We start from the raw sequence: 115,343 nt of genomic DNA on the forward strand, positions 1-115,343 counted from the left end.
TTGTAGAATGAACCGGCGAGTTACGATTACGTGCGAGGTTAAGTTGATAAGACGGAGCCGCAGCGAAAGCGAGTCTGAATAGGGCGAATTAGTACGTGGTCGTAGACCCGAAACCAGGTGATCTACCCATGTCCAGGGTGAAGGTGAGGTAACACTTACTGGAGGCCCGAACCCACGCACGTTGAAAAGTGCGGGGATGAGGTGTGGGTAGCGGAGAAATTCCAATCGAACCTGGAGATAGCTGGTTCTCTCCGAAATAGCTTTAGGGCTAGCCTCGTGATTGAGAATACTGGAGGTAGAGCACTGTTTGGACTAGGGGGGCATCTCGCTTTACCGAATTCAGACAAACTCCGAATGCCAGATATTTATACACGGGAGTCAGACTGCGAGTGATAAGATCCGTAGTCAAAAGGGAAACAGCCCAGACCACCAGCTAAGGTCCCAAAGTAATCGTTAAGTGGAAAAGGATGTGGCGTTGCTTAGACAACCAGGATGTTGGCTTAGAAGCAGCCATCATTTAAAGAGTGCGTAATAGCTCACTGGTCGAGTGACGCTGCGCCGAAAATGTATCGGGGCTAAACGATTCACCGAAGCTGTGGATGCATACTTTGAGTATGCGTGGTAGGAGAGCGTTCTAAGTGCGCTGAAGTCAGACCGGAAGGACTGGTGGAGCGCTTAGAAGTGAGAATGCCGGTATGAGTAGCGAAAGACGGGTGAGAATCCCGTCCACCGTATGACTAAGGTTTCCTGAGGAAGGCTCGTCCGCTCAGGGTTAGTCGGGACCTAAGCCGAGGCCGATAGGCGTAGGCGATGGACAACAGGTTGATATTCCTGTACCACCTCCTCACCGTTTGAGAAATGGGGGGACGCAGTAGGATAGGGTAAGCGCGCCGTTGGTTGTGCGCGTCCAAGCAGTAAGGTGTGTATGTAGGCAAATCCGCATACTTTAACATTGAGCTGTGATGGCGAGTCCGTATGGACGAAGTTCCTGATTTCACACTGCCAAGAAAAGCCTCTATCGAGGTGAGAGGTGCCCGTACCGCAAACCGACACAGGTAGTCGAGGAGAGAATCCTAAGGTGTGCGAGAGAACTCTCGTTAAGGAACTCGGCAAAATGACCCCGTAACTTCGGGAGAAGGGGTGCTCTTGAGCGTGTTAAAGCGCATGAGAGCCGCAGTGAATAGGCCCAGGCGACTGTTTAGCAAAAACACAGGTCTCTGCAAAACCGTAAGGTGACGTATAGGGGCTGACGCCTGCCCGGTGCTGGAAGGTTAAGAGGAGTGGTTAGCGCAAGCGAAGCTGCGAATTGAAGCCCCAGTAAACGGCGGCCGTAACTATAACGGTCCTAAGGTAGCGAAATTCCTTGTCGGGTAAGTTCCGACCCGCACGAAAGGCGTAACGATCTGGGCACTGTCTCAACGAGAGACTCGGTGAAATTATAGTACCTGTGAAGATGCAGGTTACCCGCGACAGGACGGAAAGACCCCGTGGAGCTTTACTGTAGCCTGATATTGAATTTTGGTACAACTTGTACAGGATAGGTAGGAGCCAGAGATCCCGGAGCGCCAGCTTCGGAGGAGGCGTCGGTGGGATACTACCCTGGTTGTATTGAACTTCTAACCCATGCCCCTTAGCGGGGTAGGAGACAGTGTCAGGCGGACAGTTTGACTGGGGCGGTCGCCTCCTAAAGAGTAACGGAGGCGCCCAAAGGTTCCCTCAGAATGGTTGGAAATCATTCGTAGAGTGTAAAGGCATAAGGGAGCTTGACTGCGAGACCTACAAGTCGAGCAGGGTCGAAAGACGGGCTTAGTGATCCGGTGGTTCCGCATGGAAGGGCCATCGCTCAACGGATAAAAGCTACCCCGGGGATAACAGGCTTATCTCCCCCAAGAGTCCACATCGACGGGGAGGTTTGGCACCTCGATGTCGGCTCATCGCATCCTGGGGCTGTAGTCGGTCCCAAGGGTTGGGCTGTTCGCCCATTAAAGCGGTACGCGAGCTGGGTTCAGAACGTCGTGAGACAGTTCGGTCCCTATCCGTCGTGGGCGTAGGAAATTTGAGAGGAGCTGTCCTTAGTACGAGAGGACCGGGATGGACATACCGCTGGTGTACCAGTTGTCTTGCCAAAGGCATCGCTGGGTAGCTATGTATGGACGGGATAAGTGCTGAAAGCATCTAAGCATGAAGCCCCCCTCAAGATGAGATTTCCCATTACGCAAGTAAGTAAGATCCCTCAAAGACGATGAGGTAGATAGGTTCGAGGTGGAAGTGTGGCGACACATGGAGCTGACGAATACTAATCGATCGAGGACTTAACCACATTATTACCGAATATTTCAACTTTCAATGAACCGTTTATCCAGTTTTGAAAGAACAATCTTTCAACAAAAGCACATCTATGTGCAAGTCTAGTGATGATGGCAAAGAGGTCACACCCGTTCCCATACCGAACACGGAAGTTAAGCTCTTTAGCGCCGATGGTAGTTGGGGGCTTCCCCCTGTGAGAGTAGGACGTCGCTAGGCAATATAAAAAGAAGACTGAGGATTATTTCTCAGTCTTTTTTTTGTTTGTAGTTGAAAAAGTATAACTTTCCCAACCACATCTGATGGAAGTTGTAGACATCATCAGTTAAGGTAGTATGCTGCAAGACACCAAAAAAGAAGGTCTAGGATTTATTCCTCTACCTTCTTTTTTTTCGTTCACTAATTACTTACTTCAGTGAGTGTCCCCCAACTAGGAACCCCAGCTAAAAGTGCTTCTATGTGCAAGTGACCTGCTAGATAATAAAAGAGATGTTACTCTAGTGTATTCCATCTGATTATAAAAATTGTTCAGGAGAAACTTCAATACTATAGAACTCAATGATCTTTACAAAATTAAAACTCCAATACACTTCGAACATCATTCATATAGGACTGGCTAACAGGTAGCTCGGTACCATCTTTTAAGAGAATAACAAAATTTGAAGTAACATCCCGCGAAATCTTTTTAATGAAATGAATATTGATAATGTAAGAACGGTGTATGCGCAAGAAGATATTTGGTAGTCGCGTCTGTAACTCCTTAAGTGTTACGGTTGTTTTATACTGTTCTCCATCCTTATAAAACCATGTTCGTTTCTGTAAGCTCTCAATATGCGAAATTTGTTCAATCGGAATAGGGCTCCAATCTTCATTTTGTCGACCTGTTAAAAAACGATAAGTTTCTATTTTTGGTTTTGAAAAAGTGGGAGGCAATACAATAACGAGTGCCCCTGGTTGATCCTTCACAAAAATCGGATAACCAATTGCGTAATAAGGTGTATCAAATAACGTATTTTCCATTACTGCATCGGTTTTAATGGGATTTCGCAAAACACGGTAAGCAATACTATCTTCTTTAACGGCTGTTCCCACTTCTAAATGAATGTTATGACTCCCAGAACCAAAGTAAACATATGTATCATTTACGGCAATGGCAATTGAAGCATTTTTCGGAATCCAATCTTCTACTATAATTTTAAACTGTTGTAACAGATCTTTTTCTATTACTAATTTTTGGTTTGGCATTGTGAATAACTCCCCTCTGTATTACACAATTTTTTACAATTCATCTTCCCTATATGTTATTTCGTCATTAAAAAGATATCTTTTATCGGAAAATAATGAAAATTTTTGAATTCTGTTATATAGTAATTTACAGCAAGAATAACTGTTATGGGACAGGTGAATATTAGTTTTCCTAACAGAATTTATTTTTACACAAATGGGAAGGTGGAAATGTAACATGTCAACTCGTCAAGAAAAGATTCAAGCTCTAAAAAATGATTGGGTAGAGAACCAACGCTGGAACGGTATCGAACGTGGATACACTGCTGAAGAAGTAGTAAAACTTCAAGGTTCAGTAGTAATCGAGCAAACGTTAGCAACTCGCGGAGCTAAACGTTTATGGGACTCTTTACACAAAGAGCCATTCATTAATGCTTTAGGTGCACTTACTGGTAACCAAGCAATTCAACAAGTAAAAGCAGGTTTAAAGGCAATCTACTTATCGGGGTGGCAAGTAGCAGCTGACGCAAACATTGCAGGTCAAATGTATCCAGACCAATCTTTATACCCAGCAAACTCTGTACCACAAGTGGTTAAACGTATTAACCAAGCGCTACAACGTGCTGACCAAATTGATCATGCTGAAGGCCGTGAAGATGAGTTCGACTGGTTTGCTCCAATCGTAGCTGACGCGGAAGCTGGTTTCGGTGGTCCACTTAATGTATTCGAACTTGTTAAAGGTATGATCGAAGCGGGTGCATCAGGTGTTCACTTAGAAGACCAATTAGCTTCTGAGAAAAAATGCGGTCACTTAGGTGGTAAAGTATTACTTCCAACGCAAAACGCAGTACGTAACTTAATCGCAGCTCGTTTAGCAGCGGACGTAATGGGTGTTGATACAGTATTAATCGCTCGTACAGATGCAGATGCAGCTGACATGGTAACTTCTGACATTGACCCACGTGATGCAGAGTTCTTAACTGGTGAACGTACGCCAGAAGGTTTCTTCCGTACAGTACCAGGTATCAAACAAGCCATTTCTCGTGGTTTAGCATATGCGCCGTACGCAGATTTAATCTGGTGCGAAACATCAAAACCATCTCTTGAGGAAGCACGTGAATTTGCAGCAGCAATCCACGCTGAGTTCCCAGGAAAAATGCTTGCTTACAACTGCTCACCTTCATTCAACTGGGAAGCAAACCTTTCTAAAGAAGAAATCGCTGAGTACCAACGCGAGCTTGGCAAGTTAGGGTATAAATTCCAATTCGTAACATTAGCTGGTTTCCACTCTTTAAACCACTCTATGTTCGAGCTTGCGCATGACTACAAGGATAACGGTATGGCTGCATACTCTAAATTACAACAAGCTGAATTCGCTTCAGAATCAAAAGGCTACACAGCTACTCGTCACCAACGTGAAGTAGGTACTGGTTACTTTGATGAAGTATCACAAGCAATTTCAGGTGGTACATCTTCAACGACTGCAATGGCTGGATCTACAGAAACTGAGCAATTCGTATAAAAAGAATCTATTTGCTCCCGTTCGATGTTGGACGGGTGCAAATGCCTAAAATTAAATCTTTTCATAAAGGTGGGGGAGTCTTGAGATGGAACAAGCAACAACAGGTAAGTTAAAAATTGTTGGGGAAATTAACGAACAAGTGGAATCGGTGTTAACGCCGGAAGCTTTAGAGTTTATCCTTTCTCTACACGAAAAGTTTGATACTCGTCGTAAAGAATTGCTAGAAAAACGTCAAGAACGTCAAAAACGCCTAGATGCTGGTGAGAAACTCGACTTCTTACCAGAAACAAAGCATGTACGTGAGGGAGACTGGACAATTGCTCCACTCCCTGCGGATTTGCAGGATCGACGCGTTGAAATTACGGGTCCAGTTGACCGTAAAATGGTTATTAATGCGTTAAACTCTGGTGCAAAAATGTTCATGGCATGTTTTGAAGATGCATCTTCTCCTACATGGGAAAACATGATTAGTGGACAAATCAATATGCGAGATGCAGTTCGTCGTACGATTTCCTTCACGAACGAAGCAAATGGTAAAGAGTATAAGTTAAACGAAGAGTCAGCTGTACTATTAGTTCGTCCTCGAGGATTGCACTTACTTGAGAAAAACGTATTAATAAACGGTGAGCCAATGTCAGGTAGTTTATTTGACTTCGGTTTATACCTATTCCACAACGCGAAGGAAGCAATCGCTCGCGGAACAGGTCCTTACTTCTATTTACCAAAGCTTGAGAGCCATTTAGAAGCACGTTGGTGGAATGAAGTATTTGTGTACGCCCAAGATTATATTGGCATTCCACAAGGGACAATTAAAGCTACTGTATTAATTGAAACTATTTTAGCCGCTTATGAGATGGATGAAATTCTTTATGAATTACGTGATCACTCAAAAGGCTTAAACTGTGGGCGCTGGGATTATATTTTCAGCTACATAAAACGCCTGCGTAATCAGCCAGACGTAATTTTACCGGATCGTGGTCAAGTGACGATGACTGTACCTTTCATGAAGGCATATACGTCACTTTGTATTCAAACGTGTCATAAACGTAACGCACCAGCAATGGGCGGGATGGCGGCACAAATTCCGGTTAAAGGTGATGATGAAGCAAATGCCGCAGCCTATGCGAAAGTTGCTGAAGACAAACGTCGTGAAGCAACAGATGGGCACGATGGTACGTGGGTAGCGCATCCAGGAATGGTTGCAACTGCGTTAGAGCAATTTAATGCAATTATGCCAACTCCAAACCAAATTGATAAAAAACGTGAAGACGTAAATGTAACTGCTGCGGACCTGGTTGCCGTTCCAGATGGCACAATTACGGATGCCGGTGTTCGTGTAAACGTCAATGTTGGTGTACAATACATCGCTTCTTGGCTTCGCGGTCAAGGTGCTGCACCAATTAATAACTTAATGGAAGATGCAGCAACAGCTGAAATCTCTCGTACTCAAGTATGGCAATGGATCCGCCATGACAAGGGGATTTTAGATGATGGACGTAAAATTACACTCGAGCTAGTGTTATCAGTATTGGACGAAGAACTTGTAAATATTAAAGAAGCTGTTGGGGAACAAGCTTATGACAGCGGTCGTTATGCCGAAGCGGCTGAACTGTTCAAGACTTTAATCGAGCAAGATGAGTTCGTTGAATTCTTAACACTACCTGGGTATGAAAGAATTAGCTAGTTCGACATATTTTCTATAGTTAATTGAAAAATTTACTACTACAATTTTCGAGTTGCTTGGAAAACAGCTCGGAACATTATGAATGGGTTGCCTCCCATAACATAATACTTATGCGTTTTAACAAAGGGGTCTATTATAAAAGAATTGTGTAAGGTTCGATTATAAAAGAGGAAAAATGTCTTTCTAGTCATAATGGGGCTAGAGGGGCATTTTTTTAGTCGATAAAAAAGTATAACTTTTCCATCCGCATAAGTAAGGACATCAACTCGCCTTATTTCGGGCGAGTTGTGTCTTTCTAATGTCTAGGAATTTGCGTGAAAGTACTTTTCTTATTTTTCAGCAGGATTATTTTGTGACATCTCGAATGAAGGATAAGATGGAATAAATGTAAAGTATATACAAAGGAGATAGAAAACATGAGAAATAAAGAATTATTATTAATACCAGGACCTACACCAGTACTTGATGAAATTTATGACGCGCTTGCTAGTGAAACACGCGGTCATACCGATCCACGTTTTGTGGCGACGTTTAAAAATGCGATTGAGCAAACAAAAGAAATGCTACAAACAGATGGTGAGGTTTATGTAGTTGCCGGTTCTGGCACACTTGCAATGGAAATGGCGATTGTTAACACAGTTGCAGAAGGGGAAAAGATACTTGTTATTAGCCACGGCTATTTTGGTGATCGTTTTACACCACTTGCAAAAGCGTACGGTATTGAAGTGGATGTACTTCAATCGGAATGGGGGAAACGAGTGGACGCGAAGCTTGTCGAAGAAGTGCTTGCGACAGGTAGTTACAAGGCAGTAACCGTTACACATGCGGATACCTCAACAGGTGTTGCTTCTGATTTAGAAACGCTTATCCCGCTTATTAAAGCAGCGGGTGCACTTGCGATTGTTGATGGTGTAGTAGCAACAGCGGCAATGGAAGAAAATATGAGTAAAAGATACGGAAATAATCCGGACCATAAAATTGATATCGTATTAACAGGCTCGCAAAAAGCGATTGGTGTACCACCTGGTTTAGCTATTATCGCATTCAGTAAAAAGGCCCTTCAAGCGCGCGCCGAATTAGGCCAAATTCGCGCATATTATGCAGATATTAATAACTGGCGCGGGGTTATGGACAATCCAAGTACGTATTTTGCTACACCACCTGTAAACTTAATTTATGCGTATGATACTGCGCTTAAAATTGTGCTAGATGAAGGTATGGACAATCGTATAGCGCGTCACGTTGCATATGGAAAAGCAGTGCGAGCGGCCCTTCGTGAATACGGTATGCATGCGATTGCAGACGAGTCTATTGCAGCACCAACATTAAGCTGTATTTTATATCCCGATGGCGTAGTAGATGCAGATTTCCGTGCAGGCCTAGCAAAACGCGGCATCATTATTGCAGGTTCACTTGCACATTTAGCAGGTAAGGCTTTCCGCATTGGACATATGGGGAATACAACACCAGAGATGCTTGAGCAAGCAATTCGCCAAATTGGGGATGTATTACAAGAGCTAGGTGTACAAGTAAATAGTGAGCAGGCCGTAACAGCACTTAAAGCTGAACTAGCAGTCACTGTGCAATAAATAAAAGCCTGGCATAGGAAGGAATGCTTCACTACGCCAGGCTTTCATACGTCTTGTTCGATAGATTGCTTTAACCAACGAGTCGCTTCTGTATAATTCTGCGCCACACCTAGTCCTTTTTTATAAAGCATGCCGAGGTAGAATTGTGCCTTTACATGTCCTTGATGCGCGGCAAGGCGATACCATTTTGCGGCTTCTGCATAATCTTGCGTTAGACCTTCACCTTGAGAATACATTTGGGCAAGTTGGAACTGCGCTTTGGCAAAACCAGCATTTGCGGCTTGCTGAATCCATTTTGAAGCTTCTGTGTAATCTTTTGCCACACCTAGCCCCTTATCAAAAAGGTTACCGAGCATATACTGTGCTTCTACATGACCGCGTTCAGCTGCTAGACGATAACAATGGCGTGCTTCCTCGTAGTTCGTTTTCGTGCCAAGGCCGCGTTCATATAATAAACCAAGCTGGAATTCTGCTTCCATATGACTTTGACTACTCGCAGCTTGAATCCATTTAAAAGCTTCTGGGTAGCCCAGCGACATATGATCTTTCTTTAGTTCCATCATTCCTAATGTAAACTGCGCATCCGCATGACCACGTACGGCCGCACGCTTCAGCCATTTTACAGCGGCTTCCGGCTCGTCTTTTTCTTGATAAAGGATTCCTAAATCGTAACAGGCACTTATATGTTCGTTAGATGCTGCTTTAGTTAGCCACTCGATGGCATGATTTTGTGTTTTTTTCGTGGTCGACTGTTTGTAAATGAGCCCGAGTGAATACTGGGCATTTGTATGGCCTTCATAAGCCGCAACTGTCAGCCACTTTATGGCCTCCTCTTCGTTTTGTTCCATGCCTTGGCCTGCCTTATATAAGAGTGCAAGTTGGAACTGTGCGTTCGTATGACATTGTAACGCTGCATATAAAAACCATTTAGCGGCTTCCTTGTAAGAAAGTGAAACACCGCGTCCCTTAGTATATAAAGAGGCTAAATTGTACTGTGCACTCGCATCGCCGGCTGAGGCTGCCTGTGTAAATAACTCAGCTGCTTTTTCATAGCTTTGTGGTACGCCTTTTCCGTCATGATATAAAAAGCCAAGATTGTTTTGGGCGCTCGTGTTGCCTTGTGCAATCGCAAGCTGGTACCACTTCGCTGCTTCGGAAAAGTTTTGCTCAACGCCAGAGCCTTGATTGTAAAGGGAACCGAGATTGAACTGGGCCTCTGCATTTCCGGCTTTCGCAGCTTGTTCGTATAATAGAGCCGCGGTTTGTTCATTTTGTTCGACACCTTGTCCGAGTTGATACAGGACAGCGAGTGCATACTGTGCTTTGGCATCGTTTTGTTGTGCAGCAAGGGAATACCATTTCGCTGCTTCCACATAATTTTGTTTTACGCCATGGCCATGATTATACAGTACACCTAAATTATATTGTGCACTGCTATTACCCTCATTTGCCGCAACTAAAAACCACTGTGCGGCTGACTCCAAATCATCAGCTGCAAAGTCAAAATCTGTTACTGTAGTATTTGGCTGTGCCCATATAAAGTCTGTCACATCGTAAAATGAGGATCTTGCTAATTTTTCGCCCTTTTCTAATCGATTTAAATACCAAGCACAAATATCTGTTAAATAATCGAGGACAATTTTTGCAACTTTTGTATCCACGACTTGATTAGATGTAGTGGTGGTCATTTTTCGGACTAAATTCATGAGTAAATATATGCGACGAGGATGGATTCTCGCAATGAAGTTTTTATTATTTAATAATGTGCGAATGGCAGTATTCGAAACATTATTATGCATTTCTTTTTCATATAAATCCCGCACAATAATATCGAGCGCAATATTGGATTTTTGCAAGGATAGCGTAGGATTTGCAATTGCATGACGTGCTGCATTTTGCAGTGCTTCTGCGAGCGGCCGGTGTGTATCTGGAATAGCATTGCAAAGCTGTGAAAGAACATCGCGGTTAATGATCATCATTGTCACTCCTTTTAAAAGAGATGTTTTATTAAATCAAATTCGCCCCCATGATTTTGGTGTGTAGATTTTGAATTGTGCCTCGGTCTGTACAATGTAGCCCAGTTAGCCGTAGTCACATGGATGCGACGAATGTAGGTTAGCATCATTAAATCCCTTCAAAATCTGTGCCATTTGCTAGAGGCTTTAACTGCAGTCAGCCGGCGTTTGGACGCTCGCTGATAAAGGGCAAAACTCGCATTCATCACACCATTTATAGAGTTGGGTGGTTTTTTGCTGAATGACGTTAAATGGATAATTATTCTTTTTATCGGGTGAGAGAACGTATTATGAACAGTTTATGAGCGGGCGTTGCGGTTGTTTTTAGGGAAATATTGTATGATGTTGTGAAAAATATATACTACTAGGGGGATGGTTGGATGAAACGTCGGATAGAAATTTCACAAAAACGAATAAAGGCAGATTTTATTTTAAAAAATGCGCAGGTGGCAGATGTTTTTAATTTACGCTGGCGTTTGGCGGATATTGTAGTGGCTGACGGGAGAATTATTGCCATTGATGAACGGGGTGAATTTGAAGCATACGAGGTAGAGGATGCGGGGGGCAGGTATGTAATTCCGGGTCTAATTGATGCTCATATTCATATTGAATCGTCAATGCTCACACCTTCTGAGTTTAATCGCATTATGTTACCGCATGGGATTACTTCCGTTGTGACGGACCCCCATGAAATCGCCAATGTTTCGGGTACTGCCGGTTTACAATTTATGCTAGATGACGCAGCAACGGCTGAGATGGATATTTACTTTATGCTACCGTCGAGTGTCCCAGGTACGTCCTTTGAACATGCTGGCGCGGTGCTAGAGGCAACGGATTTAGCTGCTTTTGAAGGACATGCGGCAGTACTTGGACTAGCAGAAGTCATGGATTTTCCCGCTGTACTGAACGGTGAGCATAATATGTTAGCAAAAATTGAATTCGCACAAAAAGCAGGAATGGTCATTGATGGGCACTGCGCAGGCTTAACGAGTAATCAAATTCGTGGCTACCGTGCAGCAGGTATTCAAACGGATCATGAATGCGTTACAGCAGATGAAGCACGTGACCGAATTGAGCAAGGAATGTATGTGTTCATTCGTGAAGGTTCAGCAGCGAAAAATTTAAAGTCGCTACTACCAGCCGTGACAGCTGCAAATGCGCGTCGTTTTGCATTTTGTACAGATGATAAGCATTTAGACGAACTAATGGAGCAAGGAAGCATTAATTATGCGGTGTCGCTTGCGATAAAAGAAGGTATGGAACCACTGCAGGCCATTCAGCTAGCCTCACTAAACGTGGCGGAGTGCTATCAGTTAAAAGATAAAGGCGCACTTGCATCTGGGTTTATTGCGGATTTTGTCATGGTAGAAGATCTACAAACGATGAAGGTGTCCACTGTGTGGAAGAACGGAATGAAAGTAACAGAGAACGGGCAAATGTTGTCTGCGCCAACACCGAAAATCGATATCATGCCAGCTATTACGGCGTCGGTGCATTTACCAAAGCTAACGAAGGATGATTTAGCCATTCTATTTACACATGGAGATCGAGCGAACGTCATTGAGATTATGCCGGACCAACTGACGACAAAACGTATCGAATGTACAGTGGATGTGGTGGAAGGGCAGTTTGTTCCTTCGATAGAAAAAGATTTACTGAAGCTTGCGGTAATCGAACGTCACCACCAACTTGGAACAAAGGGAGTCGCGATCGTACACGGATTTGGCTTGCAGCGTGGGGCTGTTGCGACAACAGTAGCTCATGACTCGCATAATGCGATTGTTGTAGGAACAAATGATGCCGATATGCTTGTTGCCCTCGAAGCATTGCAAAAAATGCAGGGCGGCCTCGTTGTCGTTGCGGACGGGCAAGTGTTGGAGGAGTTTGCATTGCCAATTGCTGGGCTAATGACAGATTTACAGGCTAATGTTGCAGCTAAATCATTACTCAATGTTCATGAGGCATTGCAGCAAATTCATCCAGATCTACATTTCCACTTTTTCTTAACGTTATCTTTTTTAAGCTTACCGGTTATTCCCGATATTAAGCTAACGGATACGGGTTTATTTGACGTGACACAGTTTCAGCATATTTCTGTAGAAATTATTGACTAACTACAAAAAAATGTTAGTACATATGCTGCACAACATTTTATTTTCTTATTCTTCCATTGAATTCCAGTTCAAACAGCTTTAAGATTTAAAGTATATTATGTTAATTAAAGGAGCATGTATGTTGGAACAAATCGTCATTATAATCCCAGCCCTAAATCCTTTGCATACGCTCGTACAATTTGTGGAAAAGCTACAAAAAATGAATGTGGAAATCGTCGTCATTAATGATGGAAGTGACGAAAAATATGCGGCTGTGTTTCAAAGCCTTCGCCAATTACCCCGATGTACTGTACTTACACATGAGCAAAACTTCGGAAAAGGGCGCGCATTAAAAACAGGATTTGATTATGTTTTAAAAGTGAGCCGAAAAGTGAAAGGTGTCGTCACAGTGGGAGCGCATGGACAACACTCCATATTAGATGTGCAACAAATGATTTCAAGTACTAAAATTTTTTCAGATGGCATTATTTTAGGGGTGCGGGATTTCAAATCCACCGATATGCCGACTTCAAGCTTTTTTAATAATCGAGCGGCGTCTATGTTATTCGAACTTTTTTTCCATAAACGTTTACTTGATACACAAACGGGACTGCGTTATATTCCGAAGCAAGAATTATTGTGGCTTCGACATGTGCCTGGGGAGACGTTTAACTTTGATTTAAATATGCTTGTTAAGGCAATAAAGCGAAACATCCCGCTGTATGAAGTCCCGATTGGTCATGCGAAGTTAAAAAAGAATTCGGTCATTTATTATGATGAAGTACTCAATCCGATGAAGATTATCCAGCAAATTTGGACAAACTTTTTGAGAAATCGATAATCGATGGAAAGTGAAACTTTTTTGTCTTGTTAACGTAAATGAAGTATCGTACAACTGGGCTACAATTCTTGCAGGGGATTTTTGTTGTAAGATGAACTTGTTTTAGGAGGGATTCGGATGAAAGAAGATATGAACATGGATAATATGATTCGTGGCAAGGATAAGCATTATTCCGACGGGAAATTTTTAAGTAAGCTACAAAAATATGGTGTCGGACTTGGGTTTAAAACAATGCATGCCGCAACAACTTTGTATTATGGCTTGAAAAGTCCCGATATGCCAAAGCAAAATAAATTAGTTGTGCTTGGAGCGCTAGGTTATTTCATTTTCCCGTTAGATATTGTCGCAGATTTATTGCCGGTTGTTGGGTTAACGGATGATGTATTTGTCATTACAGCGGCATTAGCAAAGGTGTATGGCTCTATTACAGATGATATGAAGGATGACGCACATCGTTTACTAAAAAAACATTTGGTGATAACTATTCACATGAAATAAATGAATAACTTTTGAGTGGATAAGAAAGTATTACTTTTCCATTCACATAAGTAAGGACATCAACTCGCTCTATTTTGGGCGAGTTATGTCTTTCTATAGATTTCGTTCTTTGTGGACGAAATCTTTTTTATAATTGATTTACGGAATCCAATAGAATACAGCTCTAAGCATCTAGATGAATTTGAAAATATACCGCAGCATCAGTAATCGTTTTGTGCGCAAGTGGCAATCGTAGCGAAAGGGCATGCCGTTTACTATTGAATTAGGGTTTTCTGTAGGGAATGAATGTTAAGGGCGGTATGCGAGCATGCAACTAATATAGGAGGTTCTTATGTTAAAAAAGCTAGCAATACTTGTTATTTTATTTGTTTTTGCCAAGCCAATCTATGATGTAGCAATGAAATTTATTAATGACAAAGCGTACATAGAGGATGTCTTACCAGTAACGGTGCCAGCGAATGAGAAGAACAGCTCGTTTGACGTGACAAACCCTATATCAACTACGCAGGAAGCTAAATTACCAAAGAACGTGACGTCTATGGAGGAACTAACGGACGCATTTTTCTACTACTTTAGTCATTTTGAAACCGATTTTACGATTCATTACAAGGGTAGTACAAGTGATATTGGAAATATATTAACGCGAGCGACACAAGAAGCAACAGCGCGCGACGGTTATATTGGCGGGCATTTAGGTGCGCGCGAAATGGAATATGAGTATGGTAAATTGGACGCGACGATCCAGGTGTCACAGGATTATTTAACAAATGCGGCACAGGAACAAGTAGTGGAGCAGGCGGTTGCTTCAATTGTAGCATCGGTCAAACCGGCAACGATGACGGATTTTGAAAAAGTGAAGTTTGTGAATGATTATATTGTTAAAAATACGGTTTATAGCGAGGCGACCGTAACGAGTGCGCATAGTGCATTTACAATTTTGCAAGAACAAAAAGGAGTTTGCCAGGGTTATGCATTATTAGCGTTAAAGCTACTTCAAGCACTTGGCATGGAGGCACTTTACATTACAGGAGAAGTATACACAGGTGGTCACGCATGGAACTTAGTGAAGGTGGACGGGGATTGGTACCATTTAGATACAACATGGAATGATCCTGTACCAGATCGGGGGCAGGGGGTACGCTACGAGTATTTTTTAGCAAATGATACGCAAATGAAGCAGGACCACGCTTGGGTAGCAACTGATTTTCCTAAGGCAACGAGCAACAACTATGGTTTTATGCATGTTGTCCAGGACAGCTACGAAAAAGGCGGTTATGTGTATTACAGTAATATACAGAAGGATAATGTATTGTATCGTTTAAATATGCAAACAGGTGAAAACGTACGGCTTACATCAAGTCGTGCGCTATTTATTACCGGCTACGGTGATTGGCTCTATTTCAGCAATTACTCAAACGGGGCGTACTTAGCGAAAATTCGACTTGATGGCACAGAGGAACAGACACTGTACCGTGAAGAAGTAGAGGGGCTCTTTATTGAAGATGGCGTGCTGTACTTTACTACTTCAGATGGGTTGAAGAAGATGGAGATTTAGCAGGCAATTAATGGAGGCACTAAATGAAAATTATTGTACAGGCAGTTATTTGCTCAATTATTGTACATGTAATTTATTTTGTAAGTATTTTTTTATGGAGCTATATGAAAACGAAAGCGTACACTTCAGATTTTCCAAGCACGTGAGAAAATGTAACGGTCCTTCAAAATGAGGTGCAATTCGGCATAATCGCTTCTCCGACGTTTTTGAGTATGCAGTTTTTAGGCGTGGCTGTCGTTTGTGGCGTAGGAATATTTTTTCACAGGAAATTCCACAGCAAAATGATTCATACCTAAATATCAATTACAAGCCGAAAAAAAAGCGTATGAAATCACGACGATTTCATACGCTTTTTTTAAGTGTGGTTGTGACAGAATGACTTTCTTAACTACATAATAAAGGACATTATTTCAACCTATTTGTGGCGGGATAGGCCTTTCAAATTTAAACTGCCCCAAGAGCCCGTCTCACAACATATTCAATCGGTTGCTCTTCACAAAGCACAAAATTTATATCTGGGTAACTAAATGAAATGCGATCTTTTAACTCATTTGTAATAAATTCATTATGTGCTAGCACCCCTCCGTTAATATAAAACGGGAACGGACCATTTTTATAGCCCGCTTTTTTTAATGCTACTTCTGCAATTAGCGATAGTTCGTACGCTGCTTCATTCGCGATAACATGCGCAATTTGGTCACCCATTGCAACCGACTCAGCAAGCACAGAAGCCAAGCTAGCCATACGTGCATTTGTATAATCAGCTACGTATAGCCAGTTAGCAAGCTCGGCGAGTGTGGAAATGCGGAGTTTTTTAAAAACCAGTTCAGTTAAAATAGTTCGTTCGGATAAGCGGCCATCTTCTGTGCGGAAGATAGCCTTTACGATTTGCTGACCAATCCAGTAGCCGCTTCCTTCATCGCCCGCACGGTGACCCCAGCCTCCAGCACGTACGGTGTTTTTACCATTGTAAGCAAAAGCAATTGCTCCAGTACCTGATATAAGAATAGCGCCAGGCTGTCTGTTAGAGGCGCCGAGCAACGTTGCTTCTACATCATTTTCAATGAAAATGTGCTCGATTTGAAGCTTGGCTTGCTGAATGCTTTTATGAATAATTTGCTCTACGATTTGTAAATCATCTGCTGTATCAATACCGGCGATGGCAAATGCTACAACCTGAATTTCCTTTGTATGCGCTGCGACTTGCTTTAGTAACGTTGTTAATACTTGCTCGACGCGTGCTGCACCAATTGCTTGGTAATTTGATCCAGTGGATGTTGCTTCAAAGATAATGTCATTTGAGAGCGTGCGCAGTGAAACTGTTGTTTTTGAGGCACCACCATCGATAGCGAGTACATAATTATTTGGCATCGCTATTCCAGCCTTTTAAAAAGTTTTCTAATTGCTGTTCTGCTTGTAAAATAGAGTCGATTTTTTCGCAAACCCAGCGTTCTAAATCCCCTGAATTTTCTTCAGCTACGCGTAGTGATTCACGCATCGTTTCTGGTGCAGGACCACCCTTTAACGTTCGAATATTAACGAAAAACGCTGGTTCAATTACACGATAAAAATCAGCTTCCGAAATGATTAATGGCTTGCCTGTCACTTGAAGTGATTTTTCGTTGGCTAGTTCCCACTTTAATCCAGCAAGAGATTCCTCTTTTTCTTCAAGCAGAGCACTGACGCACAAGCTCACAATTTTATGAGACTGGCGGAATGAAATGCCTTCAGAACGGACAAGTGAATCTGCCAGTTCTGTTACGTTCGCGAAGCTATTTTGCGCACGTTTTAATAAATTTTCTTTATTTACATTCATTGTCACAACGAGGCTACCGAATAATTTGTAAATGCCGATGAGGCGATCAATTGCGCGCCATAAATACGGTTGCATATCATCCTCTGTATCGACAATATCCCCAAACGGTGTATTATGAATCATTTGTAACACAGTCCCTGCATCGCCAACAACGGAAGACAGGAGCGAGCGCGTATGTTCAATGGAGACCGGATTGCGCTTTTGCGGCATGATTGAGCTAATTTGCACGTAAGGACTCGCCAGATGGAAGGCATTAAATTCCTGCGTGGCCCATAATAAAAAGTCCTGTGACGTGCGGCCAAGATTGAGCGCGGCTAGCTGTACTATACTCGCGGCCTCCGCAATATAATCTGCTCCGGCAACAGCATCCCATGCATTTTCTATTAAATCATCAAAAGCAAGTAGCTCTTGCATACGTTCGCGGCTAATTGGAAAGCCCGTTGTCGTCAGAGCAGCAGCGCCCATACTGCTGCGATTTATCGTTTCGTACGCAGCCTTCATACGAGTAAAGTCGCGTGAAAGCTGGTCAATGACAGCCTTTAAATAGTGTGCAAAAGTCGTTGGTTGTGCTTGCTGTGTATGTGTATAGCCAATCATAATCGTTTCTACATGTTCCTCGGCAAAGGCAATTAAAGAAGAGCGTAACGTTAATAGCTCTTGCATAAGTGATAGCATTTTTTTACGTAAGGTCATGCGATAAATGGCTATCCCCATATCATTACGGCTACGGCCAATATGCAAATTCCCCGCAATATCACCACCAAGCTCGATCAATTTATTTTCTATACGGAAAAATAAATCTTCAAACTGTGGGTTATAGTCGCGTGTTTTGTAATAGTCTAGGTCTAAATTTTTAATTGCCTGACCGATTTTCCGTGCTTCTTCTGGCGTAACAAGTCCTTGCTCCTCTAACATTTTTAAATGCGCAATATGAATTTGAACCATAGCTGTTAAAAAATGACGCTTTGCTTCGTCGTACGCAGGCTGTAATACCATTTGACGATAGCTATTCGAAGGGAACTGCACACCTTCTGTTTCATTGACCCGATTACGATACTCTTGAAAGAACATAATTACATCTGCCTCCATTAGTTGCTACGAATAAGTAGTGAATAGGAAATGCCCAATCTAAAAGCTTTTAAAATATACTTAATTTTACCTTTTGTGGTCGTTTATATCAATTTTATAAAAAATAGAAAGGCACATCTTGCCCAATATAGGGCGAGATGATGTCCTTTCTTATCTACTAAAAAAACCGACATAAACAACTATGTCGGTTCCATCGCTAATTTGCGTATTTTTTTTTGGTGAAGTAAGAGGGGAGAATCATCCCTATTAAAACAAGAAAAATGCCTGCAATTTGCATTACCGTTAACGCTTCGTGAAGCACGATAACAGAAACAATAATGGCGACTGGTAATTCCATCGCACTTAAAATGGATGTTAGTCCACCACCAACTTTTGGCGAGGCAATTGAGAATAATAAAATCGGTAAAATGATACCGAATGTGCCGAGCAAGATGCCGAATTTCCATAACCCTGCTGTTAGTTGTCCATTCCACAAAATTTCAGGTGTTAGGAAAGTCAAAATGACCACAAGCGAAATAGTAGCCAAAATAAAGGTTCTTCCTATAGTGGTAACACCTTCAACTGTGCGTGAATTAATTTGTAGGAAGGATGCGAAGCTGACGGCAGCCGCCATTCCTAGTGCCCAACCTTGCCATGCAATTTGTGATAGGTCCGCGTCTAAAACACCTGCAGCTAAAATGGTGCCGGCGAATAAGAATAATAACGAGATGACTTCTAGCCTGCTTGGCAAACGTCTTTTAATAACGCAGTCCATAAATAACCCAATCCATGTGAACTGAAACAGCATGACAACAGCTAAAGATGCCGGTAAATAATTGAGGGCTTGTCCGTACACAATGCCCGTTATTGCAGTAAATATCCCCGCGAAAAGTAGTGTCAATATGCCTGGTTTTGTTAGCTTTGGAAGTGAGCGCTGCGTCACAAGAAAGAGTAGGAGTGCTAGTCCAAAGCCAAATACGTATTGACTTGTAACGGCTTCAGCTGATGTGAAGCCGTGCTGCATAGCTACTTTGACAATCGTTGATAATATCCCATAGCTACTTGCTGCAATGATGATGAGCAGGGGGTAAAGCCAGGTAGACTTCATAAATTCACGTCCTATAACTCTAATTGTTTTACCATATGATAGAATGGTTCGTTAATAATGGTCCACGGCTCGGTTACAGCAAAGCCGATGCGTTCGTATAGACGGCGCGCCTTGTCCTTTTCAGGCTCCACATTAAGTGATAATTTTTTATAGCCTTTTGCACGTGCTGTTTCTTCAGCGAATGCTAGTAGTTGTGTGCCAATGCCTAGTCCGCGTGCAGTTTCGGTTACACAAACTGTATCAATATAATATTCATCGTCATACGCTTCAACATCAATCGTAATTGCAGCAACATTTTTTCGCATAAGCCAGTCTTGCAATTTTTTGTCGAATGCTTTTCCTTGGAGGCCGTCATACAGAACGACAATTCCTAATATCTCCTCATCACGGAATGCGACGTAGGTATTTAAATACGAGTGTCGATTATTTCGTTGTGTTACCAGATATTCAAGTGTAGCTAAAATATCCGCCTCATTATGTTCCCCTGTTAATCGGTTGGCAATGTCGGCAATTGCATTATAAATAAGTGGAGCAATATAAGTAGCATCTTCAGGAAATGCTTGTCGAATCAGAATTGTCATGGTTAATCTCTTCCTTTCGAACAAATTATATCAGAAAAATGAACGAATACATGGATTCGGTGCTTTTTAGAATAGTATGAAACTTTATCGTAATATTGATTTTGTGGTACTCTATAAAGAACATACTATCGGAGGTTAGACAACTCATGAGTCAGTCAGACAAAGATTTCATATTAGTTTACGGAGATGCTTTTGTTGATTATATAGCGAATGACCAAACAAATACGTCATTCACAAAATATTTAGGTGGCGCAACGATTAATGTTGCTGCAGGCATTAGTCGAATTGGTGCTCCTTCCGCCCTAATTACGATTACAGGTGATGACGCAACATCCGAATTTTGCCGTACGGAAATCGAAAAAGAAGGCGTAAATATGGATTATTCTATTTTTGATCCGGTGAAACGTGTGAGCGGAGTTTATGTGCATTTAACTGAAAACTGTGAGCGCATTTTTAAAGATTATGTCGATGAAACACCTGATTTACAAGTGAAGCCGGAGCAATTAAACGAAGCGGCATTCAAGCGTGCTTCTATTTTAAATTTTTGTTCAGGAACTATGTTTGAACCAACTGCGCTGTCCACAACACGTGCCGCTGTTGATATGGCAAAAGACAAGGGTGCCATAATTGCAATTGATGCCAATATCCGCCCACTACGCTGGAGCAGTGAGCACGATTGCCGTGAAACGATTACATCATTTATGGATGATGCGGATATTTTGAAACTAACGGACGAAGAGTTATTCTTCCTAACTGAAACAAACACGTTAGAAGAAGGGTTAGCAAAATTAGATGACTTACTAGTACCGATTATTTTAATCACTGTTGGTGCGGAAGGTGCGTATGCAGTCTTAAACGGTGAAGTCATTCATGTACCAGTAGAAAAAGTAGTACCGGTTGATACAACAGGTGCTGGCGATGCATTTATGGCAGGCGTACTTCGCTATGTTCACTTCAACGGCTTACCAACTGTCAAAGAGGATTTAGTGAAATGTGTAGCGTTCGGTAATAAACTGGGTGCGATGGCGGCGACAAAAGCAGGCGCATTAACAGCACTACCTAGTTATGAGGATATAAAAGACTTCTTAAATTACTAATATGAGGGTGGTTGCAATGGATCGTAAATATGGTGAACTTGTTGCAGGGCGTATTTATTTTGGCGGTGCTGCTGATACGAATGATGCGGTGCGTAAAGAAAACGTTGACGTTGTGTTCGATGTACGTGTAAACGGACGTGATGAAGCGGTGGAGTATAACTATATTCATTCGCCGATTACAGAAGATGCGACAGCTGAAACGATTAAAGCCGGTGCGGAGAAGATTGCTGAAGCGTACAAGTCTGGAGAGAAAATTTACATTCATTGTGGTGGCGGTAACGGTCGTGCTAGTGTGATGGCTACCGCAATACTACTTGAAATTGGTGCAACGGCGAATTTAGGTGATGCAGTTGAGCGTGTAAAAACTGTACGCTCAGCAGCAAACGTGCGACCGAACATGCAAGCTGCTCTTGATAAGCTATATAAATAAGATTTAACTAAAAACGAAATCGCTGAGGAGCGATTTCGTTCTTTTTTTTTAAAAACTATTTTACATGTGAAAACATTAAACGAGAGAAATTTGCTGTCATCGCATACTCTTTTCCTGTTAACCGAGTTGATCCATTGGGAGTAGGTGAACGTTCTTTCCCGTAAATTGAATCCTTGTCATACTTGTATTTTGCGGAATTATTTTCTTGTTGAAATAATAGTCTACAATTAGTGCAATAATATCTCCGTGTGTTACGACAAGCAGTTGTTGTTGCGGGAAGCGTATGCAAAGTTCCGAAATACCGTCAAGCACTCGTTGTTGCAAAACTTCTCCATTCTCCTCCCCAGGAATGCTACCATTTGGAAACTGTAACTGCCTTTTAATAGTAGTTAAACCTTCTGCTTCTCCATAGCTTTTTTCAGCAAATTCGTTTAGTAGTTGAATCCGTAAGCCGAGATGCTGTGATAGAATATCGGCTGTTTGCACGGCGCGTAAAAGAGGACTTGACATCAGTTGATCCCACTTGTAATTGCATAACTGTATAGCGCAATTTTGGGCCTGCTGTTTGCCGATTGCATTTAATGGAACATTTTGCTGCCCTTGCATACGACCTTCTACATTCCAATCGGTTTGTCCGTGACGAATAAAGCAAATCGTCGTCATAATGTCACGACCCATTTCAAATAAATGGATTGGAAGGCTTTCATTGCTTCGTCCTTTTTCAAGCCGATACGAAGCCATTGTCCATTAAGTCCCACATAGTTTTCCGTATGACGGAGTACAATGCCATTCGTTAAGCAATAAAAATAAAATTCTCGTGTTTTTTCAGGTTGTGCAAGTTGGAAACAGACAAAATTCGCTACGCTATCTAGTACGATACAGCCATGTTCACGCAAAAACTGGGTAATATTCATACGCTGCGTCTTACTAACATCAATACTGCGCTTGCGAAATGTATGTTCTTGTAAGCACTGTGCACCGATCGATAGGGCAAGTGCGTTGACATTCCAGTGCGGAAGTTTTTGTTTGATCCGTGTAATAGTTATTGGATGACTCACCATATAGCCGAGTCGAATGCCTGCAAGTGCATACATTTTCGTCATCGAACGCATTACCGTCACATGCTCAAACTGTGCTACGTAAGGAATCACACTATTGCGCTCGTCCGTCCAGTCCATAAATGCTTCATCAATCAGTACATGACATTGTTGCTGCCGAGCAGTTTGGATAAGCGAGAGCAGTACATCTAACTCAAGTAATTTCCCCGTAGGATTGTTTGGATTGCAAATATACAAGCAGCTTGCTATTTTCATTGCCGCATTAATTTTTTCTAGCGGTAATTCATGAGCATGAACATCTGTAATAATATCGATGCAAGTCGCACCAGCCGAGGTAAGCGTTTCTTTATATTCGGAAAAAGTAGGGTGAAGCAAAATGACCTTTTTACCGCTAAATAAATTTGCGTAAGTAGAAAGTAATTCGGCTGCGCCATTGCCAATGACTATTTGTTCATTTAGTAGCTGATGTGTCATGGCTAACTGACTGTGTAGTGGCTCTGCTTCAGGATGCGGATAGCGCGTAAGTTCGCTGAAAAGATGTGGCCACATTTGGTGGACTGAATCGGGTGTACCGAGGCAATTGACGTTTTCACTTAAATCAAATACGTTCGTCGGTAGAGGAAGGTCGAAATTTTTATAAAGTGCCTCATAATTAGCCCCATGTATAGGAAATGCCATATAAAAGTCCTCCAATAATTAGTGTAAATAGTAGTGAGACGACTATCATGTGTCGAATCGTGGTGTGAATATGTATGCCAGAAAGTGTCACATCGGGTGTCCCCATATAAGCTCTAAATGATTCCATTCCTTGATAGCGATTGTACCCACCGAGACGAATGCCAAGCTGATAAGCAGTCGCTGCTTCTAAATAGCCACTGTTTGGACTTGGGTGCTTTTTCGCATCAACTAGCCATAATGTAAAACGATTACCGAGTGCGCGTGTCGTTTCATTTTTGGTAAATAAAATAATCAATAAGCCTGTAATCCGGCTCGGAATAAAGTTCGCTACATCATCTAGGCGAGCCGAAAATTTGCCGAACTGGCCGTATTGCTCATTTTTATAGCCAATCATTGAGTCCAGCGTATTAATCGCTTTATAAACCCATAACCCAGTAGCGCCGAACAGTAGCGCATAAAAAATAGGTGCGGTCACACCATCACTTGTATTTTCTGATACCGTTTCGACAACGCCCCGTACAATTTCAGGTTCGTTTAAATGAGACGTATCACGACCAACAATCCAGCTGAGCTTATTACGCGCCTCATTGATATCGCCGTTAACTAGTGGTCGGTATACAAGTAGGGCAGCTTGTTGTAAGCTCTTTTGTGCAAGTCCCATTGCAATAAGTAGTATTTCCACAATGATCCCAAAGAGGGTATGAACTTCATAAGCACTGAAGACAATCCCAAAAACAATGGTAAATACAGCCCCTATGGTAAGAACGGCAGTCAGTACACCTTTTGCGAAGCGAGCCCGTCCGTGGTTCAGTCGATTTGTTAAATACTGAATCCACTGTCCAATGAAGCGTACTGGATGTGGCCATTTTGGTGGATCACCAACAAGCCAATCAATAAGTTGTGCCAGTAAAATGATTATAAAAGTAGGCATTGTTCATACTCCTTTTTAATTGTGCATAAAGCGAGATAATATGTATGATTTTCAGACTGTGTCTGAGTATGCATTGTTTAGCGCTCTTTCTGAATAAACTGTGTTAAGTGTATCACGTTTTTTAGTCAATTTTGGTGTCTTAACGAATTGAGCCTGGATGGGATTAAAGAGTTGAATCAAGTGCATTTTATTTTTCATTACTAATGAAAATGAAACAATTTGGAAGTTCAATCGTAAGTAAATTAAAATGAAATTAGAGGTGAGTGAAATGACAGTTGAAGAAATTCCATGGGCACTTGTGGCACCACTAATCGGACTTCAAGTTATTTTAGCTGTTGTGGCGATTATAGATATTGCACGCAGCTATGCGACAAACGGACCGAAATGGTTGTGGGTGCTCATTTCAATATTTACCGGCATTATCGGACCCATTTTATACTTTATTATTGGACGTAAAAATCAATGACGTGTATTACGGTGAGTAATTTAACGAAAATCTTTGGTCCGCAAACCGTTGTGCAGGATGTCTCGTTTACGCTTGAAAAAAATACAGCTACCGCACTAATTGGTCCAAATGGTGCGGGGAAGACGACGACGCTCTCTATGCTAACGGGACTACTCGAACCAACGAGCGGTATTATTCGGATGGACGGTGTAAGAGATATTCGCGCGGAAATTGGGTTTCTTCCGCAATATCCACAATATTTTTCATGGCTATCCGCGCTAGAATATACCGAAATGGTGGCACAACTCAGTACTATGCCGAAGCGAGATGCAAAGAGAGTAGCACAAAAAATGCTTGAGTTTGTTGGTTTAGGCGATGCGTTAAACAAAAAGACAGCAATCTTTTCTGGTGGAATGAAACAACGGCTTGGGATTGCACAGGCACTTGTCCATCAACCGAAGTTGTTACTACTAGATGAACCGGTTTCAGCGTTAGATCCAGTTGGTCGCCGCGAGATTATGAATCTATTAAAAGAAATTCAGCAAGACACGACGATTTTGTATTCGACGCATATTTTAAATGATGCAGAGGAAATGACCGACCAAGTGCTATTTTTGCGAAATGGTATTCTAGTGGAACAAGGGTCGCTCAGTGATGTACGTGAACGTTTTGATGAGCCGCGCTACAAGGTGCAATTTAGTTCCAGCGAAGAAGCGTTACAATTTGCAAGTCAGTCGGAACTGTCGGCAATTGCTGAGGGTGCTGCTGTCTATGTAGAAATTCGTGACGATAATCCAACGATGCAACAGCTACTCGCGCGTTTGGCAGCCTCTCCGTTTATGGTTATACAGGTGGAACGCGTAACAGCAAGCTTGGAAGAAATCTTTTTGAAGGTGGCGGGTCAGCATGAATCAGTTTAATGTGTTTTTACGAAAAGAATGGCGTGAAAGCTGGCGTAGCTTTAAATTCATTTGGATTCCGCTCGTGTTCATTATGCTTGGTGTGAGTGATCCAATCCTAAACTATTTTATGGATGATATTATGCAGTCGGTCGGCAATATGCCAGAAGGGTTTTCCATGACAATGCCGGAATTTCAACCTGTAGATCTATTACTTGCGTCTACAGGCCAGTTTCAGTCTATTGGGTTAATTATTTTAATTGCAGTGTTTGCTGGTTCTGTTAGCCGCGAACGCCAAAATGGCACGGCAACACTGTTGTATGTACGCCCTATTTCATTTCGTGCACTGTTTTTAAGTAAATGGACTGTCGCAAGTTTAGTTGCCATTAGTAGTGCGATGGCCGGATATACCGGAAGCATGTACTATACAGCAATATTATATGGCACCGTAAACTGGTCGAAGTTTGCAGCAATGCTTGGGACGTATTTTGTTTGGTTAGTATTCGTTATGGCCGTAACACTTGCTATGAGTGCGGTATTTAAAACAATTATTGCCGCCACACTCTCAATTGTTATCGTTCCAATAGGCCTCATCATGGATTCGTTAATTGGTAGCTTTTGGACGGTGACACCTTGGAAATTACCAGGTTACGGCGTGTTGCTACTGACGGATTCCGTTTCCATGACGGATTATTGGTGGTGCTTTGGTCTGACGCTAGCACTAACAATATTATTTATTGTACTAGGTATGTATTTCAGTAAACGCAATGCTAGTACGGTAAAAGTATAATCGATGCCTGGATTAAGTTAGTTTAATTGTCTTTAGAATTTATTACTGTTAAACAATAAATTAAAGCCCTCCGTTATAAGAAGGGGTTATCTTCCAATACAAAGTGGATAATTTATAAGATGTTCAATTTTTGAAATTGCGTAATCAATTCGTTTTTCGTTTTAGGGTATTCATGTTGCGACAATGAATATCCTTTTTTTAGTAGAAGATTCGCTATTTCAAATAGCAAAGGCTTGTCTAGATGTGCGCTGGCAAGTAGGTCGTCGTTGTTGAATAATCCTTGCGCATCACCAAAATAAGCAATTTGACCTTCATCAAACACGATAAATAAATCCGCCCATTCATATGCGAGCTGAATATCATGCGTCGAGAGCAGGAACGTGCGCTCATTATTTTCGAGCTGGCGTAAATAGCCAAGCATTTGGGTTGTAAAATAGTTATCCAACCCCCCAGTAGGCTCATCTAATAATAAAAGATTTGGCTCCATCGCGTACACTCCGGCAATAGATACCCGTTTTTTTTGCCCACCACTTAAAAAATGAATCGGACGATACTGCAATGGTTCAAGCTGTGTTAACGCAATCGCTTTTGCCGTTGTTTCTTCTACTTTTTCGTAAGACCAGCCTAAATTACTCGGTCCAATGGCGATGTCCTGCTTTACAGTGCCTGCAAAAAGTTGATTGTCGGCATTTTGGAAGACAATGCCAATTTGCTGCCTTAATGCTTTTAATGCTTTTTTTGAATATTGTACTTTTTCGTTTTGAAAAAGCAGTTGGCCAGAAGTTGGTTTGATCAGTCCCATCAACAGTTGAAAAAAGGTCGATTTGCCAGAGCCATTTTTACCAACGACCGCAATTTTCGCATTTTGTGGAATGGTAATCGTAATATTTTGAATGGCTTTTGTGCCGTCTGGATACGCATAGCTCACATTTTGCAAGCAGAAATAAGGTTGGTTCATGTCGTTTTCTCCTATAAAGTGGCGATGTACAAAAGAACGAATACATAACAAAGCATGTAGAGCCAATTGTATAGATTCAATATTTTTTGCTCATCGAAATAAATCGGGACTTCATATTGATTGCCGCAACGTGCCTCGATTGCTATCGATAAAGCATGGCTGCGGTAAAGGACATCTTGAAATAGAGACGTCACTAAAATCGCCAATGATTGAAACGATTTTTTCAACGAATGGTACCCGAGGCGCGCATTTTGAGCAATATAAATTTGGTGCGCACTGTTTAAAAAAATAAAAATAAACTGATAAGTAAGTTCAATGAGTTCAATCAGTAAAATGGGAACACGGCATTTTCTAAGGACGGTGCAAATCTCATTAATAGATGTTGTTAATATTAGGAAATACAAACAGCTAATAGAACCAATCGCCGTAATGATTAAGTGTACGGCAGTGTCTAAACTAGAGTGAGAAATAAAAATATTAAAATAAAAAATGTCGGTATACCAGATGATGGTTGTCAGTTGCCCAATATCCGTTGTGAAGGAAAATAAAACACTAACGGCGCTCGTTGTAATAAAAAAAATGGGCGTTACTAATAATTTGCAATAATACTGTACCGGAATTTTTGCTGCGAAAATGATCATACCACTCATGGAAAAAAATATAAACGTTGTCACGAGTGGCTGCTTAACTAGTAATAGAACGAGTAGTGAACTAAGTGCAAATATCATTTTTTCTAAAGGGTGTACATTTCTGAGTTGATTAATATAAGCATATTTGTCGATTAACAGCATACAAATTTACTCATTTCTTTGCTTTTGGTAACGCCCTCGCATGAGACCGATAAAGTAGCCGATAAATCCAGCCCCAATGGCAGCTTGCAATACAAATAATAAGCTTTCAATTTCACCACTTGGCGGTTCCCAAAATGATTCAAACCAAGGTTCATAGGAAGTATTAATTTCAGTAATTGCTACCTCTGCCTCCCCGTCAGCTCCCCCAAACTCTGCATCCTTTTGAATAAACAAAGGAATAATGGCTAACAACACAACAATCGCTAATAACAATAAATTTTTCTTTAGCATATTTAAGCCTCCTTTATTTTAAAAATTTTTAACATCGTTAATTCACGTACATTGTATTTTTGTAAGAAATTCATAATCATAACCGTTAATAAACCTTCGCTCACAGCTAAAGGAATTTGTGTTAATGCGAAAATACCACTAAATTTCGTAAATGATTGCCAAAAACCGCCTACTTCTGATGGGAATGCTAGTGCTAGCTGGAATGAAGTTACAACATATGTACCAAGATCACCTAACATTGCAGCTAAAAATATGGCGATAGAGAATGAAAAGCCTAATTTACTTGCTAATTTATAGACACCATATACAATCATTGGACCCGCAATGGCCATTGAGAAAACATTGGCACCTAAAGTAGTTAAACCACCATGCGCTAATAGTAATGATTGGAATAGTAATACGATTGATCCGATGACGCTCATCGCAAGTGGGCCGAATAGCATCGTTCCTAAGCCAACCCCAGTTGGATGTGAACAGCTCCCTGTAACAGAAGGGATTTTTAATGCAGACAAGACGAATGCAAATGCGCCGGATAATCCAAGCAACATTTTTGTTTCAGGATGTTCTGTGATTGTTTTTCGAATAGAACGTAGACCTAAAATAAAGAAAGGTAGCGAAATTAATGACCAAAAAATGGCCCATTGTAACGGCAAGAATCCTTCCATAATGTGCATTGCGTATGCTTGTTTAGGAATAAATAGTAGTGCAATTGAAAAATAACTCAGTTTCCAAAATTGGTTTTTCATGTGCTTCCTCCTTTTTTGACGACAAAAAGTGCGCAAAAAAGCACTTTCGCTGTGGAGGGAAAGTGCATGAGAAAAAAGCTTAAAATAGCCTTTTTTCCACACCTATCCTCGTAGGTTGAAATGTTCGTAAGTCTGTTGGCAGGTCTCCTGGCTCATCATCAACACGCCTCACACCTTCCCGTTTTAAAAACAGTGGTATTTTGTGAGTTGCTCCGATTAACAGTGGCGGGACCGCGACGGATTTGCACCGTACTTCCCTTTTAAGCTAAGTTACATTAGCACCAAAAAACGATTCAATTGTCATCTTCGGCAATTAGTGTACCACCATAAAAAAAATTTGGCTATTATATTTTTTAGAACATTGAGATTTCTATGTATTTGTAATTTTAGCACGTAAAACAAAGAATTAAATTGTACTGCATACGGAAATAAAATCTTTTTATTAATGAATAGTTGTGGTATTTTAAAATAAGCATTAAATTCAGAAAACAATAAAAATATAATATAGCGAAATTATTAAGTGCTCGAAAAATTCGAGGTAAAAGGGAAACTAGTAGAATTCTAGTACAGCCCCCGCTACTGTAATAGCTGATGAAATCATGAGACCACCATGTATTTGGGAAGGTGTGAGAGTAAGGTGAAGCTTAAGTCAGGAAACCTGCTTAGTAATGTTGTGAAAATTTTTCGGAGGGAGAAATTTAGGCAAAGTAGTATACGATCATGTACTACTGTTTTTGTAGTGCTTTTTTTAATAAATGAGCTGCAAGCCTTTACTCTCTTTTTGAGAGTAAAGGCTTTTTTATTGCGTATTTTTAGGGGGAACAACAGTGCAAAAGGGGAAAATTTTCGTAGTCGGTTTTGGACCTGGAGACTATGAGCATATTACGAAACGAGCAGTAGATGCGTTAAAGCAAAGTGATTTTATTATTGGTTATAAAACGTACGTGGAATTAATAGAGCATCTTGTTACCGCTAAATCGATTGTTAGTACAGGGATGACAGAGGAAGTATCGCGTGCACAAGAAGCAGTAAGGCAGGCGGAGGCAGGAAATATTGTGTCGGTTATTTCAAGTGGCGATGCCGGCGTTTATGGAATGGCAGGGCTTGTGTATGAAGTACTTATTGAGCTTGGTTGGACGGAGAAGGATGGCATCGCGGTAGAAGTAGTACCAGGAATTTCAGCGATTAACTCTTGTGCAAGCTTACTCGGCGCACCAGTTATGCATGACTCTTGTACGATCAGCTTAAGCGACCATTTAACACCGTGGAAAATTATTGAGAAACGTATTGAAGCGGCGGCAATGGCGGATTTTGTGATTGCTTTTTATAATCCGAAAAGCGGTCGACGTACACGCCAAATTGTTGAAGCACAGCGAATTTTATTGGAATATCGTTCGCCTGCAACACCAGTCGGGCTAGTGAAAAGTGCCTACCGAGAGCGTCAAGAAATTGTAATGACGACGCTTGCAGAAATGTTAAATCATGATATTGGGATGTTAACGACAGTTGTTGTTGGGAATTCATCCACATTTTTCTACGATAATAAGATGATTACACCACGTGGCTATCAACGTAAATATACACTTGGTGAAGAAAAGCAACCCCTTCGTCCACATCAACGCTTGAAAAAAGAAGCGGAACCATGGGCAATGGATCAGGAAACGGGGGAAGCCGCGAGTGGATATGAGCAAATTTCCGTGCAAAAAATAAAAAAGCCAAAGAAATCATCGCTTGAGATGGCATCACTAGCACTTTCACTTGTGACAAAAAAGCCCATAACGTCGTCTAAAACGTATATTCAACAAAGCATTGAATCCATTTTTGAAGTGGCAGTTAGTCCAGGGGTAGCTAATAAATTTTTCACATCTGAGCAAATGCGTACACTCGCAGACATTGTAGGCGAGAACGGGACGATGGAATATACGCCTGAGCATCAAATTCATTTGAAAATTCCAACGGATGATCCACAAGCGATTGTGGATGCGCTTCGCCAGGTTGAATTTTTAGTCGCTCCAATTGGCGATGTAGTGAATATAAAGGCATGTGATTTTTGTTATGGGGAAAAGGCCGAGTCGATTCCTTATGCGGAGCAACTACAGGAGCAACTTGGTGGACTGAATTTACCTAAGCAATTACATATTGGCTTCAACGGTTGTGGTATGGCTTGTTACCGTGCAGTTTTTGATGATATTGGAATTGTCTATCGAAAAAGTAAATTTGATATTTTTCTTGGCGCGAAGCCCGTTGGACGGACAGCGCATGCAGCACAGCCGGTTGTAGAAGGATTAGAGCCGGAGCAGCTTGTATCCCTAATAACAGAAATTATTAATGAATATAAAGCAAACGCACATCCAAATGAAAGATTGTTCAAATACTTCAAGCGTGTGAAAAAGATTTTGAACTTCGACTATCAAGATATGATGACAAAAATTAAAGTCGAGCCGGCCCCGTGTGGTGATTAGGAGGAGCTTTCATGATTTTATTTTTAGCGGGCACGAGTGATGCGCGTGCATTAGCGGTTCAATTACAAAGTAAAGGGTACGAGTTACTCGCAACAGTCGTAACAGAATCAGCAGCAACGAGCTTGCAAGAAGCGGGTATTGCGCATCGAATTGGTCGCTTATCCGCAGAGGAAATGCAGGAGCTAGCAATAAGTATCGGTTGCAAGTGCATTGTAGATGCGAGTCACCCATTTGCGGAGGAAGCATCGAAGCAAGCAATGGTAGCTGCAAAAGAAGTAGGCATTCCCTATATTCGTTATGAGCGTCAGCAACAGAAACATGTACATCCACTTATTACAGAAGTGGATAGCTATGAGGCAGCTGCAAATCTTGCGTTGCAAAAAGGTGGCACGATTATGCTGACTACCGGTAGTAAAACGCTCGCAACGTTTACGAGTGTTCTACTGCAGCAAGAAGGCATACGCGTTATTGCACGCATGCTACCGAATCTTGAAAATATGGAGAAATGCCAAGCGCTTGGTGTCATGCAACGCGATATTGTGGCAATACAGGGTCCTTTTTCGCAGGAACTAAATGAAGCACTATACAAGCAGTATGGTGTCACATTGATGATTACGAAGGCAAGCGGAAAAGTAGGTTCAGTAGATGAAAAAATTGAGGCTGCACTTGATTGCGGCATTGAAACAATTGTGATTCAGCGCCCGAATATTCGTTACGGGCAGCAATTTGTAGCGTTTGAAGAAATTGAGCAAGCAATTCAACAACTATTTTAGGAGGAATATACATGAATTTTAATACAGACTTTACACCATTAACGGTAGACCCAGACAAAATTTATGATTATAGCTTTAGCATTATTAAAGAAGAAATGGGAGAGCACCATTTTACAGATGAGCAGTGGATGGTTGTACGTCGTATTATCCATGCTTCTGCAGATTTTGAATTAGGCCGTAGTGTACTGTTTACACCGGGTGCAATTGAAGCAGGGATACAATCTATTTTAGCGGGACGACATGTTGTGGCTGACGTACAAATGATCGAGAGTGGTTCAGGCCGCAAACGTTTCCAAAAGCATGGCGGGGATTTACATTGCTATATTGCAGACCCAGAAGTGTGGACGGTAGCGAAGGCACAAAATACAACACGTGCAATAATTTCTATGCAAAAAGCAGTACGTCTGCAAGAAGGTGGCATATATGCAATTGGAAATGCACCAACCGCTTTATTGGAACTTATTCGCTTAATTAAAAACGGGGAAGCAAAACCAGATTTAATTATTGGTATGCCAGTTGGTTTCGTATCCGCAGCAGAGTCAAAAGAAGAGTTAGCTAAACTAGAAGGGATTCCGTTCATTACAAATGTTGGGCGTAAAGGCGGCAGTACGGTAACGGTTGCCGCATTAAATGCGATTTCCCTTTTAGCTGACGAACGAGCGAAAAAATAAGCATATGCGCAAGCCAGAAAGAGATCCAAAGGAAATGCGACATGGCTATACAACGGGCGCTTGTGCAACAGCGGTAACAAAGGCCGCATTAACTGCTTTACTAACAACAGAAGAGCAAGAAACAGCGACGATTCATTTACCGGTTGGTCGAGATGCTACGTTTACGATTGAGTCTTGTGTATTTGAAGCGAACGCTGTGACGTGCGAAACGATTAAGGATGCTGGTGACGATCCGGATGCTACACATAAAGCGCGCATTTTAAGCACAGTCCGTCTTGTTGAACAGGTGGGCATCCATTTAGATGGCGGTGTTGGCGTTGGCCGTGTTACAAAACCGGGTTTACCGGTAGATGTAGGGCAAGCCGCGATTAATCCAGTGCCACGCAAAATGATTTTATCGACAGTGCAAGAGGTATTGGATGAATTTCAAGTGTCATCCGGTGTTGAGGTTGTCATTTCTGTACCAGATGGTGAGGAAATGGCCAAAAAAACATTGAATGGCCGACTTGGTATTATAGGCGGTATTTCCATTTTAGGCACGCGCGGCACAGTCGTTCCATTTTCGAGCTCCGCTTATATGGCGAGTATCGTGCAGGCGATTAGTGTAGCGAAGGCAGTAGGGTGCGACCATTTAGTCATTACAACAGGGGGGCGCAGCGAGAAATATGCGATGGCTCAATATCCTCATTTGCAGGAAGAGGCATTTATTGAGATGGGGGACTTTGTTGGTTTTACATTAAAGCACTGTAAAAAACAAGGAATCCCACAAGTCTCACTCGTTGGCATGATGGGTAAATTTTCGAAAGTTGCTCAAGGTGTCATGATGGTACATTCAAAAAGTGCACCAATTAATTTTGGGTTTTTAGCGCAGCTAGCACAACATGCAGGTGCATCACAGGAAACAGTGGCAGAAGTGTTAGCGGCAAATACAGCATCACAAGTTGGAGAGTTAATACTGGAACTTGGACATACGAAATTTTTCGATTTGCTTTGTAAGTCTTGTTGCTACGCCTCATTGAATCATATTAAAGGTGGGATGACGCTTTCAACATCACTGTATTCCATGAAAAGTGAGCTATTAGGAAGGGCTGAGAATATTGCAACAATCGATGAAAATGATTGGTATCGGGGATAACGGAGTTACGGGCTTGTTGCCGCAATATAAAGAGTGGATTGATGAAAGTGAACTCCTTGTTGGCGGGGAGCGTGCACTGGATTTTTTCGAAGATTATACGGGTGAAAAAATCGTTGTCAAAGGTGGCTTAACGAAGCTTGTAGCCGCTTTGCAGCAAGAAACTCGGAAAACGGTCATTTTAGCATCAGGGGATCCACTCTTTTATGGCATAGGTGGTTATTTAGCCAAAAAGTTACCGCTCGAAATTTATCCGACGATGAGTTCTGTGCAACTAGCCTTTTCGCGTATGCAAGAAAGCTGGCAAGATGCTTATTTAACAAGCTTACACGGTCGTTCGATTAAAGGGTTAGCACAGCGTATTAATGGACGAGGCAAGGTGGCGTTATTAACGGACGAAGAAAACAGTCCGAACGCGATTGCACGCTATTTAAAACATTTCGGTATGCATGAGTACAAAGCCTTCGTAGCAGAGAACTTAGACGGTGCTGATGAAAAATACGGCTGGTATACGCTTGATGAAATGGAGCAACAGGCGTTTTCACCGTTAAACGTAGTTATTTTACTCGCGACATATGCGCCAAAACAGTATCCACTCGGAATTGATGATGAGGAGTTTTCACAGCGCAAGCCAGATAAGGGGCTCATTACGAAAAAAGAAATTCGTGTCCTTAGTTTACAAGCAATGCAGCTTCGTTCCACAAGTGTCGTTTGGGATATTGGTACATGTACGGGTTCGATGGCCATTGAAGCAGGAAAAATCGCACACGAAGGGCAAGTATTTGCAGTCGAAAAGAATGAACTAGACTTACAAAATTGCTTGCAAAATCAGCAAAAGTTCCGTGTTGATGTAACGGCCATTCATGCAAAGGCACCAGAAGGATTAGACCGTTTCCCAAACCCGGATGCAATTTTTATTGGTGGATCGGGCGGCGAAATGGCGGAGCTACTTAAGCTTTGTACATCGCGTCTAAAGGAAAATGGACGTCTTGTCATGAATGTTGCGACGATTGAGAATTTATATAAGGCAGTAACCGCATTAAAAGAAAACGGCTGTGAGGTTTCGATTTTACAAGCACAATTAGCGCGTAGTAAGCCTATTTTGGATATGACTCGTTTTGTTCCGTTAAATCCGATTTACATTATTACAGCGTCTCGAAAGGAACAAGAACATGAATAATTTAGGTACGTTATACGGACTAGGCGTTGGACCAGGGGACCCAGAACTAATTACGGTAAAGGCGTTTCGCATCATTCAAGAGTCACCTGTTATTGCTTATCCCAAAAAACTAAAGGGCAGTAAAAGCTATGCACATCGCATTGTGGATGTATATATCAATCCAGAAGAAAAAGAAATGTTGGGGCTAGTGTTTCCGATGACGAAAGATGAAGAAACACTTGCACGTGAATGGAAGAAATCTGTAGAAGCTGTGTACGAAAAACTAGCGGAAGGAAAAGATGTGGCCTTTGTAACAGAAGGGGACCCGATGCTATTTAGTACGTTTATACATATGATGAAATTAATGCGGAAATTACATCCAGAAGTAGAAATTTTAACAGTACCCGGCATTTCGTCATTTAACGGTTCAGCCAATCGACTAGGAATTGCACTAGCGGACGGGGATGAGCATGTGGCGATGATTCCAGCGCAAGATGATTATGACATGATGAAAAAGGCGCTAGAGGACCATGACGGCATTGTCTTTATTAAAGTCGCAAAAGTATTGGATTTAATGCTTGGCTTATTAAAAGAAATGGATTTATGGGATAAAGCTGTTGTCGTTACAAAAGTAACATCAGATGAAGAAATTATTTGGCAGTTGGATGAGCTTGAAGGTGTGGAACTGAACTATTTATCATTAATGGTGGTGCGTAAATAATGGAGAAGATTTGGATTGTAGGAGCAGGACCCGGAGACCCAGATTTAATTACAGTAAAAGGGCTACAAATACTGCGAACAGCAGACGTTATAATGTACACAGACTCGCTTGTCAATGAAATATTAATTGCAAAAGCAAAGCCTGATGCGGAAATTATTCGTACGGCGGGTATGCATTTACAGGAAATGGTCGATACGATGGTTGACCGCGTTAAAGCCGGGAAAACAATTGCGCGCATGCATACAGGAGATCCGGCAATGTACGGTGCCATTATGGAGCAAGTTGCATTGTTAAAAGAGCACGGGATTGGTTACGAAGTGATTCCTGGTGTAAGTTCGGTGTTTGCATCAGCTGCTGCTATTGGTGCAGAGCTGACGATTCCGGATTTAACTCAAACATTAATTTTGACGCGTGCAGAAGGGCGTACATCGGTACCTGAGTTTGAAAAGTTACGTTTACTTGCAAGCCACCATTGTACGATTGCACTATTTTTAAGTGCAACGTTAACGAAGAAAATCGTCAAGGAATTACAAGAGGCAGGGTGGTCAGATGATACGCCAATCGCTGTTATTCAACGTGCAACATGGCCAGATCAAAAAATTGTTCGCACAACGTTAATTGATTTAGATGAAGCAATGCGTGTCAATGGGATTCGCAAGCATGCGATGATTTTAGCGGGCTGGGCACTTGACCCAAATATTCACGAAAAAGATTATCGTTCAAAATTATATGATGCGACGTTTACGCATGGCTTTAGAAAAGGTGTGCGTGTTGATGATTGAGCTACAAGAGGGAATCATCCCAACAGTTGATGTCCGTCATCCGTATGCCATCGTCGCTATTACAAAACACGGAGTTCAAATGGGCCGCGATTTACAGCAGAAATTTGCAAACGCGGACCTTTATTATATGAGCAAATTTGAGCAAGGTGATGAACACGAGCGCCATATTCAGCTATTTTCAGGTACGGTTCGTTTGCTATTACCGGCACTCTTTAAGCAATATAAAGGTTTAATTTTAATTATTTCACTTGGTGCAGTTGTTCGAATGATTGCACCAATTTTAGTTGATAAGAAAAAGGATCCAGGTGTTGTTGTCATTGATGACCGTGGGGAGCATGTTATTAGTGTATTATCCGGCCATTTAGGGGGCGCTAATGCACTGACACATGAAATCGCAAATTTAATGGAGGCAAAGGCAGTTATTACAACTGCTTCAGATGTCCAAAAAACTATTCCAGTCGACTTATTCGGTGCGCGTTTTGGTTGGATATGGGATAGTGAGGACAAGTTAACACCTGTAAGCGCCTCTGTTGTAAATGAAGAACATGTAGCAATAGTGCAGGAAACGGGTGAGAAGAATTGGTGGATGCATGACACTCCGATGCCAAAAGAAATTATTGTGTATTCGTCGATGCAAGAAGCAATTGCTGCAAAGCCACAAGGATCACTAATTATTACCGATCGTTTACTAGTCCCGGAAGAGGAAGTTTTATTAGAAAACGGTGTTGTGTATCGCCCGAAATCACTTGTTTTAGGTATGGGCTGCAACCGCGGCACATCACTTGAGGAAATCGAAGCAATTATTGACGAAACACTTCAGGAGCTCAAATTATCGAAAAAAAGCATCAAAGCCCTATGTACGATTGATCTTAAAAAAGACGAAGCCTGTTTTTTAGCGATTACACAAAAATACGGGTGGGAATTTATCGTCTATACACCAATAGAACTAAATGAAATGCCGCTACTAAATCCATCAGTAACAGTCTTTAAATATACAGGTGCATACGGCGTAAGCGAGCCAGCCGCTATGCGTTATGCACAAACAACTAATTTATTGCTACAAAAAAAGAAAAGCGGCAATGCGACGATTACTGTTGCACGCCTTACGTATTAGGAGGAGCTTATGACAACGAATCGTTTTGTGATTGCTGGTACAGGTAGTGGCGTCGGAAAAACTACCTTTACCATCGGATTATTACATGCTTTGAAGCAAAAAGGGCTAATTGTGCAAGGTTTCAAATGCGGACCAGATTATATTGATCCGTCTTATCATACAGCGGTAACGGGGCGTATTTCCCGCAATATTGATAGTTGGATGCTGAGTGAAACAACGGTTGTGGATATTGTCAGTCGCGCAAGCAGTGATGCAGATGTGTCGATTATCGAAGGTGTAATGGGCTTTTATGATGGTAAAAGTCCGTTAGCCGATACGGGCTCAACAGCAGAAATTAGTGTCATTACGAAAAGCCCCGTTATCCTTATTGTTAATGCAGCAAGTATGGCAAGAAGTGTTGCGGCCGTGGTGAAAGGCTTCCAAATGCTTTCCGATAAACCGAATATTGTTGGCGTTATTGTCAATCAATTAGGAAGCGTTAGCCATTTTGAACTTGTTAAGGCAGCGATTGAGCAAGAATGTGCTGTGCCGGTTATTGGTTATTTAAAAAAGGATAATCTGCTTTCGATTCCGAGTCGTCATTTAGGGTTGATTCCTGCAATTGAACGCGGGGACCTCAATTTCTTCTTTGAAAAGTTAGGGGCGTTAATTGCAGAAACAGTTGATTTAGATAGACTGTTAGAGCTGACGAAAGCTGATATTTTACCAGAAACGGGACAACTGTTTGAGCAGCAAGCAGATACAGGTATTACAATTGCGGTTGCGAAAGATGAGGCATTTAACTTTTATTACGAAGAAAACATGGAACTATTACGTGCGAAAGGTGTCAATTTGGCATTCTTCTCACCATTACATAATGAACCTGTCCCAAATGATGCGGATGGTTTATATATCGGCGGGGGCTTTCCGGAAGAATTTGCCGCGCAGCTTCAAACGAATGACATCGCGAAAGCCTCCATTCAACAAGCGATTAAGAACGGGATTCCTACATTAGCGGAATGTGGTGGCTTTATGTATTTAACAGAGGCGATTACAACGACAGACGGGGAACGCTTTGAAATGACCGGCTTGATTCCAGGTGAGGTCGTGATGCAAGAAAAACTTGCTGCATTAGGCTACCGAGAAATTACAGGACTTGGCAAAAACTTCTTAATTGCAGCGGACGAGCAGGCAAAGGGTCATGAATTCCATTATTCAACCTATGTTGGCGAGCATGTATCCCCTGCGTATGCAACGAAGGGACGCTTTGGTGCAAAGGCAGAAGGGTATCAAAAAAATCAGCTCGTAGCAGGCTATACGCATTTTCATTTTGCCTCAAATCCCCAGCTTGTAGACAATTGGATTAGGGCTTGTAAGAAGGTGAAACAAGGATGACAATTTATTTTCCAGCATTATTAAATATTGATTATAAAAAAGTGGTCATTGTTGGTGGCGGTCTTGTGGCACGTCAAAAGCTAAACGCGCTCTTACCGACGAAGGCAGAAATTATTGTTGTGAGCCCAGAAGTGCATGAAAGTATACTTCCGTTATTCGAAGAACCGCAAGTGAAATGGCGTCAGAAGAATTTTGAGGCAAGTGATTTAGATGATGCTGCGCTTATTTTTGCTGTAACGAATAGCGAAGAGGTTAATAATGCAGTCGAAGAGGCGACACAGCACTGGCAGTTACTAAGCCGTGCAGATGCGCTTGGCCGTGTTGATTTTATTAATCCAGCGGTCGTTCGTCGAGGAGATCTTGTGTTGTCCGTGTCCACATCCGGTGCTAGTCCGGGCCTTACACGTAAAATCAAGGCAGATTTAGAACAACAATTTGATGAAAGCTATGCGTCTTATATCGATTTTTTACAACAAGCGCGCGAGCAAATTAAACGTACATTTACTAATCGAACACAGCGTACAGCTGCACTTCAAGCAATGCTAGACCCACGAATTTTTGATTGGATTCGCGCAGAAGAACAGACAAAATGCGAACAATTTCTACAACAATTATTAGATAAGGAAGACTTATGATGACAGGTAAAGTTTTTATAGTCGGAGCAGGTCCAGGAGATCCGAAACTGATTACGGTATATGGTTTAGAGTGTATTCAACAAGCCGACGTTATTGCGTATGACCGTTTAGTGAATCCGAAGCTACTGGAATATGCCAAACCCGGTGCGGAACTTGTTTATTGTGGGAAATCACCAGGCAATCACGGGTTAATTCAAGATGAAATCCATGTGCTTCTTGTGAAGGAAGCAACTGCAGGCAAAACGGTTGTCCGATTAAAAGGTGGCGATCCGTTCGTCTTTGGACGTGGAGCAGAAGAGGCCAAGGTATTAGCAAAAGCAGGTATTTTGTATGAAGTTGTCCCAGGGATTACAGCAGGTATTGCAGCGCCGGCTTATGCAGGCATTCCGGTGACACACCGAGATTATGCGACAAGCTTTGCAATTGTTACAGGTCATGGTCGTGAAGAAAAAGGCAATGATTTTTTAAATTGGGACGCGTTAGCGAATGGCATTGACACGATTGCTTTTTATATGAGCGTTGGCAATATTGAGCATATTACTTCGCAGTTGATGAAGCATGGTCGCTCGAGCACAACACCCGTTGCAGTGATTGAGTGGGGCACAACAGAAAAGCAACGTACGTTAACAGGAACGCTAGAAACGATTAGTACACAAATACAAGAATCGGGTTATCACAATCCGTCGATGATTCTTGTCGGCGATGTGGTCCGTGTACGTGAGCAAATTGCTTGGTTTGCCGAAGAGGTAAATAAAGAAGTGAGGGTTTGACATGAGTGTAATTGAAGCATTAAAAAATCGCCGTGCAATACGTAATTATCGTAATCAACTAGTAGAAAAAGAAAAGATTGAACAAATCATTCAAGCAGCAACCTATGCACCGAACGATCGTATGCGTGAGCCTTGGCACTTTTATGTTATGCAAGGGGAAGCGTTAAAACGTTATGAAGAAGTAGCGACAGCCTATTTACAAGAGCGTTTCCCAACAAAGCCCAATTTAGTAGAAAGCTCATTAAAAGTTGTACAAACGACACCGGTTGTCATTGTCGTAACGGCTGATCAAGTAGAGGGCGATGAGGATGCTACAAAAGATAATGTATTTGCGGTATGCAGTGCCATTATGTCGATGTGGTTAGCAGCAGAGGAACTAGGACTTGGTTTTGTTTGGCGTACAAGAGGTGTTGGACTCGTGCATGATGAACGATTACATACATTTATCGGCGCACAACCATCTCAGCAAGTGGTAGGCACAATTTTTATAGGCTACCCAGAAGAACATCCAGTAGATGACAAGAAACGTAAAGATCATTTAGAAAAAACAACATGGTTATAAGGGGATGCTAAAAGTGGAAAGAAAAGGATTGTTACTCGTTTATACCGGAGAAGGCAAAGGAAAGACAACCGCTTCCCTAGGTTTAACGGTTCGTGCGATTGGCCGCGGATTAAATGTACGTTATATGCAGTTTATTAAATCACCGGAGCGTACTTATGGAGAACAAATTGCGCTTCGTAAACTTGGGGTCGAAACCGAACAGCTTGGCATTGGCTTTACGTGGACAAAAACACCAGAAGAACACCGAGCAGCACTAGCAATTGCCTGGTCAAAAGTGAAAGCTGCGTTAGCAGATGATTCCATTGACGTATTGGTGTTAGACGAACTGAATAACGCATTAGCTATTACAAAATTTCCGGTGGATGATGTACTTCCTCTTGAAGAAGTGCTACAGGCCATTCAAAATCGCCCCTCAGCGATGCATCTTGTCGTTACAGGACGTAGTGCACACCCTTCTTTACTAGCGCTTGCTGATTTAGTTTCAACGATTGAACCAACGAAACATTATTATGAAGAAGGTATTCCAGCAGTAAAGGGGCTTGAATTTTAAGATGTCAAAAGCAAAGGCAATAATGGTACAAGGAACGTCTTCAGATGTTGGGAAAAGTGTAATTTGTACAGCGCTTTGCCGAATTTTTTCAAATGATGGTCATCATGTTGTTCCGTTTAAATCTCAAAATATGGCGTTAAATTCATATATTACTTCAACTGGTGGGGAAATTGGTCGCGCACAAGGTGTTCAGGCAGAGGCAGCTCGTGTTGAAGCAACAACGGATATGAATCCAATTTTATTAAAACCGAAGCAGGATATGGTATCGGAGGTTATCGTTCATGGCAAGCATCATTTAGATATGGATGCGAGAAGGTACCGCAATGATTTTGTCGAGCAGGTGATGCCGATTGTTCGCCAATCTGTTGAGTACCTCCAAAAAAACTACGACATTATTGTATTAGAAGGTGCAGGAAGCCCGGCAGAAATCAACCTTAAGGCACGTGATATTGCGAATATGCGTATGGCTCACTTAGCGGATGCGGCGGTTATTTTAGTCGCTGATATTGACCGTGGTGGCGTATTTGCTTCCATCGTCGGAACACTCGCACTGTTAGATGAGTCAGAACGCGCTCGTGTGAAAGGTTTAGTTATTAATAAGTTTCGCGGCATGCGTGAGTTGTTAGATGATGGCTTAGACTGGATAGAAAAAGAAACCGGTATTCCGGTGCTGGGTGTTATTCCTTATGTGGATGTGCAAATTGATGCAGAGGATTCGCTTGCACTATCATCGCTTCGGTTAAAGAAACCAAAGCAAGGTGAATTTGTAATCGATGTGGCAGTACTTAGATTGCCACGTATTTCTAATTTTACCGATATAGATCCATTTTTTGAGGAGCCGGGTGTGGGTGTTCGAATGGTTTCTAAGGTAGAGGAGCTTGCTACGCCTGATTTACTCATTATTCCAGGGACCAAAAATACAATGGATGATTTAACGTGGTTACGCGACTGCGGATTTGATGAAGCAATTGGGCAGTTAAAAATGCGCGGTACGGTTATTTTTGGCATTTGTGGAGGCTACCAAATACTTGGCCAATCATTAAAGGATCCAGAAGCAATTGAAGGGTCCGGCAGTATAGTAGAAGGTCTAGGGTTGTTGCCGATTGATACTATTTTTGTGCCAAACAAAAAAACAGTACAAATGACGGGCAAGCTCAGCGCATCTGGGCTGGATGTTTCGGGCTACGAAATTCATCTTGGACGATCAACACGTCTTGGCGATGTACAGCCGTTTGCGATACTTCAAGATGGACGCGAAGATGGAGCCGTGAGTATGGATGGAAATGTAATCGGAACGTATTTACATGGCATTTTCCATAATCGCCTGTATACAAGAATATTCATCAATCAGTTACGTGAACAAAAGGGCATCAAGCCTCTAACACTCGATGTGAAAAGTGATGCGGAACAACGTGATGAGGCGTATGAATTTTTAGCGAGCCATCTACGTGCACATTTAGATATGGATAAGCTATACAGTATTTTACATGACACAGGAAAAGAAATTGCCTCACAAGGGTATTAAGACGCCATTTTTGCGGCGAATGGCGTTGCCGACAGTGCACAAGCCTTTTCAAAACTAAATAAGTCGGTATGTTTCTAGTAATAGAAGCACTTAAAAGGGAAGTGACGTACTATTTTTTGAATAGTACATAGCTTCCGCATGTAAACCTGTACCTGTTTTCGTGTTTTTTTACTGTAATAATCATTAATGGAATAGGTAGAACATGAAACATAAATATTAAAAGTTTGGAGTCTTTATTAGTTATGTCAGTGTTTACGGTAACGGTAATGGGCACGTTTGAGGAGGAATAGCATGAAAGGACCGCTCGTCATAGATTTTGAGTCTTTATGGCAAGAAGGGATGCATGATTGGCACGGTAAGATGCCCCAGCGAATGGTAGATGATGCACTAGAAGAAGCGTTTTGGACACAATCCATAGCCAAGAAAACATTGCGTCAAACGGATGCTTATGCGGCAGAAATTTTTCAGGTGATTCAGCAGCATATTACATCGGAAGACAGTGTGCTTGAAATCGGACCAGGCTGGGGCAATTATACATTTCCGCTTGTTGAAGCAGCGAAGAAAGTTACCTGTGTGGATAGTTCGCAAAGTGTGCTCGCCTATTTGCAGAATTGCTTACAGGACAAACCGGATGTCGATTATGTTCATGCGAAGTGGGAGGAAGCTGCTGAAAGTTCAATTGGCCCACATGATATCGTCATCGGCGTCAATTGCTTTTACCGTATGTATCATATGAAAGCAGCACTTGTACAAATGAATCGCTTAGCGAATAAGAAAGCAATAATAGGCATGACAACGGGTCCAATTCAACCACATTATGAAGTGCTCGAGGAACGGTACGGTTATGACATTAAGTATCCAAGACGTGATTACATAGAATTAGTAAATATGTTGTACCAGCTTGGTATTTTTGCAGATTGCCAAATGATTCCGCTAGAGCGCGTGTATCGGTATGATAGTGAAGAAGCACTACTTGCGGCACAAAGCAAAAAAATTCTGAGTGAGCAGGTAGATCTCGCACATGTTCGGGACGCATTAACTACTTTTATTGAGCGTGACGGAGAGGCTTATGTATATCGTCATCGCTTTTATGCGGCAATTATTTCGTGGTCACCTGCAAAAACAGGTAGTGAATAGGGGGAATTTAATGACAACATGGGATTTACAAGGAATGCAGCGACACTTGCTTATTTGTAATGGCAGTACTTGTATGGAAGCGGGTGCAGAGGAAGTGACACTTGCCGTCCGAGATGAAATTGCAAAGCAACAGTTAGATGCAAAAATCCATACATCACGTACACGTTGTAATGGGAGATGTAAAGATAAATGTGTCGTAATTTCTTATCCCGATGCTACGTGGTATAACGTGCCGGATACGACAATTGCCCGAAAAATTGTTACAGAAGATGTACCGCCAGAGAACGTGTTATTTACACTTTCACCAAGCGGTCTATCACGCAATACAGACAGTAAGGCGATTAAGGGAATTTCTAAGGAAAAGGTAGCAAAAAGACAACGAGCGTTAGGAGAGAACGGTGTGAAAAAAGCTGTTTTATTTGTCGGACATGGCAGTCGCTTAGAACAAGGGAATGAAGAGGTCCGTGAATTTGTTGAACGTAGCAAGCATCTAATTGATCCAGCAATTTTGGTGGAGACATGCTTTTTAGAATTTGCCTCACCAAATATCGAAGACGGTATCGAGCTTTGCGTGGAAAAGGGGGCAGAAGAAATTCATGTTATCCCCATCATCCTATTACACGCAGGACACTCAAAACTCCATATCCCAGCAGAAATCGAGCATGCTAGTGAACACTTCCCTCATGTTACTTTCACTTATGGGCAAACGATTGGTATCCATGATGAAATTTTCGAAATCCTAAAAGCACGTTTACAAGAAGCGGGACTTGATCCTGCACAAAAGCATGAGGATACCGCAGTACTACTTATTGCACGCGGTGGTAGTGATCCAGCTGCGAACGGTGATTTCTACAAAATTTCACGCCTACTTTGGGAGCAACTTGATGTGAAGTGGGTAGAGAGTGCCTTTATGGGTGTCACGACGCCATCTGTTGAAGAAGGCATTGAACGCTGCATGAAATTAGGCGCGAAACGCATTGTTATGCTACCGTACTTTTTATTTACAGGTATTTTAATGGAGCGCATGAAAAAGATGTGTGTGGAATATCAGCAGCTTAACACGGACGTATCAATAGAATTAGCTGATTACTTCGGTTATCACCCAAGATTACAAAATGTATTAATCGAACGTGCTAAACAAGCAATGAGTGGCACATCAACAGGTATGCAGGATTTAGAAAACTACCGTGCTTATGCGAAAGAACATGGACCTGCACATCATCACCATCATCATTAATTACTACTGGCCCAACCGATTGGCTAGAAAATAATTTCCATTAAATTCGAAGTACGGAATTTTACAATATACTACTTTAGGTGACAAAGTTCTAAAACTACTTTGTTGCCTTTTTGCGGCTGTAGGCACAAAATTTCGTAGCATAAATGAGTTGGCTTAAAATCTTTATGAGCCAACTTTATTTGTCTATTTAAATGTTTGAAAATTAGGAATATAATTGAGTTTAGTTGAATTTTGTTTGCTGTGAAGGAAAGTAGGTAATATGACAATGAAAAATTCAGATCGTTTTTTAACCGCTTTTAATCGGATAGATCACACATTACGCGATATTATTGGTGCGAAGGATTTTATGCCATTTTACCGGTTAATTGATCAAGCAAAAAAGAAAAATCCGCTCGTCCGGAAATATGAAGATGATTTACGTTCTTATGCAGATTTACGGAATGCAATTGTACATCACCGCACGTCTATGGATTTTGTAATTGCGGAGCCGCATGGGCAAGTTGTGGAAAAAATAGAACGTATTGATGAAGTATTAGCGAAACCAAAACTAGTAGGACAGCTATTCCGCAAACGAGTTATGACGTTCCAAACGACAGATTCGCTAAAGAATGTATTAAAGGCTATTCGTAAACAAAAATATACACAGTTCCCTGTATATGATGATCATGTTTTTCAAGGACTAATTACAACGGTAGGTATTACAAACTGGCTCGCCACGTTTATAACAGGTAAAATTTTACCGAAGCAGATTCCAACGCTTCTAGATATTTTACATCATGAGAATAACGAAATGAACTTTAAATTTATTAGCCGGTACATAACGATTTACGAAGCAGAAGAAATTTTTAAACAAGGTGTGGAGCGAGGGCGCCGTTTTGAGGCACTGCTGATCACGGAGCACGGCAAGCCGCATCAAAAATTGGTCGGTATTGTAACACCGATTGATATTATGAAGGTAGACTAAAAGAGAGAGCACGATGAGAAAGTTATTCTCCCGTGCTGTCTCTCAGGCTGATATAAAGGGATCCGTTTTCAAGAACCTGTGCAAAATAAACATCCTCTACCGAATCGATATTTTTCTTCTTTAATTTTTTTAATAGCCAATCTTCTGTTAAATCAAGCTCAATTAAGTTTTCTGAAATAATCTTACCATCTGAAATCAGTTCAGTTGGAAGAAAACCTGGCATGGTCACATCAGCTTTTACATCAACTTTAGTGGCGGAGCGCTGTGCAGGCTTTTTCATTACACTAAGGTTGCCATTTGTTTCAAATACGGCGTATAGCACTTCATCGACAGAAAAAATACTTTGCTCGCGTAATAGCATTGTGAGTTCATCTGTATGAAGGCGTGCTTTTTTTAAATTGTCCGCTACGATGACACCGTTTTGCATGACAATCATTGGTTTATCATCGAATAATACACGTGCTTTTTTTGATTTTAATGATAAAAAACTGACGAACATCGTTAAGATGGACCACCAAACGAGTGAAATGAGCCCGTCCCAAAATGGTGTTTCTACTTGCGCTGAAATTTCAGCGGCAATAGAACCAAAAGTAATACCAGTTACATAATGAAAGAATGTTAACTGACTTAATTGTTTTTTTCCGATAATGCGGGCGAGCAGTAATATTGCAAAAAATGCACCAGTTGCTCGTAATAGCATTTCCCATACGTTTAGTTCCAGCATCACATCACTCCTCGTGACTAGCATGCACGAGGAGCGGACAAGCTATACGAAATAAATTTAAGTAGAAGGCGTGAGTACACATGGCAACAGTTACAGCAACAGCAAAATTAAATAACCCGGTTTTTCCAGTGATGGTTGCCATTGGGGTATGTCACTTAATTAATGACACGATGCAGTCAGTCATTCCGGCAATGTTCCCGTTACTTGAGCGTGACCTCGGTTTAACATTCACGCAGCTTGGGCTCATATCCTTTGTGTTAAATATGTTTGCTTCTGTACTGCAGCCGGCTGTGGGGTTTGTAACGGATAAAAAACCCATGCCATATGCATTACCAATTGGAATGATTAGCTCGTTTTTAGGGGTGTCATTTCTTATTTTATCCGAGCAGTACTGGATGATTTTAGTGTCCGTTTTATTTTTAGGAATGGGTTCGGCTATTTTTCACCCAGAAGGATCTCGAGTATCATTTATGGCCGCGGGTAATAAACGAGGACTAGCTCAGTCCATTTATCAAGTAGGTGGGAACTCAGGGCAAGCGTTAGCACCGCTACTTAGTGCATTTTTAATCTTACCGTATGGAATGAAAGCTGCTTCAGTTGTTTTAGTATTTACAGCAATCGGCATTTTTATGTTAACGAAAATTGCAGCTTGGTATAAGCAGCAGCTAGAGGCAGAAAAACTGTCAAACGTAAAAAAAGTACTCATTTCTTCATTGCCACCATTATCAAAAAAACAAGTTGGTATCGCACTGGGGCTGTTATTTTTAATCATTTTCGCACGCTCGTTTTACACTACAAATATTACGAGTTTTTACGTGTTTTATTTAATGGAGGAATACGGTGTAAGTGTAACAACAGGGCAACTGTTAATCTTTTTATTTATGGCGTGCGGCGTGGTCGGAACATTTTTTGGCGGACCGCTTTCTGACCGAATCGGGCGGAAAAGCGTTATTTTATTATCCGTTGTCGCTCCGTTGCCGTTCTGTCTCGTACTGCCGTATGTACCGATGTGGCTTGTGCCGGTTTTCCTTATTGTAATCGGTACGCTCATCATGATTAGCTTTTCGGTGACGGTCGTTTACGCTCAAGAATTAGTACCAAGTAAAATTGGTACAATGGCCGGTCTTACAGTCGGTCTATCTTTTGGCATGGGGGCAATCGGTGCTATTGTCATTGGCATGCTAATGGATTCGTACGGTATTCGCTTTACAATGATTATCGTTTCAATAATACCTTTATTGTTGTTAGTGGCGTTGTTATTGCCGAAGGATAAGGCTGCTTTGAGTAGTTAAAATAGTAGAATAATAAGAGGCCCGTGAAATCTTAATGCGATTTTACGGGCTCTTTTTTAAGATAATTGTAAGGGACTAAGCGCGTGTGTTGGGGTTCAAATTCCCGCAAATGTCCGGTGGCTTCGACTACTTAACTGGGATGAAGAGGCCGCGTTGTTTGAAGTTTTATTTGATCGCTAAATCGTTGGGCGACATGCTGCAGGGATGAGTTTTGGATCGATAACTAATCCCTCCGAAATATGTAGTTCATGCATTTTATTATTATACGTGAATTTGAAGATGCCATTATCAAAATCTGTGCCAATTTCCTTGAAGAAAATGCCTTCCAGTGAAGCAAACTTTGGACAAGAAAATCCGATTTTATAGCTTTCTCCATCCTTAATTAAGTAAGCACGTACACCTTTTTCATACGTATCGTAAATCTCATCCTCGGTTGGACGTTTTACCGCAACGATATGAAAATCAACGAAAGGTACTTCTTTTAGTAAGACGTTCAGGAAAGAACCTTTTGTGATTTCCTCCCAACGACTTTGCGCGCTTTGGCCAACGATAATTTGTGTAATATTGTAGTTTATGGCAACTTCAGTAATCACTTTTTGAATTGGGCGACGTTCATTGTCTTTCACAATAAATTGTTCAACTTCCAATTCGTCTGTTAACTGTTTCCAAAGTTCGAGGTAGCGGGATTTTTCAGCATCAAATGCATCGATTGGTTGTGCATCAACCGTCATGACGTATAGTGGGCAATCTAGTAGTGTTGCTAGCTTATGTCCTCTACGAATAAGACGTTCTCCATTCAGTCCGTAGTACACACAAACTAAAATACTTTCGTCCATACGACCTTTTATATGTTTCATATTAGTTCGCACCTCTTATTCTTTCGTTCTCTCATAATAATGTATCGAAATCATGAGGATTTTGAGAAATTTAGCATAAATGAGTTAAAAATAGGGCTAATACAGTGCATAGTACACAGTTGTATTGTATACTTTATTTTGTAATATTTATTTTAGTTTAGTAATTTTATTATAAACATTCAATATTGGTATATAATTCCTTATTTTTATTGAGTTATTAGGAAAATTTTCTTGTCCATATGAGACATTATTATGAAGTGAGTTATATCGTTAGTCAAGTGTGTTTCAATAATTCGATTTTCGCTACAAAAGAATAGATTTTACTTTGAAATAGGAGGTTTTTGCTTTTGACAATACAGTTTTCCGTCTTACTGCCGTTTATCGTCGCGGCGTTTATACCATTTTTATATAGGCGATTTTCAAAATTTCACATTGGCTGGGTCGTGCTAGCGGTTCCGGTACTACTATTCACTTTATTAGCTACATATATCCCTCGAATTGCAAATGGCAAAACATTTGTTAAAACATATGAGTGGATCCCCTCATTCGGTATAAATATAACAACCTACTTAGATGGCCTGAGTATGATATTTAGTTTACTCATTACAGGTGTTGGTAGTTTAGTTATTTTATATTCTATATTTTATTTATCAACGAAAGAATCACTACATCATTTTTATTGTTATTTACTACTTTTCATGGGTGCGATGCTCGGCGTCGTGTTTTCGGATAATTTAATCGTGCTATACGCATTTTGGGAGCTGACAAGTGTTTCTTCCTTCCTACTAATCGCGTTTTGGCATCATCGAAAAGCATCTCGAGCGGGTGCGCGTAAGGCGATGACCATCACAGTGAGCGGCGGCGTTGCAATGCTTGCTGGATTTTTAATGTTATATGCAGCTTCAGGAACTTTTAGCATACGAGAAATTTTAGCGAGCGTTGAAGTTGTGCAGAAAAGTACATTATTTATTCCTGCTATGGTACTCGTTTTACTCGGTGCCTTTACAAAATCTGCGCAGTTCCCGTTCCATATTTGGTTACCGGATGCAATGGAGGCACCAACACCAGTTAGTGCGTACTTACACTCAGCGACGATGGTAAAGGCGGGGATTTACTTAGTTGCACGTACGACACCGATTTTTGGTGGGCATGAAATGTGGTTCTGGGCAGTGAGTGGCATCGGTCTTGTCACGCTATTTTGGGGGTCGTTTAATGCAGTGCGCCAGTTTGATTTGAAAGCATTACTAGCGTATTCAACGGTTAGTCAACTGGGGCTTATTATGTGCTTATTTGGTCTAGGTTCTGCGGCATTGCACTTAGGCTACAGTACAGAGTCTGTTATTTACACACAGGCGACGTTTGCGGCATTATTCCATTTAATTAATCACTCAACGTTCAAAGGTGCACTCTTTATGATGGTCGGTATTGTCGATCATGAGGTCGGTACGCGTGATATTCGTCGCCTTGGTGGGCTTATGGCCTTGATGCCGTTTACGTTTACGATTGCGGTGATTGGTAGCTTTTCGATGGCTGGGTTACCACCGTTCAATGGATTCTTAAGTAAAGAAATGTTCTTTGCAGCAACGGTGGCAATTGGTAATTTAGATATTTTTGCACTGGATAGCTTCGCGTTAGTGTTCCCGATTGTGGCGTGGCTTGCGAGTATTTTTACATTTATTTACAGCGTAATTATTGTAGCGCGCACATTCCTAGGCGATGTCAAGCCAGAGCGTTTAGAAAATCCACCACACGAAGCCCCATTTGGAATGCTGATCTCCCCATTTATTTTAATTAGCCTTGTTGTCGGGATTTTCTTGTTCCCGAATGTGTTAGGTCATTATATTTTGCAGCCGGCAATGGCAAGTATTTATCCGGGCTTTCCATCATCATCTCAACTTACGCCTCATATTTCTGCGTGGCATGGAATTAATACAGAGCTACTAATGACGCTTGGTGTTGTAGTTGTCGGGGTAATTCTTTATAAAACATTGAAAAAATGGCGCCCGCTCTATCAACTTTTTCCTCAGAGGTATTCGTTCAATGCGTACTATGAGCGCATCATCGGCTTTAGTGAGAAGTTCTCAGGTACGTTAACAAGGCGTTATATGAACGGGAATATCACGTATTACTTCATTTATATTTTTCTGTTTTTTGTGGCAATTGTTGTGGGCTATAGCTTTATGACGGATGTTTTTACATGGGATCCGTCTAATGATGCATCCGTTGCATCCTATGAGCTCATTTTAGTGTTTGTCATGATCTTTGCGGCGGTTGCGCTACTCTTTGCGAAGGCGCGCATTACAGCGGTGTTACTAAACGGGGTGCTTGGCTATTCAGTAGCATTCTTCTTCGTTATTTTCCGTGCACCGGATTTAGCACTTACACAGCTCGTTGTAGAATCCGTAACAACAGCATTATTCTTATTATCGTTTAAGTTTTTACCGGATTTACGTCCTGAGCGTGCGTCAAAAATGATCCGTCTAATAAAAGCAACAATCTCAATTTCTGTTGGTGCAACAGTAACGGTTGTTGGACTAGCTGTTTTGAATTATGACAAGTTTAAACCGATTTCAGCGTATTTTGAGGACTCGTACAATTTAGCGGGTGGGAAAAATATCGTCAATACGATTTTAGGAGACTTCCGTGCATTTGATACGATGCTCGAGGTCGTTGTGCTATTTATCGCAGGGCTTGGCGTCTACACACTCATTAAGCTAAAGGCGAAAAAGGGGGATGCGGACGTTGAAAATTAATGATGTGATTTTACGAACAGTTGTAAAAGCCGTTGTGTTTATTGTTTTTACGCTAGGCATTTACTTATTTTTCGCAGGGCACAATGCTCCTGGAGGTGGTTTTATCGGCGGGCTTGTACTAGGCTCCGGGATTGTGCTTTTGTATTTAACGTATGATATTGAAACAGTTCACCGCGGCATGCCGTTTGATTTTAAAAAAGTAGCGGCATTTGGGGTGCTACTAGCGACTGGAACTGCGGTTGGCTCATTATTCTTTGATGCGCCATTTTTAACGCAAACAGCTGGTTATTTTCATTTGCCGATCTTAGGGAAAACGCATTTATCTTCAGTAACCATTTTTGAAGCGGGTGTGGCGTTAACCGTTGTTGGTACAGTAGTGACAATTATTTTAAGTATAAGTGAGGATGAGTAGTATGGAATCTTTAATGGTAGTACTAGTTGGTATACTCGTTGCGGTTGCCACCTATTTAATCCTCTCGCGTACCGTTTTGCGCGTCATTATCGGAACAGCTGTCCTCTCACATGCAGTACATTTACTCATTTTGACAGTAGGTGGCTTGAAAAAAGGGGATGTCCCATTGCTTAGCCAGTCGGACGGTCCTTATACAGATGCGCTTCCGCAGGCACTGATTTTAACGGCGATTGTCATTAGTTTTGCTGTAACCGCATTTGTCCTTGTGTTGGCATACCGGATGTATTTAACGAATGGTTCCGACGATTTCCATGAGCTTGGAGGACCATCAGATGAATAATATACTTGTTTTACCTTTAATTGTGCCGATCATAACGGCCATTTTCCTTGTTTTCTTACGTGATTATATAAAATTGCAGCGTATTGTCAGTTTTGTAACGATGGTATTTGTGAGTGTCGTTGCAGTGGTGCTCTTGCAGTTAATTCAGACTGAAGGCATTTTGAAAGTGGACTTTAGCGGTTGGGCCCCCCCGTTTGGAATTTTGTTCGTAGCGGATTCATTTTCTGTGTTACTTGTACTGGCAGCAAGTATTGTGACAGCGATTTGTTTACTTTATTCTTTTGCGACAATTGGCCATCGTCATGAGCGCATGTTTTTTTATCCGTTCGTCTTATTTTTACTTGCTGGGGTGAACGGCTCTTTTTTAACAGGGGATATTTTTAATTTATTCGTATGTTTTGAAGTGATGCTTCTCGCGTCCTACGTGTTAATTGCACTTGGTGGCGAGAAAATTCAACTACGCGAGGCACTAAAATATGTCTTAATTAATGTTGTCGCGTCTTGGTTGTTTTTAGTCGCGCTTGCCTATCTTTACGGTACAGTGAAAACATTAAATATGGCGCATATTGCACAGCGCGTTGCAGAGGCAGGACAAGATTCGATGCTAACGACTGTAGCCATTTTATTTTTAATCGTTTTCGCATTGAAGGCGGGGCTCCTACTATTTTTCTGGCTACCAGGCTCTTACAGTGTGCCACCAACTGCTGTGCAGGCATTATTTGCAGCACTTTTAACAAAGGTCGGGATTTATGCGCTGTTTCGTACGTTTACACTTATGTTCCCGCTTAATCCAGATGTCACGCACACGATTCTTGGCATAATGGCAGCTGCAACGATTCTTGCGGGCTGTATGGGCGCGTTATCCGGAAAAGACGTACGCACAATTGCTTCTTATAACGTTATTATTGGCGTTGGATTTATTTTAGTTGGACTTGCTGTGGGGACAGAGAGTGCGATGGCTGGGGCGGTTTATTATTTACTACATGATATGACTGCGAAAGCATTACTCTTTTTAATTATTGGGACGATGGTGTATGTAACGGGTGAGGTTGTTGTAAAAAATATGAGTGGCTTGATTCGTAATTATCCGCTATTTGGCTGGCTGTATTTTGTCGTCATGTGCGCGCTTGCTGGGATCCCGCCGCTTAGTGGTTTCCTCGGCAAAGTATTGATTGGTCAAGGGGCAATTGAGGCCGAATCTTACATACTACTAGGACTCGGATTTGCTTCAAGTGTCATCGTCCTCTATTCATTACTAAGGATTTTCCTGGCATCATTTTTCGGAGAGACGGTTATTAGTAATGAAGAAACAAAGCCAATCCCGCGTGGTGCCATGGTGTCATTCGTGTTACTCGCGATGTGTATTGTGGGTCTCGGTGTTGGTGCAGAAGGTTTAGCCGTTTATGTAGAGGACGCAGCGCATACGTTAGTGAATCCTTCTATTTATATAGATGCAGTACTAAATGCAAATGAATAAAGGAGGGTGAGTATGCATGTTTGGTCAATTTATATTAAATTTATTTATTGCGGCGCTATGGTTTTTACTAAAGGATGATCCAGAAGCGCAGTTTTCCACATTTGTAACCGGGTTTTTAGTCGGAATTGCCATTTTATATGCAATGCATCGATTTTTCGGTACACAGTTTTACTTACGACGCATGGCAAAAGTGTTCAAGCTCATTTTCCTCTTTATTCGTGAACTACTGATGTCGAGCATGTCTGTGTTGAAGCAAATATTAACCCCCAATTTAAAAATAACACCGGGTATTTTTACGTATGAAACGGAGCTTTCAGGTGATTACGAAGTGACGGTACTTGCTTTACTGCTTACATTAACGCCAGGTTCGGTCGTGATGGAAGTATCAGAGGAAGGGAATCTGTTTTATATTCATGCAATGGATATAGAGGAATCGAAGGAAGCGGTCATTCGTTCAATCGGGAAATTTGAGCAGGCAATTATGGAGGTGACACGATGATTGAGAAAATTTTATATGTTTCGCTCGGATTTTTCATGGTTGCCATCGCACTTTCTTTATATCGTGTTATTAAAGGGCCTTCATTGCCGGACCGAGCGATTGCGCTTGATACAATTGGCGTCAATTTAATTTCCGCAATTGCGATTATTTCAATTGTTTTTCAAACAAAAGCTTTTTTAGAAGCGATTTTAATTTTAGGAATTTTAGCCTTTATCGGTACAATCGCCTTTTCGAAATTCATTGAAAGAGGTGTAATCATTGAGCGTAAATCAAACGATTGAATGGTTTGCCGTAGTATTAATTTTATTTGGCTCCATTATTAGTGTCATTAGTGCGTTCGGCATGATTCGCCTGCCGGACGTTTATACGCGTTCGCATGCTGCCACTAAAAGTGCAACATTATCGGTATTATGCTGCTTGCTTGGTGCTTTTATTTACTTTTGGTTTCATGATGGCTTTGTGAGTATCCGATTAATTTTAGGAATTATTTTTGTGTTTATTACAGCTCCCGTTGCAGGCCATTTAGTGTGTCGGGCTGCCTATCGCTCACGCGTACCACTAGCGGAAGGTTCAGGAGCGGACGCTTTAAAACCTGTGTTATTTGGCGATGAGGTTCGGAATTTGAAAGAAAAAGAAGTTTTAGATGCTTCTGCTGAAATGCCTGTGGATGAATCCACAAAAAAATAAAAAATGTTATCCACACTCACTTACAAAAGTGGGTGTTTTTTGTGTTTTGGGGATAAGTTTTCTAACTTTCGTCGTAAATTGCTCATCTGCTTGTGGGCAACTTATGGAATCGGGGATAACTCTGTGGAGAACTTTAGGTTGTGGATGGAATTGTTGATAATTAATTTTAGGAGCATGGTGGAGAGATAAAATAAAGGAGTTGAGGAAATAAGAAAATATTTTATGAGGGAGCGATTTCCTATTGTCGCAGAACAATTGAGATCGCTTGAAATGAACGTAATGATGATGCAAGCGGTAAATTTCAAATCGATTGTATACTAATGATGGAATAGTTCTTTTGCATATTGGAAAGCAAAAATATTACGGGCAATTTGTACTTTGAACAAAATCCAGAAAGACTTGTACGTGGCCGTGGCCGTGGTAGTTGGGTAAATGAGAGCTTTCTTCGGGTTATTGGGAGAGGGCTTTTTATTAGTGAATAAGAAAGTATAACTCGCTCATCCACATAAGTGATCAATTGTGTGTGAAAAATGATCAATCCTTTTCCAAAAACGCTTAATTAATATTGATTATCCTAATAATTACTGAAAACCATAAATTAAACATATTTACTACGAGTTGACACAAATAATTCAGAATAGTATAGTACATTACAACAGTAATGCACTAAATAACAAAAAGAAAGGGGGCTTCTAATTGAATTTCAATGGGGATAGTACGACGCCGATTTATATGCAAATTGCTGAATGGCTGGAAAATGAAATACTTGCGGGGCGTTTAGTCGCAGATGGCAAAGTATATTCGCAGTATCAGCTGGCGGAGCTATTTAATATAAATCCAGCAACGGCGGGTAAGGGTTTAACGATTTTAGTGGAAAACGAAATTTTGTACAAGAAAAGGGGACTTGGCATGTTCGTAACCGAAAACGCAAAAGATCAAATTTTGGCAACACGCCGAAATGACACATTAAATAAAATGGCACGGGAAATTGTGCTGGAGGCAAAAAGACTCGCTGTTTCAGATGAGGAGCTTCTCGAGCTTATACAACGCGTACAAAAGGAGGTGTGACGAATGATTCGATGTGAGCAATTACAGAAAAAGTATCGTGGTAACCATGTATTAAAAAATATTTCGTTTCAAATTGAGGAGCCGAAAATTATTGGACTTATTGGGCGCAATGGTACAGGAAAATCGACGCTGCTTAGAATTTTAGCCGGTCACTTAAAGCCGACAAACGGGGGAGCAATGTTGTTTGATCGAAAGCCGTTCAATAATTTAACGGTGGCAGCGAATACGATATTTATAGAGGAAGGAATGTCCTTTCCACCGGCACTCACATTACAAGATATTTGTAGAAGCGCAAAGAATTTCTATCCAAATTTCGACGGGAAATTGGCGATACAATTATTGGAGTATGCACATATTCTTCCAAAAAGTTATCACCATAAATTATCGAAGGGGCAAAAATCGACGTTTAATTTAGTTTATGCCTTGGCAACGCGTTCACCGATTACATTACTGGATGAGCCAATGAATGGGATGGATGAAGCGATTCGCACTGATATGTACCGCGCAATTTTGAAAGAGTACATTGCATTTCCGCGCCTTATCCTTATTTCAAGCCATCATTTAAATGAAATTGACCACCTCATAGAAGAAATCATACTTATTGATGAGGGGCAGGTGAAAATGCATGAATCGCTTGAGGATGTACAGCAAATGGCTGTGCGTTTAACAGGGCAAAAGGAGCAAATTGAAACGTTTATTAAAGAGGCAACGATTTTATTTGAAAAAGAGACAGGACCATTTTATGAAGTAGTTGTCACTGCTGAAAAATTTTCACTGCCTGAAGTAGCGGGTATTCAAGTACAGCCGGTTTCTGCGAGTGATGTGTGCAAGTTCCTAACGAGTAAAACGAAGGGGGGAATTGATGATGTCTTTAACTAATGTGAGCGCGGTTCAAAATACTTGGCAGCAGCTGAAGTGGAAATTTTCGACGTTTAGCTCGACACTGTATACGATTATTATTGTGCAATTTATTTTCTCAATTTTGTCGATGGATTTTACAGGAATGACAGGTAGTGGGCTTGGTAATTTGTATGTTGAACATCGGTTTTATAGTTTTGATTATTTACTGATCGTAAGTGTGTTTTCGCTATTTATTTTAGGGTGGACGCTCGCAACGACAAGTCTCACACAGGATAATTTTTCGATTGTGACGACAAGATGGACGGCCAGTATGTCAACGGTACTGTTTTGTATTTGTTTATGTGCGTTAGCTACGTTGACTGCATTCAGCTCACTTAGCACCATCTTTTTTGTTCGTATTCTATTTACCGATATAAATATAGTTATGCCGCATTCAATGATCAATCTAGAATCCATCCTATTATTTTTCATGTTGACCGTTCTTTCTTGTGCGGCTGGGTATTTTATTAGCTCATTACTGCATCTATCAAAAGCGTTTATTTTAGTCCTAGGTGTAGCGTTGTTTTACTTACTAATCGCATATATCGAGCATGTAGTTGCTATTACGAAATTCTTTTTTGGCACAAGTACGGCAGAGTTATTATTAAAAGCATTCGTTGCGACGGTATTGTTATTTGTTGTTTCCATGGTACTTACAAGTCGTAAGGAGGTGAAGCGAGTATGAATTGGTTAGTCTTGTTACTTTCAGTGATGTTCATTCCGGCGATAATTATTGTGACTCGTAATGTGCTATCACGCTTTAAAATTTGGACGCCTAAGCGTGTTTTTACATTTATTGGTGTATATATTGGGGTGGGCGTGATTTCGTTTATTGGACTCGCTATCATGTCGGATAATCATACAAAAATTCTTTCAGAGGAAAAGGTTCGGCAAGTACAAGAAGAGTATGTTGAAATGCAAACGTTTGTGGAAAACAACGATTTAGAAAAAATTAACCCGGATTATTTGAAGAAGCAACGCAGCTATGTGCTGCCAACTAATGAATTAACGGTATATATTGACGAGAAATCTTATTCGACGAAAGTATATGTAACATGGCGCGATGATCCCGAGTCAAACGAAATACTAGCGGATTCCTATTTGTTCCCGCATATTGTTTCGGGTATCGATGTCTCCAGTGAAGTACCACTAATCGGTAGTACATTCGATGACAGCGCGCTGTATGTAAAAGAGGATGGGATTGAGTTGAAATATTACTCTCTCTATTCAAAAATTCAAATTCTAGATAATTACTATGAAAATCATTACATTAATATTTGGCCAAAAAGCAGTTCAAATTTCAATTCTTTAGTAGGTCAGCAAATGTTACACTTGAATGTTCCGAAACATATCAATATTATTGATAACAGTGGATTGATTTCCTACTTATATAATTAATAATGAATTGAGCGAACTGTAATGAAGAAGGTATTGAAAGTTATTGTTATTGCGTTAGCTACGTATGTTTTCTTGTATGTGAATAATCATTGGATAGTGACCACTGAATTATCGTACGAATCGCAAAAGGTGCCTAAGAGCTTTGATGGCTACCGTATTACACAAGTAACCGATTTGCATGATGCAACATTCGGAGATAATCAAAGTCAACTAGTGGAAAAAGTGATGGCTACCAATCCGGACGCAATTTTCATTACAGGCGACTTAGTCGATAGTAACAGATATGATTTACAGAATAGTTTACTAGCAGTGGAGCAATTTGTGGATATTGCGGATGTGTATTATGTGCTCGGGAATCATGAAGTGGCGCTAAATAAGGTGGACGAAATTTATAACGCACTTACTAACCTTGGAGTACGCGTATTACCGAATGAAGCAGTCGTTTTTGAACGCCACGGGGAGCGTTTGGCGATTGTCGGTATAGAGGATCCGTTAATGGGCAAATCCGTTCCAGATATGCTTGACGAAGCAACAGATACTATTAGTGATGAAGATTTCACCTTGTTGCTATCACATCGGCCAGAGCAGTTCGATGCGTATGTGAATCAAGAAATGGATTTAGTATTTACAGGGCATGCGCATGGTGGTCAAGTTCGTCTACCGTTTATTGGCGGACTTGTCGCACCGTCACAAGGTTTATTTCCAACGTATTCAGCAGGAGTTTTTGAAGGCAATGAAACAACAATGGTTATTAGCCGTGGCCTTGGAAATAGTATGTTCCCATTCCGCATCTTTAATTTACCTGAGATTATTGTCATGGAATTACAATCAAAATAATGTAAAAGCAGACGTTACAATTATTTGTGACGTCTTTTTAATTTATTTCACATATATTAGGTATTTATTACTGAAATTAAACTGGATTAATTGGTAAAAGATGTTTACTATTTTCTTTTATTTTTATATGATTAATATGGAATAAGTGATAAAGAAAGCGCATTACTAAATAAAAATTGGTTAGAACGAGTAAATTTTGTAGGAGGAGCCACTATGAGATTAAAAGGTATCGGAGGAAAGTTAACTACTTCTATTATTATTCTTTTGTTATTAACGTGCGCAGTACTAGGAGTATCAAGTTATTATAATAGTTCAAATGCATTAAAGGAACAGGTGAAAACGAATCTTGAATGGAAGGCTAAGGACGTTTCACATTATATTGAGGAGTTTTTTAAACGTACATATGTGGAAGTGGAAGGTATTGCAGAGCAAGGCGTTATTCAGGACATGAATTTAAATGAGCAGTTTGCCTATTTAAATGAACGCATTGCAAAGAGTGAGGATTATTTAGCGTTTGGTATTGTGGATGAAAGCGGGACATCTCATTATTCAGATGGTACGACAGCGGATTTAGCTGACCGTGAATATATTATTAATGCCTTTAAGGGCGAGACAGCGATGTCGGATATTATAATTAGTCGTGTGACAAGCGAGCCGGTCATTATGATCGCGACGCCAATTAATACGGTAACGGGTGAAAAGGCACTGCTTCTTGCACGTATTGACGGTTATTTCTTATCATCGGTCATTGCGGAAATCTCAGCTGGCGAAACAGGTTATGCCATAATTGTTAGTGAAGATGGGACAATCCAGGGGCATAAAAACGATGCATACGTGAAGGATCAAGTAAACTTTTTGACACAAGCTAAAGAATCTGGTGAAATGACAGGTGAAGCATTAGCCATTCAAGAAATGATTTCAAATGAATCAGGATTTTTTGAGTTTACGCATTCAAATGGAGCCGAGCACTATATGGGCTACCACTCACTAGATAATGGCTGGACGATGGCTGTAACTGCGGTGAAGGATGAAATGCTCGTGGGATTAAATGGGTTGAAAAAAGAATTAGCCATTTCAACTATTCTTGTGTTAATTGTGGGCTTTGGTTTTGCAGTTTTCGTCTCACGTTCGATTAGCAATCCCATCAAGCAAGTCGTACAGTTAAGCGAATATATTGCGCAAGGTGATTTCACACAGGAAACATCGGAAAAATATAGCAAGCGTAAGGATGAACTCGGTGTCCTCTCACGCGCGTTAGCCAAAGTCGTAAGCAATATGAAGGAAATGATTACGCAAGTTAATAAAAATGCGATGAATGTGAGCGAAGCATCGTGTGACTTAATGGGCGATGTGAACGCTGTAACGGAAAAAGCCAAAATGATTTCAGTATCCATTGCGGAAGTCGAAAGTGGCTCTATTGCTCAGGCTAAAATGGCGGAGGAAAGTGCAACAGCAATGGAACAAATGGCATTAGGTGTGCAGCAAGTGGCAGAAGTGGCGAGTACCGTTGCAGAGCATACAGAGTTTATCGAACGAAAAGTACGTGAAGGGCATGGTGCAGTTCGTCATTCCATAGGGCAAATGACAGCCATTCAACAAGGAACTGAGGTTGAACTCGAAGTCATTCGTAAGCTTGAAAAAGAATCGCTGGAAATTGGTTTAATTTCAAAAATGATTACGGATATTTCAGACCAAACGAATTTACTAGCACTAAATGCATCGATTGAAGCAGCACGTGCAGGTGACGCAGGTAAAGGCTTTGCCGTAGTAGCCGGGGAGGTTCGTAAGCTTTCAGAGCAAACCGCACATTCTGCCGCACAGATTAATGCACTGATCCAAAAAGTACAGCATTATACAGAGCAAGCAGTGCAAGCGGCTGAATCAGGGGAAGATAATGTAGAACAAGGCTTACAATCAATTCATTTATTAGAACAGCGCTTTGAAGAAATTGTTGAGGCAGTTTCACGAATTACACATGAAATAGAACAATTAAGCGGTTCTGCACAGCAAATGAGCGCCAATACTGAAGAAGTTTCCGCTTCAATGGAGGAAATGTCTGCATCAGTTAGTGCGGCAGCAGGCTATGTGCATGATGTAACGAACTCAACAGAAGGACAACTTCAAACAGTAGACGAAATGAGTAAGCAAGCAGACGAGCTATCGGAAATGGCCAAAGAGCTTCGTATTGCTGTGAGTCAGTTTAAATTATAAATTTTAGCAGTGGCGTGTTTTTTGCCGCTGTTTTTTTCTATAAAAGGGGAGTGACGAATTTGTTTTATTATCAAATTGATGAAGAACTTAGCCTGAAATTAGTGACAACACATGATACGGAAGAAATTTATGACATGATTGATGGGTCGCGCGTGCATTTACGTGAATGGCTTGGCTGGTTGGATACGACAATTGGGCCAGAAATAACACGTCAATTTACGGAGCTAAATTTACAGCGCTTTGCTAAAAATGAAGCACTTGATACTGCAATTGTTTATAAAGGGAAGATTGTTGGGAAAATTGGTTTTAATTCGATTAATTGGTCCAATAAAACCGCGCAAATTGGCTATATGCTTGCTGAAGGGGCACAGGGCAAAGGAATTATGACGCGCTCGGTTAAAGCGATGACAGCGATTGCCTTTGAGCATTACGGTTTACATAAAGTCGAAATCCATGTAGCAGAGGGAAATGTGAAGAGCCGGGCGATTCCAGCACGTATAGGCTATACACAAGAAGGTATGATTCGGAGTGCGGAATGGTTATACGATCATTATGTCGATCACATCGTCTACGGGATGTTGCGCAAGGATTGGCAATAAAGGTAGTGTTATACGGGCTTTTTTCTTTGGTAGATAAGAAAGTATAACTTTCTTATCTACATAAGTAAGGACATCATCTCGCCCTATACTGCGCGAGATGTGTCTTTCTAATATAAACCGAATGAGTAGTGTTATTACAGAAAATTATCGTACACTAATAATGATAAGTTTTTTGTGATAGGAGAGATTGTATGGAATGGATTGTATCGGTTGTTGTGCTGGCATTCATGCTCATTTTAGGCGTGCGTATGATGCCAAGTAAAGGTGTGAAATCAATTTCAACACCAGACTTAAAGAAAATAGTAGATGCGGAGGATAAAGTTTTTGTTGATGTACGAACAGAGGCTGAATATAAAAAACGGCATATTCCGCAGTTTATTAATATACCATTCGGATCAGACTTTTCGCAGTTGCCAAAAGACAAGCCGATTATCGTTATTTGTCAAAGCGGCATCCGTAGCAATCAAGCATGTAAGCAGCTAGTAAAGCAGGGCTATACAGATATAACGAATGTGCGCCGTGGCATGAATGCACTCCGAGGGAAATAGAAATAAAAAAATGCTGGATCTTAAAGTACAAGTAGAGCAGCTGCAGTTACAAGGAAACTAATCAAAGTTGCAAGTAACAAGACTAAGCTTACAAGTAACTAAGGGTATTTTGTAAGTAAATTGTATTACCGCATAATAAAAGGCTCCAGCAACTGCTGGAGCCTTTTTACTTTATAGTTGAGCTTTCATCGCAGTGAGCAATGCTTCAGCAGCAATCATTTTTTCGCCGCCGCCTTGAACGAGTGCGTCACTACCGCCACCTTTGCCGTTTACGAGCGGTAAAATGGCTGTAGAAATGCTTTTCATGCTCACTTCAACTTCCCCGCCACGCGCAGCGATAAACTGTAGCTTGTCTTCATTATCTGCAACAAGCAGTGCGATGGTATGAGGGTTTTCCTGTGTAATACAGCGAGCTAGCTTCTGAAGCTGCTGGATTGAGCGGCCCACAAACACCCGTGCCGCTATCTTTTCCGACGCTAGTTCCTTCGCTTCAAATTCAAGCAAAGCATCCTGCGCTTCTGCGAGAGCTTTTTCGGTTACTTTTGCTGCACTCGAGAATTTACGCAGTGCGTCCGCTGCATTTTCCTCGGGCACACTTAGCTGGCGCGCCACATCGGTTAGCACCATTTTACGCATCGCCAGCTGATTTAGTACGCGTTGACCACATACGAAGTGAATGCGAATTTGTTGCTTCATTTTTTCCGTGCCTAAGATTTTTAGAAGACTTACTTGAGCAGTTGATGTTGGGTGGGTCCCACCACAGCCATTGTAATCGTAGTCTGGAATAATAACTAAGCGAATATCTTCATTCACTTTGACGTCTTTACGTAAGTTGTACTGGGCTAACTCACTTTTCGTTACCCATTTCGTAATAATTTTACGGTTTTCTAAAATAATGTCATTCGCGCGTTGTTCTGCTGCGGCAAGTTGCGCCTCAGTGACGTCTGCTACGTTTAAATCGATGGTTACAAGCTCTGTTCCTAAATGGAAGCTCGTTGTCGCAAAATCAAACAGTTCAACAAACGTAGCTGTTAAAATATGTTGACCTGTATGTTGCTGCATATGATCGAAGCGGCGTTCCCAGTTTAGTTTTCCTTCCACTATGCCGGAAATTATGCTGACATCTTCCTGCGTATAATGGCGAATTTCGTCGTCGATTTTTTCAACGTCGATAATTTCTAGTCCATCAATCCAACCTGTATCGTGCGGCTGCCCGCCACCTGTGGGATAAAAGGCCGTGTTATCTAACACGATATAGTTGCGGCCATCTTCTACGCTAGTACGCAAGACATTTGCCATAAATTGTTGAATCGTTGCATCTTGATAATAAAGTAAATCTTTCATACGTATCCTCTCCTTCAAATTATTTTGGCACAGTCTCAACCGACTGTCACTTCGTATCCATTTGACGCACGGCCATTTTTGTTTATGATTAGAGAGAACGATTTCGCAAAAGGAGCGACTTAAATGGACATTACACATTTTTCGGTTGAAGAAATATTAGATCCAACAAATATTATTGAAGGTAAACGTTTTGAGTTTTTACTAGATGTAGAGATTGACGAGGACGATGAGCTGTATATGGAAGCAGGTATCGAAATCCGCGTTCTAATTGGCCAAAAGGATGAAGAAGTACGTTTAGTGAGTTACTTCATTATTGAAAAGGCAGGAAATGAGTACTTAGATTTTGCGCTTGAAGACGAAGAAGAAGCGATGATTTTAGCGTTTTGCAAAGAGCAACTCATTGCAGAGCAACAATAAAAGAAAAACTGACCGAGAAATTTATTTCTCCGGTCAGTTTTTTATAGTTATTTAATACTTATCTACAACGATACCAAGTGAAGAGGCTTTAATAAACGGTAAATCCTTTAGTGTCGCTAAGCTTTCCGCAGTACCGGTCACAACTGCCCCGTAAATTTCAAGATCGGCAACGGATAATACGCCATCTTCTCCGCTAATGGTTTCGTTCAGGCGTTTGAATTCATCTTGCCATATTGTGCGGTATTTTGTACCACTGCTAATGGATCCAATGAAATTTTCAGCTGGCATTTCCGCTTTATCGCCATTTGGGGTAAGTATAGAAAAGCCGAAAACCGTATTTTCATTGCGTAGAAGATTAGTTTTTGCAATAATTTCGCCGTCTTCATTGAAGCTTTTTGCTTGTATCTCATCTTTCTCATCTACATCATTTACCCATAACCACGTTTTTGTCACCGTTTTTGGAATCAACTCCATTGCTTCTGAACTTGTATAGCCTTGATCAAATGACAGTGCCATTTCCATCACTTTGTCGTCCCCGATTTCATCAAGTAGGGCGAGGTCATTGCTGGCATGCTCGTAAGATAATAATGGGTAGAAAAAGGTCATTTGACGCTGTCCAAGCACGTTGTATTGCACATATTCTAAGTTATCCTCTGAATATGCCCCGCCAAAAATAATCGGAGAACGCATACCAATTCGTCCAAGCCACTCATTACGAAACAGCCCGTAACCGTAACCATCTTCCCCGGTATAAACAACTTTCCCTTCAATTAATTTATAGGTTTTATAATGGTGTTCCCCGCCAAAAAGCCCTGGAAAAGCCTCCATTGTACTAATAAATTCATTAGCCCCTGAAATTTGATTGAATAGATGAAAAGAATCTGCAATAGGTTGCTCCATCAGAGGTGTAACGGTGCGATTAAGAAATACCCCTACGATGCCTCCAATTGTGAGCACAGTAACCGTAATGAGTACCGTCTTCCACGTACTCCGGCGCTTTGCTTTATTAATCGATTGCTCCATTTTTCCTACATCAAATAATTCACTCATCGAATTCCTCCCATTTCACGCGCAGTGCTTTGCGTGCGCGTTGTAAATATGTTTTCACATGTGCCTCTTTCACATCTAAAATGGCTGCGATTTCTTTATAGGACAGGTCCATAAAATATTTCATGACAAGGAGTTGTTGGAAATTTGGTGGAAGTCCCTGCAATACTTCACGCAAATTTGCATCTCGCTCTGTTAAAATAATTTCTTCTTCTACGTCCATTGCTGATTTGAACTGTGCCAATTCCTCCTCGCTGAAATAGGCAACAGTTTTTTTCTTGTTATACAGTGTGTAATAGCGGTGGAGCGCCACTTTAAACAGCCAGGCACGCAGTTTGTCCACCTCAATTTGATGCAAGCATTCAATGGTTTTCATGATGGCTTCCTGCACCACATCCTCAGCATCTTCCTTCGAGGCGCCGATTTTCAGTAAATATTTGAAAACGACTTCTGCATGCGCAAGTAGCAGACGCTCCCAGTGCACTTTCATATGTCACCAACTTTTTGGATATCCTGTTTTAATGGATAAGAAAGTACTTTCCTATCCACATTAGAAAAGACAGTATGTTTCCCTCATTTTGAACAAGAGGTGTCTTTCTAAGAGTTAACTCACTTATATAACAATTGAAAAGTAAAAAAGTATACAAGTAAATGCTAAAAAAACTTTTTATAGGAAAAAGGTGATGTGGAATGAAGGTTATCATCATTGGCGGGGACGCTGCTGGAATGAGCGCAGCAATGGAAATTGTACGAAATGCACCAGGAATAGAAATTGTAGTGCTAGAGCGTGGTGGCATTTATTCTTACGGGCAGTGCGGTCTGCCTTATATACTTGATGGAAGAATTGAAAATACAGAGGAACTCATCGCACGGGATGTTGCTATTTTTCGTCATAAATATGGCATAGATGCACGTAAGTTTCATGAAGTGACTAGCATTGATACGACTGCCCAGATTGTTCGAGGGAAGCATTTGAGAACATGTGAACGCTTTGAATTTCAGTACGATAAGTTGCTCATTGCAAGTGGAGCGACCCCAACCATACCAGAGTGGCGCAGTACAGATTTTATTGGTATTCATACGATCAAAACGATTCCACAAATGGAATATCTGATGCAGGATTTGAAAAATGTGCAGCATGTGACTGTTATTGGCGGAGGCTATATTGGCTTAGAAGTGGTGGAGACTTTACAGGAACGCGGGCTTGCAGTGCGATTAATTCATCGTGGTAAGCAGCTGATGAAAAAGTTACATCCAACGTTAGCAGAGAAAGTGTTTGTGGAAGCTAAAACGAAAGGCATAGAGGTACTTTTAGAGGAAGAGGTGCTCGGCTTTGAAGGCGATGACCGTGTGGAACAGGTGATTACGAAAAGTGGGAGCTTTGCAACGGATTTAGTCATTGTAGCAACAGGTATTACGCCAAATACGCAGTTTGCAGTTGGCCTTGCGAAGCTTGAAAACGGAGCTATTATTGTGAATGAACAGATGGAAACGTCGTTCAAAAATATTTATGCCGCAGGAGATTGTGCGACCCATTTCCATCGACTAAAGTTTGAGGAGGACTATCTTCCACTCGGCACAACGGCGAATAAACAAGGGCGCATTGCCGGACTCAATATTGCTGGAAAGAAAGCGATTTTTAATGGCATCGTCGGCACAACGGTGTTGAAATTTTTTGATTTACAAATCGGTATGACTGGGTTAAGTGAAAAAGAAGCGGAAGACTTAAAAATCGATTTTGATTGTTATGATTGGCAGGCGAATCATATTGCAGGTTATTATCCAAAGGCTCGACCAATCGATCTACGTGTTTTCGTAGATAAGAAAACGCGTAAATTGCTCGGGCTCCAGGCGGTTGGGGAAGCAGGCGTAGATAAACGAATTGATGTATTTGCGACCGCCCTTTACAACGAAATGACGTTCGAGGAGCTAGTCGATCTAGATTTAGCGTACGCCCCCCCATTTAACGGAGTATGGGATGCCGTGCAGCAAGTAGCAAAGCGGTACGGGGAGAATTAAAACAAACCTACGGAAAACTTATTTTCCGTAGGTTCTATTACGAAGTACTCAATTTTACACTAGAATGAAGTTTTCTGAAAATTATAAGGACACAGGTGGTCTACACACTAGCTATTGTTAAAGACAAAGTTTGCTCAAAAAAGAACCTACCTTCGATTAGAATGGAAACTCCCTAAATAGCAAAAACCCGCCAAAAAAAAAGGCAGGTTTTTCACGTTCTTAGAGGAGGTGTTGTTCAAAAATCCAAATGAAGAGTCATGGTTTCGGATACATGATCAAAAGTAGCCGAACTACTATGTGGAATAAGATCATGAAGCGAAACGCGTTTGGTTTGGAACATGTATTCAGCATAGCGTAAATTTTACTTGGAAAGGTACATTTAATGAAATGGTAAATTAATTGTAATATGCTATAAATACGGCTCATCTACTGGTGGGACAAACTTGGAGTGGATTTTATAAACAAATACTCTGTCATCATATGAATAATACGTGACAAAAATATATCAAATATAACAGCCGAAACCTATTAGAAGAAGTAATTTATCCGTTCTTAGCCAATTTTTTATAGCACAATCCTGAATTAGTTGCTTTCCTTCTAAATACATTCCCTCTTTCCTTGTTAAAAATTGTATAATAGAAGGAATAGGTAATTCTTTTCATTTTAAGAAAAGTAACTGGTATTGAACGCAATCGAAAAAATGGAAAATTATATATATTAATTTTTGAAATAGTAATAAACAAGTAGATAGGAGAGAGGCTATGTTAAATAAACAAGTGATATTCGGGGAAAATGAACAAGATGAGGTAGTCAATGTGCAGCCGTCAAAAGCGGCTGAAACACTTTTTGTAAATGAATTTACGGATGGCATTTTGAGTCCACATACTGCCATGCTGGGTCCACTAAAAGACGGTGGTACAATTATTGCGAATACGGCTCCAGGGTGCTGGGGACCGATGATAACACCGGAAATTCGCGGTGGGCATGAGGTGACGAAGCCTGTTTATGTAGAAGGTGCTGAAGTCGGGGATGCTATTGTAATTCAAATTAAATCCATTCAAGTTACGTCGATTGCGACTTCTTCTGGTACGGATGAGGCACTGACAGATCGCTTTATCGGGGACCCTTTTGTGAAAGTGAAATGCCCAGGGTGCGGCAAGCTTCACCCGCAAACCATTATTAAAGGAATTGGCCTAGAAGCTGTACGTTGTTCAACATGCGATACAGACACGTCACCGTTTAAGATGACTCATGGCTACACGATGACATTTAACCCGCGCGGCGAAATTGGCTTAACGGTTGGCAGGGAAGCGTCACGTCGTATTGCGTTGGATGCGAAAAACTTTATGCGCACACCGGAAAATTCAGTGCAGCATCCGGTCGTGACGTATGCGCCGTCTGATTTAATTGGGGTCATGGCGAGAATGCGCCCATTTGTTGGTCAGTTGGGGACAACACCGTCAAAGGCGATGCCGGATTCACATAATGCAGGTGATTTTGGCACAGCTTTAATTGGGGCTCCGCATGAGTTTACGTTAACGCAGGATGAGCTAGACATTCATCGTACGGACGGGCATATGGACATTAATCGTGTGCGCGAAGGTGCGGTCATCATTTGTCCGGTGAAGGTGCCGGGTGGAGGTGTGTATGTTGGTGATATGCATGCGATGCAGGGTGACGGGGAAATTGCAGGTCATACTACCGATGTGTCAGGTATCGTACAATTGCAAGTAAGCGTGCTGAAAAAAGTGAACTTAGAAGGACCAATTTTACTATCAAATATTGAAGATTTACCCTATACAGCAAAACCATTTACAAAAGAAGAAAAACGCATTGCGCGCGATTTAGCAGAGGAATACGGCGTGAAGCAAATTGAGGATGTGTTTCCGGTTTCCTTTGTAGGGACGGGTGGGAATTTAAATCTTGCTACGGACAATGCGCTAGCGCGTGCAGCGAAGCTTTTAGAGTTATCCGTAGAAGAAGTGAAGAACCGCGCAACAATTACAGGCTCAATAGAAATTGGGCGACACCCGGGTGTTGTGACTGCAACACTTCAAGTGCCAAAAACATTGCTCAAAAAAGCACGTATTTTTAAGCCAGTCAAACGCCAATATGATTGCTAAATAGTTTCCTTTACTTCATTTTCACCTTCTGTGCAAGCAACATCGTCAACAAATTTCATATACGTAGATTCCGCTAGCATTATGCCGGAATAAAGTTAAAAAGTGAGCCGTATTAGGCTTGCTTTTTCATTTGGAAGTAACGACTGTTCTTTTAAAAAAGCTAGCCGTTTTTTGGATTAGTTTGGTATATTTTTTGTAGGAATTTTTTATGGGGGAGGGGTTTAGTTGTTGCTAAAATGCGACGAACAGCTGATGCAGGCGACACAAGGGCAGACAGGTGAGCGACTCGAAAAAGTCATTAATGCATATATGCAAGATGAATGTATGGATTTACAACCATGGAGAGCAGTGCTACCGGTGGATCTCATATTAACTGATGAAGAATGTGCAGAGGAATTTTGCTTTCTGCTCCTAAAAAAATACTGGAAGCAGGCGAATTTATTGTTCGTCGAGCCGCTACAGGCTGTAAATTTAGATATTGAATTTGCCAATGAGCGTATTCAGTTGTTTTTTGAGTCGCCTCAAAATAAAAGCGCACTTTTCAATTATTTAGTCATACACAGCGAAATGCGTTTTGAGCATTTAATTGCACTTATTTTCGGTAAAACGATGAAGGAAGGAATACGTGGTGCAGGACTGGAATGCTTGTACGTACATAAAATAGATGGTCAATATTTTGTACAGGCGATTTATTGTACTCAAAGTTTATTTTGGGAAACCGTATATGCCAAAAAACTCTATTCGATTTTTCAGCAGGTACCATTACATGCAATAGATGATCCATTAATACTGATGAAGAATTTTAAAATGCATGTATTAAAAATTGAATCGGTTAACCGGACAGCAACAATTATACATAAGCTTATTCAGCGCCTAGATCATGTAAATCCACAGTCTTTCCAATTAAAGCAGTTACACTTATTTAACGTCATAACGCATTTTACGAGTGGACGACGCCATTTTTTAAAGTTGAAAAAATGCATTGAGCACGTGGAAGCAATGTGGGGAACTGGGCACTGGGCATTAAATGAAAAAGAGCGTACATTATTGTCATATATTTTACTAAATGATGCTGTGATGAAAAAAGATCGAGAAAAAGTAATTGAGCATGGACTATTTTTAATAGAGCAGGATCGTTTAAATAATCACGCTGTAGAGCTTGTGGTGGAGTATAGTGATGTACTTAAAAGCATGAAGCCACAGCCAGAAGCGCTTGTAAAAAATTATAAAGAGAATTATTTAGAGTATGTTTTTTTTGTTGTGATGGATGCACTCGTGGAGAAGCAGCGTTTTGGGACGGTATTTAGGCTGTTACAGGAGCATGAATTGGCCTCATGTACAGCAATTTATGATGTAGTGAATACTTCATCGAAAGCGGAGGTACTGCATAAGATAGAAGCAACGGTGCAGCGCGATATTGCTTTTTTAGTAGACAGTTCCCCGCAGTATATGCTGGATTCTGTGCGTGTGTGGCAAGAGCAGTATACATCACCTACAAGCCCGTACTGGACCGTTGCTGAAATGACGTCGTGGCATATATGTAATGTGTTAAAAACCGTATTTGTGGAAGAGCAATATGAAGTGTTTGAGAAGCTAATGAGTGTCTACAAAAAATACTTAGTCATTCCATCGCATGTGGAGCGATTACGGGAATTTATTGAAGAATACATTGTAAAGCAGGGCTCATAAAGCAGCGGAATATTTGTTAAAATTATCATAAAAAGTAATTATTATGCTTTTGTGTATAAAATTGTGATTTTTTTCACATCAAATTATCTCATATTTTATTATACTTTTTGTAAAAGGAGTGATAAATTATGAAAGCATTTATCTTAGGCTCAGTTGGTACGGTTTTATCTATTATAGTGGGAATCGGTGTTTATCAAGTACTTATTTCTGTGTAACATATAAACAAAGGAGTTGGACCAAAAATGGCCCAGCTCCTTTGTTATTTTAAAATATCATTTGCGCGTAAAAGAGAAATTTTTTCCGCAGAATAACCGTACTCCGCTAAAATCTCCTCTGTATGTGCGCCCATTTTTGCTCCAACGAACTGATAATTTGGTTCGACACCGTCAAATTTTAGTGCAGTTCCAATTTGGCGCTGCGTCGATCCGTCTGGCTTTGGTACTTCAACAACCATATTACGTGCTTGAAGTTGCGGATGCTCACATGCTTCGTCAAATGTTAAGACAGGCTCAACACAGCCGTGGAAATCGTCATTGAAAATTTCCAGCCACTCATCAAATGTTTTTGAACTAAATGCATCACAAACGGCTTCTTTAAAGCGTAGCTGTGTATACGATGAATCCGTAAACTTACTATCAATGAGCTCGGGTATGTCGAGCGCCACACAAAGTAGCTTACGGAACTGTGGCTCAAGACTTCCTACAGAGAAGTAGCGTCCGTCCTTTGTTTTATAGTAATCATAGAACGTACCGCCGTTTAAAATTTCTTCCTCGGGTTGCGGTGCCTGTCCGCTCCCGAAAAACTGCGAGCCGTACAGCGCATTCATCGTAAATATCGCATCAGTCATTGAGACATCAATAAATTTACCTTCCCCAGTTTTCTCGCGGTGTAATGCTGCAGCGAGCACCCCTACTGCTGCATGCAATGTCCCGCCAGCCATATCGGCAATTTGAATTCCCATGGCAACAGGTTTTTTATTTTTTTGGCGTGAGTGATCTAGCACACCCGCTATTGAAAGATAGTTATTATCGTGGCCCGGACGAGTAGCATAAGGACCTGTTTGGCCATAGCCTGTAATCGCACAATAAATTATGCGCGGATTTACTTGTTTAAGCGTTTCATAATCAATGCCGAGGCGTTTCATGACACCCGGACGGAACCCTTCCACGATAATGTCATAGTCCAAAATGAGCTTTTTCACAATTTCTGCTGCTTCCGGCAACTTTAAATTCAGCGTAATCGAACGTTTGGAACGGTTTAAATGTTGATGAATGAATGACTCTCTGTCCTCATCATATGGTGGCATAATACGCATTAAGTCTACGCGTCGTTCAGATTCTACGTGAATGACATCAGCTCCTAAATCAGCGAACATCATTGTGGCAAGTGGCCCGGGTAATAGTGAAGAAAAGTCGAGTATTTTTAATCCATTTAATATGGTCATTTGCCCATCCCCCCCCTTTAAGTGATTAATAACGGAATTATGTAATTATACAGAATATTTTAATAATATCATTATTATAGCAGTTGTTTTTGTGAAATTATATATTTATGTAACAATATAGTGTAAATTATCTGAAAATTACATAGCTATGTTGAAATTTAATAGAAAGTTTTTTCTTTTAAGAAGGGAAATTACATTTGAATACATAGAAATAGGACTTATCACCACAAGTCGGGGATGACAACTAGAGTAGGATGATTGTTGATTGGACTGAGCGTAGCGAGGGAAGCGGCTCATCAAACGCGTCCAGCCAGAACGCAAATCAACCTGAAGTTATGGTGTTTAACAATAAAAAAAGATTATAAAACATAAATAGACACATTTATAAAGAGGCTTTGACTAATTCGGGGGAGCAATTTATAAAAGATTTTTACTGCGCATTCATATTAAAATGAAAGAATATTACTAAAATATATAGAAGAGTAGGTATAAAAAATATTAATTTAGTTTTCTAAATTTCATGAAGTAAAAATATTCTTAAAAGTTCACAATTCGACTACTACATCACAATGAAGATAATTTAAAATGAAGATAAATAGCTACTATTTTATATGAAATGGGATTTTAATAAAATTATTTTAATATAAGGAAAATTAAAGTGTATTATAATGAATAAATTTTGAACGTTGGGAGTCATGTCGAGTGAATTAAAAGAACGGGGGAATGTAAAGTGGAGTTTAATGTTGGCAAAATGTTAATGAACCGTGCAAATTTATTTGGAAACAAAGAAGGCTTCGTAAGAGATAACATCCGTCTTTCTTTTAGTGATTTTAATGAAAGCGCTAATACAATTGCCCACTTTTTAGTCGAGCAGGGCTTTGTTAAAGGGGACAAACTAGCGATCATTTGCAAAAATAACGAGGATTTCGCTGCTGTTTTTTTTGCAGCTGCAAAAATTGGGGTCATTACCGTGGCGATTAATTATAAGCTGCAGCCAAAAGAAGTCGCATTCGTCGTAAATCATTGTTATGCAAAGGGGGTTATGTACGGGGACGATCACCTAAAGTTAGTTGCTGCCATTAAGGCACTCGTATTTGTTGAGCTTTATTTTACAAATGATTCGGCAGGAGAAGATACGTTGGTCGCTAACATCATATCATCATATGGAAAACAAGAACCTACCTACCGTTCTTCTGGAGATGACCCCATATTAATAATGTATACATCTGGTACAACAGGTGAGCCAAAAGGGGCAATGCTGTCCCATAATAATTTAATTTCATCAGCAATTACGTTATCTTCATCGATTAGCTGGTGGGAAACGGACCGCTACCTACATATGGTACCGCTATTTCATATTGCAGGGTTTACGCCACTCATTACGAATGTGCATACCGGGGCAACGACAGTTTTCTTAGAGAACTTTGAGCCAATTCAAGCTTGGCAAGTCATGGAGCGTGAAAAAATTACAACGATGATGTCCATGCCAGAAATGCTCGTTTCACTGATTAAAGCCATTGATCTGATGAAACCGGATTTTTCAACGATTCGTACAATTACTTGTGGTACGTCTACAGTCCCGCAGCAAATTATTCATGTGTTCAAACAGTTTGGTATTCCGGTACAGCAAGTGTACGGACTGACGGAATTCACAGGTGGCCTAACGATATGGCGTAGTGAATTTGATGAGCAAAAATATGACTCAAAAGGCAAGCTGGTTATGTATAGCGAAATAAAGGTCGTTTCTTTGGAAACAGGTGAAGCGCTTCAGCCACATGAAGACGGAGAAATTTTATGCCGCGGCCCTCAAACATTCCTGGGCTACTTTAAAGATGAAGAATCAACAAAAAATGCATTGGTTGACGGTTGGTACCATACTGGCGATATAGGTCATGTGGATGAGGAAGGATTTCTTTATTTAGTCGACCGCATGAAGGATATTATTGTTCATAATGGAGAGAAAATTTATAGTGCCGAGGTGGAAAACTTACTCGTGTCACATTTCGCAGTTGCACAGGCGGCCGTAATTGGTGTTCCACGCCCGGATTATGGTGAAATTCCAATTGCCTATATTGTGCTTGCGGAGGGGAAGGTTGTGACAGCAGCTGAGCTTATTCAATATTGTAAGAACGAGCTTGCGGCTTATAAAGTCGTGCGTGAAATTATTTTCATAGAGCATTTACCGCGCAATGCTGTCGGCAAAATATTGAAAGACGAGCTACGTAAGCAAAGTCGAAATGCAGTCCAATCAAAGTAAGTTAATAACCCAAAAAGAGATTAAGCAACGTTGAATTGGGGAAAAGTATGCTGGCTGATTATACATGCGGTTCAAATTGGTGTTGTGTAGAACAATGACAATTTGAATCGTTTTCTTTTTGAGCATATATGGCAGAAATTAGTATGAACTAATTGCGCATTTAAACCGATATAAAGTGTATGAATTGTAATTTTCAAAGCAATAAGAAAGCTATTTTACATAAATATAGTTTTATAGTAAAGGGAGGTATTTACCTGCATGAATCCTAAAAAAATACAAAAATTGAACAAAGTAGCAGTTGCAACCGTGTTAGCAACGAGCGGGATTGCGGTCGCAGTACCACATTCGGCAAACGCCTATATGTTTAGTGACTTAAATCCGAGTGCCGACTATTACCAGCCAGTCGTTGATTTATTTAATAAAAGAGTAGTAAAGGGCTATTCAGATGGCACATTTAAACCACATCAAGCAATTACACGTGGAGAAGCGGCAGAAATGTTGGCGTTGGCTTTAGGCTTAAATACTAAGGATCAAAAAAATCCGTTATTTAAAGATGTACCCATAAGACACCAGTACTACTCATATGTTGCAGCATTAACGAATGAGGGTATTATGAGCGGCTATTCCGATAAATCCTTCAAACCGGATGAGCCAATTACACGTGGGCAAATGGCGAAAATTTTAACACTTGGTTTTAAATTTGGCGTCGCATCAAAGCTCACGCATAATTTTAAAGATGTATCCAGCAAAAATTCGAATGCTTACTTTATTCAAACGCTGTTAGATTTAGGTATTACAAAAGGGAAAACACCGGTAACATTTGAACCAGCTAATTCCGTGACGCGCGGTCAGCTCGCAACGTTTGTTTGGCGTGCGGGTAAGGCAGATGCTGGAGATCCTGTCTATACAATTGGCGATATTAGCGGCTCGACAATGTATATAAACGGCGTAGCCTATACGATTTCAGCAAGCCTACAATCTATTTTTAATGCATCGAATCAACGCATTTTAAAAGGTGGCCTTATTGAAGGGACATTTAACGGCAAAACATTAACATCTGTCTCCAAATTAACGATTAACGCATCAGGCAATCCCTCAGCGTTACTCGTTTTAAACGGCGAGTACACAAGCTTTGGCGGTGAGTTGATTATTAATGGGAGCTATGTGCGTTTTAAAAATTGGACATTAACTGGTCGAGTAGTGGTAGCAGAAACACCTAGAAAATCATTAGCAGACTATACGGACCGTTTAAAAAATGTACGTATTGCGGGCTTAGACGGCTTTGGCTTTATTGACTGGACGAAACCAACAGATCCGGACGATGAAGACTACATAAATCCTCCGGAAGACGAAAATTTAAAACCAAGGCCGGACGATCCGACAGGTGGTTGGAAAAAATATGACGAGCGCATGGGCAAGATTGATAAATACATTGATTTTGAAAACTGTGAAGTACGCAACTTATACATCGAGCAAGACCGTTCGTTTGTATCAAGTAATTCAATAATTGACCGTGTCACAGTGCAAGGTTATGTAAAGAATTTCGAACTTTATGCAGATGCTAAGGCGCTTTATATTGATACAGAAACAAGTTTAAAGATGTACGGTGTTACGGACATCCCGTATGTGTATAAAAACAGCCATCACAATGTATTTTTCAATACGGATAGCTACTTTGAATTTTTATATGTAGGAAATTCAAATGGGTGGATTGATATCGGCGATTATGTGTATGTAGGTCAAGCAATTATCCCACCAGGAAAAACGCCAAACGACATTTTTGATGACTATGAAAATGATAACGATAATATTGGGGATATTGAAGATGAGAATGGTCAAGATGTTGATCGAGACCCAATCGAAAATGAAACTATTGTAGATAAAACAAACCCGAAAGTGGAACGTTTAACGGTTGCAGCGGAAGGATCAACGGCAACAGTAACCTTCACATCGGATGAAGACGGAACGTACTACTATGTTGTACGTGAAAAAGATACGAAACCTCCGACAATTAAGGCAATTCTTGGAGGAGACAGTAAGTTTGCTGGTAAAGGTACCGCAATTGAGGGGAAATCGGTTTCATTTACAGTAAATAATCTAGAACAGCTAACAGAGTATGTAGTGTACTTAGTTGTAGTAGATAAAAATGATAATGTTTCAGAACGTTATGACGCCGATTTCACAACGAAGGACGGGACAGCACCAGGAATTCTCAACTTAAAAGGAGAAGCGTTAAAAGGAGGTAAACGTGCACGAATTTCATTTAAACCAAGTGAGTTAGGTGTCTATAGTTATGTTTTACGAAAAGCAGACGAACCAACGCCGACAGCAGATGATATTTGGCGTACAGGGAAACGTACGACTTTAACAGCAGCTGATTTGAGTGGTGTAGAATTTATTGATGATACATTAACACCCAACTCATCGTATGTTGTATATATGGTGATGGATGATGTAAGTGGTAACCGTTCGCCTGTTGTAAAATCAAATACGTTTAGTACGGGCGATTTAGATTTAGACGCGCCGACCGTTGTAAGTATGGAAGTGACGGATATTTTGAAGGATCCGACAAAGGTATTAATAACATTCAGCGAAAAAATGGACAAAGCAACGGCTGAAAATGTGGCTAACTATGTGTTAGGTGGTACGGGTAACTTAACGGGAAATCCATTTAAGGCTACATTATCGAAGGATGGAAAAGGTGTAACGTTAGAAGTACCTTCGATGGCGGCATTCGTTATTAATGACACATTAACGGTGAAAATTAGTAAAGTACAGGATGAGTCAGGGAATGAAATTGTTGAAACGACCGAAACGTATCGACATAAAGCAGATCAAACAACAGATCCTAAAATTTCGGATTTAAAAGTATATTCAGTCGGTCCTACGAACAGTTTGAACATTACAAAAGAAGCGTCATTTGAAGCAAATGCTGCGGGTTCTTACTACTATTTAATCGTACCCATTGATCCTACGGGCACAATTAAAAAACCAGAGCGTTCGGATGTTATTTTCCCAGAGGAATATTTATCTAAAAACGCTTCAATTAAATTCTCACGTTCTGGAAAAGGTACTGCGGTTCCAGGGGGGAATATTATTGGTGGTACGAATTTAACGATTGATCCGAATGATTTAAACTTTAAGGCACATCCATATGGCTACCGCATTTATGTGGCAATGCAAGATCGTAATGGTAACTATGCTGATAAAGTACTCGATGAATTATTTATTGGGGATGAATCAGCACCGAAAATTATTGCGAATTCATTCTATTTCCAAGGATCGTCAACAACTCAAGCCGGAGCAGCTCCAGAGGGGTCAGTAACTTCGCCAACAGAGTTCTTCTATCCGATTAACGCGGGTGATCCAACTGATCAATATCAAGGTGAGAAATTCTTTAAGTTCCAAATGGAGTTTGATGAGCAGATGGATAAAGCATCGCTTGAAGCAATCGCCAACTATGAAATTGCAGGTACAGCAAAAGACAAAGTGAAATTAGTGAAGGCAGAATTATTAACAGGAAACACAAAAGCCATCCTAACATTTGAGGCAGTAGCGTTACCTGAAGAAACAAATTATATTGAATATAATTTAATTCATGATGAAACATTATCGATTGGTTTCAAAGCAGGGGCGATTTTAGACTACTCAAAATCAAACGCACTAACAGAAGCAGCGAAAACGTTTAAGTATAAGGACTTGATTAAACCGAAGTTGAGATATCAAGAGGTTATTAGAACAAACGAAAACTTCGAGGATGATGGAACTGGTAATCGTGTTATTGTAAATAAACATGTATTAGAATTAACATTTACTGAAGCGATTAATAGCACTACATTAGCTGATTTTGATATTAAAGCTGTTCACAAAAATATTTCAAATGACACTACAGGCACAACGCCTATTCTAAATGGAAACTATACAGTGGCAATTGATCCAACCAATAATAAGAAAGTAATGCTAACAATTAATCAAGCATTGGCAGACCGTGACGAAGTACAGATTAAATTAAACAGTAACAGTGTAAAAGATGTAGCAAACAATACAATTTCAATTGCAAATACAGATTACTTCAATGCACTGTATATTTATCGTTTAATGCCTATGAGTATTTTCGCAGCGAAACTTCAAGGTACTATTGGGGAAGGTATAGTTGGATCAACCACAACTTATTACAGTAAAGATATTGAAGTTGGTATTAGTGCTGACTATGCTTATCCAGGTATGACAATTTACTATGCTGTTACTAATAACCCAGGTACAAAATTATCACCATTCGAAGTAATGAATGCCAATAAAACGTATGCAACTGTTTTCGGAAAGGAACCAATTACTGATATCAGCCAAGCAATAGAATTTGATGCAACCGAAGATGGTGGTTCAAGTGCCCGCTTTACATCAGGACAACGTATACATCTAGTAATTAAAGATAGCTATGGTAATGTTTCCAATGTTGTTTCCGAAGTTATTGTTAAGCAATAATGAATTTGAATTATTGAACCTACACAGGGTACGTAGATAATTTACTTTAATTTATAAAAATACAAATGCTCCGAGCAGGTTTTATTCTGTTACGGGGCGTTTTTTGTTTGTAAATAATTAAGGATGATGTACCGGTGTAATGAACTAGCGCTTATTGAAATAAATATGGAGGGAAGCATAGCATGATGAAGCGTCTATGCTTTCCAATTATTTTTGTAAGGCTGTTCTTTTTTCTTGAAAAACGCAAATAGACAAAATGAAGATACAACTTAACCGTAATTAAGTGCCAATGACGCTTAATTTCTAATAAGTCGTATGTTAATCTCGCCAAATTAAACATTTCGAGTTTGAAAGTCTATCCCAGAAAAAATAGAGAGACTGTATTCTTTGTTATGTTGTTGAAGGTTGTTTGTTTTCTAAACAATGAAATTTATCATAGCTCGAAAGAAAAGCAACCAGACAAATTACGGTGAAAGTCTATCGGGTAAATTCTCAATATATAAAACACAAAACGCTCGGGGGCACCATTGCTCCCGAGCGTTTTCATAGTTAATAATTTACCAACCCCGATTGCCTACTTTTTCCGCAGCGAAGAAGGGTGCTTTGAGGACGATCAATACTCGTTTAACGATAATTCGCCGGTCCAATTTTCCTTTATAACCTGTTTAGCTTCTTCCTCATTTTTCACAATAGGGAACACCTTATCACATTGCGAAATAGCAAATAAATTTAGAATGAAATCATCGACAACAATAATGACGATTTTTTTTCCTTTAACAGATACTTTCTTCGCGAAATTGACGATCATGCCAAATCCAGTACTATCAATATTCGTTACTCTCTGCATGTCAATAATATAGCTATGCTCCGTCTCAAAACTATGGGCTTGTAGCTCTTTTTTTATATCTTCAATAATTCCGTATTCTAAATCACCTGAAAATGCGATTGAAATATAATCTGTCTTAGTATCAATTTTTATAGCCGTTTCTTTATGATCCATCTTAAAATTGCCCCCCATTTTTCTATCCTATATAAAAAATACTTTATTTTACTTTTTAAAATTGGAATTTATTTACTTCGTTTCGTAAGTTGTTGGAGATTGTTGCTAGTTCATCCGAATTTTCTGTAATTTCTGCTACTGTAGCATACTGTTCTTCAGATGTTGCGGCTACTTCTTCTGTAGCGGCTGCTGAATCTTCAATAATCGTCGAAATATCGTAAATTGCCTTTTGAACACTTAAAGAATTCGCGTTTACATGAGCAAATGCAGATTTCATTTGCTCGACACCTTCTTCTGTTTCTACTACTTTTTCAACGATTTCTTTTAAAGCATCTCCACCCTTATTGATAATCGTAACCTGTTCTTCAACAGCAAGTAAATTACTTTCCATTGTTCGAACAGTAACGGATGTTTCCGCTTGGATGTCATTAATTAAATTCGTTATTTGTCTAGAAGCTAAACTAGATTGCTCGGCCAGTTTACGAACCTCCGATGCTACAACCGCAAACCCTTTACCTTGCTCGCCTGCTCTAGCTGCTTCAATAGCGGCATTTAGGGCAAGTAAATTCGTTTGGTCGGCAATTCCAGTAATCACTGTAATAATTCCACCGATTTCTTCCGATCGCTTTCCTAACTTTTGAATAGAATCCGTCGCATAAGAGACCGTTTGCGTAACCGTGCTTAAATGTTTGATTGCTTCGTTAATTGCCTCTTCGCCTTTACGCGCAATATGCGTTGAATCTACTGCATTTTTTAACGTTTCTTCTGCCTGGTTTAAACTACGAGTCACTTCATCGATTGTTTGTTGCATCATCTTTACAATTCGTTCAGATTGATCAGATTGAGTCGTCGTGCCAACTGCTACATCGTTCATCGTCAACGCAATTTGATTGGCCGCTGCACTTGTTTGATGTGATGACTCTGCTAGTAAAAGAGAAGAATTCGCGATTTGATTGGCACTACCAGCTACAATGGTCATTGTTTCTTTCAGATGATCTTTCATGTCTCTAAAAGCGTGAGCTAAATCAGCAATTTCATCATTTCCTTTAGGCTTTAATAATTCTACATTCAAGTTCAGATTTGCTAATTCACTTGCATTGGCACTTAACTTATTGATAGGGGCGATAATTTGTCGTTGCATGAAAATACTAATGCAAATTATGATCAAAACCGCCAACCCTAATGAAACAGCGATATTTTCCAACGCGGATTTTGTAGCAATACTAATATAAGGTGCTGCTGGAACAGCTGTAGACCAAATGGCAATAACATCTCCTTGGCTATTTAATATAGGATCATAGGCACCTTGATGCAATTTTCCTAAAACATGTGCGGAGCCAGTAAATCGTTGTTTTTGCTCCAATACAACATTAGCTACCTCATCGGCTACTTTTGTATGTACTGCACGTTCACCATCTTCTACTACATTTGTACTGATTCTTGTGTCATATTGAAATAAGGAAACGGCATTCCCATTTGTTAGCTCACCAACTTTATCGACAATATCATAATTCTCAACCATATTGACGTCACCTTTAAACAGTTGGTTATCAATGATTGTCCATTCACCAGGAATCTTAGCATCTAGATACTCGTAACTTAATTGTATGTCCGATGCAAGTTTAGTATCCGCACTTTCCAATAAGTTCTTTTTAGCTACATAAAAATTAATACCTGCAAGAAGGGACGTTAGAAGTAGAATACAACTTAATATAAGTAGGTTCATCTTTTTGCGGATTGTCCATTTCATTATAATTCCTCCGATGACACATCTATTTTTTTTGAAACACCAACTAAAAATTTTGTTTCTGCTAGATTTTCAAACCAAATTTTATCCACCATATTTTTTACAAAAAATAAGCCTCGGCCGCGATCCGAAAAACTGATCTCTCCTAGATCAAATTTAAGAGCTTCCTCCCAATCTGTCTCCGGTATCCCTTTTCCATGGTCAATTACAATAACCTTGATTTCTTCATCGTCCTGCGAAACATGTATTTGAATTTTTTCTGATGTGTTTTCCTTAGCATTTCCCATCGCTTCTACTGCATTAATGACTAATTCATGAACAACAAAGCATAATTCCCGTTTACTAGGGAGATTATATAAGCTCATATAGCTAGCCATCGTCTGATCAACAAAAGAAATTGCCTGTCGATTAGGTACTAAATTAAGCGTAAATTCCATAGAGTATACACCCCTTATAATGTAATCGTAATGGAAACTACTGTTATATCATCGCTATAGTAGTTTTCTAATAAATTGTTATTTTCTGAAAATATTTGAAGGGCATCAGCGTTGTCTTGATCTGCATATGAATGAAATTGATTCACATCAATAGTTTGACTTTCATTAAGTGTAAGCAAACCATCTGTATAAAGAATGACTCGACTCCATCCCGATAGTTTTAACGTTTTTTTAGTGACTTGGGTCGTTGGAAATAATCCTAAGATAGGTGTATTTGCCGGAAGCATCACGGTTTCCCCATACTTACCAAATAAAAACCCAGATGGATGAGACGCATTTACATAATGTAATGTATTATTTTTAGTATCAATTAGTATATAAATGGCAGTAACTAAAAATCGATCCATATTTTCATCCGAAAACAATTCATAAATGTGACGATTGAGATCATTTATTACAAAAACGGGATCTATCAATTTAGTGATCATGCCTTTTAGCAAGGACCGGATCGACATTGTGATGAGCGAGGCAGCTACTCCATGCCCCATCACATCAAATAACAGAATTGCCGTCAAATCATCATTAATTTTGAACCAACTATACATATCTCCACCTAATGTATTTGACGTAACGTATAATCCATCAACCTGAATATGTTTTAGGCTTAGGGGAGGGGTTAATGCATTTTTTTGTACTTTTTTTGCGATAGCTAATTCCTTTTGCCAGTTCATTTCTCGATGCTTCCGCAATTTGGTTTCTTCTCGATATTTCAAAGCTACTTGTATCCTTGCTTTAAAATGAGTATAACTAAACGGTTTCGGAATAAAGTCGAAAATACCGCATTCAAATGCTTTTTCAATGGTCTTCGTTTTATCATAAGTGGTGGAAAGAAGAATGGGCGCATCAACCCATCGATGCAGTAATTGGATATTTTGATAGATTTCTTCATCGTATCCTTGTGTAAAAATTACATCAAAAATAATTAAATCTACCTCTGTTTGTAAAAAACTCGATTGATCATCCTTTGCTTCTTCAACCGTCATAAAACGCCGAATTCCTGTAATGTCTAATGTATTAAAATAATTATTTAATCGCAGAAATTCTTTGTGTGAACTTCCAATAATTAATATGGTCATGCCTTCTACACCCACCCCCAAGCATTTTGAACGGTACTAAATGTATTTCCAATGTGATGTGCTAATATATTTATTATATTAAGGCTATTATAGTATTTATTGTTATATGTTTACAACTTAAACTAGTAATAGATAAGACTATTGTATGGTTTAATTTGGTAGGTAAGAATGTATAACTTTCCCATCCAAACAAGTAAGGACATCAACTTGCCCTATTTTGGGGCGAGTTGATGTCCTTTTAATACTTTTTAGCAGTGACGATGGCATAGCGTTCCCATTTGCGGCTTTTCCAGCGAATGAGTACAAGGATGGCGCGAATCCATTCGTCACAAGCGATAGCGAGCCAGACACCGACTAAGCCAAAATCCAGCACGAAGACGAATAGGTAGCCGAGCGATAAACTGATTCCAATCATAGAAATCAGGCCGATTTTCACAGGGTACGTAGCATCTCCAGCAGCGCGTAATGAATTAATGATTGTAATATTAATCGTGCGTCCAGTTTCAAGAAAGATACTGAGAAGTAAGACGCTGGCGCCGATTTGAATGATGTCTGGATTGTCCGTGAAAAGACCCATAAATGGTTCGCGGAAAATCATCACGACCGCAACCATGACAAGCGTGAAAATGAGTGCGGATTTCACGCTAAACCAAACCCGCTTGTAGGCGATGTCTTGTTCACCTGCACCGACATGACGTCCGATTAAAATCGCAGTCCCCATGCCAATTGCCATCGCAAATAAATACGTGAACATCGAAATATTCATTGCATATTGGCGTGCGGCTAAAGACGTGGCCCCTAAATACGTCACGTAGTAGAGCAGTACTATTTGACATGTTTGATACAATACTTGCTCGAGTGCTGAAGGGATACCAATTTTTAAAATTTTATGAATGTATTCCTTTGAAAACATATAGTAATCTCGGAAATTAATCTTAACTTCAAGTGCTTGGTACAGTAACCAGAAGAACACAACGGCTGCCAGTGCGCGGCTAATCACAGACGAAATCGCCGCTCCTTCTACACCAAGCTCCGGTGCACCAAAATGCCCGAAAATAAAAATGTAATTTAAGACGACGTGCATGACATTCATTCCAAGAGAAACATACATCGTTTCTTTCGTCCAGCCTTGCACCCGAATAACCGAAGATAAGGATGTGATGAGTGCCTGGATGAAAATAAAGCCTCCGACAATTGCTAAATAGCTTTGTGCATAGCCAAGAACCGCACCTTGTAAATTCATCAGCTTCATAATGTGATCCGAAAACAACAGCAATACACCACTAATTATCAAGCCAACAATTAAATTTAGCGTTACTGATAACGCGGCTATTTTGGATGCTTCTGCAACGAGCCGTGAACCTAAATATTGTGATACGACAATCGATGCGCCTGTTCCAATTACACCTAAAATTAAAATGGCGATTTGGATGTACTGGTTTGCTGTTCCCACACCAGCGACCGCATTGTCGGATACTGCGCTTAGCATGAACGTATCGGCAAGCCCCATGAGCATAAACAGAAATAATTCTAAAAAAATTGGCCACGTTAATTTAAATAAACTTAAGTTTTCAGTAGATTTTGCCATTAAAGTCCTCTTTCTATTAAGCGATGTAAAACGTATCGTACCATACTGCGGATGCATTGCACATCCCAGTTTTGAACCTGCAACGCATCCTAGTAGAAGCACTCTGCACTGGGCGGATACACTATTTTCTATTAGGCTATGTTAACTAACATTTTTGTATTTATGGAATTAAATATTAGTAGTAAAAGCTAACTATAACCGCGCCTTGCACAGCGGCTAGCAAATATGCGCATCCATGCGGTATTGCCCCCTAGGACCACACCCGGATTAGCCGTTAGCACGGTTGTAGTAGCTCATAAAACAACAGTAGTGTTTAACAGCACTTTTAGATAAGGAATAATTAATAGGGTTCACCATAAATACCTTCAATTAAATCAAAAAAATACACAATATTCGTAGTAGGGGTTGCGGTATTCTCTTTAATAAATTGCCAGGAGCTGTGGAAGTCCGAAAATTTATTGGTCGTAAACGATTCAAAAAAAGCTTTGAATTTCTCATATTCCTCCGAATAATTCATAATGAAGTCCTCGGAAATTTGCTTCTTTTCAGCATCCGTACAGTCCGCTTTTCCAATCAGTACATCCTCTAAATTTCGAGACATATAATACAGAGCGTAAGGCACATCAAGTATTTGCGATGTCGTGGATAATTCATTCAACCGTGTTTGATGAAGTTCCCGAATGGCAGTTAACGTGACCTCGGTATTGTAAACACCATCAATGTCTGCTAGTTGAATGATATGAGAAATATCATTTTTTTTTAAGTGTAATTTTTCGATAATCTGCTTTTTTACAAAGTCCCCGATAAGCGCTTTTGAGGATTTTTGGGAAGATAAATTTTGATCGCTCGTTAAAAGATTGCCATGGAAAACTTTAATACGATAATTTTCATCATCCAGTAAATCATTTAAACCAGTAGCAAGAATTACCTCATCACTAGGTCCTTCAACAATAATGGCAATTAGTTTTTTCATAGTATTATTTCTCCTAAAATTATTTTTTCGAATTTGTTAAATCATTTTTTAATGCTAGTTGTGCTAATTTATTGGATTTAATAAAAGCTAATTTAATCCTAGATAGGTTGGCCGATTTGTACAAAGGTTCGGCAAAGGTATCGAGTTGAACACCTCTTATATAAGCCGAGCGTAAATTATTACTTTCCTTAATATTTTTTGCCTTTAAATAACGCTTTTGCGGGTTCGTCGTTGTGAAAATAATACTTTTATAATCTAATACTTCAAGCGCGCGTAAGTTGTGAGAGGTGAAGATGAGCTGTCCGCTCGCATTTTCCGAAATAAGCTCCATTAATTCACCTAATAAAAATTCAAAAATGCCCGAATCAATTTCATCCACGACAAAAATGGCGTTACTGTTATTGTAAATTTGAATGATTCCAGCCAAGATGGAAACGATTTTTTTGATGCCATCTGATTCACCGTAAAATGGAATCTGGTGGTCACCTCGTTTCGCTGTGAGTACTATTCTCTTTCCAGTATCCCCATTCTCCAGTAATTCTTCATTTAATACTTTAATTTTGACCTGTAAATTCGGAATGATTAACGGCAATACGATATTAATGGAATCTAAAATATTGAGAGCAAGTGTGTATTGTGTTTGATTGATGACTTTTGAGCTCTTAATAGGGAGCGCAATTTCAATGTTTTGTGAGAAATTATTTTCTATATCTTCAAAAATAAAATTTAAAGGGAGGGCTAAGTTTGAAAACAAAAAGCCATTCCGACTGTTGGAGGAAATAATGATACGCCCTGCAATTTGTTTGAAATATAAGAGCGTTTTAAAAATTTCTTGTAACGTGGCCATGTCTGTTTCAGATGGCTCAGCCGATTTAGAGTTGGAGCCGTTTACCTCATCTGTACATAATCCGCTCAAGGTTTGAATTGTTTCAGACAGGAATAAAAATGATTTGCTATCGTGTTCTGCTGTTTTTTTGCTAAAAAGAATATCTGTAATGAAGTGAATGTTTTTCTTGAACGAAGGGGCGGGTGAAATTTTTAAAAACTTAAAGTCTTCCTGTGCCGTTCGATCAAAAACGATTGGTGTTTTAATTCGCGTATTTTTGGTTAGATTTTTTATTGAAATTTGTTCTTTGCGAATAATTGCTCTCTTTTTATCCTGTCTTGTATGGGAATTGGCTTCGCGAGCAATGAGAAATGGGGAGGCGTTTTTTTCCTTTTGTTTTTTTGATTTTTCGATTTCAAAATAATATGTGAGCTGATAATCGGTATTAGACTCAGTATCAGAAATGAGAAATTGTATTTCAACAGCACCGAATTTAGCGTTAGTTGTAATTAAATCGGCACTATAGTCAGGTAAGTGGTCCCCATTGACAAGGTGTTTGAATAATTCGAGCACATCGACAACAGCCGTCTTCCCGGAGCCGTTTTGCCCATAAATTCCTAATACATTATTAATATTATTCTTTACAGTTAAATCAATTTCGCCAGCCACAACGTTTTTTATATTATTAATTTTTAGGTTTGTTAATTTCAGGTTATTAATCATTTTTACACACCTTTTTTATTTGTAATAAGCTAATTATATAAAGCTTTATCCTAATTCGATATAAAAAATACCCATTCATAAAAATGGGACAATGAAAACCCTGAAACAATTTTTTGCTGCTGCTTTAATAAATTCAGAAAGCATTGCGATCCCCATATTCCTCATAATATAAAACCAATGAAATTACCTCATTTCTGCATAGCATTTGTAGTTAATTTAAATATTCCTAGCATCGAAAGGGAATGCAAAAAGTTAAATTTTGTAAATTAGTCGTAATTTAAAACGCAAAAATGTATAGATTATGGAGAATGGATTTAGAGATGATTGCGGTTTTTCGAAGAGTAATTCGATTTCGTAATAAATAATTTATGATTTGGTTGTATTTTACATATATATTCAGTTTTTAAGTTTAAACGTAGCTAGACGACTCACATAAAAAAAAGCCTGCGCAGCTGCGCAAGCTTACCTATATTATAAATAAAAATACACACTTGCATACATGGCAGCGCTACCGCCCATGACGAATAGATGCCAGATTGCATGATTATACGGAATTTTTTTGTTCTTATAAAAATACGTTCCTGCTGTATAAAAGATCCCACCCGATAGCAACGTTAAAAAGCCTTGTAGCGAAATATAATCAAGCAGCGGCTCGTAGACAAAAATTATGAGCCAGCCCATGCCAATATAGACGAGTAGTGACGCAATTTTAAAACGATACACAAAAAATTGTTTTAAAACAATGCCGATAATTGCTAAGGTCCATTCAATGAAGAAAATCGTCCAGCCCACTTTTCCACCAATCGCAACAAGCGCAATCGGAGTGTAGGTTCCTGCAATAAGCAAAAAGATTGAGCTATGATCGAGCTTTTTGAAAAACGCTTTTTGCGCCGGTACTGAATGATACAACGTCGAGGATAAATACATTAAAAACATCGCCAACCCGAAAATTGTATAACTGACCAATTCAATCGTCGAAGCTCCTGCTTTATTTAACAGTAGGAACAAGCCGGGAATCGTTAGAAAACAACCAACACCATGCGTCAGTGCATTGAAAAATTCCTCTTTCTTGTTATATTGATTTGCCATTATCATTTCCATTAACAATCACCATCTTTTGTTTTTAAGATAACTATGCGCCTTTTTTTCGTATTGTTAAACACGATATTGTCATACGCCGATATATGACAATTATCACATAGTAAAATACTTTTTCGAAAGATCGCCATTCTTCACCCTCATTATAATCTAGTGCAATATCTTGTTGAGTGGAGTATTTTGGGGGAAATTTAGCATCACCTAAATAGCTTTAAAAATTTGACATTCGAAATAGAGTAGTAGGAAGTAAAAATGGATAAAGCTCTGGATGTTCTAACCATTGTCTTACGTTGTCATCAATGACTTCAGGTATATCTTTTTGTATCCCCATAATTCAGTAAGTCATTAATTGATTTTATTGTGTTTTGCTAATTGCGGGTGCTGTCTGCAAAATATAACCGGCCGATCTTTAATTAAAAATTTCATCATGAACGTTCCTCCTAAAAAGTATCCTTAACTATAGATACTTGTTATTTGATTCGAAAAAGGGATATGTTGTTGGAGCGTTTTTTTTCAAGCTCGTGCAACATGGGATGAATTTACTTTATTATCCTGTTGTTTGTCGATATAAACAGTAATGGGATGTTACGGAAGGATGATACGATGAATTGTCCAAAATGTTACCAGAAAAATGATGAGGATCATAAGTTTTGTGCGAGCTGCGGGGAGAAGTTAAACGGGAGTAGGATTGTGAAAAAAGGGATTCCAGTATGGGCGTGGCTCCTGACACTTGTTTGCTGTTTAGTGTCAGGTGGGGTCGGTTATGGATTATGGGATTATTTTAATGGCGAACAAAGGGCGAGCAATTCCAACTATGAGGAAATTAGTAAATTGAACGAAATTGAAACCGTCCAACCAATTCCTGTTGATGCAGTGGTTGAAAAGCCGGAAGATCCTCAGCAAGAAGATGATCGTGTCGCGTTGATTAAAGGTGTCCAACAAAAAGTGTATACGATTCTTGCATCGTCTGGTCAGGGCTCAGGTTTTCTATACAAAAAAGGCGGCTATGTGATTACAAATGCGCATGTTGTAAAAGGGGAAGTGGATGTTGTTGTCCGTAACTCGAGCGGTCAAGAATCTGCGGCAACCGTTGTCGGTATTTCGGAAAAGTATGATATTGCCCTCCTTCACGTACCAGAGTATGCCAGTATAGAGCCACTAGCCGTTGAACCAGCTGAATCTTCAGTCGGATTAGAGGTTATTGCGCTTGGAAGTCCTCTAGGTTTTGAAAATTCCGCGTCCATTGGTTATATTACGGGCATTGGGCGAGATATTGAATTTGGCTTTATATACAAGCAAATTTACCAGGTAGATGCACAAATTGATCAGGGCAGTAGTGGTGGGCCATTAGTGGATGCGAAAACAGGGAAGGTTGTGGGTATAAATTCCTTACTTATTACGAGTGAAACAAGCACAAATTTCGCCTTTTCCATTCCGCTCTATAGCATGATGCAACAGTTCGATCAGTGGGTCATTAGTCCATTAACAGCGAGTGAGGTTCTGGCCGTTTCCAGGGTCTATAATTACAGCGCTCCGCAGACGACAATCGAAACGGATGGCGAGCTTGCCGGGCAATATGTGCAGTCCTTCCGTGTGTATTATGAAATGGCGCTAAATGAGGGCGATTTTTACTGGGTGGCAGACATGCTAGATGTGGGCAGTATTGTCTATAAGGAATTAGAGGATTATATTGGTGACATCGCAGGCCAAGGCCATTCTTTTTATTTTACGAGTAATGAAGTGCTCGACGTCACGCAATCTGGTGGCACCTACTATGTTTATATGAATGAAACGTTCGACTTTTATAGTGCTAAAGGGGACTATCAATTTTATGACCGCTACAAAACATACACGGTCATCACAGATGCTAATGGCGCCTTTAAAATTTCCGATATAGAAATTCATTAAAAGCGAGGGGCTAGCAATGAAACCAGGACATAAATTGATAATTGGTACTGTGCCGTTTTTCCTTGGCTATATGCTGGTGATTGGCAACTCGAGTTTCTTACGTAAAGAACTTTTGCCCACGGATATACTGTTGGCGATTGCGTTTTATGGGATTCCGCCGTATGTTTTTCTAATTTTGTCATGCTATGTGGGGGTCAAATATATTGTAGGAAAATATTTCCCCCGCAACCAAGCACGCATGTTAGTTATTGGCTGTGTGTTAATGGGATGCGTGCAAGCCGCCGTTGTGATAGGTGTAATGGGCGGCTCAACCTTTTTACTAGGCGGAGTGGTTATAGTAGGGGTGCCAGCTGTCATGATGGGGCTTACCTTTGCGGTGTTAGTTAATTGGTATTCAAGGGGAAAAATTAAACCCGTGCTTCAGCAATATTAAAATTTTCGCGTAGTGCATCGAGTGTACACACGATTCACTATAATTTATAAACATACAAATGCTCTGCGGCTGAGATGCTGCAGAGCGTTTTTTTAGTTGGCGTAATTATTTTTTCTTCAGTGTCCCCGAAAAATTTGTATTGGCGCCACGTTCGGATTCGCAGTCGAGTTCTGTAATCTTTATTGCGTTCGAAAGCTTTTCGAATTCAATAACGCAGCGGTCACCATTGCCTTTTACGGGCTCGTACATCATCGCTTTCGTTTTGGAAAGGATGGATGCATAGCCTTTGACAGTGCCATTGAAGCGACCGTCAAATGTTTCAAGTTCAATATAAAAATTTTCGTCAGTCGTTTTAGAAATACGTAAGTTGCGGCCGCTTTGGTCAAATTCACCGCTACCCCAACGGTAATAGTAGGAATAATTCCCGTTCCAAGAATTCGTTGTTGTGCTCGTCGTAGATCCTAGTGCTCCTGTTCGTAATGATTTATCCACTTGACTTTTGCCGGCATTGGCACGCTCTAATAGTGATTTTTTTGTTGTATTAATATAGCTATTTTCAGCGTCATCCGAAATATAATGATAATCTTTTAGGTCTAAACGGTGGAATAAAGAGACAACTTGGGCGCGTGTAATATTATTGGTTGCACCAAAAAATTTGGCGATGTCTTTGTTTTCATATTGTGGATTTTGCCCCGTTGAAATGGCATGGTCCAGTAAAAATTCAATCGACTTACTTAAATTTTGTTTGCCGTCTGCTACGTGTGCAATTGCCTGTGCCACTACGCCACGTTTCACCGCTTTTCCGCGAATCGAATTGTCAAAATAGCCATTCAGCGGGACACTATAAGCAGCCAAAGTTTCATAATTTGCGTCGGAAGCAGTCGTAGCAGGGGTATGCTTTTTTAATTCCTCATCAACTTGTTCGAGGTCAAAATAATTGACAAGAATGCTTGCAAATTGTTGCTCCGTGATAACTTGGTTGGGCTTAAATGTGCCGTTAGGGTAGCCCCCAATAACCCCAAAATCTTTTGCCCATTTTATGGAATCATACGCATAATGATCGACGGGCACATCTTTAAATAATGATTTTGCAGATGAAGGTGTAGCACCAACGAACAGGATGCTCAACACAAAAAACATACCAATTATTTTTTTCAATAAAATACCTCCTTGAGTTATTTTGGTTATATTTTACATTATTTGCGACCTATTAACATACAGTTGAATTATTTCTTATAATCTTCAGAATGAGTTAATTAGATAGAAGGTACCAGGTATGAAACAATTCAATTCAATTTATAAAATACAAACATCATTAATTGCAGATCCAATCTTGGATATCGAAATCGATGTCTATGAGGATCAATTCAAATATTTCGTGGTAAATTTATTTATTACAGAATTTATCTCCGACATCGTAGTATTGAATGAATGGTTTGCTATATCGTTATAGTTGTGGATAAGTTTTCGGTGTTTTAGTGTATATTGATATGTTTGGTTATATTGGCTTATTTATTTTGAGTAAATGTTTGAAGGCGCTATTTAAGAGAATGTCCGTTTTATGTAATTTTGAGAAAGCTCAAGCTGCAAGTCTTTGTTCGTTGTCAGTGCCGTATTTTGTATATCTAATAAGATAATGACGATTGCTTCGAAAATGCAAACTTTACCTAATCCATAAGGTGTCAAAAGGTAAAGTGGTGTAGAGTCCATTTTGTCATAAACTTAGTACCCTTCCTTTATAAAATGTTTAGGGATATATTTTTTACTTCTAAAACGAAATTATATGAAGCCATATTAAACTGTTTGATCTTCTACTATTAAGCTAAAGTTAAAACTACAAAAAATATCGCACCATCTGATGCATTTGGGGTGTCTAGATTAAAACAATGTGATGCCTGAATATTCTTTAAGCAATAAATCTAAACTTATATATAAAGGTTGTTCTGGTATCTAATAATAACAATTTACACCCTACATGAGCTTAGTCTTGTGTAGTTTTTTTGTGCAAATTTAACATTATTTACCTTTTGGTATCTCGTGTTATATAATCGTAGTATATATATTCGAGGAAAGCGTGGACCTGTAACGGAGGGGATAGAGCAATGAAAAAGAAGTTACATTATTTTAAAGCAACTGTAGCTACTGCGGTACTAGCATCGGCGGTAACACCATTTGCACCAGTGCCAACAGTTGCTAGTGTTTATTTTAATGATGTCCATGAATCGGATTATTTTTATGATGCCTTGGCCGAACTTTATGATCGTGGCGTAGTCCAAACGTTTCCAAATGGTACAATTCGACCGCACCAGAACTTAACACGTGGACAAACAGCGCAAATTATTGCGGATGTACTTCAACTGGATACAGATGATGTAACAAATCCATACTTTAGAGATATTTCGACATCGCATCCATACTACGGAGCGATTGCAGCCCTATCGGAATTGGGTATTATCGGTGGTTATGAAGATGGTACATTCCGTCCGAATGCATATGTGCAACGTCATCATATAGCAAAATTTTTGACGAATGCCTTTCAATTAGAAACAACGTTAGCAGATGAACTTCCGTTTACTGATGTGCCAGAAGCGTATAGATATTATGTAGCTGCGCTCTATGAAAATCAAATTACAACTGGGAAAACTGCTAAAACATTTAACGGAACAGCTAATGTTACACGTGGGCAATTAGCTGCCTTCATTGTACGTGCAGAGCAATCACAGTGGGCAGAACCAATTGTGACTTCAACACAACGACAAAGCGGCGAATTTTCTGTTACGGTAAAAAATATTACGAGTACAACGATTCAAACATCGCAAGGAACATATCGCGTAGATGAGAAATTGCAGCAACTCCTCCACGCAACAAATCGTAAAGCATTACAAGATGCACAGCTTGTTATACGCGTCTCTAATAACAAAATCTCTCGGTTATCTAGTGTAACCCTGAATAGCGACAATACGACATTTGATGGAGGAAATCTCGTTATTCCAGGAAATGTGCTTGTAAATGCCGATGATCTCACGATTAAAAACGTAACAATTAACGGTAACCTAACAATTGCAAATGAAGTCACCAACTATTTCTCTACAAATAATATATCCGTCGATGGAAATTTAGAAATAGGAAATCGTGTTAGCTCAACATCGTTCTACTCTGGCCCAACGATTTCACTACAGGATTCATTGATTAAAACAATTGATGCTCAAGTAAATTATGTCACAATTAATTCAAATAACATATTATTGGATGTCCGTGCCTCGGAACGGTTAGCATCATTAACGCTTAATGCACGTGTTCAAAAAGTAAACGTAAATACGACAACACCAATTACAATCTCAGGTTCAGGCGCTATTGAACAAATTGCAGTGAATAGTACTAGCGATATTACATTGACAGGGGACGGACAAATTTCAGAAGTAATCCTCAATAATTCTATTACGAGAATTTCACTAGGAGACTATATATATATTAAGAAACTGATTAGTCCTCTTGGAAGAAGCGCGCAGGCATCTGTACTAAATTATAATCTAGTGAGAGGGCAAATTCGTGAGTTTGAATCCAGTACGTTAAATAACTATCTCTACAATGATACTTCAGGAGAAAGTGAATTTGCCCAGGTGCGAACAATAATAGAAACTTTAAATATAAAGTGGGAAGGGAATTTATCGGCAACTTATTTAGAGGCGCAAAGAAAATTGGCACAAATTAAACTACCCGCTGGAACTTATGTCAAGGCCCAGGCAGGTACAGATTATTATATTGGGAATGTTTTAATTCATCTGATTAATGATGATGACACAATTATACAAGTCATTGGCCCTATTCAAGTGGCGACTAATAAATCCTCGTTACAAAACCTAATTTCAACTATAGCCTACGTTAACGTATCAATAGATGGTAAAGATATCGGACAGGCACAAAAATGGACGACATCTAAGGAACGCCAAGTATTACACAATGCAGTAACTGTTGCACAATCTGTTATAAATAATTATTATGCAACACAAACAGAAGTAGATAACGCCTATACACTATTACAATCTGCAATAAAACGTTATTATGCAGCTCAAAAATGGGGGAATTATTCGCAAACTAATAAAGCGTATCTCTCGGCTGAAATATCAGCTATTACATTTGTCAAAACTTCTATCGATGGAACTGATATTGGAACGACACAAAAATGGACGACACTAAATGAGCTCATCGTATTCCAAAATGCCATTCACAGTGCACAAGCTGTTGCAAATAATCCATTAGCTACACAACGAGAAGTTGATACGGCACTTTATACGCTACAAATTGCGATTAATAACTATGCAGCTGCACATCAATGGGGAAGAAGTATTTCGTTGTAGAGTAAATTAATTTTTATATGCACTAGGTGTGAAGACGAGAATTAAATTAATAGTTCAAAGCGTCCCCTGCACAATTGTTTAACCTTGTGGAGGGGTTTCCTATGTGTAAAATGTGTAGGGTTTTTACGGATTTAGCTGCTGAGCAATAAACGTTTAAGACATTATCATCGCAAGCCCAGCAATCTGTTAGTGAACGAGACAAACTAGAGGCAATGACAACATTAGCAGCGCAATATGGTCAATTACCGTTTACAATTATTGATCCATGGAAGGATTTAAAGACAAAAGAAACTAATAAAGTTTGGACAATCCGCATTTCTGAAGAAGTAGCCAATAGAAAACTTGTTCACGTTTATGATAATTTCGGACGTGAAGTAGCAACAGAAATAAAAATAAGCGGCCAACAAATTACCACTAGGCCACTGACAAGCTTTGTGAAGGTTCATATGTATCAATTAATAATCGGTAAGGGCTTGCAAGGAGCAGAAAATACAGTCTTAAAAGCAGACATATGTTCGAAGTTTGAAGTATAGTAGGGAGATTTTGAGCATGCATAATTATAATCATCAAAATCCTTTCGTAGCAACGATAGCTACGAAAGGATTTTTTTTGCGCTAAATATAATATTCTCTAGAACGCTGATATTAAAAAGTAGCTAGTGACCACCATCAAAACGTCTCGGAAAGTTTAGTAGTCCTACTGTGATTCTCACTACAATCCAGTTCGGTCAATTTAGCAGAAGTAATAAATATTTAAAAATTGAAAATTATTACATTTTAACCGATAAAATGTTTATAACCATGTCTAACTTTATTTTTTTATAGCTTATTTAATCTAATGATAGTTTAATAAACTTTTTTGCAAATTTACGTACGATAAATATATGTAAACACTATATAACCTGAAATAATTTATAAAAAAATCCACCTAACTAATATTTTCTAAACAAAATAAAGGAGGTTTAACTATGAGTAAAAATAAAAAACTAATCGTCGCAACATTACTGGCTGTTCCGGCAGCGGTGGTTGTAGTGGATGAAGTGAGGGTAAGTGCAGAACAGGCCGTACAAGAAGGAATAGTAGTTGTACCTGGTAACTTCCCGCAAATTGAAACGAGTAGTATTAGTACTTTTAATACTGGGACGACATTGACAGTAACAGATGTTGCAACATTAAAACCGCTATTAAAAGCGGAAATGGAGAACTTTAACAAAAATATAACAATTAAATATACAAAATCTCCAGCAGGGACACCTATTGCGAATGAGGGAGAAATCTATAATTTAGTTAATGGTGCTATTACAGAGATTTTTAGTGATTTATATACACAACCAGATCCAAAATCAGATCAAAGCTTAGAGGGCATTTTCAACGGTTATAAATATACGTACCGTTATGAAAATAATGTTGCGACGATTCAATTGAGCATGAACTATTTGACGAATAGTAGTGATAATAAAACAGCAGAAAATATGATTTACACACAATTCAGTGGCTATACTGTTAAATCATCATTAGAAAAGATTAAACTAGCTCACGATTATATTATCAAGCTTGGCACATATTCTAATAATGTAGTAAATGGAAAATTTCCAAATGCCGTACATACATTATTGACAACTGGAAATGGAAGTGCACATGCGTATTCATTGCTTGCATATAAAGCTGCAAGAATAATGGGGGTAGAAGTTCGTCATGTTACAGGACGTTTAAATGGTGCGCTACATTCGTGGAATATTGTAAAAATGGAAGATAATAAATGGTATTATTGGGATGTTTTATTGGATGACTTATTAAGTTTAACGTCTAATGGTAATGAGCAAATTTCGTATAAACACTTTTTAACTAATAGTGGTACTTATACTGCTGAAACAATTCATACTCTCGAAATCGTTGATGGGGGAACTATTTATAATGATGAATTCCAAAAATTTAATTCCTCTGTGCACGTAGGCTCGGTCGTGTATTTTTCAAATTTATCGGATGATAAATTGAGAAAGCATGATTTAACAAATGGTTTAACTACGGGTTTAAGTTTGCCAATCAGTACAGACCAAGCTGATTTACAGGTGAAATTTCTCCAACAATTTAATGGGTGGCTATATTTTATTAATTTAGCAGACCAACAAATTTATAAAATTAAATTAGATGGTACGGATTTAACTTCGATTACATCTGAATCCGTTACAGAATTACAAATCATTGAAGGAGAATTAAAGTATAAGACAACTAATGGTCTTTCTAAATCAATGGTGTTAAACGGTTCAACTGATGAAGTAGTTGAAGCAGTAAAAGCAATAATTAACGCATTAGATGCTGATTCTGTAGCACTAGAAATTATTAAAGCTCGATTAGTATTTGAAGCATTAACATTACAACAAAAAATTGATGTTGGGGATATAAGCAAGCTTACTAATCTTGAAGTAACAGATTTCTATAATGGCCTGAATTTAGTAATGCAAGAAATCGAAAAATTAAATATTTATTTACCTAATTATAGAGAGTTAATTAGTAGAATTGACGAATTAATTAATAATTTAACGGCAAGTGAAAAAAATAAAATAGCAAACATCGATAAATTAACAACAATTAGAAACCAAGTAAGTGTAGATGAAGGTGTTGTGTCAACATGGCAAACTAAAGTAGAAAAATTACAGACGAATTTATCATATACTGGGGTAGAGCAAGCAAGAGCCCAATATAATGCAATGACACCATCACAAAAAAATCGTGAAAACGCGACGGGAAATTGGAATTCTCGATTAATAGCATTAGAAGCGACAGTGAAAGCTGATAAAGAAGAAGCGCAAAAAATACAATATGCTATCAGTGGGTTAAATGAAAACTCAGTATCGTTTATTTTAGATACCGAACGTATACAAGGTGAGTATGATGATCTTGATAATCTTCAAAAACAATATATAGGAAGCGCAACAATTGCTAATGCTGTATCTAAGGCAACAAATCATAAGGAAACAGCAATTGCATTTTTAGATAAATTATATGGATGGATTCAATTAACAAACCCAATAACGCAAACAACGCCAACTATTACACAAATTGAAAGAGCCCGCAGTGAGTATTACAATTTCTTACCAGCTATTAGAGGTTATATTGATATCAAAGGTATAAGCTATACAGCTACCGGTGAATCAGTAGCCAAACCGATTTTAAGTACATTTAAAATCAACATGCACCTTTATGCAGGGATGGATCAAGATGTTATTAATGTAGTGAAACTAATAGAATTACTTAATTCAGAAAATATTAGTGAACTTGCTTTTAGAACAGCAAATGAGGCATATATTGCATTAAAAACGAAAGATTATGATAAGCAAGGCAACGTACCAGCCCATTTGGTTACTAAGTTAAACACTATTGCACAGGATATTATCGATAGTACAACAGCAGCCCTAAATTGGAACAACCTTGCTATTACATTAACGGATGATAATTATGCAACCTATTTACTACAACTTACAACGGACTATGCTGCATTATCTACGTATGGGAAAAGTTTAATTAATTCCAAAGCAAAAGCTAAATATGACTTATATATCGCCAAATCAGCTGCATTAGATGTTGTAGCGGAAATTGAGGCTTTAGGCGAAAGCCCTGATGGAACAGCTACTAATACAGCGCGAGCGCATTTTGAAGCATTATCTGATGAAGGAAAAGTTTTTGTTACGAACATTAGTAAACTAGAATTTGCTGAAGCTAATATTGTAACTAAGGAAATTATGGATGATTTGAATGAGATAATTCCTGCAGCACCAGCACTAACTGACTTTGATTATTTAAGAACAAAATATAATGACTTAACAGAAGGTGCCCAAGAAAAAGTATCTTCAGAAGCTATTAAGCGTTTAGAGCTTTATGAAGCAGCGTATGTAGATAATGAAATCAGTAAATTAACAGAAATTTCTACAATAGCGGCAGTGAACGCAGTTAGAAAACTAGTCGAAGAATTAACAGATGGTGCAAGAGGGGAATTAAAGAATCTCCAAAAATTAGAGCAGATTGAAGCAATAATTGTTAACCCTAATGAAAGAATTGCAGCAAAAGCAGTTGACGAAGAAATCCTTCGTCTTTATGAAAAAATTGAAACTGTAACTCGTGAAGAGTTGGATATTTTATTAGACATGTATGTAGCTATAGGTGTTACAGCTCAAGGGTATGTTAAAGAAAAAGCCAATCTTGCCAAGATTAAAGCAGCTGTCGAAGCACGTGAGGCTGATGCGGAGGCAGAAAAAGAACGTATTGATGCGCTGAAGGAAAAAGCAAAGCCAGTAATTAATCTAATTACAGCACTAAGCGACCACAGCACGAAGGAAAAGCTTGCAGAGGTTCGCGCGGCATATGAGGCACTTGATGCTAATGTGAAGCCGTATGTAACGAATTTAGAAAAGTTAGTGGAGCTAGAGAGAAAAATTACGGAAAAAGAAGCCGAGGAACTAGCAAAAGAACAAGCGCTTGTCGTTGAAAATCAAATCAACGCGCTAAGTGATCGTTCAACATTAGAAGAAGTGAAAAAAGTGAAAGCGGCTTACGATGCGCTTTCTGAGCAAGCAAAAGGGCAGGTTTCAGCAAGTGCGGTAAGTAAATTGACAAGCTTATTAGCAAGCAAAGAAACGGAATACAAAGACACACATGAAAAAGCCCAAGCTGAAGCGAAAGTGGTGTTCGACCGCATCGCCAAAATTAAAACGTCAACATCGACAAAAGAATTACAATCGATTCGCCGTGCATATGAGGCACTAACGGATTTAGCGAAAACGTATGTGACAAATATTGCCCGACTTGCCGAATTTGAAGCGTATCAAAAATACCAAGAAACAGTTGTTGCTGCAGCAAAAAAAGAAGCCGCGGCATTTGATGCGTACATGGTAAATTTAAACCGCAACTCGACAACACAAGAAATCGCAAAAGCACGTGCGTATTATAATATGCTATCTGCAGAAGCAAAAAAGCATGCAACAGCGTATTCCAAACTAGTCCACTTAGAAACAATGTGGTCAGACCCGGATTACATTAACTTATATATCAATTATTATCCATATTACACAGAACAAAAGCCTTCTGGTGGTATTGAAGTAACGCCTCCGAAGTTCGATCCATTGTACATTCCTGATGCGGTCGCGACAGTTGACCTAGATCAAGGCGAGTTGTTGATGGATTACCGTAATGGTGGTTACACAGCGACGGTTTTCGAATCGGATGTAGCCAAATTGGACAAGCAAAAATTAATTTTAACTGCTTCATCAAATATCGAGCTGTCCTTGCCAATAAAAGACTTAAAAGCATTAAAAGAAATGCCAGTAACAGTCGCGACAACACTTAGTTATAAATCGGTTACGATTAGCTTTACAGAAGGCTATGCGCCAAAAACATTCTCTGATTTTGTGGAAATCAAAGTGCCAGTTAGTGAGCTTTCTACTACGGAAAGCGCGATGATTTACCGGAAATTAGCGAACGGTACATTAGAGGCAGTTACTTACCAAATACGCAATGATGCATTTATTATTAAGACGAAAACGGGTGGGACATTTGTAGCGGAAGCAAAATCGACAGCTACAGGTGCATCGGGCTACAACGATACGCGATCAAATGCCAATAGCCAGTATATTAATGAGCTTGCGAAACGTAGTATTGTATCAGGTGCAAGTGGATCAAATTATTACCCCAACCAAAATATTACACGCGGCGATTTTGCCATCATGGTTGCGCGTGCGGCGAATTTAACGTCTACATCGTCATCCAACTTGACGGATGTTCGCAACACAGAGAATGCAAATTTAATTCAAGCACTAGTGGATACAAATATTATGGTAGGCATTAATGATAAACGCTTTAATATGAACGGAACTGTAACACGTGAGCAAGCAGCGGTTGTTTTTGCCCGTCTGTTTAGACATTTAAACATGGACGTCGCACTTATGAAAAATGAGCAACAAGCAAGCTTTACCGATATAAAAAATTTATCGTACGAATCTCGCAATAGTATTGCCCTTATGGAGTTGCTTGATATTTTTGAAGGAAATTCAACAAATACCTTTAACCCAAATGACCAATTAACACGTGCACAAATGGCAAAATTGCTATACAAAGCAATGGAAGTTGCGGAATTAATATAACTGCAAAAAACTTATGACAATCAAATTAGATTGGTCATAAGTTTTTTATTTTCCAAACAAAAGTAAAAAAAAAGTAGGGGTTATTTCGGATGCTAAAATATCCGGAGCCCGCTTAAATACTAAAAGAGGCGGAAATTTAGTTTAGATGGTTAATGGTAGGGGTACTTGGGATTATGTTAATGGGTTACGTGAACAATGAGGTAAATTACGCAGAAGCTGCGGTGTTAGCAAACGGCAAGTACTAAAGTATAGGATGTAGCTCAAAACTGTTCGCCACTATATATATATGATAGTGGTGCTTTATTCGTTGTTTTAAGTAAACATACATAAACATAATTGCTGATTGAATGTTTAATGCGAATGGAATTTCCATTTTTACCGTGTTGAATAAGGGAATATTTGTGATTTTTTAACATAATAAAGGTATAATTTAACTAATGGTTTTGGGGGTTTGAAATGAGGCATAAAGTAGAAAAATCACCGATAATCATGTATAATCACTAATGATTGTTTTAGTTGGAACATGATTATTAGTGATTTTATTTTCGGGAATATGATTATTAGTGATTATTTAGGAGGTAATCTATGTTAACCATTCAACAAGCGGCCTTTCAAGTGCTGCAACAGGCGGGAACATCATTAAAATCGCTTGAAATTGCAAGACGTATTCATGAGGCACAGCTTGTTGCCAGCTCGGCGGTCAATCCGGTACAGTCGATTTCGCAAGCACTAGAACGCAATATCCGTATGAACAAGGGGAATATGCCGAAGCTCGCGTTCATTGAAACGGCATTTGGACGAGAAATTACCATTCCTGTGAGCGAGATAATTACACGTGAGCATGTCGAACAGCAAAAAGTACTTCAACAAACGGAGTCTATTACAATTGAATTACCGAAAAGCTTGTTAGATAAGGTGAAGATTTTTCAGCTCGGCACCGGTGTGGAAACGGTCGATGAGGCACTTGCTTTACTCATTCGTAGTGGGCTAGTAAACAACTCATCAAAGCTAATTGAGTCGATTAAAAAAGAGATGGAGAGTTTGTAAAATAGGGAATGGGTAGTGGTAGTGGATTTTTAATAAAAATAGCTGGGAATTTGCGAAATGATCAATTGTTTGGAAAAAGTGATCAATTCCACTCGGAAACCGCTCAATTATCATTACAAAGTGATCAATTATTTTAGGAGTAGGTGTGCCCAAGCTTCCCTAGCACTATCCAACCAGAGAAAAAGGAGTCCTTTACATGAACTATTTATCGATGATTTTCTTTCAGATTGTTGCGCCGATTTTAGTGCTACTTGTTGTGGGAGCGGGTCTGCAAAGAAAGTTCAAGTTTAATTTAAAGGCATTGTCACAGCTTATTACGTACTGTTTTATGCCGGCTGCGGTGTTTGTGAATATTTATGAAACATCAATTGAAATGGCGGTGCTCGGTCAAATAACAATTTTTATTATTCTCTTCATCGGCAGTCAGATGGTGCTGAGTCATTATTTGGCCAAGGTGCTTGGGCTTGATCAGAAGGAATCTGCGGTATTTAAAAATAGCGTCGTGCTTATTAATTCTGGGAATTACGGTATTCCAGTGGCGCAAATGATTTTTGTTACGCAGCCGATTGGGGTGGCGATTCAGGTCATTCTCGTTATTTTTCAAAATGTGACAACGTATACATACGGGCTTTATAATCTGATTTCTTCGACGAAATCAGGGATGGCGATTTTAAAGGATTTTCTTAAAATGCCGATTATTCATGCGCTCATTATTGGGACGATTTTGAACATGCTGAACGTGCCAATACCACAAACTTTTCGTATTCCATTGGATCATATAGCGGACGGTTTTATTGCGGTGGCGCTCATTACGCTGGGGGCTCAGCTGTCTCAAATTGAAATGCGCACGATGTTGAATAAAACAATTTTTGTAAGCTGCTTTACACGCTTAATTATTGGTCCGGCGGTGGCACTGCTCATTATTTATTCACTTGGGTTAGACGGGGTAGTGGCGCAGTCGTTATTCATTGCGAGTGCGTTCCCGACATCGCGTAATAGCTCTAGTCTGGCGTTGGAATATGATGTAGAGTCTGCAACAGCCGCACAAACTGTTCTTTTTTCAACGATAATTAGCTGTTTAACGGTGACTGTTGTGATTTATATGTCTACGCTATTATTTACGTAATAAAGAGAGCCCTCTTGCAAAAAAAATGCACGAGGGCCCGTTTGCTAGATTTTAAATTTATTCAGTTTCTCTTTGGTTGACACTGTAAGGTTACTTAATGATTTGGCAACATTTATAGAATAATGTTTTTGAAGGATGTGCAAATATATTGACAATTTTAAGTAATTTTTAATGATTGAATGACCTATTTAAAATAAAATTCGTGTATATCTGATAAAAATACTTCGAATGTCATTACTTTTGTGGTAATTAAGAAGGGTATAAGGATTTTAATTTCACCAACTTTATTTACAATTAAGTAATTAAATAGATGTGATATTTCTAGAAATCTAATATTGTTAGGTGAAATAACATGTATAATTAAAGTAGTTTTATAATAAGGGTGGGTGGATGAATGAAAAATTCGAATACGGGGTTATTTAAAAGACTTGCGTTAGGTTTTGTCATTGTTACAGCACTATTTGTTTTATCCCTTGGTGTATTAATGTATATTAACACGAAGAAAATTGTAGAAATTGCATATATGGAAGATGCAAAAAATTCAGTGGACTATTTAGTAGAGCAAATTGATGTAGAACGTTTTGAGCAATTAGCGAAACATCCGGCTGAAGGCGATTTATATATAGAATTGCAAGGTGAATTGACGGAATTTTTGGACAAAAACACATTAACGTATATGTATGTGGTTGTTCCTCCAACGAGCGGAGAAGAAGCGATTACCTTGGTGGACGCAGGCGATTTGAATGCGGGTGGAGTCCTTCCTATGGGGGAGCCCATGGCAGGGGTTAACTACAATGAAGTCATTCAAACCTTTAAAAAAGAAGGAGCTTATGTAGAACTGGTCAATACTGAAGAATTCGGTAAATTAATTTCGGCGTATGTGCCGATGAAAAATGCACAAGGTGAGGTTTTTGCGATTTTTGGTATTGATGAAGCCTTTATGACGCTAGATTCAATTCAATCGAAAGCATTGCAAGATACATTGCCATTATTCATTGCGCTTGTCGTTGTATTAAGCATTTTGATTATTTCGGGGCTGGGCTACTATTTATACCAATTACTGAAACCAATTGATGTGATGCGTAGCGCGACGATTAAGCTAGATAAAGGACAAATTAGTGGATCAAATGCATTGATGGACAAGGTGAATTTATCGAGTCAAACTAACATTACTCAATTCGGACATGCGTTTAAGTCCGCGCTGCAATCTATTACAAACATGATTACGAGCTTAAAAGGGATGAGCAAAGATATTTATCAGACGACAAATACGTTAAATGATGTGTCTTCAAATGTTGAGCAATCAACGATGACATTAACAGCGAGCATTGAGCAAATTAGTGTCAGTGTGGAGCAACAGCATGGGCTCGCGCAACAAGCACTGAAGGCTGTTGATGTCATGACAACTGATATTCATAATGTTTCAGATCATGTGGAAAAAGTGGTCAGCAACTTGCAGGAAACAACAACGTTAATTGAACATAGCGCCCACAATGCGAACGATGTATCACAGCGAGTGCATAATATGGCACTAACAGTCGAGAAAACTTCAGCAAATGTACTTATCTTAAGCGATCGTTATTCTTCCATTGAAGAAATGGTTGGCGTGATTCAAGACATTGCTGATCAAACGAACCTTCTTGCATTAAACGCAGCCATTGAAGCAGCCAGAGCAGGTGAGCAAGGAAAAGGCTTCGCTGTTGTAGCGGATGAAGTGAAGAAACTGGCGGAGATGACTAAGGTTTCGGCAGAAGATATTCGAGGTCATATTGGTGAATTTAAACGTGTTACAGAGCAAGTATTACTAGATATGAATACCAGCACACATGAAGTACAGCAAGGAGCAACGTTTGTCCATGCAATTAGCGAGGAGCTGATGAAGGTGCGCGAATCCGCAACGATTGTCATTCAAAATGTAAATGATGTTGCACATTTATCAGAAAAAATTGAGCACACCGCATTACAAGTAAATATGTCTATTCAAGGCTCAAATGCAGCGAATGAAGAAGTTGTCGCTAACACGCAATCTGTTTTACAATCGGCAACTGTTCAGGAGCAAGCCGTCGCGACATTAAAGCTAACGACAAACAATCTACAAACCTATGTGGAACAGCTCGAAACGATAGTAAAAAAATATGATGTATAAAGAAGAAGCAAATTCGGTGCCTATGCCGAATTCGCTTTTTTGTTTGGCGGGGGAGTAATAATAGATACTCCAATGCGCTCTTGAAAAACAAAAAAAGCCACTGCAAGAGGCAGTGGCTAAACGGATATTAATGAGAAAATAAAATTAAGCTTCTACAGATGTTTTTGTGTATGGGTTTGAAAGATCCATACCTTCTAAAGAAAGACCCATTGCTTTTGCAACACCTTCACCATATGCTGGATCAGCTAAGTAGCAGTGTAAGATGTGACGGCGTTTGATAAATTCTTCAACAGAAGCCATATCAGCAGCAGTTGTGTTGAATAGACGTTGTTGCTCATCGGCGTTCATTAAGCGGAATAGTTTACCTGGTTGCTCGAAGTAGTTATTGTCATCTTCACGGAAATCGTGGATGCCAGCGCCACCTTCTAAGTCTAGGTGTGGTTCGGCTAAATCAGTATTGTGCTCCCACTCACCGTAACTGTTTGGCTCATAAGACATAGTTGATCCTAAGTTGCCATCAAAACGCATTGCACCATCGCGGTGGAATGTGCGGAATGGGCATTTTGGTGCGTTTACTGGAAGCATATAATGGTTAACGCCTAAACGGTAACGTTGTGCATCCGCATAAGCAAAGATACGCGCTTGTAACATTTTATCTGGAGAGAAGCTAATACCAGGAACGATGTTAGAAGGAGCGAATGCAGATTGCTCTACTTCAGCAAAATAGTTGTCGGCGTTTTTGTTAAGCTCGAATTCACCAACTGGAATTAGTGGGAAATCACCTTTGTACCAAACTTTTGTTAAATCGAATGGATTGTATGGGTGTTTCTTCGCTTGCTCTTCAGTCATGATTTGAATAGACATTTTCCATTTAGGGAAATCGCCTTTTTCGATCGCTTCATAAAGGTCACGTTGAGAAGATTCGCGGTCATTAGCAATGATTGCGCCAGCTTCTTCACCAGTTAAGTTTTTGATGCCTTGTTGAGACTCAAAGTGGAATTTAACCCAGTGACGTACACCTTCAGCGTTGATGAAGCTATAAGTATGAGAACCGAAACCGTGCATGTTACGGTAACCAGCTGGAATACCACGGTCAGACATTACGATTGTTACTTGGTGTAATGCTTCAGGTAGTAAAGTCCAAAAGTCCCAGTTGCTGTTGGCGTTGTGCATGTTTGTGCGTGGATCGCGTTTAACAACGTGGTTTAAGTCCGTGAAATGTAATGGATCACGGAAGAAGAATACGGGTGTATTGTTACCGACTAAATCCCAGTTACCATCTTCAGTGTAAAATTTCATTGCGAAACCGCGGATATCACGCTCAGCATCAGCAGCACCACGTTCGCCAGCTACTGTTGAGAAACGTGTGAACATAGGTGTTTGTTTACCTACTTCAGCGAAAATTTTTGCAGTTGTATATTTAGTAATGTCATGAGTTACAGTAAAAGTACCAAAAGCACCTGATCCTTTTGCGTGCATACGACGCTCAGGGATTACTTCGCGGTTAAAGTTGGCTAACTTTTCAAGCATCCATACGTCTTGAAGTAAAAGTGGTCCACGTTTACCTGCAGTCATAGAGTCATGGTTGCTTACTACTGGTGCGCCACCAGCTGTTGTGAAACGACGCTGTTTGTCCATTGTCATTTTGTGTGCCTCCTGGAAAATAATTTTGTAAAACTCTTTATAACTAACTATAACAAATCTAAATCATAATTTCTACTACATTGTAATAATTCTTTTTAAGTAATTTTTATATTAGAATATTAATTATCTTAAACAGATTGTCGACCTAATTAAAATAGTTGTTTTTTTTATCCGAAAAGATATATTTCTGCTTATAAAAGCTGATAAACAAGGATTTAGGTCGATTTTCTAGGTAAGTGTAATTTTTTGAAGCAGCAGCGTTCACAGTTGCTAAAAGGGATGTGCTAGAAGGTGAATTTAGTTTCCACTATTACTGTGTTGAAAAAAGGGAGTGCTAAATGAAAATTGCTTATGATAAAAATGTCATAAATTTGTTAGGAATAAACGTCTTTTTTAATAACTTTCTAGGGGAGAGGCGAGATTGTAACGTTTTTCACTTACAATAGAAGCAGAGTATAAAAAGAGAGGAATTAACTATGCAATTAACTCTTACATTTGTTATTTTGGCCGTTACAATTCTGTTGTTTATGACGAATCGAGTACGCGGTGATTTAGTGGCCGTAATGGCACTACTGGCATTTGTCATCTTTGGCATCCTAACACCTGCTGAAGCGCTTGCTGGCTTTTCAAATTCTGTTGTCATTATGATTGCCGCGCTGTTCGTTGTGGGTGCGGGTATTTTGCGAACGGGATTAGCCGGTATGGCGGGAAACTTGCTACTAAAGTGGTCAGGGGATAGCGAGCTGAAATTATTTGTACTGCTACTAATCATCGTTGCGACAGTCGGAGCATTTATGAGTAACACCGGAACCGTCGCACTCATGCTACCAATCGTTGTCAGTATTGCGATGAGCATCAAGGTGAGCCCGTCAAAATTTTTAATACCTCTTTCCTATATTGCGAGCATGTCCGGATTGATGACGCTAATTGCTTCGCCGCCGAACCTAATTGTGAGTCAAATTTTAGTCGATAATGGGTACGCCAAGCTTGGTTTCTTCACCATAACACCGATTGGAATTATTGCGACGATTACAGCCATAATTTATTTAGTGCTTGTGCGCAATACGTTATTACCAAACGAAAAAAATAGTACGCAATCCGATGCCGGCTACAAATTATCCCCGAAACGAATCGTGCGCGAATATCATTTACAGGATAAATTATTCCGCATTATTGTACGTGAGGATTCGGCCATTATAGACCATCCTCTAGCAGATTTAAAGTTACCAGCAACATACCATATTTGCATTATGAAAATTAAACGTGGTGCTATAGAAGGTATTAATTTACTGCCAATGACGTATCAGGAAATGGCGGGTCCAACGAGCATCATTCATTTACATGACGAGCTTTATGTGCAAGGGATACTAGAGGATGTAGAGCGCTTTGCTGCGGATTTTAACCTTCAAATGGAGCCGTTTGAGGACGACGCACAGGAGCTTGTTTCTAAAAAAATTGGAGTTGCCGAAGTACTGCTCACACCGCAGTCCCGTTTAATTGGCGAAACAGTTCGCCAAATCGGTTTCCGAGAAAAATACAATTTAAATATCCTCGGCATTAACCGAAAAGGGGATTATCTACTTGAAAACATGGCACAGCAAAAGCTTCGTTTCGGGGATGCTATATTAGTGCAAGGTGCGTGGGATGAAATTGATTTATTATCAAGTGAAACACAGGATGTCGTCGTTATTGGTCAGCCGCGCGAGCATGCGGGCGTTGTAGCGGCAACCGGGAAAGCCCCGATTGCAGGCGCGATTATGCTACTCATGATTGGTCTTATGGTATTTGAAGTATTCGATGCCGTCATTTCTGTATTAATCGGGGGGGTGCTCATGATTATTACGGGCTGCCTACGCAATATGGACGACGCGTACGGCAAAATGAATTTTGAAAGTATTGTCCTTGTTGCCGCCATGCTTCCAATGGCAACCGCCCTGCAAAAAACAGGTGGGATGGTTATTTTATCGGACGGGATTATTAGTGCGCTCGGCGGCTATGGTCCATACGGCGTCTTAGTCGGGGTCTATTTATTAACGGTCGTGTTCGGACAGTTTGTCAGCAATACCGCAACCGCAGTGCTATTCGCACCAATTGCGATGACCGCCGCTCTCACAATGAACGCTAATCCCTATACATTTATGATCGCCGTTGCTGCTGCGGCCGGAATGGCGTTTGCTACACCAATCGCTTCACCAACGAACTCCCTGGTATTAACAGCGGGCGGCTATAAATTTATGGACTTCGTGAAAGTCGGCGTACCACTTCAAATTATTATGTTCATCGTCATGATGATTGTGGTGCCGTTGTTGTTTCCTTTCTAAAAAAGAGAGCTGTTCTAAAAGGAGAGCACTGAAAAATCCGAAAACAGTATTTTTATGCTTCTGCTTTATTTTATTCGAAAAAGCATTGGTGCGGCGGCGCGAGACTCCTGCGGGAAAAGCGGTACAGGTGAGACCCCGCAGGAGCGTAGCGACGAGGAGGCTCGCCACCGCCCGCGGAAAGCGAGTGCCAGAGCACCAATGACCTATCACTATTTAACATATACATATTAGAATTTTCAGTAGAAATCAACTTTTTTAGTGCCCTCTCGAAAAGTGGAAGCGCCACTCTTGGGACTGCTCTTACTACTAAATAAAGTATGAATATTACAAGGCTTTAAGGTTGTTGGCAGTACCTTTCATTGCAAAAGAGGTGTCTCAAAGTACTTTTGAGACACCTTTCTTTGCTGTTAAGGAAATTATAAAATTTCGCCATGTGGATAACATTCAAATAAGTAAATGCTACGTCTAGGCTAAAGCGCCAGCCCCTCGAGGTCGCTTCGGTCTCTCCTGCGCTTGTCGGGGCTAAGCAGGCGCTATAGCGCTTTTGTTCCTACATTTAATTCAATAAGAGTGCTAGTAAGTTTAAATGTTTTTGCTGTTTAATCCAAAGTTGTTGAGCTTCGTCTAAAGAAATTAGTTTGAAACGAATTTTTGCATAGGGTGGCAATTGAGCGAGCTTTGATAAATCAACGCTTGCAACTTGAGCAATTTTTGGGTAACCACCTGTCGTTTGACGATCGGCCATTAAAATAATTGGCTGCCCGCTAGGCGGTACTTGTACCGTACCGATTGTAACTGCTTCAGATAGCATATTTGTCGGCTGTTGTAAATGTAGGATGGCATCGCTTTCTAGTCGATACCCCATGCGATCGGCATCTTTTGAAATCGTATAGGTAGCTTCTTCAAATAACGAGAGGCTTTTCTCTGTAAAGCTTTCATACTCTGTTCCTTTTAGTACACGAATTGTTACATCGTTTTCGAACAGTTTGAAGTTGGTAACATCAATGGTAGTCGATGGAGCAGTTGTCGACCATTCGGAAATCGGAAGTCTGTCCCCACTTTTTAAAGCGCGCCCGTGATGACCACCGATACGTGCTTTTAAATAAGTGCTTTTACTATTGAGTACATGCTCTACTTGAATGCCCCCTTTAACAGCTAAGTACGAACGTACCCCTTTTTGAGCTGAAGAGAATTTCAATACATCCCCGCATTTCACCATTACCGCTCGCCACATCGGACAAGGCACCCCGTTTAGAAGTGGTGCCATTGAGCCTCCTGTAATTGCAATAGTTGTATCGCAGTGGAATTTTAGTGTGGGTCCAAGTAGCGTCATCTCAAGGGATGCATAATCTTCTTGTTGTAATAGTAGGTTCCCAATTTGATAAGAAATAGTATCCATCGCCCCACTTACAATCACCCCATATTGCTGCAAACCATAGCGTCCTTTATCTTGAACCGTTGTTTGGAGTCCTGGTTTTAGTACCTCAATTGTCATGATTTAGCCCCCCATGTTGAAAATTCCTCTTCTGAAATCGCGACAAATCGAATGCGATCACCGGCCTGTAAATAAGTAGGTGGTAACTGATTTGGCATAAAAAATGGTTGCGGTGTGCGGCCAATAATTTGCCAGCCTCCAGGGGTTTCAACCGGATAAACCCCTGTCTGTTCACCAGCAATTCCTACTGAACCAGCAGGGATGGCTAACCGCGGTATTTCTTTACGAGGTGTCCCGATAGTTGGATTCATCCCACCCATAAATGCAAAACCAGGAGAAAATCCTAACATATGTACTAAACATTCGCTACTAGTATGCAATCGAATAACTTCCTCTTCGGTCATTCCGTTATATTGTGCGACGTAGCTAAGATCTGGACCAAATGCCCCTCCGTATACAACAGGGACCTCAATAAGGCGTCCATCTGTTGAATTGCTTTTGCCTATGTTTTGATGAATCTCTTGTATATACTGCTCAAGAAATTCTGTGATGGATTGTCCGTAGTAAGTACAGGATGCCACTTTTAGTAAATCGAAATGTACACAAATCGATGTATAAGCCGGAACAATTTCGACTAACCACTCTGGCTGAGTAACTTGAAATTTTTGTATAAATTGTTGAATATTTTCATGTATGGATGGTGAAATTTCATCACCAAAACGAATGAATAATGCAGAATCCCCTAAAGGTTGAAATGAAATTGTGTGTGTCAAAATAAGCGCCCCCTCTCGAAATTACAAGAATTATATCACAATTACAAAAAAAGAATACTAAAAGTACTTGTTATTACAGATATTTTAGAATAATGTATTAATATAAATTTTTTTTCATATTTAATAAAAGAAGGGGGGATAAAGTATGACCTTAACAGTAGATTTAAACTGCGATCTAGGAGAAAGCTTTGGGTGCTATACATTAGGGGAACAAAATGAAATTTTAAAATATGTAACCTCCGCAAATATCGCATGTGGTTTTCATGCGGGTGATCCAACTGTGATGCGACAAACTGTGCAGTTGGCGATTGAAAACAATGTGAAAATCGGCGCGCATCCAGGATTACCAGATTTAAATGGTTTTGGACGACGCGAAATGAATATTACGCCGCAAGAAGCTTACGATATGGTTATTTATCAAATAGGTGCATTACAAGGATTTTTAACAGCAGTAGGCGCTGAAATGCAACATGTAAAGCCTCATGGTGCGCTCTATAATATGGCAGCAAAAGATCCGGCACTAGCTAAAGCAATTGCACAAGCAGTATATGATAGTTCGCCAAAGTTAATTTTATTTGGTTTAGCTTCGAGTGAACTAACAAAAGCTAGTGAAGCGCTCGGCTTACAAACGGCACATGAAGTATTTGCCGATCGGACATATCAGCAAGACGGATCATTAACATCGCGTAAGCAGTCCGATGCAATGATTACTGATGATACACAATCGATTGCACAGGTCATCCAAATGGTAAAAGAGGGAACTGTGACGGCTCAGCAAGGTGTGAATGTACCGCTGCGTGCAGATACAATTTGCATTCACGGAGACGGAGAACATGCGGTCGATTTCGCTAAAAAGGTTCAAAGTGGACTTGTAAATGAACAAGTTGAGGTAAAAGCGTTTAGTTAATAACAAGGGGGCATCTTAGAATGGCAGAAGTGAATATGAACAAACAAAAGAAGAGTAATAAAGGGAGAACAAGTGCGTTATTAGGTGCAGCATTCCTAATGGCTACCTCTTCAATTGGTCCAGGATTTTTAACACAAACGACGGTATTTACAAGCCAATTAATGGCAAGTATGGGCTTTGTTATTTTAATCTCCATCATTTTAGATATCGTGGCACAAATGAATGTATGGCGTGTTATCGGGGTTTCGGGTTTGCGCGGTCAGGAAATTGCAAATAAAGTATTTCCAGGTCTTGGCTATGTATTAGCGTTCCTAATTGTTTGTGGAGGATTAGCATTCAACATAGGGAACGTAGCAGGTGCAGGTCTCGGATTAAATACGATGCTCGGCATTGATCCAATTTACGGTGCGATTGTCAGTGCAGCTTTCGCAATTTTCATTTTCTTATTCAAAGAAGCAAGTAAAGTAATGGACCGCGTAGCACAAATTGCTGGGTTCGTTATGATTTTCTTAATGCTTTATGTAGCGTTCACAACAGCACCACCAGTAGGTGAAGCAATTAAACGTACAGTTTGGCCAGAAGAAATCGGATTATTAGCAATTGTTACATTAGTTGGGGGCACAGTAGGTGGTTACATTACCTTTGCAGGTGGTCACCGCTTGGTAGATGCAGGTATTACAGGGATGGAAAATTTACGTCAAATTACGATTAGTTCTGTTTCGGGAATTTTAATTACTGGCGTTATGCGTGTTGCGTTGTTCTTAGCGGTATTAGGAGTTGTATCGAAGGGTTTAACACTAGACCCATCAAATCCAGCTGCATCCGTATTCCAATTAGCTGTTGGTGACATAGGGTATCGAATTTTCGGTGTTATCATGTGGGCAGCAGCTATTACATCTGTTGTTGGCGCTGCGTATACATCGGTATCATTCATTCGCTCATTCCACCCAAAAATCGAGAAGTATCATAACTGGATTACGATTACATTTATCGTCATTTCAACAGTGGTTTTCACGACAATTGGTCAACCAGTGACAACACTAATTATCGTAGGTGCGTTAAACGCAATGATCTTACCGCTTGCGTTAACAATCATGCTAATTGGTGCACATAAAACAAATATCGTTGGTACAGTGTACAAGCATCCAAAAATTTTAACGATTACAGGTGTCATCGTAGTTGTTGTTATGGGTATTTTATGTGTACGTACGGTCTTCACAAATATTTCATCACTGTTCTAATTGAAGGAGGAATAGCATGAACTACGAAAATATGTCACCTAAAGAGCTTCGACAAGCAATCCGTGATGAAATTATCCAATCGCCAACAGCGGGGATGTCAAAAGGTCACACGCAGGCGAACTTAGCAATTTTACCAAAAGAAGATGCGTTTGATTTTTTATTATTTTGTCAGCGCAATCAAAAACCTTGCCCGCTTGTCGATGTACTTGAGCCAGGACAATTTGAAAGCAGTATTGCTCAAGGTTCTGATATTCGAACAGATATCCCAAAATATCGTATTTACAAAAATGGTGAATTTATTGAAGAAGTAAACGATATTACAGCGTACTGGCAAGA

97 protein-coding genes, 2 rRNA genes and 2 riboswitches (2 of these 101 running past the window's edge) are annotated in these 115,343 nt (G+C 40.0%); of the genes, 67 read left to right on the forward strand and 32 right to left on the reverse strand.

All coding sequences use genetic code 11. The features are described 5' to 3' along the window. Window positions 1-2,320: ribosomal RNA gene (locus tag MHH87_RS00555) — 23S ribosomal RNA — on the forward strand; it begins 610 nt to the left of the window's first position. 87 nt (window positions 2,321-2,407) lie between these two features. Further along, window positions 2,408-2,523, forward strand: a 5S ribosomal RNA gene (rrf, locus tag MHH87_RS00560). A gap of 354 nt (window positions 2,524-2,877) precedes the next feature. Here rrf and MHH87_RS00565 read toward each other — a convergent pair. Continuing rightward, window positions 2,878-3,549 carry a LytTR family DNA-binding domain-containing protein gene (locus tag MHH87_RS00565; RefSeq protein ID WP_340747403.1) on the reverse strand — a complete coding sequence of 224 codons (672 nt, stop codon included), beginning with the start codon at window positions 3,547-3,549 and terminating at the stop codon, window positions 2,878-2,880. Window positions 3,550-3,766: 217 nt separating this feature from the next. Between MHH87_RS00565 and aceA the strand changes: the two genes are divergently transcribed. From aceA to MHH87_RS00580, 3 genes are all read left to right on the forward strand, one after another. Then, complete coding sequence (gene aceA / locus MHH87_RS00570; RefSeq protein WP_340747404.1) at window positions 3,767-5,050, forward strand: isocitrate lyase; 1,284 nt, start codon at window positions 3,767-3,769, stop codon at window positions 5,048-5,050. An 85-nt stretch (window positions 5,051-5,135) separates the two neighbouring features. After that, window positions 5,136-6,734, forward strand: a complete 1,599-nt coding sequence (aceB, locus tag MHH87_RS00575; protein WP_340747405.1) for a malate synthase A — start codon at window positions 5,136-5,138, stop codon at window positions 6,732-6,734. Between the two features lie 416 nt (window positions 6,735-7,150). Then, complete coding sequence (locus MHH87_RS00580) at window positions 7,151-8,323, forward strand: pyridoxal-phosphate-dependent aminotransferase family protein (RefSeq protein ID WP_340747406.1); 1,173 nt, start codon at window positions 7,151-7,153, stop codon at window positions 8,321-8,323. Between the two features lie 44 nt (window positions 8,324-8,367). Here MHH87_RS00580 and MHH87_RS00585 read toward each other — a convergent pair whose 3' ends face one another. After that, complete coding sequence (locus MHH87_RS00585; protein ID WP_340747407.1) at window positions 8,368-10,299, reverse strand: SEL1-like repeat protein; 1,932 nt, start codon at window positions 10,297-10,299, stop codon at window positions 8,368-8,370. A gap of 419 nt (window positions 10,300-10,718) precedes the next feature. Between MHH87_RS00585 and ade the strand changes: the two genes are divergently transcribed. The 5 genes from ade (at window position 10,719) to MHH87_RS00610 (ending at window position 15,471) form a co-directional block, all read left to right on the forward strand. Next, window positions 10,719-12,452 carry an adenine deaminase gene (gene ade / locus MHH87_RS00590; protein ID WP_340747408.1) on the forward strand — a complete coding sequence of 578 codons (1,734 nt, stop codon included), beginning with the start codon at window positions 10,719-10,721 and terminating at the stop codon, window positions 12,450-12,452. Between the two features lie 121 nt (window positions 12,453-12,573). Continuing rightward, window positions 12,574-13,272 carry a glycosyltransferase family 2 protein gene (locus tag MHH87_RS00595; protein WP_340747409.1) on the forward strand — a complete coding sequence of 233 codons (699 nt, stop codon included), beginning with the start codon at window positions 12,574-12,576 and terminating at the stop codon, window positions 13,270-13,272. Window positions 13,273-13,389: 117 nt separating this feature from the next. Further along, on the forward strand, window positions 13,390-13,770 hold the full coding sequence (locus tag MHH87_RS00600) for a YkvA family protein (RefSeq protein WP_340747410.1): 381 nt from the start codon (window positions 13,390-13,392) through the stop codon (window positions 13,768-13,770). A 331-nt stretch (window positions 13,771-14,101) separates the two neighbouring features. Beyond that, on the forward strand, window positions 14,102-15,325 hold the full coding sequence (locus tag MHH87_RS00605; RefSeq protein WP_340747411.1) for a transglutaminase domain-containing protein: 1,224 nt from the start codon (window positions 14,102-14,104) through the stop codon (window positions 15,323-15,325). Between the two features lie 23 nt (window positions 15,326-15,348). Continuing rightward, window positions 15,349-15,471, forward strand: coding sequence for a hypothetical protein (locus MHH87_RS00610; protein ID WP_340747412.1), 123 nt, complete (start codon window positions 15,349-15,351; stop codon window positions 15,469-15,471). A 298-nt stretch (window positions 15,472-15,769) separates the two neighbouring features. Here MHH87_RS00610 and MHH87_RS00615 read toward each other — a convergent pair whose 3' ends face one another. The 4 genes from MHH87_RS00615 to MHH87_RS00630 form a co-directional block, all read right to left on the reverse strand. After that, complete coding sequence (locus MHH87_RS00615) at window positions 15,770-16,696, reverse strand: N-acetylglucosamine kinase (RefSeq protein WP_340747413.1); 927 nt, start codon at window positions 16,694-16,696, stop codon at window positions 15,770-15,772. Further along, on the reverse strand, window positions 16,686-18,212 hold the full coding sequence (gene argH / locus MHH87_RS00620) for an argininosuccinate lyase (protein ID WP_340747414.1): 1,527 nt from the start codon (window positions 18,210-18,212) through the stop codon (window positions 16,686-16,688). The genes MHH87_RS00615 and argH overlap by 11 nt, the downstream gene beginning before the upstream one ends. Window positions 18,213-18,426: 214 nt before the next feature. Next, window positions 18,427-19,317 carry an EamA family transporter gene (locus MHH87_RS00625; RefSeq protein ID WP_340747415.1) on the reverse strand — a complete coding sequence of 297 codons (891 nt, stop codon included), beginning with the start codon at window positions 19,315-19,317 and terminating at the stop codon, window positions 18,427-18,429. 11 nt (window positions 19,318-19,328) lie between these two features. Further along, window positions 19,329-19,898, reverse strand: a complete 570-nt coding sequence (locus MHH87_RS00630; RefSeq protein WP_340747416.1) for a GNAT family N-acetyltransferase — start codon at window positions 19,896-19,898, stop codon at window positions 19,329-19,331. A gap of 146 nt (window positions 19,899-20,044) precedes the next feature. Here MHH87_RS00630 and MHH87_RS00635 point away from each other — a divergent pair, with 146 nt between their 5' ends. Both MHH87_RS00635 and MHH87_RS00640 read left to right on the forward strand, forming a co-directional pair. Beyond that, complete coding sequence (locus MHH87_RS00635) at window positions 20,045-20,995, forward strand: carbohydrate kinase family protein (RefSeq protein ID WP_340747417.1); 951 nt, start codon at window positions 20,045-20,047, stop codon at window positions 20,993-20,995. Window positions 20,996-21,011: 16 nt separating this feature from the next. After that, window positions 21,012-21,425 (forward strand): protein-tyrosine phosphatase family protein, encoded by a 414-nt coding sequence (locus MHH87_RS00640; RefSeq protein WP_340747418.1) that lies wholly within the window; start codon window positions 21,012-21,014, stop codon window positions 21,423-21,425. Between the two features lie 117 nt (window positions 21,426-21,542). On the opposite strand, the gene MHH87_RS00645 is transcribed toward MHH87_RS00640, so the two are convergent. Genes MHH87_RS00645 through cbiB form a run of 3 tightly spaced genes read right to left on the reverse strand, consistent with a single transcriptional unit; the run spans window position 21,543 to window position 24,092 of the window. Beyond that, on the reverse strand, window positions 21,543-22,088 hold the full coding sequence (locus MHH87_RS00645; RefSeq protein WP_340747419.1) for a histidine phosphatase family protein: 546 nt from the start codon (window positions 22,086-22,088) through the stop codon (window positions 21,543-21,545). After that, the gene (locus MHH87_RS00650; protein ID WP_340747420.1) at window positions 22,085-23,161 is read right to left on the reverse strand and encodes a pyridoxal phosphate-dependent aminotransferase; all 1,077 of its coding nucleotides are present in this window, start codon (window positions 23,159-23,161) and stop codon (window positions 22,085-22,087) included. Before MHH87_RS00650 ends, MHH87_RS00645 begins: the two co-directional genes overlap by 4 nt. Then, entirely contained in the window at window positions 23,136-24,092 is a 957-nt protein-coding gene (cbiB, locus tag MHH87_RS00655; protein WP_340747421.1) for an adenosylcobinamide-phosphate synthase CbiB, read from the reverse strand. The genes MHH87_RS00650 and cbiB overlap by 26 nt, the downstream gene beginning before the upstream one ends. A gap of 268 nt (window positions 24,093-24,360) precedes the next feature. Here cbiB and MHH87_RS00660 point away from each other — a divergent pair, with 268 nt between their 5' ends. The 3 genes from MHH87_RS00660 to MHH87_RS00670 are packed head-to-tail and all read left to right on the forward strand — an operon-like array spanning window position 24,361 to window position 26,226. Next, window positions 24,361-24,558, forward strand: coding sequence for a PLD nuclease N-terminal domain-containing protein (locus tag MHH87_RS00660; protein WP_340747422.1), 198 nt, complete (start codon window positions 24,361-24,363; stop codon window positions 24,556-24,558). Continuing rightward, on the forward strand, window positions 24,555-25,457 hold the full coding sequence (locus tag MHH87_RS00665) for an ABC transporter ATP-binding protein (RefSeq protein WP_340747423.1): 903 nt from the start codon (window positions 24,555-24,557) through the stop codon (window positions 25,455-25,457). Before MHH87_RS00660 ends, MHH87_RS00665 begins: the two co-directional genes overlap by 4 nt. Then, on the forward strand, window positions 25,444-26,226 hold the full coding sequence (locus MHH87_RS00670; protein WP_340747424.1) for an ABC transporter permease: 783 nt from the start codon (window positions 25,444-25,446) through the stop codon (window positions 26,224-26,226). Before MHH87_RS00665 ends, MHH87_RS00670 begins: the two co-directional genes overlap by 14 nt. A gap of 112 nt (window positions 26,227-26,338) precedes the next feature. On the opposite strand, the gene MHH87_RS00675 is transcribed toward MHH87_RS00670, so the two are convergent. From MHH87_RS00675 to MHH87_RS00690, 4 genes are read right to left on the reverse strand one after another with little or no spacing between them, the layout of a single operon-like run. After that, complete coding sequence (locus tag MHH87_RS00675; RefSeq protein ID WP_340747425.1) at window positions 26,339-27,184, reverse strand: energy-coupling factor ABC transporter ATP-binding protein; 846 nt, start codon at window positions 27,182-27,184, stop codon at window positions 26,339-26,341. Between the two features lie 11 nt (window positions 27,185-27,195). Then, window positions 27,196-27,975 carry a cobalt ECF transporter T component CbiQ gene (gene cbiQ, locus MHH87_RS00680; protein ID WP_340747426.1) on the reverse strand — a complete coding sequence of 260 codons (780 nt, stop codon included), beginning with the start codon at window positions 27,973-27,975 and terminating at the stop codon, window positions 27,196-27,198. Window positions 27,976-27,981: 6 nt separating this feature from the next. Further along, on the reverse strand, window positions 27,982-28,266 hold the full coding sequence (locus MHH87_RS00685) for an energy-coupling factor ABC transporter substrate-binding protein (RefSeq protein WP_340747427.1): 285 nt from the start codon (window positions 28,264-28,266) through the stop codon (window positions 27,982-27,984). Between the two features lie 2 nt (window positions 28,267-28,268). Next, window positions 28,269-29,012 (reverse strand): energy-coupling factor ABC transporter permease, encoded by a 744-nt coding sequence (locus MHH87_RS00690; RefSeq protein WP_340747428.1) that lies wholly within the window; start codon window positions 29,010-29,012, stop codon window positions 28,269-28,271. Between the two features lie 120 nt (window positions 29,013-29,132). Then, a riboswitch (cobalamin riboswitch) is annotated at window positions 29,133-29,313 on the reverse strand. 200 nt (window positions 29,314-29,513) lie between these two features. Beyond that, window positions 29,514-29,692, forward strand: a riboswitch (cobalamin riboswitch). A 147-nt stretch (window positions 29,693-29,839) separates the two neighbouring features. On the opposite strand from MHH87_RS00690, the gene cobJ reads away from it, so the two are divergent. The 17 genes from cobJ to MHH87_RS00775 all read left to right on the forward strand — a co-directional run bounded on the left by cobJ (window position 29,840) and on the right by MHH87_RS00775 (window position 46,583). Continuing rightward, complete coding sequence (cobJ, locus tag MHH87_RS00695; RefSeq protein ID WP_340747429.1) at window positions 29,840-31,474, forward strand: precorrin-3B C(17)-methyltransferase; 1,635 nt, start codon at window positions 29,840-29,842, stop codon at window positions 31,472-31,474. 11 nt (window positions 31,475-31,485) lie between these two features. Further along, window positions 31,486-32,247: a precorrin-6A reductase gene (cobK, locus tag MHH87_RS00700; RefSeq protein WP_340747430.1), complete on the forward strand. Its 762-nt coding sequence runs from the start codon at window positions 31,486-31,488 to the stop codon at window positions 32,245-32,247. A gap of 11 nt (window positions 32,248-32,258) precedes the next feature. Beyond that, window positions 32,259-32,918, forward strand: a complete 660-nt coding sequence (locus tag MHH87_RS00705; RefSeq protein WP_340747431.1) for a precorrin-8X methylmutase — start codon at window positions 32,259-32,261, stop codon at window positions 32,916-32,918. A 4-nt stretch (window positions 32,919-32,922) separates the two neighbouring features. After that, window positions 32,923-34,053 carry a cobalt-precorrin-5B (C(1))-methyltransferase gene (locus tag MHH87_RS00710; RefSeq protein ID WP_340747432.1) on the forward strand — a complete coding sequence of 377 codons (1,131 nt, stop codon included), beginning with the start codon at window positions 32,923-32,925 and terminating at the stop codon, window positions 34,051-34,053. Beyond that, window positions 34,028-35,230, forward strand: coding sequence for a precorrin-6y C5,15-methyltransferase (decarboxylating) subunit CbiE (gene cbiE, locus MHH87_RS00715; RefSeq protein ID WP_340750840.1), 1,203 nt, complete (start codon window positions 34,028-34,030; stop codon window positions 35,228-35,230). The genes MHH87_RS00710 and cbiE overlap by 26 nt, the downstream gene beginning before the upstream one ends. After that, window positions 35,223-35,930, forward strand: a complete 708-nt coding sequence (gene cobI, locus MHH87_RS00720; protein WP_340747433.1) for a precorrin-2 C(20)-methyltransferase — start codon at window positions 35,223-35,225, stop codon at window positions 35,928-35,930. The genes cbiE and cobI overlap by 8 nt, the downstream gene beginning before the upstream one ends. Further along, on the forward strand, window positions 35,930-36,712 hold the full coding sequence (cobM, locus tag MHH87_RS00725; RefSeq protein WP_340747434.1) for a precorrin-4 C(11)-methyltransferase: 783 nt from the start codon (window positions 35,930-35,932) through the stop codon (window positions 36,710-36,712). The genes cobI and cobM overlap by 1 nt, the downstream gene beginning before the upstream one ends. Then, entirely contained in the window at window positions 36,705-37,826 is a 1,122-nt protein-coding gene (locus tag MHH87_RS00730) for a cobalt-precorrin 5A hydrolase (protein ID WP_340747435.1), read from the forward strand. Before cobM ends, MHH87_RS00730 begins: the two co-directional genes overlap by 8 nt. A 9-nt stretch (window positions 37,827-37,835) precedes the next feature. Further along, window positions 37,836-39,200 carry a cobyrinate a,c-diamide synthase gene (locus tag MHH87_RS00735; RefSeq protein WP_340747436.1) on the forward strand — a complete coding sequence of 455 codons (1,365 nt, stop codon included), beginning with the start codon at window positions 37,836-37,838 and terminating at the stop codon, window positions 39,198-39,200. Then, entirely contained in the window at window positions 39,197-39,835 is a 639-nt protein-coding gene (locus MHH87_RS00740; protein ID WP_340747437.1) for a precorrin-2 dehydrogenase/sirohydrochlorin ferrochelatase family protein, read from the forward strand. The genes MHH87_RS00735 and MHH87_RS00740 overlap by 4 nt, the downstream gene beginning before the upstream one ends. Beyond that, entirely contained in the window at window positions 39,832-40,605 is a 774-nt protein-coding gene (gene cobA / locus MHH87_RS00745; RefSeq protein ID WP_340747438.1) for a uroporphyrinogen-III C-methyltransferase, read from the forward strand. The genes MHH87_RS00740 and cobA overlap by 4 nt, the downstream gene beginning before the upstream one ends. Window position 40,606: 1 nt before the next feature. Then, window positions 40,607-41,167, forward strand: coding sequence for a nitroreductase family protein (locus tag MHH87_RS00750; protein ID WP_340747439.1), 561 nt, complete (start codon window positions 40,607-40,609; stop codon window positions 41,165-41,167). Window positions 41,168-41,180: 13 nt separating this feature from the next. After that, window positions 41,181-41,717 carry a cob(I)yrinic acid a,c-diamide adenosyltransferase gene (locus MHH87_RS00755; RefSeq protein WP_340747440.1) on the forward strand — a complete coding sequence of 179 codons (537 nt, stop codon included), beginning with the start codon at window positions 41,181-41,183 and terminating at the stop codon, window positions 41,715-41,717. Window position 41,718: 1 nt separating this feature from the next. Next, window positions 41,719-43,242 carry a cobyric acid synthase gene (locus MHH87_RS00760; protein WP_340747441.1) on the forward strand — a complete coding sequence of 508 codons (1,524 nt, stop codon included), beginning with the start codon at window positions 41,719-41,721 and terminating at the stop codon, window positions 43,240-43,242. Window positions 43,243-43,533: 291 nt separating this feature from the next. Beyond that, window positions 43,534-44,379 (forward strand): class I SAM-dependent methyltransferase, encoded by an 846-nt coding sequence (locus MHH87_RS00765; protein WP_340747442.1) that lies wholly within the window; start codon window positions 43,534-43,536, stop codon window positions 44,377-44,379. Between the two features lie 10 nt (window positions 44,380-44,389). Further along, window positions 44,390-45,616, forward strand: a complete 1,227-nt coding sequence (locus MHH87_RS00770; RefSeq protein ID WP_340747443.1) for a CbiX/SirB N-terminal domain-containing protein — start codon at window positions 44,390-44,392, stop codon at window positions 45,614-45,616. Between the two features lie 268 nt (window positions 45,617-45,884). After that, entirely contained in the window at window positions 45,885-46,583 is a 699-nt protein-coding gene (locus MHH87_RS00775) for a CBS domain-containing protein (protein ID WP_340747444.1), read from the forward strand. A gap of 22 nt (window positions 46,584-46,605) precedes the next feature. Here MHH87_RS00775 and MHH87_RS00780 read toward each other — a convergent pair whose 3' ends face one another. Further along, on the reverse strand, window positions 46,606-47,307 hold the full coding sequence (locus MHH87_RS00780) for a DUF421 domain-containing protein (RefSeq protein ID WP_340747445.1): 702 nt from the start codon (window positions 47,305-47,307) through the stop codon (window positions 46,606-46,608). 80 nt (window positions 47,308-47,387) lie between these two features. On the opposite strand from MHH87_RS00780, the gene MHH87_RS00785 reads away from it, so the two are divergent. Beyond that, window positions 47,388-48,599, forward strand: coding sequence for an MFS transporter (locus MHH87_RS00785; RefSeq protein ID WP_340747446.1), 1,212 nt, complete (start codon window positions 47,388-47,390; stop codon window positions 48,597-48,599). A 176-nt stretch (window positions 48,600-48,775) separates the two neighbouring features. Here MHH87_RS00785 and MHH87_RS00790 read toward each other — a convergent pair whose 3' ends face one another. After that, window positions 48,776-49,456 (reverse strand): histidine kinase, encoded by a 681-nt coding sequence (locus MHH87_RS00790; RefSeq protein WP_340747447.1) that lies wholly within the window; start codon window positions 49,454-49,456, stop codon window positions 48,776-48,778. 347 nt (window positions 49,457-49,803) lie between these two features. Between MHH87_RS00790 and MHH87_RS00795 the strand changes: the two genes are divergently transcribed. The 15 genes from MHH87_RS00795 to MHH87_RS00865 all read left to right on the forward strand — a co-directional run bounded on the left by MHH87_RS00795 (window position 49,804) and on the right by MHH87_RS00865 (window position 63,185). Further along, on the forward strand, window positions 49,804-52,209 hold the full coding sequence (locus MHH87_RS00795; protein WP_340747448.1) for a Na+/H+ antiporter subunit A: 2,406 nt from the start codon (window positions 49,804-49,806) through the stop codon (window positions 52,207-52,209). Next, window positions 52,199-52,621 carry a Na(+)/H(+) antiporter subunit B gene (locus tag MHH87_RS00800; RefSeq protein WP_340747449.1) on the forward strand — a complete coding sequence of 141 codons (423 nt, stop codon included), beginning with the start codon at window positions 52,199-52,201 and terminating at the stop codon, window positions 52,619-52,621. The genes MHH87_RS00795 and MHH87_RS00800 overlap by 11 nt, the downstream gene beginning before the upstream one ends. A 1-nt stretch (window position 52,622) precedes the next feature. Further along, on the forward strand, window positions 52,623-52,961 hold the full coding sequence (locus MHH87_RS00805; RefSeq protein ID WP_340747450.1) for a Na(+)/H(+) antiporter subunit C: 339 nt from the start codon (window positions 52,623-52,625) through the stop codon (window positions 52,959-52,961). Further along, entirely contained in the window at window positions 52,954-54,438 is a 1,485-nt protein-coding gene (locus MHH87_RS00810; RefSeq protein WP_340747451.1) for a Na+/H+ antiporter subunit D, read from the forward strand. The genes MHH87_RS00805 and MHH87_RS00810 overlap by 8 nt, the downstream gene beginning before the upstream one ends. A 16-nt stretch (window positions 54,439-54,454) precedes the next feature. After that, the gene (locus MHH87_RS00815; RefSeq protein WP_340747452.1) at window positions 54,455-54,937 is read left to right on the forward strand and encodes a Na+/H+ antiporter subunit E; all 483 of its coding nucleotides are present in this window, start codon (window positions 54,455-54,457) and stop codon (window positions 54,935-54,937) included. Continuing rightward, window positions 54,934-55,218 carry a Na(+)/H(+) antiporter subunit F1 gene (locus MHH87_RS00820; RefSeq protein WP_340747453.1) on the forward strand — a complete coding sequence of 95 codons (285 nt, stop codon included), beginning with the start codon at window positions 54,934-54,936 and terminating at the stop codon, window positions 55,216-55,218. The genes MHH87_RS00815 and MHH87_RS00820 overlap by 4 nt, the downstream gene beginning before the upstream one ends. After that, window positions 55,196-55,624: a Na+/H+ antiporter subunit G gene (locus MHH87_RS00825; protein WP_340747454.1), complete on the forward strand. Its 429-nt coding sequence runs from the start codon at window positions 55,196-55,198 to the stop codon at window positions 55,622-55,624. The genes MHH87_RS00820 and MHH87_RS00825 overlap by 23 nt, the downstream gene beginning before the upstream one ends. A gap of 696 nt (window positions 55,625-56,320) precedes the next feature. Continuing rightward, entirely contained in the window at window positions 56,321-56,692 is a 372-nt protein-coding gene (locus tag MHH87_RS00830) for a GntR family transcriptional regulator (protein WP_340747455.1), read from the forward strand. Between the two features lie 3 nt (window positions 56,693-56,695). Next, window positions 56,696-57,571, forward strand: a complete 876-nt coding sequence (locus tag MHH87_RS00835) for an ABC transporter ATP-binding protein (protein WP_340747456.1) — start codon at window positions 56,696-56,698, stop codon at window positions 57,569-57,571. Further along, window positions 57,558-58,277: a hypothetical protein gene (locus MHH87_RS00840; protein ID WP_340747457.1), complete on the forward strand. Its 720-nt coding sequence runs from the start codon at window positions 57,558-57,560 to the stop codon at window positions 58,275-58,277. The genes MHH87_RS00835 and MHH87_RS00840 overlap by 14 nt, the downstream gene beginning before the upstream one ends. Further along, window positions 58,274-58,990 carry a hypothetical protein gene (locus tag MHH87_RS00845; protein WP_340747458.1) on the forward strand — a complete coding sequence of 239 codons (717 nt, stop codon included), beginning with the start codon at window positions 58,274-58,276 and terminating at the stop codon, window positions 58,988-58,990. The genes MHH87_RS00840 and MHH87_RS00845 overlap by 4 nt, the downstream gene beginning before the upstream one ends. A gap of 21 nt (window positions 58,991-59,011) precedes the next feature. Beyond that, window positions 59,012-59,827, forward strand: coding sequence for a metallophosphoesterase (locus tag MHH87_RS00850; RefSeq protein ID WP_340747459.1), 816 nt, complete (start codon window positions 59,012-59,014; stop codon window positions 59,825-59,827). Window positions 59,828-60,040: 213 nt separating this feature from the next. Then, entirely contained in the window at window positions 60,041-62,038 is a 1,998-nt protein-coding gene (locus MHH87_RS00855) for a methyl-accepting chemotaxis protein (protein ID WP_340747460.1), read from the forward strand. Between the two features lie 59 nt (window positions 62,039-62,097). Further along, entirely contained in the window at window positions 62,098-62,637 is a 540-nt protein-coding gene (locus tag MHH87_RS00860; RefSeq protein ID WP_340747461.1) for a GNAT family N-acetyltransferase, read from the forward strand. Window positions 62,638-62,828: 191 nt separating this feature from the next. Then, complete coding sequence (locus MHH87_RS00865) at window positions 62,829-63,185, forward strand: rhodanese-like domain-containing protein (protein WP_340747462.1); 357 nt, start codon at window positions 62,829-62,831, stop codon at window positions 63,183-63,185. Between the two features lie 171 nt (window positions 63,186-63,356). Here MHH87_RS00865 and MHH87_RS00870 read toward each other — a convergent pair whose 3' ends face one another. Beyond that, complete coding sequence (locus MHH87_RS00870) at window positions 63,357-64,667, reverse strand: alanyl-tRNA editing protein (protein WP_340747463.1); 1,311 nt, start codon at window positions 64,665-64,667, stop codon at window positions 63,357-63,359. On the opposite strand from MHH87_RS00870, the gene MHH87_RS00875 reads away from it, so the two are divergent. Continuing rightward, window positions 64,653-64,946 carry a DUF6509 family protein gene (locus MHH87_RS00875; RefSeq protein WP_340747464.1) on the forward strand — a complete coding sequence of 98 codons (294 nt, stop codon included), beginning with the start codon at window positions 64,653-64,655 and terminating at the stop codon, window positions 64,944-64,946. The two genes, MHH87_RS00870 and MHH87_RS00875, sit on opposite strands and share 15 nt — an antisense overlap. Before the next feature lie 51 nt (window positions 64,947-64,997). Here MHH87_RS00875 and MHH87_RS00880 read toward each other — a convergent pair whose 3' ends face one another. Together MHH87_RS00880 and MHH87_RS00885 are read right to left on the reverse strand one after the other, a co-directional pair. Then, a complete protein-coding gene (locus tag MHH87_RS00880) occupies window positions 64,998-65,996 on the reverse strand; it encodes an anti sigma factor C-terminal domain-containing protein (RefSeq protein ID WP_340747465.1) in 999 nt (332 codons plus the stop codon). Then, the gene (locus MHH87_RS00885; protein ID WP_340747466.1) at window positions 65,989-66,483 is read right to left on the reverse strand and encodes an RNA polymerase sigma factor; all 495 of its coding nucleotides are present in this window, start codon (window positions 66,481-66,483) and stop codon (window positions 65,989-65,991) included. The genes MHH87_RS00880 and MHH87_RS00885 overlap by 8 nt, the downstream gene beginning before the upstream one ends. Window positions 66,484-66,683: 200 nt before the next feature. Here MHH87_RS00885 and MHH87_RS00890 point away from each other — a divergent pair, with 200 nt between their 5' ends. From MHH87_RS00890 to MHH87_RS00900, 3 genes are all read left to right on the forward strand, one after another. Beyond that, window positions 66,684-68,012 carry an FAD-dependent oxidoreductase gene (locus MHH87_RS00890; protein WP_340747467.1) on the forward strand — a complete coding sequence of 443 codons (1,329 nt, stop codon included), beginning with the start codon at window positions 66,684-66,686 and terminating at the stop codon, window positions 68,010-68,012. Window positions 68,013-68,773: 761 nt separating this feature from the next. After that, window positions 68,774-70,135: an acetamidase/formamidase family protein gene (locus MHH87_RS00895; protein WP_340747468.1), complete on the forward strand. Its 1,362-nt coding sequence runs from the start codon at window positions 68,774-68,776 to the stop codon at window positions 70,133-70,135. Window positions 70,136-70,363: 228 nt separating this feature from the next. Continuing rightward, complete coding sequence (locus MHH87_RS00900) at window positions 70,364-71,824, forward strand: Fe-S-cluster redox enzyme (protein WP_340747469.1); 1,461 nt, start codon at window positions 70,364-70,366, stop codon at window positions 71,822-71,824. 259 nt (window positions 71,825-72,083) lie between these two features. Here the strand turns inward: MHH87_RS00900 and MHH87_RS00905 are convergent, their stop codons facing one another. After that, complete coding sequence (locus MHH87_RS00905) at window positions 72,084-73,268, reverse strand: CaiB/BaiF CoA transferase family protein (protein WP_340747470.1); 1,185 nt, start codon at window positions 73,266-73,268, stop codon at window positions 72,084-72,086. Between the two features lie 730 nt (window positions 73,269-73,998). On the opposite strand from MHH87_RS00905, the gene MHH87_RS00910 reads away from it, so the two are divergent. Continuing rightward, on the forward strand, window positions 73,999-75,525 hold the full coding sequence (locus MHH87_RS00910) for a class I adenylate-forming enzyme family protein (RefSeq protein WP_340747471.1): 1,527 nt from the start codon (window positions 73,999-74,001) through the stop codon (window positions 75,523-75,525). 258 nt (window positions 75,526-75,783) lie between these two features. Continuing rightward, window positions 75,784-80,007, forward strand: coding sequence for an S-layer homology domain-containing protein (locus MHH87_RS00915; protein WP_340747472.1), 4,224 nt, complete (start codon window positions 75,784-75,786; stop codon window positions 80,005-80,007). A gap of 613 nt (window positions 80,008-80,620) precedes the next feature. On the opposite strand, the gene MHH87_RS00920 is transcribed toward MHH87_RS00915, so the two are convergent. The 9 genes from MHH87_RS00920 to MHH87_RS18840 all read right to left on the reverse strand — a co-directional run bounded on the left by MHH87_RS00920 (window position 80,621) and on the right by MHH87_RS18840 (window position 89,866). Further along, complete coding sequence (locus tag MHH87_RS00920; RefSeq protein ID WP_340747473.1) at window positions 80,621-81,007, reverse strand: STAS domain-containing protein; 387 nt, start codon at window positions 81,005-81,007, stop codon at window positions 80,621-80,623. Window positions 81,008-81,062: 55 nt separating this feature from the next. Beyond that, window positions 81,063-82,757 (reverse strand): methyl-accepting chemotaxis protein, encoded by a 1,695-nt coding sequence (locus MHH87_RS00925; protein WP_340747474.1) that lies wholly within the window; start codon window positions 82,755-82,757, stop codon window positions 81,063-81,065. Continuing rightward, window positions 82,757-83,191: an ATP-binding protein gene (locus MHH87_RS00930; protein ID WP_340747475.1), complete on the reverse strand. Its 435-nt coding sequence runs from the start codon at window positions 83,189-83,191 to the stop codon at window positions 82,757-82,759. Before MHH87_RS00930 ends, MHH87_RS00925 begins: the two co-directional genes overlap by 1 nt. Window positions 83,192-83,205: 14 nt before the next feature. Next, window positions 83,206-84,327 (reverse strand): SpoIIE family protein phosphatase, encoded by a 1,122-nt coding sequence (locus MHH87_RS00935; RefSeq protein WP_340747476.1) that lies wholly within the window; start codon window positions 84,325-84,327, stop codon window positions 83,206-83,208. A 238-nt stretch (window positions 84,328-84,565) separates the two neighbouring features. Next, complete coding sequence (locus tag MHH87_RS00940; RefSeq protein WP_340747477.1) at window positions 84,566-85,915, reverse strand: MATE family efflux transporter; 1,350 nt, start codon at window positions 85,913-85,915, stop codon at window positions 84,566-84,568. A gap of 340 nt (window positions 85,916-86,255) precedes the next feature. Further along, window positions 86,256-86,888 carry a hypothetical protein gene (locus tag MHH87_RS00945; RefSeq protein WP_340747478.1) on the reverse strand — a complete coding sequence of 211 codons (633 nt, stop codon included), beginning with the start codon at window positions 86,886-86,888 and terminating at the stop codon, window positions 86,256-86,258. Between the two features lie 19 nt (window positions 86,889-86,907). After that, complete coding sequence (locus tag MHH87_RS00950) at window positions 86,908-88,437, reverse strand: AAA family ATPase (protein ID WP_340747479.1); 1,530 nt, start codon at window positions 88,435-88,437, stop codon at window positions 86,908-86,910. 471 nt (window positions 88,438-88,908) lie between these two features. Then, window positions 88,909-89,538 (reverse strand): PAQR family membrane homeostasis protein TrhA, encoded by a 630-nt coding sequence (gene trhA / locus MHH87_RS00955; protein ID WP_340747480.1) that lies wholly within the window; start codon window positions 89,536-89,538, stop codon window positions 88,909-88,911. A gap of 208 nt (window positions 89,539-89,746) precedes the next feature. Continuing rightward, window positions 89,747-89,866, reverse strand: coding sequence for a conserved phage C-terminal domain-containing protein (locus tag MHH87_RS18840; RefSeq protein ID WP_445683065.1), 120 nt, complete (start codon window positions 89,864-89,866; stop codon window positions 89,747-89,749). Between the two features lie 272 nt (window positions 89,867-90,138). Between MHH87_RS18840 and MHH87_RS00960 the strand changes: the two genes are divergently transcribed. Then, window positions 90,139-91,443 carry a trypsin-like peptidase domain-containing protein gene (locus tag MHH87_RS00960; protein ID WP_340747481.1) on the forward strand — a complete coding sequence of 435 codons (1,305 nt, stop codon included), beginning with the start codon at window positions 90,139-90,141 and terminating at the stop codon, window positions 91,441-91,443. Window positions 91,444-91,459: 16 nt separating this feature from the next. Further along, complete coding sequence (locus tag MHH87_RS00965) at window positions 91,460-91,876, forward strand: hypothetical protein (protein WP_340747482.1); 417 nt, start codon at window positions 91,460-91,462, stop codon at window positions 91,874-91,876. Between the two features lie 105 nt (window positions 91,877-91,981). Here the strand turns inward: MHH87_RS00965 and MHH87_RS00970 are convergent, their stop codons facing one another. Continuing rightward, a complete protein-coding gene (locus MHH87_RS00970) occupies window positions 91,982-93,034 on the reverse strand; it encodes an S-layer homology domain-containing protein (RefSeq protein ID WP_340747483.1) in 1,053 nt (350 codons plus the stop codon). Between the two features lie 118 nt (window positions 93,035-93,152). Here MHH87_RS00970 and MHH87_RS00975 point away from each other — a divergent pair, with 118 nt between their 5' ends. From MHH87_RS00975 to MHH87_RS01005, 7 genes are all read left to right on the forward strand, one after another. Then, entirely contained in the window at window positions 93,153-93,329 is a 177-nt protein-coding gene (locus tag MHH87_RS00975) for a hypothetical protein (protein WP_340747484.1), read from the forward strand. Between the two features lie 649 nt (window positions 93,330-93,978). Further along, window positions 93,979-96,234, forward strand: coding sequence for an S-layer homology domain-containing protein (locus tag MHH87_RS00980; RefSeq protein WP_340747485.1), 2,256 nt, complete (start codon window positions 93,979-93,981; stop codon window positions 96,232-96,234). A gap of 212 nt (window positions 96,235-96,446) precedes the next feature. Continuing rightward, window positions 96,447-96,767 carry a hypothetical protein gene (locus MHH87_RS00985; RefSeq protein WP_340747486.1) on the forward strand — a complete coding sequence of 107 codons (321 nt, stop codon included), beginning with the start codon at window positions 96,447-96,449 and terminating at the stop codon, window positions 96,765-96,767. Between the two features lie 434 nt (window positions 96,768-97,201). Next, complete coding sequence (locus MHH87_RS00990) at window positions 97,202-102,367, forward strand: S-layer homology domain-containing protein (RefSeq protein WP_340747487.1); 5,166 nt, start codon at window positions 97,202-97,204, stop codon at window positions 102,365-102,367. Window positions 102,368-102,952: 585 nt separating this feature from the next. Then, a complete protein-coding gene (locus tag MHH87_RS00995) occupies window positions 102,953-103,414 on the forward strand; it encodes an HTH domain-containing protein (protein WP_340747488.1) in 462 nt (153 codons plus the stop codon). Window positions 103,415-103,610: 196 nt separating this feature from the next. Continuing rightward, window positions 103,611-104,540 (forward strand): AEC family transporter, encoded by a 930-nt coding sequence (locus tag MHH87_RS01000; protein ID WP_340747489.1) that lies wholly within the window; start codon window positions 103,611-103,613, stop codon window positions 104,538-104,540. 394 nt (window positions 104,541-104,934) lie between these two features. Then, on the forward strand, window positions 104,935-106,686 hold the full coding sequence (locus MHH87_RS01005; RefSeq protein WP_340747490.1) for a methyl-accepting chemotaxis protein: 1,752 nt from the start codon (window positions 104,935-104,937) through the stop codon (window positions 106,684-106,686). A 144-nt stretch (window positions 106,687-106,830) separates the two neighbouring features. Here MHH87_RS01005 and MHH87_RS01010 read toward each other — a convergent pair whose 3' ends face one another. Continuing rightward, a complete protein-coding gene (locus tag MHH87_RS01010; protein ID WP_340747491.1) occupies window positions 106,831-108,330 on the reverse strand; it encodes a catalase in 1,500 nt (499 codons plus the stop codon). Window positions 108,331-108,806: 476 nt separating this feature from the next. Between MHH87_RS01010 and MHH87_RS01015 the strand changes: the two genes are divergently transcribed. Continuing rightward, complete coding sequence (locus MHH87_RS01015) at window positions 108,807-110,651, forward strand: SLC13 family permease (protein ID WP_340747492.1); 1,845 nt, start codon at window positions 108,807-108,809, stop codon at window positions 110,649-110,651. A gap of 556 nt (window positions 110,652-111,207) precedes the next feature. Here MHH87_RS01015 and MHH87_RS01020 read toward each other — a convergent pair. Further along, entirely contained in the window at window positions 111,208-112,146 is a 939-nt protein-coding gene (locus MHH87_RS01020; protein ID WP_340747493.1) for a 5-oxoprolinase subunit C family protein, read from the reverse strand. After that, the gene (gene pxpB / locus MHH87_RS01025; RefSeq protein ID WP_340747494.1) at window positions 112,143-112,859 is read right to left on the reverse strand and encodes a 5-oxoprolinase subunit PxpB; all 717 of its coding nucleotides are present in this window, start codon (window positions 112,857-112,859) and stop codon (window positions 112,143-112,145) included. Before pxpB ends, MHH87_RS01020 begins: the two co-directional genes overlap by 4 nt. 145 nt (window positions 112,860-113,004) lie before the next feature. Between pxpB and MHH87_RS01030 the strand changes: the two genes are divergently transcribed. The 3 genes in view from MHH87_RS01030 to MHH87_RS01040 are tightly spaced (at most 20 nt apart) and all read left to right on the forward strand, a layout consistent with a single transcriptional unit that may run on beyond the window. Then, the gene (locus MHH87_RS01030) at window positions 113,005-113,766 is read left to right on the forward strand and encodes a LamB/YcsF family protein (RefSeq protein ID WP_340747495.1); all 762 of its coding nucleotides are present in this window, start codon (window positions 113,005-113,007) and stop codon (window positions 113,764-113,766) included. Window positions 113,767-113,786: 20 nt separating this feature from the next. Next, the gene (locus MHH87_RS01035; RefSeq protein ID WP_445683066.1) at window positions 113,787-115,007 is read left to right on the forward strand and encodes an NRAMP family divalent metal transporter; all 1,221 of its coding nucleotides are present in this window, start codon (window positions 113,787-113,789) and stop codon (window positions 115,005-115,007) included. A gap of 16 nt (window positions 115,008-115,023) precedes the next feature. Next, window positions 115,024-115,343, forward strand: partial view of a putative hydro-lyase gene (locus tag MHH87_RS01040; RefSeq protein ID WP_340747496.1) — the beginning only. It continues 466 nt past the right edge of the window; the window shows 320 of its 786 coding nt (coding positions 1-320); it begins with the start codon at window positions 115,024-115,026; its stop codon lies off the right edge, out of view.

This window comes from Solibacillus sp. FSL H8-0538 (assembly GCF_038003525.1).
Taxonomy (GTDB): Bacteria; Bacillota; Bacilli; order Bacillales_A; family Planococcaceae; genus JBBOPI01.

Coding starts and splice junctions, on each gene's coding strand:
- MHH87_RS00600 (WP_340747410.1), top strand. CDS start 13,390: ATGAAAGAAGATATGAACATGGATAATATGATTCGTGGCAAGGATAAG.
- MHH87_RS00815 (WP_340747452.1), top strand. CDS start 54,455: ATGTTTGGTCAATTTATATTAAATTTATTTATTGCGGCGCTATGGTTT.
- MHH87_RS00660 (WP_340747422.1), top strand. CDS start 24,361: ATGACAGTTGAAGAAATTCCATGGGCACTTGTGGCACCACTAATCGGA.
- MHH87_RS00915 (WP_340747472.1), top strand. CDS start 75,784: ATGAATCCTAAAAAAATACAAAAATTGAACAAAGTAGCAGTTGCAACC.
- MHH87_RS00975 (WP_340747484.1), top strand. CDS start 93,153: ATGAAACAATTCAATTCAATTTATAAAATACAAACATCATTAATTGCA.
- cbiE (WP_340750840.1), top strand. CDS start 34,028: ATGAAAATGATTGGTATCGGGGATAACGGAGTTACGGGCTTGTTGCCG.
- cobM (WP_340747434.1), top strand. CDS start 35,930: ATGGAGAAGATTTGGATTGTAGGAGCAGGACCCGGAGACCCAGATTTA.
- MHH87_RS00605 (WP_340747411.1), top strand. CDS start 14,102: ATGTTAAAAAAGCTAGCAATACTTGTTATTTTATTTGTTTTTGCCAAG.
- MHH87_RS00930 (WP_340747475.1), bottom strand. CDS start 83,191: ATGGAATTTACGCTTAATTTAGTACCTAATCGACAGGCAATTTCTTTT.
- MHH87_RS00940 (WP_340747477.1), bottom strand. CDS start 85,915: ATGGCAAAATCTACTGAAAACTTAAGTTTATTTAAATTAACGTGGCCA.
- MHH87_RS01020 (WP_340747493.1), bottom strand. CDS start 112,146: ATGACAATTGAGGTACTAAAACCAGGACTCCAAACAACGGTTCAAGAT.
- MHH87_RS00990 (WP_340747487.1), top strand. CDS start 97,202: ATGAGTAAAAATAAAAAACTAATCGTCGCAACATTACTGGCTGTTCCG.
- MHH87_RS00850 (WP_340747459.1), top strand. CDS start 59,012: ATGAAGAAGGTATTGAAAGTTATTGTTATTGCGTTAGCTACGTATGTT.
- MHH87_RS01010 (WP_340747491.1), bottom strand. CDS start 108,330: ATGACAATGGACAAACAGCGTCGTTTCACAACAGCTGGTGGCGCACCA.
- cobI (WP_340747433.1), top strand. CDS start 35,223: ATGAATAATTTAGGTACGTTATACGGACTAGGCGTTGGACCAGGGGAC.
- MHH87_RS00810 (WP_340747451.1), top strand. CDS start 52,954: ATGAATAATATACTTGTTTTACCTTTAATTGTGCCGATCATAACGGCC.
- MHH87_RS00870 (WP_340747463.1), bottom strand. CDS start 64,667: ATGTGTAATGTCCATTTAAGTCGCTCCTTTTGCGAAATCGTTCTCTCT.
- MHH87_RS00965 (WP_340747482.1), top strand. CDS start 91,460: ATGAAACCAGGACATAAATTGATAATTGGTACTGTGCCGTTTTTCCTT.
- MHH87_RS00750 (WP_340747439.1), top strand. CDS start 40,607: ATGAGTGTAATTGAAGCATTAAAAAATCGCCGTGCAATACGTAATTAT.
- MHH87_RS00855 (WP_340747460.1), top strand. CDS start 60,041: ATGAGATTAAAAGGTATCGGAGGAAAGTTAACTACTTCTATTATTATT.
- MHH87_RS00670 (WP_340747424.1), top strand. CDS start 25,444: ATGAATCAGTTTAATGTGTTTTTACGAAAAGAATGGCGTGAAAGCTGG.
- cbiQ (WP_340747426.1), bottom strand. CDS start 27,975: ATGCTGTTAATCGACAAATATGCTTATATTAATCAACTCAGAAATGTA.
- MHH87_RS00615 (WP_340747413.1), bottom strand. CDS start 16,696: ATGCCAAATAATTATGTACTCGCTATCGATGGTGGTGCCTCAAAAACA.
- MHH87_RS00770 (WP_340747443.1), top strand. CDS start 44,390: ATGACAACATGGGATTTACAAGGAATGCAGCGACACTTGCTTATTTGT.
- MHH87_RS01015 (WP_340747492.1), top strand. CDS start 108,807: ATGCAATTAACTCTTACATTTGTTATTTTGGCCGTTACAATTCTGTTG.
- MHH87_RS00885 (WP_340747466.1), bottom strand. CDS start 66,483: ATGAAAGTGCACTGGGAGCGTCTGCTACTTGCGCATGCAGAAGTCGTT.
- cbiB (WP_340747421.1), bottom strand. CDS start 24,092: ATGCCTACTTTTATAATCATTTTACTGGCACAACTTATTGATTGGCTT.
- MHH87_RS00960 (WP_340747481.1), top strand. CDS start 90,139: ATGAATTGTCCAAAATGTTACCAGAAAAATGATGAGGATCATAAGTTT.
- MHH87_RS00785 (WP_340747446.1), top strand. CDS start 47,388: ATGGCAACAGTTACAGCAACAGCAAAATTAAATAACCCGGTTTTTCCA.
- MHH87_RS00765 (WP_340747442.1), top strand. CDS start 43,534: ATGAAAGGACCGCTCGTCATAGATTTTGAGTCTTTATGGCAAGAAGGG.
- MHH87_RS00735 (WP_340747436.1), top strand. CDS start 37,836: ATGACAACGAATCGTTTTGTGATTGCTGGTACAGGTAGTGGCGTCGGA.
- MHH87_RS00950 (WP_340747479.1), bottom strand. CDS start 88,437: ATGATTAATAACCTGAAATTAACAAACCTAAAAATTAATAATATAAAA.
- argH (WP_340747414.1), bottom strand. CDS start 18,212: ATGTTCTTTCAAGAGTATCGTAATCGGGTCAATGAAACAGAAGGTGTG.
- MHH87_RS00835 (WP_340747456.1), top strand. CDS start 56,696: ATGATTCGATGTGAGCAATTACAGAAAAAGTATCGTGGTAACCATGTA.
- aceA (WP_340747404.1), top strand. CDS start 3,767: ATGTCAACTCGTCAAGAAAAGATTCAAGCTCTAAAAAATGATTGGGTA.
- MHH87_RS00690 (WP_340747428.1), bottom strand. CDS start 29,012: ATGAAAAACCAATTTTGGAAACTGAGTTATTTTTCAATTGCACTACTA.
- MHH87_RS01000 (WP_340747489.1), top strand. CDS start 103,611: ATGAACTATTTATCGATGATTTTCTTTCAGATTGTTGCGCCGATTTTA.
- MHH87_RS00985 (WP_340747486.1), top strand. CDS start 96,447: ATGACAACATTAGCAGCGCAATATGGTCAATTACCGTTTACAATTATT.
- MHH87_RS00875 (WP_340747464.1), top strand. CDS start 64,653: ATGGACATTACACATTTTTCGGTTGAAGAAATATTAGATCCAACAAAT.
- MHH87_RS00650 (WP_340747420.1), bottom strand. CDS start 23,161: ATGGCATTTCCTATACATGGGGCTAATTATGAGGCACTTTATAAAAAT.
- MHH87_RS01030 (WP_340747495.1), top strand. CDS start 113,005: ATGACCTTAACAGTAGATTTAAACTGCGATCTAGGAGAAAGCTTTGGG.
- MHH87_RS00805 (WP_340747450.1), top strand. CDS start 52,623: ATGGAATCTTTAATGGTAGTACTAGTTGGTATACTCGTTGCGGTTGCC.
- MHH87_RS00890 (WP_340747467.1), top strand. CDS start 66,684: ATGAAGGTTATCATCATTGGCGGGGACGCTGCTGGAATGAGCGCAGCA.
- MHH87_RS00635 (WP_340747417.1), top strand. CDS start 20,045: ATGAGTCAGTCAGACAAAGATTTCATATTAGTTTACGGAGATGCTTTT.
- cobA (WP_340747438.1), top strand. CDS start 39,832: ATGATGACAGGTAAAGTTTTTATAGTCGGAGCAGGTCCAGGAGATCCG.
- MHH87_RS00925 (WP_340747474.1), bottom strand. CDS start 82,757: ATGAAATGGACAATCCGCAAAAAGATGAACCTACTTATATTAAGTTGT.
- MHH87_RS00610 (WP_340747412.1), top strand. CDS start 15,349: ATGAAAATTATTGTACAGGCAGTTATTTGCTCAATTATTGTACATGTA.
- MHH87_RS00775 (WP_340747444.1), top strand. CDS start 45,885: ATGAAAAATTCAGATCGTTTTTTAACCGCTTTTAATCGGATAGATCAC.
- MHH87_RS00920 (WP_340747473.1), bottom strand. CDS start 81,007: ATGGATCATAAAGAAACGGCTATAAAAATTGATACTAAGACAGATTAT.
- MHH87_RS00935 (WP_340747476.1), bottom strand. CDS start 84,327: ATGACCATATTAATTATTGGAAGTTCACACAAAGAATTTCTGCGATTA.
- MHH87_RS00790 (WP_340747447.1), bottom strand. CDS start 49,456: ATGAAACATATAAAAGGTCGTATGGACGAAAGTATTTTAGTTTGTGTG.
- MHH87_RS00730 (WP_340747435.1), top strand. CDS start 36,705: ATGATTGAGCTACAAGAGGGAATCATCCCAACAGTTGATGTCCGTCAT.
- ade (WP_340747408.1), top strand. CDS start 10,719: ATGAAACGTCGGATAGAAATTTCACAAAAACGAATAAAGGCAGATTTT.
- MHH87_RS00640 (WP_340747418.1), top strand. CDS start 21,012: ATGGATCGTAAATATGGTGAACTTGTTGCAGGGCGTATTTATTTTGGC.
- MHH87_RS00630 (WP_340747416.1), bottom strand. CDS start 19,898: ATGACAATTCTGATTCGACAAGCATTTCCTGAAGATGCTACTTATATT.
- MHH87_RS00780 (WP_340747445.1), bottom strand. CDS start 47,307: ATGCTGGAACTAAACGTATGGGAAATGCTATTACGAGCAACTGGTGCA.
- MHH87_RS00845 (WP_340747458.1), top strand. CDS start 58,274: ATGAATTGGTTAGTCTTGTTACTTTCAGTGATGTTCATTCCGGCGATA.
- MHH87_RS18840 (WP_445683065.1), bottom strand. CDS start 89,866: ATGGGGATACAAAAAGATATACCTGAAGTCATTGATGACAACGTAAGA.
- MHH87_RS01005 (WP_340747490.1), top strand. CDS start 104,935: ATGAAAAATTCGAATACGGGGTTATTTAAAAGACTTGCGTTAGGTTTT.
- MHH87_RS00645 (WP_340747419.1), bottom strand. CDS start 22,088: ATGACGACGATTTGCTTTATTCGTCACGGACAAACCGATTGGAATGTA.
- MHH87_RS00945 (WP_340747478.1), bottom strand. CDS start 86,888: ATGAAAAAACTAATTGCCATTATTGTTGAAGGACCTAGTGATGAGGTA.
- MHH87_RS01035 (WP_445683066.1), top strand. CDS start 113,787: ATGGCAGAAGTGAATATGAACAAACAAAAGAAGAGTAATAAAGGGAGA.
- MHH87_RS00760 (WP_340747441.1), top strand. CDS start 41,719: ATGTCAAAAGCAAAGGCAATAATGGTACAAGGAACGTCTTCAGATGTT.
- trhA (WP_340747480.1), bottom strand. CDS start 89,538: ATGGAAATGATAATGGCAAATCAATATAACAAGAAAGAGGAATTTTTC.
- MHH87_RS00625 (WP_340747415.1), bottom strand. CDS start 19,317: ATGAAGTCTACCTGGCTTTACCCCCTGCTCATCATCATTGCAGCAAGT.
- MHH87_RS00820 (WP_340747453.1), top strand. CDS start 54,934: ATGATTGAGAAAATTTTATATGTTTCGCTCGGATTTTTCATGGTTGCC.
- MHH87_RS00710 (WP_340747432.1), top strand. CDS start 32,923: ATGCGCAAGCCAGAAAGAGATCCAAAGGAAATGCGACATGGCTATACA.
- MHH87_RS00585 (WP_340747407.1), bottom strand. CDS start 10,299: ATGATCATTAACCGCGATGTTCTTTCACAGCTTTGCAATGCTATTCCA.
- MHH87_RS00565 (WP_340747403.1), bottom strand. CDS start 3,549: ATGCCAAACCAAAAATTAGTAATAGAAAAAGATCTGTTACAACAGTTT.
- MHH87_RS00675 (WP_340747425.1), bottom strand. CDS start 27,184: ATGAACCAACCTTATTTCTGCTTGCAAAATGTGAGCTATGCGTATCCA.
- cobK (WP_340747430.1), top strand. CDS start 31,486: ATGATTTTATTTTTAGCGGGCACGAGTGATGCGCGTGCATTAGCGGTT.
- MHH87_RS00665 (WP_340747423.1), top strand. CDS start 24,555: ATGACGTGTATTACGGTGAGTAATTTAACGAAAATCTTTGGTCCGCAA.
- MHH87_RS00580 (WP_340747406.1), top strand. CDS start 7,151: ATGAGAAATAAAGAATTATTATTAATACCAGGACCTACACCAGTACTT.
- MHH87_RS00705 (WP_340747431.1), top strand. CDS start 32,259: ATGAATTTTAATACAGACTTTACACCATTAACGGTAGACCCAGACAAA.
- MHH87_RS00740 (WP_340747437.1), top strand. CDS start 39,197: ATGACAATTTATTTTCCAGCATTATTAAATATTGATTATAAAAAAGTG.
- MHH87_RS00980 (WP_340747485.1), top strand. CDS start 93,979: ATGAAAAAGAAGTTACATTATTTTAAAGCAACTGTAGCTACTGCGGTA.
- MHH87_RS00895 (WP_340747468.1), top strand. CDS start 68,774: ATGTTAAATAAACAAGTGATATTCGGGGAAAATGAACAAGATGAGGTA.
- MHH87_RS00865 (WP_340747462.1), top strand. CDS start 62,829: ATGGAATGGATTGTATCGGTTGTTGTGCTGGCATTCATGCTCATTTTA.
- MHH87_RS00840 (WP_340747457.1), top strand. CDS start 57,558: ATGTCTTTAACTAATGTGAGCGCGGTTCAAAATACTTGGCAGCAGCTG.
- aceB (WP_340747405.1), top strand. CDS start 5,136: ATGGAACAAGCAACAACAGGTAAGTTAAAAATTGTTGGGGAAATTAAC.
- MHH87_RS00685 (WP_340747427.1), bottom strand. CDS start 28,266: ATGCTAAAGAAAAATTTATTGTTATTAGCGATTGTTGTGTTGTTAGCC.
- MHH87_RS00995 (WP_340747488.1), top strand. CDS start 102,953: ATGTTAACCATTCAACAAGCGGCCTTTCAAGTGCTGCAACAGGCGGGA.
- MHH87_RS00880 (WP_340747465.1), bottom strand. CDS start 65,996: ATGAGTGAATTATTTGATGTAGGAAAAATGGAGCAATCGATTAATAAA.
- MHH87_RS00905 (WP_340747470.1), bottom strand. CDS start 73,268: ATGACCATATTAAATGGATTAAAAATACTCGACTTTTCTTCACTATTA.